Source organism: Neisseria perflava, assembly GCF_002863305.2.
In the GTDB taxonomy this organism is placed as follows: domain Bacteria; phylum Pseudomonadota; class Gammaproteobacteria; order Burkholderiales; family Neisseriaceae; genus Neisseria; species Neisseria perflava_A.
Genome location: NZ_CP136962.1, coordinates 461,371 through 576,713, shown reverse-complemented (window position 1 = coordinate 576,713; position 115,343 = coordinate 461,371). Strand labels below are relative to the sequence as shown.

General features: G+C 48.0%; 92 protein-coding genes, 1 tRNA gene, 3 pseudogenes and 1 CRISPR repeat array (2 of these 97 only partly in view). Of the genes and pseudogenes, 39 read left to right on the top strand and 57 right to left on the bottom strand.

The genetic code is table 11. The features are described 5' to 3' along the window. The 9 genes and pseudogenes from CYJ98_RS02545 to CYJ98_RS02505 form a co-directional block, all read left to right on the top strand. A pseudogene (locus CYJ98_RS02545) lies at positions 1-599 on the top strand (uroporphyrinogen-III synthase); its annotated part reaches 37 nt to the left of the window's first position; the annotation flags it as partial. A 216-nt stretch (positions 600-815) separates the two neighbouring features. Next, on the top strand, positions 816-2,117 hold the full coding sequence (locus tag CYJ98_RS02540) for a uroporphyrinogen-III C-methyltransferase (RefSeq protein WP_234395581.1): 1,302 nt from the start codon (positions 816-818) through the stop codon (positions 2,115-2,117). Then, positions 2,114-3,337: a heme biosynthesis protein HemY gene (locus tag CYJ98_RS02535; RefSeq protein ID WP_101755161.1), complete on the top strand. Its 1,224-nt coding sequence runs from the start codon at positions 2,114-2,116 to the stop codon at positions 3,335-3,337. Before CYJ98_RS02540 ends, CYJ98_RS02535 begins: the two co-directional genes overlap by 4 nt. Before the next feature lie 135 nt (positions 3,338-3,472). Continuing rightward, positions 3,473-4,534: a uroporphyrinogen decarboxylase gene (gene hemE, locus CYJ98_RS02530; RefSeq protein ID WP_101755160.1), complete on the top strand. Its 1,062-nt coding sequence runs from the start codon at positions 3,473-3,475 to the stop codon at positions 4,532-4,534. Between the two features lie 145 nt (positions 4,535-4,679). After that, a complete protein-coding gene (cls, locus tag CYJ98_RS02525) occupies positions 4,680-6,173 on the top strand; it encodes a cardiolipin synthase (protein ID WP_101755159.1) in 1,494 nt (497 codons plus the stop codon). 317 nt (positions 6,174-6,490) lie between these two features. Next, positions 6,491-8,587 (top strand): TonB-dependent receptor plug domain-containing protein, encoded by a 2,097-nt coding sequence (locus tag CYJ98_RS02520; protein WP_101755158.1) that lies wholly within the window; start codon positions 6,491-6,493, stop codon positions 8,585-8,587. Between the two features lie 464 nt (positions 8,588-9,051). Continuing rightward, the gene (locus CYJ98_RS02515; protein ID WP_003685761.1) at positions 9,052-9,246 is read left to right on the top strand and encodes a YgaP family membrane protein; all 195 of its coding nucleotides are present in this window, start codon (positions 9,052-9,054) and stop codon (positions 9,244-9,246) included. A 12-nt stretch (positions 9,247-9,258) separates the two neighbouring features. After that, positions 9,259-9,780 carry a rhodanese-like domain-containing protein gene (locus CYJ98_RS02510; RefSeq protein ID WP_101755157.1) on the top strand — a complete coding sequence of 174 codons (522 nt, stop codon included), beginning with the start codon at positions 9,259-9,261 and terminating at the stop codon, positions 9,778-9,780. Positions 9,781-9,859: 79 nt separating this feature from the next. Next, positions 9,860-10,162 (top strand): ArsR/SmtB family transcription factor, encoded by a 303-nt coding sequence (locus CYJ98_RS02505; RefSeq protein WP_063068694.1) that lies wholly within the window; start codon positions 9,860-9,862, stop codon positions 10,160-10,162. Positions 10,163-10,253: 91 nt separating this feature from the next. On the opposite strand, the gene CYJ98_RS02500 is transcribed toward CYJ98_RS02505, so the two are convergent. Further along, positions 10,254-10,592: a hypothetical protein gene (locus tag CYJ98_RS02500; RefSeq protein ID WP_101755156.1), complete on the bottom strand. Its 339-nt coding sequence runs from the start codon at positions 10,590-10,592 to the stop codon at positions 10,254-10,256. Positions 10,593-12,435: 1,843 nt separating this feature from the next. On the opposite strand from CYJ98_RS02500, the pseudogene CYJ98_RS02495 reads away from it, so the two are divergent. Next, positions 12,436-13,023 (top strand): annotated as a pseudogene (locus CYJ98_RS02495) (transferrin-binding protein-like solute binding protein); the annotation flags it as partial. Positions 13,024-13,097: 74 nt separating this feature from the next. On the opposite strand, the gene mfd reads toward CYJ98_RS02495, so the two are convergent. Then, on the bottom strand, positions 13,098-16,502 hold the full coding sequence (mfd, locus tag CYJ98_RS02490; RefSeq protein ID WP_101755155.1) for a transcription-repair coupling factor: 3,405 nt from the start codon (positions 16,500-16,502) through the stop codon (positions 13,098-13,100). Between the two features lie 130 nt (positions 16,503-16,632). Beyond that, positions 16,633-17,325: a VIT1/CCC1 transporter family protein gene (locus CYJ98_RS02485; RefSeq protein ID WP_101755154.1), complete on the bottom strand. Its 693-nt coding sequence runs from the start codon at positions 17,323-17,325 to the stop codon at positions 16,633-16,635. A gap of 298 nt (positions 17,326-17,623) precedes the next feature. Between CYJ98_RS02485 and CYJ98_RS02480 the strand changes: the two genes are divergently transcribed. The 4 genes from CYJ98_RS02480 (at position 17,624) to CYJ98_RS02465 (ending at position 20,558) form a co-directional block, all read left to right on the top strand. Continuing rightward, a complete protein-coding gene (locus CYJ98_RS02480; protein ID WP_003685706.1) occupies positions 17,624-17,770 on the top strand; it encodes a hypothetical protein in 147 nt (48 codons plus the stop codon). A 192-nt stretch (positions 17,771-17,962) separates the two neighbouring features. Then, positions 17,963-18,163, top strand: coding sequence for a hypothetical protein (locus CYJ98_RS02475; RefSeq protein WP_003679807.1), 201 nt, complete (start codon positions 17,963-17,965; stop codon positions 18,161-18,163). Positions 18,164-18,252: 89 nt separating this feature from the next. Further along, positions 18,253-19,650, top strand: coding sequence for an aspartate ammonia-lyase (aspA, locus tag CYJ98_RS02470; RefSeq protein ID WP_101755153.1), 1,398 nt, complete (start codon positions 18,253-18,255; stop codon positions 19,648-19,650). A gap of 245 nt (positions 19,651-19,895) precedes the next feature. Next, positions 19,896-20,558: an NAD(P)H-dependent oxidoreductase gene (locus CYJ98_RS02465; protein WP_070826894.1), complete on the top strand. Its 663-nt coding sequence runs from the start codon at positions 19,896-19,898 to the stop codon at positions 20,556-20,558. Positions 20,559-20,738: 180 nt separating this feature from the next. On the opposite strand, the gene CYJ98_RS02460 is transcribed toward CYJ98_RS02465, so the two are convergent. Continuing rightward, on the bottom strand, positions 20,739-22,940 hold the full coding sequence (locus CYJ98_RS02460; protein WP_101755152.1) for a FepA family TonB-dependent siderophore receptor: 2,202 nt from the start codon (positions 22,938-22,940) through the stop codon (positions 20,739-20,741). A 231-nt stretch (positions 22,941-23,171) separates the two neighbouring features. Next, complete coding sequence (locus tag CYJ98_RS02455; RefSeq protein WP_003746288.1) at positions 23,172-23,390, bottom strand: YdcH family protein; 219 nt, start codon at positions 23,388-23,390, stop codon at positions 23,172-23,174. A 221-nt stretch (positions 23,391-23,611) separates the two neighbouring features. Here CYJ98_RS02455 and CYJ98_RS02450 point away from each other — a divergent pair, with 221 nt between their 5' ends. Next, on the top strand, positions 23,612-23,986 hold the full coding sequence (locus CYJ98_RS02450; protein WP_101755151.1) for a hypothetical protein: 375 nt from the start codon (positions 23,612-23,614) through the stop codon (positions 23,984-23,986). Between the two features lie 133 nt (positions 23,987-24,119). Further along, on the top strand, positions 24,120-25,370 hold the full coding sequence (gene glyA, locus CYJ98_RS02445; RefSeq protein ID WP_049332446.1) for a serine hydroxymethyltransferase: 1,251 nt from the start codon (positions 24,120-24,122) through the stop codon (positions 25,368-25,370). Between the two features lie 70 nt (positions 25,371-25,440). Here the strand turns inward: glyA and CYJ98_RS02440 are convergent, their stop codons facing one another. Next, positions 25,441-26,751 carry a sulfate adenylyltransferase subunit 1 gene (locus CYJ98_RS02440; RefSeq protein WP_101755150.1) on the bottom strand — a complete coding sequence of 437 codons (1,311 nt, stop codon included), beginning with the start codon at positions 26,749-26,751 and terminating at the stop codon, positions 25,441-25,443. 129 nt (positions 26,752-26,880) lie between these two features. Continuing rightward, positions 26,881-27,795, bottom strand: coding sequence for an aromatic amino acid DMT transporter YddG (gene yddG / locus CYJ98_RS02435; RefSeq protein ID WP_240315440.1), 915 nt, complete (start codon positions 27,793-27,795; stop codon positions 26,881-26,883). A gap of 179 nt (positions 27,796-27,974) precedes the next feature. Between yddG and CYJ98_RS02430 the strand changes: the two genes are divergently transcribed. The 4 genes from CYJ98_RS02430 (at position 27,975) to CYJ98_RS02415 (ending at position 31,591) form a co-directional block, all read left to right on the top strand. Beyond that, positions 27,975-28,400 (top strand): MarR family winged helix-turn-helix transcriptional regulator, encoded by a 426-nt coding sequence (locus CYJ98_RS02430; protein ID WP_101755148.1) that lies wholly within the window; start codon positions 27,975-27,977, stop codon positions 28,398-28,400. 11 nt (positions 28,401-28,411) lie between these two features. Next, positions 28,412-29,281 (top strand): ABC transporter six-transmembrane domain-containing protein, encoded by an 870-nt coding sequence (locus tag CYJ98_RS02425; protein ID WP_101755147.1) that lies wholly within the window; start codon positions 28,412-28,414, stop codon positions 29,279-29,281. A 27-nt stretch (positions 29,282-29,308) separates the two neighbouring features. Beyond that, positions 29,309-29,629 (top strand): DMT family transporter, encoded by a 321-nt coding sequence (locus tag CYJ98_RS02420; RefSeq protein ID WP_101755146.1) that lies wholly within the window; start codon positions 29,309-29,311, stop codon positions 29,627-29,629. Between the two features lie 171 nt (positions 29,630-29,800). Continuing rightward, complete coding sequence (locus CYJ98_RS02415) at positions 29,801-31,591, top strand: assimilatory sulfite reductase (NADPH) flavoprotein subunit (RefSeq protein WP_101755145.1); 1,791 nt, start codon at positions 29,801-29,803, stop codon at positions 31,589-31,591. A 251-nt stretch (positions 31,592-31,842) separates the two neighbouring features. On the opposite strand, the gene CYJ98_RS02410 is transcribed toward CYJ98_RS02415, so the two are convergent. From CYJ98_RS02410 to CYJ98_RS02390, 5 genes are all read right to left on the bottom strand, one after another. Beyond that, positions 31,843-32,505, bottom strand: a complete 663-nt coding sequence (locus tag CYJ98_RS02410) for a HEPN domain-containing protein (protein ID WP_101755143.1) — start codon at positions 32,503-32,505, stop codon at positions 31,843-31,845. A gap of 160 nt (positions 32,506-32,665) precedes the next feature. Further along, on the bottom strand, positions 32,666-34,813 hold the full coding sequence (locus CYJ98_RS02405; protein ID WP_101755142.1) for a dynamin family protein: 2,148 nt from the start codon (positions 34,811-34,813) through the stop codon (positions 32,666-32,668). Positions 34,814-34,859: 46 nt separating this feature from the next. Then, positions 34,860-37,103, bottom strand: coding sequence for a dynamin family protein (locus tag CYJ98_RS02400; RefSeq protein WP_101755141.1), 2,244 nt, complete (start codon positions 37,101-37,103; stop codon positions 34,860-34,862). A 76-nt stretch (positions 37,104-37,179) separates the two neighbouring features. Next, positions 37,180-38,859, bottom strand: coding sequence for a dynamin family protein (locus tag CYJ98_RS02395; protein ID WP_101755140.1), 1,680 nt, complete (start codon positions 38,857-38,859; stop codon positions 37,180-37,182). A 277-nt stretch (positions 38,860-39,136) separates the two neighbouring features. Then, the gene (locus tag CYJ98_RS02390) at positions 39,137-40,036 is read right to left on the bottom strand and encodes a helix-turn-helix transcriptional regulator (RefSeq protein WP_101755139.1); all 900 of its coding nucleotides are present in this window, start codon (positions 40,034-40,036) and stop codon (positions 39,137-39,139) included. A 672-nt stretch (positions 40,037-40,708) separates the two neighbouring features. Here CYJ98_RS02390 and CYJ98_RS02385 point away from each other — a divergent pair. Both CYJ98_RS02385 and CYJ98_RS02380 read left to right on the top strand, forming a co-directional pair. Beyond that, entirely contained in the window at positions 40,709-41,215 is a 507-nt protein-coding gene (locus CYJ98_RS02385) for a hypothetical protein (RefSeq protein ID WP_003685697.1), read from the top strand. Positions 41,216-41,305: 90 nt separating this feature from the next. Then, a complete protein-coding gene (locus tag CYJ98_RS02380) occupies positions 41,306-41,878 on the top strand; it encodes a hypothetical protein (protein WP_101755138.1) in 573 nt (190 codons plus the stop codon). Between the two features lie 128 nt (positions 41,879-42,006). Here CYJ98_RS02380 and cysI read toward each other — a convergent pair whose 3' ends face one another. The 4 genes from cysI to CYJ98_RS02360 all read right to left on the bottom strand — a co-directional run bounded on the left by cysI (position 42,007) and on the right by CYJ98_RS02360 (position 45,807). Next, the gene (gene cysI / locus CYJ98_RS02375) at positions 42,007-43,764 is read right to left on the bottom strand and encodes an assimilatory sulfite reductase (NADPH) hemoprotein subunit (RefSeq protein ID WP_101755137.1); all 1,758 of its coding nucleotides are present in this window, start codon (positions 43,762-43,764) and stop codon (positions 42,007-42,009) included. Positions 43,765-43,933: 169 nt separating this feature from the next. Then, positions 43,934-44,467 carry an inorganic diphosphatase gene (locus CYJ98_RS02370; RefSeq protein WP_003678634.1) on the bottom strand — a complete coding sequence of 178 codons (534 nt, stop codon included), beginning with the start codon at positions 44,465-44,467 and terminating at the stop codon, positions 43,934-43,936. A gap of 84 nt (positions 44,468-44,551) precedes the next feature. Continuing rightward, positions 44,552-45,016 (bottom strand): dihydroneopterin triphosphate diphosphatase, encoded by a 465-nt coding sequence (gene nudB, locus CYJ98_RS02365; RefSeq protein WP_101755136.1) that lies wholly within the window; start codon positions 45,014-45,016, stop codon positions 44,552-44,554. 137 nt (positions 45,017-45,153) lie between these two features. Continuing rightward, positions 45,154-45,807 carry a metallophosphoesterase gene (locus CYJ98_RS02360; protein ID WP_101755134.1) on the bottom strand — a complete coding sequence of 218 codons (654 nt, stop codon included), beginning with the start codon at positions 45,805-45,807 and terminating at the stop codon, positions 45,154-45,156. 86 nt (positions 45,808-45,893) lie between these two features. Between CYJ98_RS02360 and CYJ98_RS02355 the strand changes: the two genes are divergently transcribed. Next, on the top strand, positions 45,894-46,337 hold the full coding sequence (locus CYJ98_RS02355; RefSeq protein ID WP_101755133.1) for an RpiB/LacA/LacB family sugar-phosphate isomerase: 444 nt from the start codon (positions 45,894-45,896) through the stop codon (positions 46,335-46,337). A 35-nt stretch (positions 46,338-46,372) separates the two neighbouring features. Here the strand turns inward: CYJ98_RS02355 and CYJ98_RS02350 are convergent, their stop codons facing one another. Both CYJ98_RS02350 and CYJ98_RS02345 read right to left on the bottom strand, forming a co-directional pair. Beyond that, the gene (locus CYJ98_RS02350) at positions 46,373-47,851 is read right to left on the bottom strand and encodes an RNA ligase (RefSeq protein ID WP_101755132.1); all 1,479 of its coding nucleotides are present in this window, start codon (positions 47,849-47,851) and stop codon (positions 46,373-46,375) included. Positions 47,852-47,940: 89 nt separating this feature from the next. Next, positions 47,941-49,515, bottom strand: a complete 1,575-nt coding sequence (locus CYJ98_RS02345) for a vWA domain-containing protein (protein ID WP_101755131.1) — start codon at positions 49,513-49,515, stop codon at positions 47,941-47,943. A gap of 1,028 nt (positions 49,516-50,543) precedes the next feature. Here CYJ98_RS02345 and CYJ98_RS02340 point away from each other — a divergent pair. Then, on the top strand, positions 50,544-51,299 hold the full coding sequence (locus tag CYJ98_RS02340) for a tRNA(His) guanylyltransferase Thg1 family protein (RefSeq protein WP_101755130.1): 756 nt from the start codon (positions 50,544-50,546) through the stop codon (positions 51,297-51,299). Between the two features lie 14 nt (positions 51,300-51,313). Further along, complete coding sequence (rtcR, locus tag CYJ98_RS02335) at positions 51,314-52,942, top strand: RNA repair transcriptional activator RtcR (protein ID WP_101755129.1); 1,629 nt, start codon at positions 51,314-51,316, stop codon at positions 52,940-52,942. 113 nt (positions 52,943-53,055) lie between these two features. On the opposite strand, the gene fghA is transcribed toward rtcR, so the two are convergent. The 13 genes and pseudogenes from fghA to pip form a co-directional block, all read right to left on the bottom strand. Next, positions 53,056-53,883: an S-formylglutathione hydrolase gene (fghA, locus tag CYJ98_RS02330; RefSeq protein ID WP_101755128.1), complete on the bottom strand. Its 828-nt coding sequence runs from the start codon at positions 53,881-53,883 to the stop codon at positions 53,056-53,058. 8 nt (positions 53,884-53,891) lie between these two features. Next, on the bottom strand, positions 53,892-55,001 hold the full coding sequence (locus CYJ98_RS02325; protein ID WP_199903542.1) for an S-(hydroxymethyl)glutathione dehydrogenase/class III alcohol dehydrogenase: 1,110 nt from the start codon (positions 54,999-55,001) through the stop codon (positions 53,892-53,894). Positions 55,002-55,121: 120 nt separating this feature from the next. Beyond that, positions 55,122-55,404 (bottom strand): annotated as a pseudogene (locus CYJ98_RS02320) (CRISPR-associated helicase/endonuclease Cas3); the annotation flags it as partial. A gap of 240 nt (positions 55,405-55,644) precedes the next feature. After that, positions 55,645-62,788: direct repeats of the CRISPR family, unit length 32 nt; unit sequence GTTTCAACACACAGCCGCCCGAAGGCGGCTGG. A 189-nt stretch (positions 62,789-62,977) separates the two neighbouring features. Next, the gene (gene cas2 / locus CYJ98_RS02315; protein WP_049349119.1) at positions 62,978-63,271 is read right to left on the bottom strand and encodes a CRISPR-associated endonuclease Cas2; all 294 of its coding nucleotides are present in this window, start codon (positions 63,269-63,271) and stop codon (positions 62,978-62,980) included. 74 nt (positions 63,272-63,345) lie between these two features. Continuing rightward, on the bottom strand, positions 63,346-64,359 hold the full coding sequence (cas1c, locus tag CYJ98_RS02310) for a type I-C CRISPR-associated endonuclease Cas1c (protein WP_101755126.1): 1,014 nt from the start codon (positions 64,357-64,359) through the stop codon (positions 63,346-63,348). Between the two features lie 143 nt (positions 64,360-64,502). Beyond that, positions 64,503-65,444 carry an LPO_1073/Vpar_1526 family protein gene (locus tag CYJ98_RS02305; RefSeq protein WP_101755125.1) on the bottom strand — a complete coding sequence of 314 codons (942 nt, stop codon included), beginning with the start codon at positions 65,442-65,444 and terminating at the stop codon, positions 64,503-64,505. 3 nt (positions 65,445-65,447) lie between these two features. Further along, positions 65,448-65,711: a hypothetical protein gene (locus CYJ98_RS02300; RefSeq protein ID WP_010129881.1), complete on the bottom strand. Its 264-nt coding sequence runs from the start codon at positions 65,709-65,711 to the stop codon at positions 65,448-65,450. A gap of 25 nt (positions 65,712-65,736) precedes the next feature. Continuing rightward, positions 65,737-66,393, bottom strand: coding sequence for a CRISPR-associated protein Cas4 (cas4, locus tag CYJ98_RS02295; RefSeq protein ID WP_101755124.1), 657 nt, complete (start codon positions 66,391-66,393; stop codon positions 65,737-65,739). A 2-nt stretch (positions 66,394-66,395) separates the two neighbouring features. After that, positions 66,396-67,277, bottom strand: coding sequence for a type I-C CRISPR-associated protein Cas7/Csd2 (gene cas7c, locus CYJ98_RS02290; protein ID WP_101755123.1), 882 nt, complete (start codon positions 67,275-67,277; stop codon positions 66,396-66,398). Between the two features lie 12 nt (positions 67,278-67,289). After that, the gene (cas8c, locus tag CYJ98_RS02285) at positions 67,290-69,059 is read right to left on the bottom strand and encodes a type I-C CRISPR-associated protein Cas8c/Csd1 (protein WP_101755122.1); all 1,770 of its coding nucleotides are present in this window, start codon (positions 69,057-69,059) and stop codon (positions 67,290-67,292) included. Next, the gene (gene cas5c / locus CYJ98_RS02280) at positions 69,056-69,700 is read right to left on the bottom strand and encodes a type I-C CRISPR-associated protein Cas5c (RefSeq protein ID WP_101755121.1); all 645 of its coding nucleotides are present in this window, start codon (positions 69,698-69,700) and stop codon (positions 69,056-69,058) included. Before cas5c ends, cas8c begins: the two co-directional genes overlap by 4 nt. Positions 69,701-69,723: 23 nt before the next feature. Continuing rightward, positions 69,724-72,231, bottom strand: coding sequence for a CRISPR-associated helicase/endonuclease Cas3 (locus CYJ98_RS02275; RefSeq protein WP_101755120.1), 2,508 nt, complete (start codon positions 72,229-72,231; stop codon positions 69,724-69,726). A gap of 340 nt (positions 72,232-72,571) precedes the next feature. Continuing rightward, positions 72,572-73,501 carry a prolyl aminopeptidase gene (gene pip / locus CYJ98_RS02270; protein WP_101755119.1) on the bottom strand — a complete coding sequence of 310 codons (930 nt, stop codon included), beginning with the start codon at positions 73,499-73,501 and terminating at the stop codon, positions 72,572-72,574. 124 nt (positions 73,502-73,625) lie between these two features. Here pip and yciA point away from each other — a divergent pair, with 124 nt between their 5' ends. Together yciA and CYJ98_RS02260 are read left to right on the top strand one after the other, a co-directional pair. Further along, the gene (gene yciA, locus CYJ98_RS02265; protein ID WP_101755118.1) at positions 73,626-74,060 is read left to right on the top strand and encodes an acyl-CoA thioester hydrolase YciA; all 435 of its coding nucleotides are present in this window, start codon (positions 73,626-73,628) and stop codon (positions 74,058-74,060) included. Positions 74,061-74,306: 246 nt separating this feature from the next. Continuing rightward, the gene (locus CYJ98_RS02260) at positions 74,307-75,098 is read left to right on the top strand and encodes a formate/nitrite transporter family protein (protein ID WP_101755117.1); all 792 of its coding nucleotides are present in this window, start codon (positions 74,307-74,309) and stop codon (positions 75,096-75,098) included. Positions 75,099-75,250: 152 nt separating this feature from the next. Here the strand turns inward: CYJ98_RS02260 and CYJ98_RS02255 are convergent. Continuing rightward, positions 75,251-75,327, bottom strand: a tRNA-Pro gene (locus CYJ98_RS02255). A gap of 154 nt (positions 75,328-75,481) precedes the next feature. Then, positions 75,482-77,005, bottom strand: a complete 1,524-nt coding sequence (locus CYJ98_RS02250) for a fumarate hydratase (protein ID WP_101755116.1) — start codon at positions 77,003-77,005, stop codon at positions 75,482-75,484. A gap of 851 nt (positions 77,006-77,856) precedes the next feature. On the opposite strand from CYJ98_RS02250, the gene CYJ98_RS02245 reads away from it, so the two are divergent. The 5 genes from CYJ98_RS02245 to trkA all read left to right on the top strand — a co-directional run bounded on the left by CYJ98_RS02245 (position 77,857) and on the right by trkA (position 84,544). Further along, positions 77,857-78,495 (top strand): 2Fe-2S iron-sulfur cluster-binding protein, encoded by a 639-nt coding sequence (locus tag CYJ98_RS02245; RefSeq protein WP_070735107.1) that lies wholly within the window; start codon positions 77,857-77,859, stop codon positions 78,493-78,495. Next, a complete protein-coding gene (locus CYJ98_RS02240; RefSeq protein ID WP_101755114.1) occupies positions 78,495-80,123 on the top strand; it encodes an FAD-binding protein in 1,629 nt (542 codons plus the stop codon). Before CYJ98_RS02245 ends, CYJ98_RS02240 begins: the two co-directional genes overlap by 1 nt. Further along, the gene (locus CYJ98_RS02235; RefSeq protein WP_101755113.1) at positions 80,120-81,373 is read left to right on the top strand and encodes a complex I 51 kDa subunit family protein; all 1,254 of its coding nucleotides are present in this window, start codon (positions 80,120-80,122) and stop codon (positions 81,371-81,373) included. Before CYJ98_RS02240 ends, CYJ98_RS02235 begins: the two co-directional genes overlap by 4 nt. Positions 81,374-81,585: 212 nt before the next feature. Then, entirely contained in the window at positions 81,586-83,037 is a 1,452-nt protein-coding gene (locus CYJ98_RS02230; protein ID WP_101755112.1) for a DASS family sodium-coupled anion symporter, read from the top strand. Positions 83,038-83,131: 94 nt separating this feature from the next. Continuing rightward, entirely contained in the window at positions 83,132-84,544 is a 1,413-nt protein-coding gene (trkA, locus tag CYJ98_RS02225; protein WP_101755111.1) for a Trk system potassium transporter TrkA, read from the top strand. Between the two features lie 77 nt (positions 84,545-84,621). On the opposite strand, the gene lgt is transcribed toward trkA, so the two are convergent. Together lgt and CYJ98_RS02215 are read right to left on the bottom strand one after the other, a co-directional pair. Next, positions 84,622-85,482 carry a prolipoprotein diacylglyceryl transferase gene (gene lgt / locus CYJ98_RS02220; RefSeq protein ID WP_101755110.1) on the bottom strand — a complete coding sequence of 287 codons (861 nt, stop codon included), beginning with the start codon at positions 85,480-85,482 and terminating at the stop codon, positions 84,622-84,624. Positions 85,483-85,556: 74 nt separating this feature from the next. Next, positions 85,557-86,687 carry a M14 family metallopeptidase gene (locus tag CYJ98_RS02215; RefSeq protein WP_101755109.1) on the bottom strand — a complete coding sequence of 377 codons (1,131 nt, stop codon included), beginning with the start codon at positions 86,685-86,687 and terminating at the stop codon, positions 85,557-85,559. Between the two features lie 174 nt (positions 86,688-86,861). Here CYJ98_RS02215 and argB point away from each other — a divergent pair, with 174 nt between their 5' ends. The 5 genes from argB to CYJ98_RS02190 all read left to right on the top strand — a co-directional run bounded on the left by argB (position 86,862) and on the right by CYJ98_RS02190 (position 91,010). Then, positions 86,862-87,749: an acetylglutamate kinase gene (gene argB / locus CYJ98_RS02210; protein ID WP_101755108.1), complete on the top strand. Its 888-nt coding sequence runs from the start codon at positions 86,862-86,864 to the stop codon at positions 87,747-87,749. Between the two features lie 262 nt (positions 87,750-88,011). Beyond that, positions 88,012-89,298, top strand: coding sequence for a phosphopyruvate hydratase (gene eno, locus CYJ98_RS02205; protein ID WP_101755107.1), 1,287 nt, complete (start codon positions 88,012-88,014; stop codon positions 89,296-89,298). A 23-nt stretch (positions 89,299-89,321) separates the two neighbouring features. Next, complete coding sequence (ftsB, locus tag CYJ98_RS02200; protein WP_003679613.1) at positions 89,322-89,597, top strand: cell division protein FtsB; 276 nt, start codon at positions 89,322-89,324, stop codon at positions 89,595-89,597. 101 nt (positions 89,598-89,698) lie between these two features. After that, the gene (locus tag CYJ98_RS02195) at positions 89,699-90,190 is read left to right on the top strand and encodes a DUF1841 family protein (protein ID WP_101755106.1); all 492 of its coding nucleotides are present in this window, start codon (positions 89,699-89,701) and stop codon (positions 90,188-90,190) included. Positions 90,191-90,302: 112 nt separating this feature from the next. After that, on the top strand, positions 90,303-91,010 hold the full coding sequence (locus tag CYJ98_RS02190) for an SIMPL domain-containing protein (protein ID WP_101755105.1): 708 nt from the start codon (positions 90,303-90,305) through the stop codon (positions 91,008-91,010). An 88-nt stretch (positions 91,011-91,098) separates the two neighbouring features. Here CYJ98_RS02190 and greB read toward each other — a convergent pair whose 3' ends face one another. The 12 genes from greB to CYJ98_RS02130 all read right to left on the bottom strand — a co-directional run bounded on the left by greB (position 91,099) and on the right by CYJ98_RS02130 (position 100,335). Then, the gene (greB, locus tag CYJ98_RS02185) at positions 91,099-91,590 is read right to left on the bottom strand and encodes a transcription elongation factor GreB (RefSeq protein ID WP_101755104.1); all 492 of its coding nucleotides are present in this window, start codon (positions 91,588-91,590) and stop codon (positions 91,099-91,101) included. A 74-nt stretch (positions 91,591-91,664) separates the two neighbouring features. Continuing rightward, positions 91,665-93,212 carry an amidophosphoribosyltransferase gene (gene purF / locus CYJ98_RS02180; RefSeq protein ID WP_101755103.1) on the bottom strand — a complete coding sequence of 516 codons (1,548 nt, stop codon included), beginning with the start codon at positions 93,210-93,212 and terminating at the stop codon, positions 91,665-91,667. A gap of 152 nt (positions 93,213-93,364) precedes the next feature. Then, entirely contained in the window at positions 93,365-93,898 is a 534-nt protein-coding gene (locus tag CYJ98_RS02175; protein ID WP_101755102.1) for a CvpA family protein, read from the bottom strand. Further along, positions 93,891-95,039 (bottom strand): cell division protein FtsN, encoded by a 1,149-nt coding sequence (ftsN, locus tag CYJ98_RS02170; RefSeq protein ID WP_101755101.1) that lies wholly within the window; start codon positions 95,037-95,039, stop codon positions 93,891-93,893. The genes CYJ98_RS02175 and ftsN overlap by 8 nt, the downstream gene beginning before the upstream one ends. 13 nt (positions 95,040-95,052) lie before the next feature. Further along, a complete protein-coding gene (gene folC, locus CYJ98_RS02165) occupies positions 95,053-96,336 on the bottom strand; it encodes a bifunctional tetrahydrofolate synthase/dihydrofolate synthase (protein WP_101755100.1) in 1,284 nt (427 codons plus the stop codon). A 38-nt stretch (positions 96,337-96,374) separates the two neighbouring features. Continuing rightward, complete coding sequence (locus CYJ98_RS02160) at positions 96,375-96,827, bottom strand: protein YgfX (RefSeq protein ID WP_101755099.1); 453 nt, start codon at positions 96,825-96,827, stop codon at positions 96,375-96,377. Between the two features lie 4 nt (positions 96,828-96,831). Further along, on the bottom strand, positions 96,832-97,191 hold the full coding sequence (locus tag CYJ98_RS02155; RefSeq protein WP_003747228.1) for a hypothetical protein: 360 nt from the start codon (positions 97,189-97,191) through the stop codon (positions 96,832-96,834). A gap of 63 nt (positions 97,192-97,254) precedes the next feature. Continuing rightward, on the bottom strand, positions 97,255-97,983 hold the full coding sequence (locus CYJ98_RS02150; protein ID WP_101755098.1) for an amino acid ABC transporter ATP-binding protein: 729 nt from the start codon (positions 97,981-97,983) through the stop codon (positions 97,255-97,257). Further along, positions 97,983-98,306, bottom strand: a complete 324-nt coding sequence (locus tag CYJ98_RS02145) for a hypothetical protein (RefSeq protein ID WP_101755097.1) — start codon at positions 98,304-98,306, stop codon at positions 97,983-97,985. Before CYJ98_RS02145 ends, CYJ98_RS02150 begins: the two co-directional genes overlap by 1 nt. Positions 98,307-98,313: 7 nt before the next feature. Further along, entirely contained in the window at positions 98,314-99,093 is a 780-nt protein-coding gene (gene rsmA, locus CYJ98_RS02140; RefSeq protein ID WP_101755096.1) for a 16S rRNA (adenine(1518)-N(6)/adenine(1519)-N(6))-dimethyltransferase RsmA, read from the bottom strand. A gap of 88 nt (positions 99,094-99,181) precedes the next feature. After that, entirely contained in the window at positions 99,182-99,781 is a 600-nt protein-coding gene (locus CYJ98_RS02135) for a Maf family protein (RefSeq protein ID WP_101755095.1), read from the bottom strand. A gap of 14 nt (positions 99,782-99,795) precedes the next feature. Continuing rightward, positions 99,796-100,335 carry a gamma carbonic anhydrase family protein gene (locus CYJ98_RS02130; RefSeq protein WP_070625440.1) on the bottom strand — a complete coding sequence of 180 codons (540 nt, stop codon included), beginning with the start codon at positions 100,333-100,335 and terminating at the stop codon, positions 99,796-99,798. A gap of 238 nt (positions 100,336-100,573) precedes the next feature. On the opposite strand from CYJ98_RS02130, the gene CYJ98_RS02125 reads away from it, so the two are divergent. Next, on the top strand, positions 100,574-101,452 hold the full coding sequence (locus CYJ98_RS02125; RefSeq protein ID WP_101755094.1) for a DMT family transporter: 879 nt from the start codon (positions 100,574-100,576) through the stop codon (positions 101,450-101,452). Positions 101,453-101,569: 117 nt separating this feature from the next. On the opposite strand, the gene CYJ98_RS02120 is transcribed toward CYJ98_RS02125, so the two are convergent. The 5 genes from CYJ98_RS02120 to CYJ98_RS02100 form a co-directional block, all read right to left on the bottom strand. Continuing rightward, positions 101,570-103,033, bottom strand: coding sequence for a surface lipoprotein assembly modifier (locus CYJ98_RS02120; protein WP_101755093.1), 1,464 nt, complete (start codon positions 103,031-103,033; stop codon positions 101,570-101,572). A 131-nt stretch (positions 103,034-103,164) separates the two neighbouring features. Continuing rightward, positions 103,165-105,384, bottom strand: a complete 2,220-nt coding sequence (locus CYJ98_RS02115) for a hypothetical protein (protein WP_234395579.1) — start codon at positions 105,382-105,384, stop codon at positions 103,165-103,167. A 326-nt stretch (positions 105,385-105,710) separates the two neighbouring features. Next, on the bottom strand, positions 105,711-106,730 hold the full coding sequence (lepB, locus tag CYJ98_RS02110) for a signal peptidase I (RefSeq protein WP_101755092.1): 1,020 nt from the start codon (positions 106,728-106,730) through the stop codon (positions 105,711-105,713). Next, on the bottom strand, positions 106,730-108,523 hold the full coding sequence (gene lepA / locus CYJ98_RS02105) for a translation elongation factor 4 (RefSeq protein WP_070504767.1): 1,794 nt from the start codon (positions 108,521-108,523) through the stop codon (positions 106,730-106,732). The genes lepB and lepA overlap by 1 nt, the downstream gene beginning before the upstream one ends. 132 nt (positions 108,524-108,655) lie before the next feature. Then, positions 108,656-109,357, bottom strand: coding sequence for a 5'-methylthioadenosine/adenosylhomocysteine nucleosidase (locus CYJ98_RS02100; RefSeq protein ID WP_101755091.1), 702 nt, complete (start codon positions 109,355-109,357; stop codon positions 108,656-108,658). Between the two features lie 203 nt (positions 109,358-109,560). Here CYJ98_RS02100 and CYJ98_RS02095 point away from each other — a divergent pair, with 203 nt between their 5' ends. After that, on the top strand, positions 109,561-110,691 hold the full coding sequence (locus CYJ98_RS02095) for a PilT/PilU family type 4a pilus ATPase (RefSeq protein ID WP_101755090.1): 1,131 nt from the start codon (positions 109,561-109,563) through the stop codon (positions 110,689-110,691). 79 nt (positions 110,692-110,770) lie between these two features. Here the strand turns inward: CYJ98_RS02095 and CYJ98_RS02090 are convergent, their stop codons facing one another. The 5 genes from CYJ98_RS02090 to CYJ98_RS02070 form a co-directional block, all read right to left on the bottom strand. Beyond that, complete coding sequence (locus CYJ98_RS02090) at positions 110,771-112,177, bottom strand: dihydrolipoyl dehydrogenase (RefSeq protein WP_101755089.1); 1,407 nt, start codon at positions 112,175-112,177, stop codon at positions 110,771-110,773. A 253-nt stretch (positions 112,178-112,430) separates the two neighbouring features. Next, positions 112,431-113,168: a redoxin family protein gene (locus CYJ98_RS02085; RefSeq protein WP_101755088.1), complete on the bottom strand. Its 738-nt coding sequence runs from the start codon at positions 113,166-113,168 to the stop codon at positions 112,431-112,433. Between the two features lie 188 nt (positions 113,169-113,356). Next, complete coding sequence (locus CYJ98_RS02080; RefSeq protein WP_101755087.1) at positions 113,357-114,142, bottom strand: 1-acylglycerol-3-phosphate O-acyltransferase; 786 nt, start codon at positions 114,140-114,142, stop codon at positions 113,357-113,359. A gap of 64 nt (positions 114,143-114,206) precedes the next feature. Then, on the bottom strand, positions 114,207-115,034 hold the full coding sequence (gene mutM, locus CYJ98_RS02075) for a bifunctional DNA-formamidopyrimidine glycosylase/DNA-(apurinic or apyrimidinic site) lyase (protein WP_101755086.1): 828 nt from the start codon (positions 115,032-115,034) through the stop codon (positions 114,207-114,209). Positions 115,035-115,077: 43 nt separating this feature from the next. Beyond that, positions 115,078-115,343 carry the 3' end of a class I SAM-dependent methyltransferase gene (locus CYJ98_RS02070; RefSeq protein WP_101755085.1) on the bottom strand. It continues 394 nt past the right edge of the window, so 266 of the gene's 660 nt are visible here — the last part of the coding sequence; its start codon lies off the right edge, out of view; its stop codon occupies positions 115,078-115,080.

The window sequence follows — 115,343 nt, the reverse complement described above, 5'->3', positions numbered from 1 at the left end:
CGAAACAAGATATCCAAACCTGCCATGCAGCCGGTTGGCAGGCTCAAGTATTGAGTCCGATTGAAATAGAGGCAGACCGTTCGGCACTAAACAAACTTCCCGAACAATTTAAGCAAGCCGATGTCGTGTTTTGGGTCAGCCCCACCGCTATTGAAACCGCAGCGCCGCACCTGAACTTTTCAGAAGGCCCCAAAGCACACATTACTGTCGGCCAAACCAGCCAACATACTTTGGCGCAATTCTCCCCCTATCCCGTATTCTCCCCCGAAGATGGCAACGACAGCGAAGCCGTCTTGAGAATGCCTATTTGGAAAAACCTGCCACCCAATGCCCGAGTTCTAATCATTCGAGGTCATGGCGGCCGTGATTTTCTGGCAGAAAAACTGACCGAACTGGGTTTCCAAATCGACATCGCCGAAATCTATTTCAGACGGCCACACGCCATCGATTGGCAGAGCTTTAAAACCGAAGACATCGCCGCCGCCTACGTTACATCCGGCGAGATCGCGCGCGAATTTTTCCATCAGATTCCGCCGCAATTTTCCCGATTCTTCGAATCCTTGCTATACTTTACCCACCATCCACGCATTGCCGATGCGCTTCGCATCGTCGGCGCCAAACATGTAGAAACCGTCACTTCTTTATCCGCAGCACTTTCATCCATGCCACAAAGGAGCCAAGCAGTGAGCCCAGTCGAAGACAATAAAGATACCCAACAAGTTGCCAATACGGCAGCTCCGGCGCCTGAACGTTCTGAAAACACCAGGCCGTCTGAACAAATCAAACCTACCCAACCTCAGCGAGTGGAGGCGAGCATGCCCGAGTCCAACAATCTCCCACAAAACAACGCCCCTGTTATCATCAAACAATCCGGCGGCAAAGCCTTGGCCGCAGGTGCAACCGTCTTGGCACTGCTTGGCCTAGGCGCGAGCGGATTCCTGTTTGTACAGGGTCAAAATGTTTTAAAAAACCAAGAGCTCGAATTCAACCAAAAAATCGACAAAGCTGCATTGGGCGAGTCTGAAAACGCCAGCCTTCTAAAAGACAACCTCAACCGCCAAACCGCTATTCAAGCCGAGTTAGACCGCCTGAACAACGGTCAAAAAAACAATAGCGATCAAATCCTGCAAATGCAGAAAGCTTATCAAGAGCTGCTCAAAGGCCGTATCAACTGGCTGGTCGACGAAGCCGAATCCATGTTGAACACTGCTTCACAACAATTGATGCTGTCAGGCAATCTTCAAGGCGCGGTCAGCGTATTGGAACACATTGACAGCCGCTTAAGCCGTTTTGAACAGCCTGAGCTTATCCCCATCAAGCAAGCCATCAGCAATGATTTGGCCGCACTGAAAAACCGTCCTTATGTCGATATTTCCGCTACTGCCTTGCGTATCGACCGTTTGGAAACAGGTATTTCCGGACTGCCTTTAGTTTTGGACGGCGTATTGAAACCGGGTGCCGCGCCTGTCGAAGCCACTAATTCAGGAACTTGGTGGGAAAACACATGGGAGAAATCCCTCAATGCCCTCAAAGGCTTGGTTGAAGTCCGTCATCTGGACAGCAACGACGCCATGTTGATTTCGCCCGATCAAACCTACTTCATCCGTGAAAACCTGCGCCTGCGCCTTTTGGATGCGCGCATTGCCCTGTTGCAACACAACGGCGAAGTGTATCAAAGCGATTTGAACAACGTTGAAGCAACTGTAAAACAATACTTCGACAGCAAATCCCCTGCTACCCAGTCATGGTTGAAAGAGTTGGCCGAACTCAAAGCCCTTGATGTCCGCATGATTTCAGACGACAGCCTGAAAGCCAGCTTGAGCGCCGTTCGCGCTTATCAAGAAGGTTCGCGTACACAAATGACGACCGAAGAAGCTACGCAAACCCAAGCTGCCGAGAAAACCGCTTCCGCTCCGGCTACAACTACCGAGCAAGCCACAACTGCCGCACCGGCTGCCGCTTCCGCACCGCAGTCTTTAGAAGCACCTGCTTTGCCGTCTGAAAACAAAAAAGAACCGGCCGCCGAAGCTGCCAAACCACAAAACCAAACCAAGCCTGCTGCCAAACCACAAAACCAAACCAAGCCTGCTGCCAAAATTAAAGGAGAGCAAGCATGAAAACCGTCGTTTGGATTGTCATTCTGTTTGCCGCAGCCGTCGGTTTAGCGTTGGCTTCAGGCATTTATACCGGCAACGTGTACGTCGTGGTTGAACAAACCATGCTGCGTATCAATCTGCATGCCTTTGTTTTAGGCCTGCTGTTGAGCGTATTCGTCTTGTATTTCCTGATTAAATTCGTGTTCGGCCTCTTGAACATTCCGGCGCGTATCCAACGCTTCGGCATTGCCCGCAAAGGCCGTCAGGCTTCTGCCTCTTTGAACAGCGCAGGTCTGGCATATTTTGAAGGCCGTTTTGAAAAAGCTGAACAAGAAGCCGCCAAAGTCTTGAAAAACAAAGAAGCAGGCGACAACCGTACCCTGGCTTTGATGTTGGGCGCGCACGCGGCCGACCAAATGGAAAACTTCGAATTACGCGATCGCTACCTGCACGAAATCGAACACCTGCCACAAAAACAACAGCTTTCCCGTCATCTTTTGCTGGCTGAATCTGCACTTAGCCGTCGCGATTATCCGACTGCCGCACAAAACCTTGAAGCAGCAGCAAAAATCAATAGCAACTTAAGCCGCCTGGTCCGCCTGCAATTGCGTTATGCCTTTGATCACGGTGATGCTGCAGATGTCTTGGCAAAAGCAGAAAAACTGGTCAAAGCCGGCGCCATCAACGATTACGAAGCCGAACAGTATCAAAATTGGGCATATCGCCGCCTCTTAAGCGAAGTAACCGATGCAGGCAGTCTGAAAGCTTGTTTGAAACACATTCCAGAAAGCTTGAAATCAGGCGAATTGTGTGTCGCGATTGCCGAAAAATACGAGCGTTTGGGCTTGTATGCCGATGCAGTCAAATGGGTTAAAACCCATTATCCGCAAACCCACCAGCCCGAGCTTTTGGAAGCATTTGTCGAATCCGTTCGTTTCCTAAGCGAGCGCGAGCAACAAAAAGCCATCGACTTGGCAGATTCTTGGCTGCAGGAACAACCCGACAATGCACCGCTGTTGATGTATCTTGGCCAACTGGCTTACGGACGAAAACTTTGGGGCAAAGCCCAAGGCTACCTCGAAGCCAGTATCGCCCTGCAACCCAGCGTATCCGCACATTTGGTCTTGGCCCGCGTGTTTGATGAAACAGACCAACCACAAAAAGCGCAAGAACAACGCAATCTGGTTTTGGAAAGCGTGGCCGAAGAAGAACATCCGGCAGCCCTTCCTCAATCCAATTAATGTGCTGATTTCGCATTAAGCGACCATATGAAATCTACAACAAAACCAACCATTTAATCATTTCAGACGGCCTCAACACATATCTAAGGCCGTCTGAACTTTGTCCAACACACCAAATCAGAAAGCCTATTTATCATGACTGCTCTGAAAAACGACACTTTCCTCCGCGCCCTGCTCAAACAGCCTATCGAATACACGCCCATCTGGATGATGCGCCAAGCCGGACGCTATCTGCCTGAATATAAAGCTACGCGCGCGCGCGCAGGCAGCTTTCTCGATTTGTGCAAAAACACCGAGCTGGCGACCGAAGTCACCATCCAGCCTTTAGAACGTTTTGATCTAGACGCGGCAATTCTGTTTTCCGATATTCTGACCGTTCCCGATGCCATGGGTTTGGGCCTGTATTTTGCCGAAGGCGAAGGCCCGAAATTTGAACGTGCCTTGCAACACGAAGCCGACATTGCAAAACTGCAAGTTCCCGACATGGAAAAACTGCAATACGTCTTTGATGCAGTGACTTCCATCCGTAAAGCACTGGACGGCCGCGTACCACTGATCGGCTTCTCCGGCAGCCCGTTCACACTCGCCTGCTACATGGTTGAAGGCGGCAGCAGCAAAGAATTCCGCACCATCAAAACCATGATGTATTCGCGCCCTGATTTGCTGCATAAAATCCTCGACACCAATGCTCAAGCCGTTACCGCTTATCTCAACGCCCAAATCGATGCCGGCGCACAAGCCGTACAAATTTTCGACACTTGGGGCGGCGTGTTGAGCGATGCCGCATTTAAAGAATTCAGCCTGAAGTACATCCGACAAATCGTTGCCGGACTCAAACGCGAAAGCGAAGGCCGCCGCGTGCCTGTTATCATATTTGCCAAAGGTGGCGGCTTATGGCTGGAAAGCATGGCGGAAATCGGCGCAGACGCATTGGGCTTGGACTGGACCTGCAACATTGGTGAAGCCCGCCGTCGCGTTGGCGAACAAGTTGCCCTGCAAGGCAACTTCGACCCGTTTGCCCTCTTTGGCACACCGGAATCTATCCGCACCGAAGTCGCGCGCATCCTTGCCGACTACGGCAACGGCAGCGGCCATGTATTCAACCTCGGACACGGCATCAACCAACACGCCGATCCGGAACACGCCAAAATCTTGGTCGATACCGTACACGAATTGTCCCGTCAGTATCACCGTTAATTAAAGCAACTCAAAGGCCGTCTGAAAGCAAAAACACGATTATCGTGTAAATTTGTTTTTAGACGGTTTTTCTATATACTTAATATCTGAAGCTTATCAGCTGACACCTTCAAACTTAAAAACACATCCACTCCCGCTACCGAATATGAATTTTTTAAAAGACATCACCTGGACCGAGATTTTCATCTTCGCCCACACCTGCGCCGCACTCGTCTGTATGCTGCGCGTGTTGTACAAACAAAAAAACATCGGCTCAACCTTTGCCTGGCTGATTATCCTCTTCCTTTTCCCCGTGTTCGGAACCATTGCCTACATCCTTATCGGCGAGCCTCGTCTAGGCACCGCCCGCGCCAAACGTACCGGCGAAATGAACCGCTTCTACCGCAACTTTGCCGCCACCCATCTAGCCGATATCTATCTCGACATTGCCGACCAAGTCAAATCACGTTACCACGGCATCAGTAAAGTTGCCGAAAAAGGAACGGGGCTGGGTGCCACCAAAGGCAACGCCATGAACCTGCTCTCAACCACCGATGCCATCATCGACAGCATGCTTACGGACATACGCGCCGCAACCCACTCCTGCCTGCTGGCTTTTTACATTATCGAGCCAAAAGGCCGCATCGAAGAAATTTTAAATGAAATTCTTGCCGCCGCAGATCGAGGCGTTGACTGCGCCATTCTGGCCGATGCCGTCGGCAGCAGGAGTTTTTTTGAAAGCGATTGGGTAGAGATACTGCGCCAAGCAGGCGTTGAAGTACATACCTCATTACCTGTCGGTATTTGGCGTACATTATTCACGCGCACCGACCTGCGCAACCACCGCAAAATCCTCGTTATCGACAGCAAAATCGGTTACACCGGCAGCTTCAACCTCGTCGACCCGCGCTATTTCAAACAAAACTCCGGGGTCGGAGAATGGGTCGATGTCATGATGCGCTGTACAGGGCCTATGGTTTTGGAACTGTCTGCCGTCTTCTTCGCCGACCTTGCCGTCGAAACCGATGAAAACCTCCAAAACGTACAAACATACCTCAATCAAGCCCAAAGCCTGCTACCTAAAATCCTTCCCGAAAAAATGCAGCAAGGCGATATTGTTGCCCAAATCATTCCATCCGCTCCCGAGCAAGGCAGCTTCGTTATCTACGAAACCATCATCAGCGCCATCTATGCCGCCACCAAACAAATCACGATTACCACTCCCTACTTTGTCCCCGACGAGCCGCTTCTCATGGCATTAACCGTTGCCGCCAAACGCGGCGTCAAAGTGACCCTGATACTGCCAGCCAAAGTCGATTCACTGATGGTACGCTACGCCTCACGCGCCTACTACCCTATGTTGCTGGAAGCCGGGGTCAAAATTGCCATGTTTGAAGGTGGGCTCTTACATGCCAAAACCATGACCATTGACGAAGACTACTCCCTCTTCGGCACGGTCAACATGGACATGCGCAGCTTCTTCCTCAACCTCGAAATCAGCCTCGCCATCTACGATCGCGATACCACCAAACAAATCTGCCACCTACAGCGCAGCTACCTTAAAAGCAGCAGCTACATTGCCATCAAATCATGGCAACAACGCTCCAAACTCCGCGGCCTTGTGGAAAATGCCGTCCGTCTAATGAGCCCTTTGTTGTAAAACATAAATATTTAGGCCGTCTGAAAAATATTTTTCAGACGGCCTTTTAAATAAAACACTGATAGATAAAATTCTTTATTGACGGATATTCAAGCTATCCTTTCTCTCCCTCTCGGAAAAAGTAAGACTCAACCCATTTCCCAACCAAAGAATCTTTACCAAATTTAACTAAAATATAAACTAATTGATTTTTATAAAAATCCTATTAATTTGAGACTGGAATAAAACAGAATATATTTATTAATATCCATTAAGAATTTGATAATCATTATTATAACAATTAGAATAAGCAGTCAATTTTTTACTTAGGAAAAATCATGAATAAGGTCTACTCTCCTGTATTCCGCCTTAGTATCATTACACTCGCATTATCAACAAGCTTCGCTCATGCCGAAAATTTGCAACCCGCAGAAACTGCCGAGCTGAATGAAATTAAGGTCACCGGTACTGCCGTACCGACTCGTGTAACCCGCAACCAGCTCGACCGCGAAACTTCGACCGATTTGAAACAAGTCATGAAAGATCAAATCGGTATGGATGTCGGCGGCGGCAACGGCGTAGCGCAGTTTTACAGCATCCGCGGCGTTGGTGAAGACAAAATTAACCTAGAAGTCGACAACACCAGCCAATCCACAAAAATCTTCCACCACCAAAGCCGCTTCCAGCTTGATCCTGCTTTGGTGAAAAGCATCAACGTCGAAAAAGGCACAGGCGCGGCAAGCGCGGGCTTGGGCGCGGTCGGCGGTACCATCCGCGTAACGACGGTTGACGCGAAAGACCTGCTGACCGACGGCAAACCTTTCGGTTTCAAACTCGGCGCGGGCTTGAGCAGCAATAAAGGCTCAACCGGCAACGCGGCGGTTTACGGCTATCAAAACGGCTTCGATGCCCTGTTTGCAGGCAACTTCCTCAACAACCGCGACTACAAAGACGGCAACGGCAATGTCAACCACGGCAGTCGTCTGAAACAGCACAGCTACCTCGCCAAACTCGGCTACGACTTCAACGACGACCACGGCATCCGCCTGACCTACCGTCAGGAATACCAAAAAGGCAACCGCACCGACAAAGCCGAGTTCCAAAACGTTGACAGCTATGTCGGCGTGGACGGCACTTATCAAAAAGAGCAGACCTACAATCTGGAATACCGCGGCCGCAACGTCGGTTTCCTCGACAAAATCGACGCCAACGTCTTCCAAATCAATACCGACGACACCAAACCGCCTAAAGGCGCGCCTTCTCCAAAAGCCCAAGCTTCCGGCACGGCGCAAGGCGGCGTTCCCATCGGCAAGCTTGAGTTAAGCAAAATCAAAGCAACCGGCGCAAATCTGAACCTCGCCAGCTCCTTCGGCGACGGACACATGGTGAAATACGGCGTCAACTACCGCCACGAAACCTCCGAGCCGTCCGACAAAGGAGCGTGGCTGAAGATTCTCGGCCTGTATGACCGCGACAAAGAGAAAAAAGCCGAATACGGCGTGTACGCGGAAGGCATTTGGAACCTGCACCCCGTTACCCTGACCACCGGCCTGCGTTACGACCATTTCAAATACAACGCCGCCAGCAAACAAAGCGCGTCGCACGGTCAGCTCAACCCTAGCATCGGCGCGATTTGGGACATCAACGACAACTTCTCCCTCTTGGCAAACCTCAATCAGGCAAGCCGTGCGCCCCGCCTGAACGAAGCCCTGTTAGCTAACGAACGCGCAGGCGCCGCCGCCGATTTGGACGGCAACCTCAAAGCCGAAACCGCCCGCCGCGCCGAACTCGGCTTCAAATGGCGCAACGACAACTTCAACGTCAGCGGCAGCGTGTTCCACCAACGCATCAAAGACCTCATCGTCTATCGTTGGGCAAAAATCAACAACAACACCGCCTCCATCACCGAGCGTGGCAAGATTTACAACGGCGGCACACTCAAAACCTACGGCTACGAACTTGACGCGTCCTACCGCTGGGGCGGTCTGACCGCTCGTGCCGGCGTATCCTACGTCAAACCCCGTCTGAACGGCGAAATGTACTACGGCGAAAGCCCGATTCAAGCGGAAGACCACGAAAGCTCGTTCACCTTCTGGAACACCGGCCGCCAATGGCTGACCGGCCTGTCTTACCAGTTTGAAAACCCCAAACTCGAAATCGGCTGGCGCGGCCGCTACGCCCAAAGCGTGAAATACACCGACGTCGCCCGCGGACAAGGCACGATACACGGCAAGAAAGCCGGTTACGGCGTACACGACATCTACGCCAACTGGCAGCCGCTGAAAAAAGACAACCTGAACGTCAACTTCGCTGTCAACAACATTGGCAACAAGCAATACCGTTCGCACAGCCAACGCTTCCCCGACGGCAATGGACGCGTGCCCTTCTACGAGCGCGGCCGCGAGTTTGCCTTGGGTGTGAACTATCGTTTCTGATGATACGAACGACGTTATAAAGAAACTAAAGGCCGTCTGAGATTCAATTTTCAGACGGCCTTTTATAATTCGTAGACAATTTGATTTTAAATTGTTTCCTCTCCCTTGCTAGTTACACAACGGATTATCCAGTCTTCAAATCGTCTCCATTGGGCTTCTTTTCCGAATCGGTCATGATTTGATTCCTTCTGAAAACTGACTACTCATTCTTCCAATATAAATAAAATATTATATAGATCATCTCCAGTGCCGTCTGAAAATATCAGGCTGTATTTTTACATTTAACCATGCCGTTGGAGATTGATTCTATTTGTGCGTTTAAAAAATACAATGCAAATATTCATTACACTTTTACTGTAAACCATTTGACAAAGTCATCTTTAAAGCTATAATATTTCTCATATATGATTTTTGTTATATATGTTTATTTATAGACAATCCATTCTTAAACAAGGAGCAATAAAATGAAACGAAACTTGGGTACTTTAGATCGCGTAATCCGTATTGTTATCGGCGTAGCGCTGATTGCTGCAGCCGCTACCGGACAAATTGGCTGGTGGGGTTGGCTGGGCATCATCCCCCTGGGTACAGCACTGATTGGCAACTGCGCGCTGTACAGCTTATTGGGCATCAACACCTGCCGCATCAACAAAAAATAACGAAGGCAAAACATGAGCACGGTCGGTCAACTCCCGCGAATCACGCCTTCCGAAGCAATGGCAAAAATCCGTGAGGGCGCGTTGGCAGTGGACATCCGAAGCCAAGCCGAATATCGGGGCGGGCATATTGGCGGTGCATTATCCCTTCCGCCTGAACAGCATCGAGACAAACTGCCCGATGATACAGCCCCATGCCTGATTTTTTATTGCCTGAGCGGTAAACGTACAACACGGGCAGAAACAATATTGTCAGCGCTTGGCCAAGGTCGAGAATGCTATATTCTAGAAGGCGGCTTACAGGCATGGAAATCAGTAGGACTTCCTATTGTTGCCGACCGTGCCACACCGGATATCATGCGGCAGGTGCAAACCATTGCGGGCAGTTTGATTCTGTTGGGCGTGCTGGCAGGTTGGCTGGTATCGCCTTGGTTTTATCTGATAGACGTGATGGTCGGCGCAGGCCTATTAACGGCCGGACTAACCGGATTCTGCGGCATGGCTCGCCTGCTGGCCAAAATGCCATGGAACCATTAAGCAAAGGCCGTCTGAAAGTTGCTGCCGAGGACATTATGACTGATAATTCGACCTCCTCATTTGCCGAAAAGCGTGAAAAATGACCATTGCCGACAATCAACCGCCCTACGAAGAAGCCAGCGCTTTTCTCAAACTACTGGCCAATCCCAACCGCCTCGCCGTATTGTGCAAACTACATGAAAGGCCGCACAATGTAACTGAGTTGGCTGAATCATCCGGACTGCCGCAAGCGGCAATGTCCAGCCAATTAGCCCTACTACGTGAAGCCGGTTTGGTATCGTTTGAGGTGAACCATCGGGAACGGCAATATTACATTGCCGACCCGAGGGTAACCGAGATGATACAGTTGCTGTATTCCTTTTTCTGCGCAGAAAAATCTTGAAATGTTATCGAAATAGGATAGACAAAAAATCTATCCATTTATAATTTTAAAGGTCGTCTGAATCTTTTTTCAGACGGCCTTTATTGTATCTTTAGTCTTGCCATATCATCTCGTGTTTAGAACCATAAGTAATCTTCTTGATATTGCTTTCAAGAGCAATTTCTTTATCTAATGTTCCTGAGTATTCCGAACCTGCTAATTTTTGAAATAAAGTAATATTCAGCTCATCGTTGCGGATAGTTGTTTTGATATCTGAAATACCCATTGCACTATTGCCTAATAAGCCAGTCAAATGAACCTGTCTATTATCCTTAGCTTCATTGACAGTAATTTTAAAATTCCGAATATCTTCCAACTTAATTTCATCAGTAGAAAAGCAGCCGGACAATATCAAACCTGTAACACCCAGTATCATTGCCCTCATTTTCATAATAACTCCCTGTTCGATTTAGTAACCTTAGGTTTGATTTTCAACACCGACAGTTTCAGTATTTTCAGACGGCCTTTATTTTATACTGCTTCTGCTAAAAGCCCATGAGTGTACTTCACACCCACTACCTGCAATACACATTCCTTATTTATGGTGGTTTGAAGTAAAAACAGGATAATCCATTTTAGCCACCAGAATCTTCCTATTATCCATCGGCTCATTGCACAACCAATCGCTTAATATCATTAAACAACCCTTTAACCCTTTGTCGCATAAATCAAACACAAACCTTCATTAAACAAACCATACCGATAAAAACATAAAAAACAGTTTATTTTTATTACAATTATATCTATGATAATTGCTTTATGCCGTTTAATAAAACGCACTATAACCAATCAACAGAAAAGGGAACAATATGTCTGCAATCAACACTAAAATCAAAACCTTCATCTTAACTGCTATCAGCGCCGCAATCCTTTCAGCCTGTGGTGGAGGTGGCGGCGGTGGTAATGCAGCACTTTCTACCGGCTCAACCAATACCGCTGGTAGCGGCAGTCCCGAAAAAAATGGTGGTAAAAACAACAATAACAACATACCCCCAAGTAATACTCATAACAACAATGAATCTCCCGTTGAAACCACCAACAATAAAGCCGACAAACTCGAAGAATTGACGGATGAAAAACCTATCTCTCCGTTGAATGCAGGCACTCCGTTATCTACCAGCTTCATTTCTTCGGCAAGCGCGCAACAAAGTAATCCAAACGTTCAGTTGCGCCGCAACAATGATACTAACAAACTGTTTTATACGGACAATCAAACAAATAATCAAAACGGTTTAGTTAGCTCTTTAGATTTTAAAGCTAATGATGAAGTTAAATTAGATGCAATCGTGTTGTATAACAAAACAGAAGAAGGCAACGCAACACAGGTTCAATTTACTACCACAGACTCCATCATTGCCAAAGCATTTTCAGGCGGTAAAACCAAGAGCGATGTCAGCGAACAAACGGGACAAGAACCGAATAATGAATTCAAAGTCGGACAATCCACGCTGGATAAAAAAATTGTTGGGCTATATACAAAGTCTGAAAACGCAAAAAGTGCTTTAGCCTCTGCCGAACGAAAACTGGCAAATGATACAAATGCTTTTGCCGAGGCACTGAAAAACAAAACCCAAGCAGAACGACAAGCCTCCAAGGCATATAACTCAATGCTGGGAACACTTTATCCTCATTCAACCGCCATCAAGAATGCAGCAGCTAAACTTGATCAAGCGGAAGCCGAATTCGAAGCTATAAAAAAAGATATAACTGGAAAAGATGCAAACAAACTTATCACGGCACAAGAAAATGTTAAACAAGCAAAAAATGCCCTAGAGCAAGAAATTGCTGCTTCGAAGATGGAAACCGCACCTTTTGAAAAAGCAAAAAAAGAATTAGAAGAAGCAAAAGCCAACTTTAAAGCTGCCATAGAAAAGACGACAGGAGACAGTGTAGAAGAGTTAGAAAATGCCAATAAAGCCTTAAATACAGCACAAGATGAACTAGATAAACAAATCTCCGCTTTAACAAAAAATTTGAATAAAGAGGATTTGGCCAAATTCAAAGTGGCTAAAAATAATTGGGAAAATGCTGAGGAAAACCTACAATCTGCAAACCAAAATGTAATATCTGCAAAAGCAACGCGTACTTCTAGCAAAGACGCAAGAGATGCCGCTGAAAAAACTAAAAATACAGCTGCGAAAGCTTATGACGATGCAAGGCAAGTACGCCAAGATTTAACAGAATTAGCAGAAAACCATGCCAATCAGCTAGCATACATTGCTAAAGATAAGAATGGGACTGTATTTGACAAACGATTCGACGGCATCTACATCATCCGCTTTGCCAACGGCACACAAATCGTCATGCATGACCCTGCTGCGGCCGGCTGGACGTACCAAACTTTCGCCCATTATATCGATCCGAAGTCTGACGTTATTCACGGCTATCAAAGCTTGGGCGACGAAACTAAGTTTACGGCCCTTCCTGCCAACGGCACAGCAACTTACAATGGCTTGACCACAGCCTACGTTGTGAAAAACAACAACCAAAGCCGTCAACTGACTGCCGATGTTAAAGCTATTGTCGATTTTGGCTTGAAAGGCGTACGCTTTGAGACTGCTAATTCCCAATTCCATTCTCTCGACGCCAACGGCCGCCGTGTAACCAAAGCCGATGAGAAATACGACATGCAAGGTACGGCAAAATGGGAAAACGGTAACCTCTTCCTCGGCAAGGTCGAAGCTGCTTCAGCCGGTTTGAAAGGTAATTTGAGCGGTAAATTCTTCGGTCCGTCTGCCGCAGAAATCGGCGGTACATACGGTTTGAAAAAAGAAGACGGCAGCGAACACATGATTGGCGGTTACGGTGCAAAACGCCAATAACCATTGCTGAGTCTGCCCAAAGGCCGTCTGAAAACTTAACAACAGGTTTTCGGACGGCCTTTTTTCCTTCATACTTACTTAACCATCACCCTTTCTTTCAAAGTCTTCAATACGTTCTTCACTGTATTAATCCGCACTTCGATATTTTCCATCTCCGCGGTAAATCTCAGCTTATCCGCGCCGGCAAGGCGGTATTTTTTATCGTTCTGAATCAGCAGGATGATTTCGGTTGGATCGACATTGTTGTTTTTTCCAAAGGTTACCGTTACCGCTTCGCTGGTCGCATCAATGGCGTTTATGCCCAATTCTTTTGCGGCGAGCCGCAGGTGGTGGCTTTCAATGAGGGTTTTGACGGGTTGTTCGGGCAGGCCGAAGCGGTCGACCAGTTCTTCATGTATGGCGTTGATTTGCTGTACGGTTTCACAGACTGCGAGGCGTTTGTAGAGGACGAGGCGCTCGTGGATGTCGGGGCAGTAGTTTTCAGGCAATAATGCCGGGCTGTGCAGTTTGATTTCGGTGGTAATGCCCAATGGCGCGTCAAGGTCGGGTTGGCGGCCTTTTTTGAGGTCGCGCACGGCTTGTTTGAGCATTTCGGTGTAGAGCGTGAAGCCGACCTGTATCATTTCGCCAGACTGCCCTTCGCCAAGGATTTCGCCTGCGCCGCGGATTTCCAAATCCTGCATGGCGAGGGTGAAACCTGCGCCGAGTTCGTCTGCCGCCGCAATGGCGTCGAGGCGTTTTTCTGCGTCTTTGGTGATGTATTCGGGCGTGAGTAGGTAGGCGTAGGCTTGGTGGTGGCTGCGGCCGACGCGCCCACGCAACTGATGAAGCTGAGCCAGCCCGAATTTGTCGGCGCGGTTGATAATGATGGTGTTGGCGTTAGGGATGTCGATACCGGTTTCGATGATGGTGGAACAGAGCAACACGTTGAATCGTTGCTGCAAAAAGTCGCGCATGACTTGTTCCAGCTCGCGCTCGCGCAATTGTCCGTGCGCCACTCCGATGCGGGCTTCGGGCAACAGGGTTTCCAGCCGCTCGCGCATGTTTTCGATGGTATCCACTTCATTGTGCAGAAAAAACACTTGTCCGCCGCGTTTGAGTTCGCGCAACACGGCTTCGCGCACGCTGCCTTCGCTGAAGGGTTTGACAAAGGTTTTGACGGCAAGGCGGCGGCTTGGCGCGGTAGTAATCAGTGAGAAGTCGCGCAGACCTTCAAGCGCCATGCTGAGGGTGCGCGGAATCGGCGTGGCGGTCATGGTGAGGATATCGACATTGGCACGCAGGCGTTTGAGCTGCTCTTTTTGACGCACGCCGAATCGGTGTTCTTCGTCGATAATCACTAAACCTAAGTTTTTGAATTTGATGTCGTCCTGCACCAATTTGTGCGTGCCGATAACGATATCGACCGTACCGTCCGCCATGCCTTCCAGTGCGGCTTTGGTGGCTTTGCTGTTGTTGAAACGCGAAAGGCTGGCGACTTTCACGGGAAAATCGGCGAAACGGTCAGCGAAGTTTTGCGCGTGCTGCTCGACCAGAAGCGTGGTCGGGGCGAGTACGGCGACCTGTTTGCCGCCCATCACCGCCACAAACGCGGCGCGCAGGGCGACTTCGGTTTTGCCGAAACCGACATCGCCGCACACGAGTCGGTCCATCGGCTTCGCCTGCGTCAAGTCTTTAATCACAGCGGCGATGGCAGCGGCTTGGTCTTCGGTTTCTTCATAGCCGAAGCCGTCGGCAAACGCCTGATAGTCCATCTCGTTGATTTCAAACTTGTGTCCCGATTGGGCGGCGCGCTGGGCGTAGAGGTTAAGCAACTCGGCGGCGGTGTCGCGCGCTTTTTCGGCGGCTTTGCGCTTCGCCTTGTTCCACGCGCCGCTGCCGAGCTTGTGCAAAGTAACGTTTTCATGCGCCTGACCGGAGTAGCGGCTGATTAAATGTAGTTGCGAAACAGGCACATAAAGCTGCGCTTCGCCTGCGTATTCGAGCAACATCATTTCGTTGGTTTCATCGCCCAAGTCCATTGTGACCAAGCCCATATATCGGCCGATACCGTGTTCTTCGTGAACGACAGGGTCGCCGATGTTGATTTCTGCAAGGTCGCGCAACAGGCCGTCTGAAACGGCGGCGTGTTTCTTACGATGGTGTTTGCGCGAGCGGGCAACATATTGATAAAGATCGGATTCGGTAATGACCGCGATGTTTTGATCTTCTAATTTAAACCCGTAAGCCAATGGCGCCACTGTAATCATCAGCGGCTCATGCGCTGACAAGAAGCCCTGCCAGTCGGACACACTTTTGGCTTTCAAACCGTTTTGCTGCAAGAAACCGAGCATGGTTTCGCGCCGTCCCAAACTTTCGGCGCACAGCAAAATTCGTCCGTCAAAGGCTGTCTGAAAATCCTTCAATGCCTGCAACGGTTCATCTGCTTGGCGGTTGACAGCAAGGTCGGGCAGAGTATGTTCCTTGCCGGAAACATCGGGCAGAACCTGTCCGTAGTTTTTCAGACGGCCTGCAAAAACATCAGCAGAGAGATACAAATACTGTGGAAGCAAAGGCGGATAGGTTTCGTCGCCCTGCGCCATGGCGTAACGCGATTTAACGTCGCTCCAAAAACGGTTTGCTTCGGCGTGAACATCGCCCAGTGAAACAAACAGCGCATCGTCACCGATATAGTCAAACAGCGTTTCCAACTCGTTTTCAAAAAACAGCGGCAGATAATATTCCACGCCCGCACCGAAATGGCCGTTGCTGACGGCTTTGTACACAGCGGCATCGTTCGGATTGCCATCGACTTCTTCGCGGAAGCGGCTGCGGAAAATCTTTTGCGCCTCGCTGTCGGTGGGGAACTCGTGCGCCGGCAGCAGGCGGATTTCGGAAACAGGGGAGATGGTGCGTTGCGTTTCGGTATCGAAAGTTTTGATGCTGTCGATTTCATCGTCAAATAAATCAATGCGGTACGGCATTTCGCTGCCCATCGGGAACAAATCAACAATGCCGCCGCGCACAGCGAACTCGCCCGCTGCGACAACATGAGACACATGGTTATAACCTGCATCCACCAAATCACTTTTCAGACGGCCTATATCCAAAGTCTGTCCTGTTTTCAGCCAAAACGTGCGCCCTGCCAGGAACGGCACAGGCGGCAACTTCTGCATCGCCGTGGCAACCGGTACGAACAACACGTCCGCCGCGCCGCTTTTAATCTGCCACAATGCCGACAAGCGCTCCGACACCAAATCCTGATGCGGCGAAAAACGCTCGTAAGGCAGCGTTTCCCAGTCCGGCAGGAACACAGCCGTATCGTGCGGACGGAAAAACAGCCAGGCCGTCTGAAGGCGTAGCGCCTGTTCCGCATCTTGGGTCAAGACAACCTTGAGCTGCTTATGCGGCAAATAACGCGCCAAAGCCAAGGGCAACGAGCCTTGAGACAGATTGAGCCAACGGGATTTTTCACGGGGTTTGGGAATCGGATAAGTCATGACAAAACAGTTTGTAATAAGTAAATACAAGCACCATAGGCCGTCTGAAAAATTTTCAGACGGCCTTTAGCGATCAAATAGATTTTCAATTTTACTGGATACAGGTTTAAAAGAATATAAGGCCTTACATTCAGACGGCCACGCCGGCCAGTTTTCCAATAAATCCGGTTATCACCAATGCCGCAACGCCCCACAGGCACACGCGCAAAACGGCAGGAACGACAGGCGCGCCGCCGAGTTTGGCGGAGACATAGCCCAGTCCGGCCAGTCCGCACAAAGTGGAAACTGCCAAGGCCGGAACAATGGCGGTAGAAGCTGTCAACGCGACCAGTAAAGGCAAAATCGCGCCGGCACAAAATGAAGCGGCAGAAGCCAGGGCGGCCTGCATGGGTTGGGCGGCAGAGGTTTCGGTAATGCCGATTTCGTCGCGCGCGTGGGCGGCGAGCGCATCGTGTTCCATCAATGCTTTGGCCACCTCTGCGGCGAGCGGGTCGGACAAACCGCGGCGGCGGTAAATTTCCGTCAGCTCTTCCAACTCCGCATCAGGATTATTTACCAATTCGTAGCATTCTTTGTGCAAATCGGCTTTTTCCGTATCCGATTGGCTGGACACGGAAACGTACTCCCCCGCCGCCATTGACACCGCACCCCCGATAAGCGCCGAAACGCCCGTCAACAGCAGGGTTTGGAAATCTGGCGCGGCAGCGGCTACGCCCGTCAACAGCGAGGCAGTAGAAATCAGGCCGTCATTGGCACCCAATACGCTTGCCCGAAGCCAGTTGTTGCGGTCGCTGAAATGGCGTTCTCTGTGGTATGAATACATATATACTCCGATAAATTGGCTGTTTCCAGATGATGATAACATTGTATTGTTTTTTGAAATCAATGTCAGTTTATCCCTTCAAATCAAGCATTCTTAAATCTTTCTGCTGCCATTCCAAACCATAAAAACCAACACTCTTCTCTAGATTTTTTCAGACGGCCTCAACGCTTTTACAAGCAAATTTATTGTTCCAAGTCATGGCATTATCACAAGGCAGTTTTGTGCTACTTGGTTTATCGACTTAAAGATGCTATCTTTATGAATCTTTCCACTCCTAAATCCATTGAAAGGATGTATCATGGCCGAAGAAAACAAAATCAAAGTAAACGATTTGCCTGAAGATAAAAAAGAGCAAACCGAAGAAACCGAGCTGCCCGTTATCAACAACGAAGAAAAACGCGGCGGTCACAGCGAAGGCGGTTGTTGCGGCGCATGCGGCGGCTAAATCTTCCCGACAAAGCCTCCGAGGCCGTCTGAAAAGTCTTACTTTTCAGACGGCCTTTTCCTTTCTAAACAATTACAGGTAAATCAATGAAAGGATGCGGGAGAAGAATTTAAACCCAACCGCGTTTGTGCTACATTCACATCTTTACAAACCACAACAATCTGCACCCGCAAACACACAAGGAAGAAAAAAATGTTTTGGTATATCGTCGGTTTTTTCGCCATTATTGTTTCCCTACTCGCCCTCTGGGTCAACGCCAGCGCGTTCGGTATGCAGGACGACGGCACACCGCAATCCGAATACGAAAAAATGTTGGGCCTGGGCGCGAAGTTGAAAGACAAAGATACGGTTGCCAAGGAACGCGAAGCAGCGCGCTTTCATCCTGACGATTAAGCCTTATAGACTGGACAATCTTGCCGAACTGGGCTAATGTTCCAAACGCATAATGCACACCGACACAACTATACGAGAAGGTAAGAGAAATGACTGTACGAATCGAACACGATTTACTGGGCGACCGCGAGATCCCTGCTGAAGTATATTGGGGCATCCATACTTTGCGCGCCATTGAAAACTTTAAAATTTCCACACAAAAAATTTCCGACGTACCGCAATTTGTCCGCAGCATGGTCATGGTTAAAAAAGCCACTGCGCAAGCCAACGGCGCATTAGGTGCCATCAAGCCGGAAATCGCGGCCGCCATCGAAAAAGCCTGCGATGAAGTATTGGTCAAAGGCCGCTGCCTCGACCAATTCCCGTCCGACGTTTATCAAGGCGGCGCCGGTACTTCGGTCAACATGAATACCAACGAAGTCATTGCCAACCTCGCATTGGAAGTCTTGGGACACGAAAAAGGCCACTACGACATCGTCAATCCTATGGACCATGTCAACGCCAGCCAATCCACCAACGACGCCTACCCTACCGGCTTCCGCCTTGCCGTGTATTACAGCATCGGCGAATTGCTCGACAAACTGGCCGTCCTGAAAAACGCCTTTGCCGCCAAAGCCGAAGAATTTAAAGACGTTTTGAAAATGGGCCGCACCCAGCTTCAAGATGCCGTGCCGATGACTGCCGGCCAAGAATTCCAATCTTTCCAAGTGTTGTTGGAAGAAGAAATCCTCAACCTCGACCGTACCCGCTCCCTGTTGCTTGAAGTCAACCTCGGCGCCACCGCCATCGGTACAGGCGTGAATACGCCTAAAGGCTATGCGGCTTTGGTTGTTGAGAAGCTTTCCGAAGTCAGCGGTCTGCCTTGCAAACTGACTGAAAACCTGATCGAAGCGACCTCCGACTGCGGCGCATATGTGATGGTACACGGTGCATTGAAACGCACAGCCGTCAAACTGTCCAAAATCTGTAACGACTTGCGCCTGCTTTCTTCCGGTCCGCGCGCCGGTTTGAAAGAAATCAACCTGCCTGAATTGCAGGCCGGTTCTTCCATCATGCCCGCCAAAGTCAATCCCGTGATTCCTGAAGTCGTCAACCAAGTCTGCTTCAAAGTTATCGGCAACGACACCACCATCACTTTCGCAGCCGAAGCAGGTCAGTTGCAGCTGAACGTTATGGAGCCGGTAATCGCCCAATGTATGTTTGAAACCATTTCCCTCTTGGGCAATGCCGCGGTCAACCTGTCCGACAAATGCGTCAAAGGCATTACGGTCAACCGCGAAATCTGCGAACGTTACGTCTTCAACTCTATCGGTTTGGTCACTTATCTGAATCCGTACATCGGCCACCGCAATGGCGACTTGGTCGGCAAAATCTGCGCCCAAACCGGTAAAGGCGTGCGCGAAGTCGTACTGGAGCGCGGTTTGTTGAGCGAAGAAGAGCTCAACCGTATCCTCTCCCCGGAAAACCTGATTAATCCTCATCTGTAATTAGGATTTGAAATCAAAGGCCGTCTGAAACTTTAAACGTTTAAAGTTTCAGACGGCCTTTTCGTATTTATATTGATTTTTATCGAATTTTTTTGCGAAATTCAGAATTAAAAGATAGCCTAGCCGTTAGGTTTGATTTAACATGGTATTGCCCCAGTCTGTTTCCTCCTTAAGGTTATGCCGGTAATGATGCCTCAAAAGGAACCGGATATTGAAATAACATCTTCATTTATTAGGAAAACCAGATGAATCAAATTACACGCGAACAAATGCTGCAAGTATTCGAAAATCGCTGCTCCACCCGTTATTACGATCCCAACAAAAAAATCAGCCAAGAAGATTTTGCAGCGATTTTAGAATTTGCCCGCCTCTCGCCCAGCTCTGTCGGCTCCGAGCCATGGAAATTCTTGGTGATTCAAAACAAAGCCCTGCGTGAGAAAATCAAGCCTTTCAGCTGGGGGATGCAATCGCAACTGGACGACTGCAGCCATCTGGTGATTATCCTTGCCAAGAAAAATGCCCGTTACGATACCCCGTTCTTCCGCAGTGTTGCCGAACGCAGGGGCCTGCAAGGAGAGCAACTGGAAAAAGCGTTGGCAAGATACAAAAGCTTCCAAGAAACCGACATTAAAATTGCCGACGACCAACGCGCACTCTTTGACTGGAGCGGTAAGCAGACCTATATTGCTTTGGCCAATATGCTTACAGGTGCAGCGGCCATCGGCATCGATTCCTGCCCAATAGAAGGCTTCAACTACGACAAAATGAACGAAGTATTGGCGGCAGAAGGCCTGTTTGATGCCAACGAATGGGGCGTATCCGTAGCGGCAACATTCGGCTATCGCGCCAAAGAAATCACTAAAAAATCACGCAAACCGATTGATGAAATGGTGACTTGGGTCGAATAAATCTTTTAGATTCATAGGGCGGCGAGTGTCGCCCTTTTACTTTTTTAAAATAGTGAAGTAAATTCCGTAACAACAAATGCTTCTAAATTTAAAAATCAAAAGACCGTCTGAAACCCTGTGTCAGAAATCCTAGATTTCATTTCACAGCGTTTCAGACGGCCTGATTTAATACGCTTCTACTTAAAACGATACTTTCAAACTGCCGTAGAAGGCACGGCCATGCTCGTTGTAAGTTTGTGCGCCGGCAGTTGTGCGATACAGTTTTTTGTCAAACAGATTGCTGATACCGCCACGGACGGCCACGCGTTTATTCCAGTTGTAGCCGGCATTGATGCCCCAAATACCGTAAGAGCCGACTTGCGTTTGGTTATGTTCGGAAGACAACGCTGCCACGCCTGCACGCGGATTGCCGTTTTGCTCCAAACGGTTGACTGCCACGCCGCGCGGCTTGGTGCGACCGTAGTGGGTAAAGGTCAGGTTGGCATCGAAGCGTTCGTTCGGTGTCCAAGACAATGTGCTGTTGATGGTGTGTTTCGGCACCAAAGACAATGGATTGCCTTGATAATCTTCGGATTTGTGCATGTAAGTGAAATTGTTGCTCCACTTGAGTGTGTCATGCAACGGAATCACCAAGTTGCCTTCGATACCCGAAATAGTCGCTTTCGGCGTATTTTCCCATTGCAGGAGCCAGTTGCCGATATTGCTGGTAGCAATGAGCTGGTCGCCGATCACGATTTTATTGCGGTACGCATTATGGAAATAGGTTGCAGAAGCCTGCCAGCCGTTTTTGTTGAACTCAAGGCCAATCTCTTTATTGATACTGGTTTCAGGTTTCAAATTTCCGTTGCCCATGTAGTAGCAGCGGACACTGTTCGGCGCATTGAGCGGACATCCCTGACCGCGTGTGTACAGGATAAAGTCGGGATTGGTTTGATACAGGTTTGGCGCTTTGTACGCACGGGCAACACCGCCTTTAACCAACCAGTTTTCGCCGATTTGATGCGAGAAGTTCAAAGCCGGACTCCAGTTGCTGCCGCTGTCGCTGTTGTGGTCGAAGCGGATGGCTGGAATCAAATGGGTTTTGTCGGTCAATGAAATATTGTCTTCAACGTAGGCTGCCCAGTTACGTTGCGAAGCCTTGCCGCCGCGCGTTGCGGAGATACCGTTAAACGCATCGGTTTTACCTTGGTCTTTAAATCCCTGACTATTGGAAGCAGGATCGTCCAACTTACTGTCAGTAAATTCCGCACCGACCGTCAACACATTATCAACACCAAGTTTAAACGGAATATTCGCTTCGCTGCTGAAGCGCAGGTTTTTCAGACGGCTTTGAACAAAATCCAAGCCTGTATAGCTGCCTTCCGGACCGCCGGCCAAACCTTCAGGCAAGTGGCTGTTGACTGTACGCTCATAACTAATTACGTTTTTGGTATCACCCCATTCCCATGCGCCGTCATGTGTTAAAGAATAAGCAGAACGGTATAAACGGGCAGTTTCGGCTTTGCCGTCGGCCAGAGAATTAACTAAAGCAGAACGTGGATTGCTGTTTTGCGTATCACCGTTGTAGATATTGCCCTGACGGCTGTAGCTGCTGTCTAAAATCAGCGTTTGCGCTGGGCTGATTTTCCATTGCAGACGGCCGGCAATGTCTTTATTGCGTACGCCTTCTACACCGGCCGCGCTGTCGTTGCCGTGTCCTGCATTGATATCGGCCGCATCTGCATCCGTTTTATTCAGATTGCCGTAAATGCGGAAGCCCAAAGTATCTTGGATAATCGGGCCGCTCAAATTAAAGCCGATACGGCGGGTTGCGCCCTCTTTGCTGTCTTGCGGTTGATTGGCGTAAAGATTGACTTGGCCTTTAAATTCCTTAGACACTTTTTTGGTGACGATATTGACCACGCCGCCCATCGCACCCGACCCGTAACGGGTCGCCGCCGGACCGCGCAAGACGGTAATGGATTCGATTTCTTCAACCGGTACCCAGTTACTGTCGCCACGCGTATTGCGTTCACCGCGCATACTGATACGTTCGGACTGGCGCGAATTAACCGGCTTGCCGTCAATCAAAATCAAAGTGTTTTCAGGACCCATACCGCGCAAGTCGATTTGGCGTTTGTTGCCACGCTGACCTGTTGCCGTATTGCCGGTCAGATTGACACCGGGCATGGTGCGGACAAATTCGGAAATATCATTGGCTGCAGGGCGTTTGTCGATGTCGTCTTTAGAAATACGCGATACGCCGAGCGATTGCTGTAACTGCTTCTCGGCAGTAACGTAAACGGTATCGACTTCAGCCTGCTCAACTGCTTTCTCTTCAGCTGCGTGTGAGAATGCACTAATTAACGCCAAAGGCAAAATGGCGAGTGTGAATGTTTTCATTGCATTGTTTCTCTTGGTTTTGTTTGTTTAAAATCAAAATAAAAATTATTCGAGATTTTAAATAAACTTAACAGAGTTTTCAATGCAATTAAGAGTGATTTACAATTAAAAGTTAAATTGTGCTAATAGAAATAACAAAATACCAAACAAGTAAAAAGGCCGTCTGAAACAGCATGAAACGAAATCCGAGATTCCTATCATACCGTTCAGACGGCCTTATTCAAATTTTAATTATTTGCCTGCTGCTTTTTGCAAAAGGGCATACAATTCGTCTTTGAGTTTGAGTTTGGCTTTTTTCAGCTCCTCGATTTCTTCGGCGCCGCTGGTTACCACGTTATTCACCAAACCGGTAATTTTATCGTCCAGCTCGTTGTGCTCCTCAAACAAACGGGCAAAGTGTGCATCCTCTTGTTTCAGTTTAGAAATCAGATCGCGATATTCTGGAAACATTTTGTTTTCCTCTCTTGTTAATTAAATAAAAAAGTACTGCTGCCAAAAACTAGGACGAATTAATCTTTAGCTTCATTATAACAAACACGGGCGTTTTATCCAGTCTTTTTTAAGCCGAAACTGTTTTATGTCAAAATTAATAATATCACCATTAGCCATCGTCCCAATGGAAAGAAACAGGTTTCTAGACGGTTTGCCGACTTGGGCATACAATCGGGCTTATGCGTTTACACAATGGCCGAACCACCCTATTCCGTCATATCAACGGCATGGACGGACAATTTATCCTGCTTGAGAACCATCCTTCATGGATGCCGGTCAATGATGCCGATTTCAACCATGCCGCACCCCTGCCCGACGGTTTGGCCGTGCACGAAGAATCATTTTATCCATTTGAAAAAATAGATACCGCCGAATCGGCAGACAATATCAAGATCTTCAGCGAAGAAGCCCTACGGCTGGAGAAAGAACGATTGAATGCAGTAGCCTTAGTAGAACTGGCAAAAAATCTTAAAGCCGCCCAAGCAGAAGCCGATTTGGCCACGCTTCTGGAAAAAATGGATTTTCATTTAAAACAAGATGATATTTTCAAATAAACCCTTCAATCTCAGGCCGTCTGAAACCAAACACCCGACACAATTGTTGACAATGCAAGAAAAATAGTTCATCTTGAACCAATCCGCAGCACTCCATCCCATATTTTCAGCCCATCACAAAGGAATCGAGAACATGTTTTCAAAAAGCGTTACCCTCGCACAATATGACCCCGATTTGGCAGCAGCCATCGCCCAAGAAGACAAGCGCCAGCAAGACCACGTCGAGCTGATCGCCTCTGAAAACTACGTCAGCTGTGCCGTTATGGAAGCCCAAGGTTCGCAATTGACCAACAAATATGCTGAAGGCTATCCTGGCAAACGCTACTACGGCGGCTGTGAATACGTTGATATTGTTGAACAATTAGCGATTGATCGCGCTAAAGAGTTGTTTGGCGCAGAATATGTCAATGTCCAACCGCACTCCGGCTCCCAAGCCAACCAAGCCGTGTACGCTTCTGTTTTGAAACCGGGCGACACCATTTTGGGCATGTCTCTGGCACACGGCGGCCACTTGACCCACGGCGCAAGCGTTAACATCTCCGGCAAACTCTACAACGCCATTACTTATGGTTTGGATGAAAATGAAGTTCTCGATTATGCCGAAGTAGAACGCTTGGCTCTTGAACACAAACCCAAAATGATTGTGGCCGGTGCATCTGCCTACGCGTTGCAAATCGACTGGGCAAAATTCCGCGAAATCGCCGATAAAGTCGGCGCATACCTTTTTGTCGACATGGCGCACTACGCCGGTCTGATTGCCGGCGGCGAATATCCTAACCCCGTGCCATTCTGCGACTTCGTAACCACCACCACCCACAAAACCCTGCGCGGCCCTCGCGGCGGTGTGATTTTGTGCCGTGATAATACCCACGAAAAAGCGCTGAACTCTTCCATCTTCCCAAGCCTGCAAGGCGGTCCATTGATGCACGTTATCGCTGCCAAAGCAGTAGCGTTTAAAGAAGCGTTGCAACCTGAGTTCAAACAATACGCAAAACAAGTGAAAATCAATGCTGCCGCTATGGCGGAAGAGTTGGTTAAACGCGGTTTGCGCATCGTTTCCGGCCGTACTGAAAGCCACGTTTTCCTCGTTGACCTGCAACCGATGAAAATCACCGGCAAAGCCGCCGAAGCCGCTTTGGGCAAAGCTCACATCACCGTCAACAAAAATGCCATCCCGAATGATCCGGAAAAACCATTCGTTACCTCCGGCATCCGCATCGGCTCCGCCGCCATGACCACACGCGGCTTTAACGAAGCCGACGCGCGCGTATTGGCAAACCTGGTTGCCGACGTATTGGCCAACCCTGAAGACGAAGCCAACCTCGCCAAAGTCCGCGAACAAGTGACTGCTTTGTGCGATAAATATCCGGTTTACGGCGCATAAACATTTCGCCTTGGATAAAATAACAGGCCGTCTGAAACTTCAGACGGCCTTTTTTTATTGCAACCTTCTTTTAAATTTCAAAACTGTTTGTTTCGCTGACTTTGCGTATCATGCCAGCCGCGACAGTATGGTTGGTGGCTTCGTCAATCAAAATAAACGCGCCTTGAGCATGGTTGTCTTCGTATGCGGCAGCGGCAAGAGGCTGTTGAGTTTTGAAACTGACGCTGCCGATGTCGTTGAGCTTGAGCGTTTCGGCGGATTCGACGCGGCTGAGGGTGTTCACGTCCCAAACGTAGGCAATTTCGCTGATTTTTACGGGCGTGGTTTGGGTAGTGTGTTTCAGCAAATATTTGCGGCGCAGATTGAGCGGAATATCGTCAAACCAGCAAAGCGCGGCTTGAAATTGTTGTTCGGGAACAATGGCGCTGTCGGCTAAAACAATGCTGTTGCCGCGTGAAATATCGATGTCGGTATCCAAAACGACAGTCAACACTTCCCCTGCCTCGGCAGATTCGGTTTTACCGTTTGCATTATAGATTTCGGCAACTTTGGCAACATGGCCGCTGGGCAAAACTTTAACTTCATCGCCCACTTTCAGACAGCCTGCTTCCAATCTGCCTTGATAGCCGCGGAAGTCGTCACTGCTGCTGCCGTCTTGGCGCGCCACGCGTTGTACGGGAAAGTACGCGGCTTGGTCAGCGGCATTTTGACGGTTGACAGGCAGGCTTTCAAGCAAAGGCAAAAGCGGCAAACCTTGATACCACGGGGTTTGACTGCTTGCATTGACGATATTGTCGCCTTTCAAGGCGCTGATGGGCAGGAAGTGGATTTGTGCTTGGAGGCCGATTTGTTCCGCCAGTTTGCGGTAGGCTTCGGTAATGGCTTGATATTTGGCTTCGTCAAAGTCGAGCAGGTCGAGTTTGTTGACGGCGACGATGATATTGGGGCAGCCCAAGAGCTTCAAAATCGCGCTGTGGCGTTTGGTCTGCGGCAGGAGGACAGGCTCATTACCTGAAAAATCGACACGTGTGGCATCAACCAAAATAATGGCGGCATCGGCAGTCGATGCGCCGGTAACCATATTACGCGTGTATTGCTCATGTCCCGGCGTATCGGCAATGATGAATTTGCGTTTGGGCGTGGCGAAATAACGGTAGGCCACGTCAATGGTAATGCCTTGTTCGCGCTCGGCGGCAAGGCCGTCTGTCAGGCTGGCGAAGTCGGGCGTTTCGCCGTTTTCAGCAGCGCGGTTGAGCTTGTCAAGCTGGTCGGTCAGTAAGGTTTTGCTGTCGTAGAGCAGGCGGCCGATGAGGGTGGATTTGCCGTCATCGACACTGCCGGCGGTAATGAAGCGTAAAAGCGGAGCGGAAGCTGCAGTCATGATTCTTTCCCATTTCTCGTGATTTCTCAAACTGACTGCTACTTTAAACAGGCCGTCTGAAAATGGGAAAGAATGTTTGGTTGTTAAAAAAGCTGTTTTCGTTATATCGCAAAGCTATGGGATGTTGCCTCACACCATCTGTTTTCTCCGGGTTGCCAACCAACACACAATCGATCCTAAACACACCATTCCCGCACCCTGCCAAAACGTCATGGACAAAGGCGCGCTAATCAAAAATGATGACACTACCGCTGACAATACGGGAATGAAATAAGATGCGCCTGCCAATACGGTCAGGTTGCCGCGTGAAATACCGATATTCCACACTGCATAGCCCAAGCCCATACAAGACGCGGCGGCAACGGCATAGCCGAACGATACGGAATCAAAACTCAACGTATCCGCGCCGCTGAGAAAATACTCTATCCACAACAGTATCGACACCAGCGCAAAGAAGAAGCCGACGCTGCTGCCTTCCGCTTTCACACGCGCCGTCAGCGTACAATATGCCGCCCAAAACACTGCGTCCGCAAATGCCATGATGTAGCCGCCGGGATTGGTGCGGACATTGTGGTAGATGCCGGAAATCGACAAGCCGACATCGCCGCCCAATACAGTGGCAATCCCTAAAAACGACAGCACAAAGCCGATGACTATCCACCATTTTGACGGCTGTTTGTTGAAATATACCGCTCCGACGATGGTAAACGTCGGCCACAAATAATTGACCATGCCGATTTCCACCGCCTGTCTCGCGTTTTGCGCAAAACCGACCGATAGCGACAAACACAGTTCGCAGCCGACAAAAAACACGCTTGCCCAAAACAAATAGCTGCGGTTGTAATTGCGCAAATGCGGCCGGCCGAAAATCAGCCAAATCAATACGGTAGACAGGGTGTACATCATTGCCGCGCCGCCCACTGCCCCCATATGCAGGCTCAAAGAGCGTATCAGAGAAATGACAAAGCTCCACAAAGCAACGGCAAGCAGCCCGATGGCAGTAGCTTGTTTGGAGGAGATGTTTTGAGATAAGAAATGAATCATGGCGTATGTGTTGAAGATGTTATTAGGTTTATCGTAGTTTGAAAATATCGTTTCTACATTAATTATTTTAACGGTTTCAAGGCCGTCTGAAAATGATTGTTTCAGACGGCCTTCTATTTGAAATTAGTCCTAAACATGACTATAATCCGCATCCAATTAGTCAATATTGAGACCAATTTATGAATCAGCTCGACCAATTCGGTATGCGCATCAGCCACATAGACAGCGCATTTGACCAATGGATTAAACAGCAAAACACCAACTACAATACCTTCGCCGTTCTCTACACCTTAGCCACCGAAGGCAGCCGCACTCAAAAATACATAGGCGAAGAATGGAGCCTGCCCAAGCAAACCGTTTCCGGCACATGCAAAACACTGGCGGAACAAGGCTTGCTGACATTTCACGAAAGCGAACAAGACAAACGCGAACGTTTATTGTCGCTGACCGAGCAAGGCAAGGAATCCGCTGCACCATTGGTGCAAAACATGCAGGAATTCAGCAAACGAATTTTTACCGCCTTCGGTGAAAAACGTGCAGCCCGACTGTTTGCCGATTTGGACGCGTTGGCCGAATTAATGGCGCAAACCCTCAATACTAAATAAGGAGGGCAACCATGTGGAAAATGTTGAAACACATCGGTCAAACACACCGCCGCAAACTCATCACAACATTCTCTCTCGTCGGCTTGGATAATCTGCTCTTGCTGGTATATCCCGTGTTTGGAGGCTGGGCGATTAATGCCGTTATGGAAGGCAACGTCTGGCAGGCAATGTTGTATGGTGTGGTGGTTTTATTAATGTGGATAATCGGCGCCGCCCGAAGGATAGCTGATACGCGCACATTTACCAAAATCTATACTGAAATAGCCGTTCCGGTCGTCTTGGAACAGCGCAAACAAGAAGTACCGCATTCCGCCATTACCGCACGCGTCACCCTATCGCGTGAGTTTGTCAGTTTTTTTGAAGAACACCTGCCCATCGCTGCTACTTCGCTGGTCTCCATCTTCGGTGCATGTATGATGTTGCTGATATTGGAATTTTGGGTGGGCGTATTGGCTGTCGCGATACTTGCCCTGTTTTTATGGTTGCTGCCGCATTTTGCCGCCATCAGCGAAAACCTATATTTCCGTTTAAACAACCGGCTTGAACGCGACAACCACCTTATCCGCGACGGCAACGAGCATCAGCTCTACCGCCACTATGGCTGGGTTGCCAAACTACGCGTGCTGATTTCCAACCGCGAAGCCTTAGGCTATCTCAGTATCGGCATGGCGATGAGCGTATTGTTCGGTTTCGCCTTTATACACATGACGCTTAAAGGCTATGGCAGCGCCGGCCATATCTATTCCGTCAGCACTTACTTATGGATGTTTGCAATGAGCTTGGACGATGTACCGCGCTTGGTCGAACAATACTCCAATCTAAAAGATATCGGACAACGCGTTGAACTCTCGGAAGAAAACAATCTTTCCAAGGCCGTCTGAAACCTTAACACACTATCAGGACATATTATGAGTTGGTTTTATTTAATCTTAGCCGGTATGCTGGAAATCGGCTGGCCATTGGGCTTGAAGCTGGCACAACAGGAAGGCTACCGCTGGCATGGCTTTGCTGCCGCGCTTGCCTGCATTGTCGGCAGCGGATTTTTTCTATTCCTCGCCCAAAAACACATACCGATGGGGACGGCCTATGCCGTTTGGACAGGCATAGGCGCAGCAGGCGCATTTTTAGTGGGCGTAGCCTTTTTCAACGATGCCGCCAACTTCGGCCGCTGGCTCGGCGCATTCTTAATTATTTCAGGCGTAATCGTCATGAAACTTTCCAGCCATTAAAAAACCGCAAAGGCCGTCTGAAACCAAGACGGCCTTCTTATATTCCGAATATAACGAAATCATCTTAAATTAAAACCAAGCATTCTTTCCTTTTTTCAGACGGCCTGTTTAAAGTAGCGACTGTTCATTATTCAAACAATCGGCTATAGCCGTCCCAACAAAGGAAACAAAATGAGCCAAGCCAATCCACTGCCTGCCGAACTCTCCGCCCAACTCTCCGCCCTATCCCCCACCCAACTTGCCTGGCTCTCCGGCTATTGCTGGGCGCAAAGCCAAGGCGTATCCGGCGCAACAGCCGAACCATCTGCCCTGCAAGCAGCCGCCCCGACAGTCAGCCGTCGCGTGTTAGTCCTTTCCGCCTCCCAAACCGGCAACGCACGCAGCGTTGCCGAATCCTTACACGCCAAACTTCAAGCCGCCTGCGTAGAAGCCCGCCTCAGCAGCGCAGGCGATTTCAAAAGCAAAACCCTGCCCGACGAAGACATCGTCCTTTTGGTTACCTCCACCCAAGGCGAAGGCGAACCGCCCGAAGAAGCCCTGCCCCTGTACAAATTCATCTACGGCAAAAAGAAACCCGACCTCAGCAAACTCACCTTTGCCGTCTTAGGCCTTGGCGACTCCTCCTATCCCAACTTCTGCCAAGCAGGCAAAGACTTTGATGCCAAATTTGCCGAACTGGGCGCAGGCCGTCTGAACGACTTGGGCATTTGCGACTTAGAGTTCCAAGCAAATGCCGACGCATGGGTAGCCGCCGTCGTACCCAAAGTAGCCGAATTGACCGCCCAAGCAGCAAGCCCAAGCACAACCACCGCAGCACACAGCCCGGCCACTCCAAGCAGCGGCACCGCATACACCAAAGAAAACCCCTACACAGCCACCCTCTCCGTGCGCCAAAAAATCACCTCACGCACCGCAGAAAAAGACGTCGAACACATCGAAATCGACCTCAGCGGCTCAGGTTTGCATTATCAGGCAGGCGACGCACTCGGCGTATGGCCGCTGAATGCCGCCGACCTCGTTCAAGAAATCCTCAACCTCAACCAACTGACCGGCAGCGAAACCGTCCAACTTTCAGACGGCCGCGAAACCGATATCCGCACCGCCCTGACCGAATCCGCAGATATCACCCAAAACACACCGGCATTCGTCCAACAATACGCCGAATTAACAAACAACGAAGAACTCAAAACCATAGCCGCAGATAAAGCCCAACTGGATGCCTACCTCGCCGCCACACCGCCCGTCGGCGTATTCGCAGCCTATCCGCACCCACTGGACGCACAAACCCTATACAGCCTCTTCCGCCCACAAACCCCGCGCCTCTACTCCATCGCCTCTGCACAAGACGAAGTCGGCGAAGAAGTCCACCTCACCATCGGCGTCGTCCGTTTCGACCACCACGACCACACCTACACCGGCGCAGCATCCGGCTACTTGGGCGAACGCCTCGAAGAAGGCAGCGAAGTCCGCGTCTTTGTCGAACCCAACCCCAACTTCCGCCTGCCACAAAACGGCGACACCCCCATCATCATGATCGGCGCAGGCACAGGCGTCGCCCCCTTCCGCTCCTTCATGCAACAACGCGCCGCCAATGGCGACAGCGGCAAAAACTGGCTCTTCTTCGGCAACCAACGCCTGGCCGACGACTTCCTCTACCAACTCGAATGGAGCGATTGGCGCAAAGACGGCCTCCTTACCCGCGCCGACCTCGCATGGAGCCGACAAGGCGAACACAAAGTCTACGTCCAACACAAAATCGCCGAATGCGCCGCCGAAGTTTGGAACTGGCTGCAACAAGGCGCACACATCTACGTCTGCGGCGACGCCGCACGTATGGCGCGCGATGTCGAAAACGCCCTGATCGAAGTCATTGAAACCCAAGGCAAACTCAGCCGCGACGAAGCCGAAGACTACCTCAACGACCTGCGTGAAGACAAACGCTACCAACGCGACGTTTATTGATTGGATAAACAAAAATAAAGGCCGTCTGAAAGCTGAATTTCAGACGGCCTTTTAATCTTTATCGTTTTCCCGAAAACATCTTAAACAAACCTGACAACATATTACCTTGTTTTAGTTCCAAATTTTGACTTCCGCATTTGCCACATTGTCCAGGCTTGGGCAACAATATATCCGATCCCTTAGATGCCTCACGCTGCCAACCGCAAGATACACAAGTCCAATAAACATCTTGACGGGGTTTAACTGCCATATCAATCCTCCTTTACAAACGGATAAAACGGCTTGCCCCAATCCTTATCGGCATTTTTCTGAATAATCGACAGCATTACCGGCAGGATGCTGCCCAAAATCTTACAGGCATCCTTTAATTGTTCGCGATTGGCGCTACTATTATAAGTCGCACCGCCATGCACCATCTGATTACGCAAAGTGTAAAGCCTGTCAAACAACACAAACAAGACCGTTGCCGTATCCTGCGCGGCCAAAGCCGCATTTACTTTACGCCGCTCTTTTTCAAAGCATTCCAAATAAGCGGCTTCGGAAATATAGCCGTTATGGAAATCCCAAAATTCCTGAAACACATAGCGATTGCCCAATAAAGATCGAATCGCACCCGAAAATTCCTTCCACACCAAAGCATAAATCTGCTTATCCGTATCCAGCGCACAGACCTTATTCAAAAAAGTCTGAAATTTATTTCTATCCGCAGGCATGGTTCGTCCGTCCAGCTCATAAGCATAAGCCGCATTAAACGCAATCCACATAGACTGGAAGGCAAAATCCCAATCCTGTACCGACCATCTTTCCTCCGCCTTTTCCAGCCAGCTCAAAGAACGGTGGATACGCAAGCGGAAGTGTTCCGAATAAGTATTTTTATGTTCTTGATAATATGTCTTGATTCCAGATAATTTCATTGCCATTCCCTTTTAGCGTATCGATCAATTCACTTCATATGCACGGAATATCCTACATGGAATGAAGCAAATCATAATACACCCTTCATAATATTTTCTTAAAAATAATATATTGCACTTACTGAGGCCGTCTGAATGTTCAGACGGCCCAGCCCATCAATTAAACAAATGAATAATAATCATTCTTTTCCTTTCTAACAGCTCCCGCCTTAACCAATCTACCTAATGCTAAAGCAGCATGTTCCCCCTTATAATGCTTTGTCCAATCCTCAAAATCAAAATAGTGCTGTGATTCTATCAAAGCTTTTATTGCCTCAAGTTGTTCATCCGACAGATTAATATTATTGTGCCGTTGCAAAAACTGATTAAAAATTTCTTTATCCGGTAAAACAAATCGGTATCTTTTAATTGGATTACTTCCTCCTAATAATATATTTCCAAAACTCAATTTATTTTTCTTGCTTCCATCATCAATACAACGGATTATTCCAGCTTCACAAAGTGCATTCAAATCATCATCACCGCTGTACTTTTTATAAGCACGACGAAAGTAATCATTATAAACAAAAGGAAATAAATTATTATAAACATCCTCCCATTTTGTAGATGTAAATACTTCTTTATTCTCGCTTAAAAGTGCACCTACAGTTAATTCGATTTTAGAATCACCTATTAGCCTATTTCCCCAATAGCCCCAAAATCTAGCACTTAATTCTGTTGAATATGTTTTCTTCTCATTTGAAGGCTGGTCATTTGAAGGCTGCTCATCCATCAATTCATCGGGCATTTGCTCTTTTTGGGTTAACCGAACGAATTTCTCATCCAGCTCGATTTCATCCTGCCTCCAATTTTTACGTTTAACCTTGCTTGGCTGACCAAATACCTGCTCAATTGCCGCCACAATCCTCATTGTGACTGTTTCCAATTGTTTCAGATGTTCTTCTTTTTGCTTGATGGTAAAGATAGAATTCATTTTACCGAGCTTTTCATACAAATCCGAACTCAGGTCATCAAAGCCGTTTTCTAACAAATCCAACTTGAAGCCGCTTAAAGTCGCATTGATTTGCTTGTTTTCTTTGATGGTACGCAAAATAGCACGTTGATATTTTTCATCTACGGCAAACAATCTTTGCATAAGCAAGGTTTGCTTTTCAGACGGCTGATCCAGGCTGGCAAGAAAAGCATGCAATGACTGTTTGTGATACGAATACTCTTCTTTCGTAATAGAGCTGTATGCAGAAATACCGGCAATTTCGATATCGTAATCATCCAACGTATCGGCAATTTCTGCCATAATTTCTTCAAGCTGGTCATATGGGCGCAAATCTGCTTTATTTAGAACGATATAGAGCGGTTTTTGGCTGTTTTGTCCTGCATGATCTAAAAAGTCCAAATCACTTTTTGAAATCGTACCATTGGAATCCAAACCAATCAGCCACAACAAAGCCTCGGAATTTTGGACAAACTCTTGCGCCGTTTTTACATCTTCCGCCGTATGTCCGTCTGCCACATCAGACGGGTTGTATCCCGGCGTATCGATAAAGCACAAATGCTCAAACTTCATCGGCGTAGTCATAAACACAAAAGGCATGATGGTTTTAAGGTTGAAACCAAATGACCGGATAAAATTATGAGACAATTTTTGTTGAAAATCAGGATCAATCTTCAGCAAATCAATCACACCACCGTTCTGACTGCAACCGATCACGCCATTTTCCTGACCGTTTAAAGCATAAGTCGGAATGGCAGTAGTCGGTTCGATGCCGATAGGCAGGCGGATATTGGGATCCTCAAACAAACTGCTGATAAATTCGGATTTACCTGCGCTAAAACCTCCGGCAATCGCAATCGAGCGTTTTTTATAAAATTCCGGGTAGGCACCAATGACTTTTAATTCATCACCAATTGCCTGCAATTCTAAAAATGCCGCCGCTTCATCTTTCAAGGAGTCTTCCTGATTGGCAAACTCTAAAAAATCTCCTTTCAAAAGACAAAAATACTCTCGAACACCGGGATTCAGATTATTGGCCGATAGAAGGTCTGCAATCAAAGTCTGACGCAATTCGCTTTCCGACAAGTTTCTTTGTAATTGCTCTAATTTTTTTTGCGCCTGCTCAAGCTGTTTTTTCAATTCAGGCAGCTCTTGCTCTGCCTGATTCAATTGTTCTTGCATGATGTCTATGCTCTTAAGTTGCTGTTTGATTTGTTCAAGAATTTCCAAGGCTTGTTGTTTCTTACCAAACATCAAGCCCAAAGGAATGCTCGGACTGATCCATTCTTTCAATTGATCTACTGAATGATGAGGCATATTTATTCCTTGCAGGCCATCTGAATTTTGCAGATGGCCTGATTGATTAAGCCGCAGACTGTATCAAGCTTGCCAATTCTCTTTGAATACCTCGATAATGGAACAGGCTTGCCTCTTTGTTTTCAATTTCGTTCAAAAGCTGTTTTAGGCTGTTTTCCAAGTCACCCATCAGCTCTTGAGGTAAATTTACTTTCTTTAGGCCCCCTACTAGAGTGTCCATATATGCTGAAATCTGGTTGCGAACGGTATTGCGTAGGTTAGAAATATAATTATCAGCCTCCGCCATATAGCTTTCCATCTCGCTGCCTTTAAGCTGGCCAGATTTCTTTAACTCATCAGGCATATCATCAGCAAGACAGAACGAGGCTTCAGGGATGCGAGCCAATACATTTTTGACTGCACGTACAATGATGGTTACATCCAGCTCTTCATCCCCCATAGCTTCGCGCAACGCACCAACGATTTGGGAATAGATTTTTTTCTTCCAAGCCTGCGAATAGCTTTCTGACAGATAGCATAATTCATCTTCCAAACTGGCGCGAACTTCTTCAATAGCACGGCGGATAGGAGTAGCCTGGAGAGTGGAAACCTCATAAGTCTCTGTTCTATATTTTTTTTGAAGCCACAAAAAACCACCGCGTCCTACATAAACTTCCCTACTTTCAGTCGACGTTCCCTGCGCTCCTTCAGAAGCAGTATCATATTTTTTCATTTCACTTTTCAATTTGTCTTTTAATTGCCTGCTCAAATTCAGTTTGATATCCGAAATCAAATCATCATACACGCCGCCCACATTTACATCGATTGTGGCTTGCTGCTTTTTGAGTTCGGCTTCTTGCTTGCGCAATTCGCCCACATCAGCATGCTGAATCTGATGAATCTGCTCATTGATACGCTCGGCCCATGCTTTTAAATAGCCTTGTAATGCGGTACGTTTGTCATTTTCAAAATTAATGCGCCGTTGCGCCAAAATTTGTTCTTTATTGGCAGTTACTTCACTCACTATTTGATGTATCTGATGAATATTGGCCAATTGTTTTAATGCATTTTTAGCCAATTCTTCATGACTGAAAACATCAGGGAATTTTTGATTCAAATTGCGCCATACATGTTGCAAATTGGCATCCCAAGTATGTTGCTCATCAAAACGCTGCTGCATTGAAAACGCTACGCTTGAAGAGCAAATCACGTTGTTTTTGCTCAACTTGTCCGCAGCCACTTTCATGGACGGATATTTTTGGACTTGTTTGGCCAAAACATTACGCGCATTCTTGGTCAAATTGTCGGAAATACGTTCCAAAACATGAATAGGATCGCTCAAGCCTTGACTTTCACTGCCAAACAATTGGTTATCCACCTGGCTGGCGATAAGATAAGCTTGCTGCGTCCCCTCTTTGGTCGTTACCCGATGCATCAAATTGGTATCCTCGCTGCTGAGGAATTGGCCCGAAGAAGAAACAATCAATACAACGTCGCAGTCTTGCAGTAATTGCTCGGTGCGTTCGCCACGAGATGTCACAGGGTCATTAATTCCAGGGGTATCAATGATTTGCAGGCCCTGCAAACCTTTTTCCGGAATATGCAATGTAACGGACTTGGTAAACGGCATGAATGCACCGCTTGACCCAACAAATTGGTTCAATACACCATTCATCAGCTCTTCCACACTACCCGCTGAAATCGTACGGTATTGCTCCAAATCACTTAATGATTTACCTGATTCTTTAATACGGCGATATTGATCATATGAAGCAAAAGACGGATCATTTTTCATATCACGTTCTGCCTGAGATCTAGCTTTTTCGCAGCATTCCTGTTTTTCATTAGCAGACAAGTGAACTAATTTATCCAATAAGCCTTTTTTCTTTTTGATGCGTTCGATATTTTCCTGTTCTCTTTCTTTAATTTTTTTGTCCAGTTCTATCAAATAGGCATCATGGTTTTTTTTGATTTGTTCAATGTCTTGTTGGGTAAAAAAGTCCACTTCTGCGCTGACATTTTCACTGTATTCCATAATGGTCAGTGCGGCTGTCATCGGTGTGGCGGCTTTAGGCAAAATGTCGTTACCGTTGAACAGCAAAGCATTGAGCATGGAGCTTTTCCCTGCCTTCACACGCCCGATAATACCGATACGCAACACACGGCCTTGTTCTGAATAGCTATCTAAAACTCTCTGCCAATCTTCGCTTTTCTGAATTGTATACTCCTGCTTCAATGCCAAGGCATCATGACTTAAATCATATTTATTTACGAATTCTTCAATTTGGTTGTTTAACTGGATGATATCCATGAATAAATCCTTAATATTTCTGAGAATATCTATTTTTCAGACGGCCTTCGATATCATTGAGGCCGTCTGAAAATGATTAGGCAAACAAATAACGGTTTGCCGCTGTAGTCAACTGTTGCTTGCCGCTTTCCAACTCATTAATCGTGCTTTCCAACTCGGCGGCTTTTGCTGCTTTTTCTGCCTCTGCTGCTTCAATCTCATTGCGTTTTTGTTGCAGCTGCTCCTCGAACTGTTCGCTGACTTGATTAATCAGGGCTGTAATATTCTGATTCATTAAATCAGGCAGTACGCTATTAAGCTTCTGTTGAATTTGTGGAATGACATTATTGATAATTGCCTGTTCTACTTGTTCACGCTGTCTGCGCTCCTTCTCTCCTTTTGCAAATAAAGAAATAATTTCAGGCAGGAAGAGCAACACGGCACTCACAATACCAAATACACTGCTAAGCAATGCTTTTAATGTTGCCGAAGTCACCTTACCCATAATTGCTTTAGATATTGATTTTAATGCTGTATTAGCTACCTTTCCGAAAGCGTCTGCCCCGCTATTGGCCAATACATCCATTGCAATGCCACCCAAACCGCCATCCGGCAAAGTAGCTAATTGTGCATTGATACCATTGCCCATTTCTTCTATCAAATCTTGGCTAATGGCTCGGAAGCGGGTCTGAACGGCGGAAAGCAGTGCATTTTTTGTAATGTCGTTCAGCTCGCGCTCAAATGCACCTTGGTTATTGATTGCCAAATCAACCAGTCGCATTTTTTGCTGCAAAATCGCAGATGTGACAGCCTGATTGATGACAGATACGCTATCTCGTGAATAACGCTGCTCGACATCATTGATTGCAGATTGTTTTTTGGCTTCAATACCTTGCAGGCTGTTTTGCAGAGCAGATAAAGTTTCTTCGATTTCTTTTCTATTTGATTTAAATGTAGAAATTTTGACGTTGATGCTTTGTATTAATCCTGTATAGTTTTCACGCAATTCATCGATAAACAAAAGTTTGAACAATTCATCAGGATTGACTGCAGTCAAAATATTTTTAAGGTTATTACCACCATCCATATCTAAAAGGGCAATTTGTCCCGTATAGTCAAAATCGTCTTCCAGTTGCTCGGCAATTTTTTGTTGTACTGCTTTAACATCATCAGGTGCGCGCAAATTGGTTTTGCTGATACAGAATGCAAAGCCTTTCCCAATTTGTTGAAGATTGTCAATTTCACGCTTCATGCTCAATGTAATGTTGCCGTCTTCGACGCTGGTTAGGAATACAAAGAAAACGCCACGCTCCAAGTAATTCAAAATAGCTTGGTTATGGTTTTCAATCGGCGCATCAAATCCTGGCATATCAACCAATACCAAAGGTTGAATGGCTTTTAAATTTTCATTATTTAAATAAACACGCAGATTTTTGAAGTTTTGTGCATTGTCTTTTAAACGTGCAAAATCAGCCAATTGATGACGCTCAACCGCACCCGAAGCCGTTACTGCTTCAATATAGTTGCTATCGCTATAACGCAATTCTGTTGCTAATGCAGTTTCCGGAGTTACAGCTGTCGGCAAAATCTCATTGCCTAAAAAAGAATTGAGCAATGTACTTTTTCCTGCACTAAATCCGCCAACCACCGGCACAATCAGCTCTGCACCCGTAATATTTCCTTGAATTTCCGATAATTTGTTATCTGAAATTTCCAAAGGGGAAATGATGTTCTTAACTTCGCCGATATAATCTAAAAATTGCTTTTTGCTGTTCATAAAATAAATTTTTCCTGAATAAAAAATTAAATGGAAATGACTACTTTCTGCTATTTGTGCCGATTAGGCCTTACTGAACGAACTCATTAGCAGACAAAAACCCATTAGACCAAAAATAAAACAAGAAATAAGTTCCAAGTTCCCCCTGTACGTTACGTTCCAATCAAGCCAAGATGTACTATACATATAGATTAGCCCTATAATTGCCCTAATTCCGCCTCTTTGCATAAACGCAACAGGCAACATGATGAATCCAAGTATGATTTGCCACATGTTATTAGCCCTCCGTATGGTTATTGATATAGTTTTTTAATTTGCCGATTATCTTTTCCTGCAACTCTTGCGGACTGACAATTCTTGAATGCGGTATCCAATATTGGACGATGGGGATAACTTCAATTTCGTTAACATTTTTGCAGGCAATCAACAGGCCACCGTTATCGAGGCGACGAATAACCTCCTGATTGGGTAACAGCTTGCGCCGCAAAAAGTAATGTGCAGCCTGTGGGCTGATTTGGATAATGATTTCACTGACTTGATTACCGTATGAGATGCTGTCGGTATTTTGAATTTTTTCTACAAATCCTACATCTGGAACATATGTCTTTGATGTCGTTTGCAGCTGGGATGTTTGAGTAAAGCAATAGGTCTTTTCTCGACCATTTTCGAGTCCGATAAGATACCAAATACCGCTTTTATTAATGAGCCGGTAAGGATCTAAAGTACGATGGCTTTTACTGCCATCGGCTTTGGTGTAATTAAAGCTAATGGTTTGCTTTGCTTCTATAGAATGTGTTACCAAATCAAAATCTGATTGGCGATGACGAATATTTTCGTATTGATGGCCTTTGATGATAATGCTTTGACGCAGACTTTCTTGAAAAAAGCGGCGGTCCGCTTCAGGGAAAAGGTCTTGTAAGCCTGCAAAATGACAAATACGGCGGATTTCGTCTTTATTCAGACGGCCATACTGGTTTTGATCGAGACGGTAATAACGTGTACCTGTAGTTTGCAATAAAGGGGCAAGACGATTGAGATCACGTTGGGCGGTACGCAATGAAATGCCATAGCGTTCAGGCAAACTTTGAATATCAATGGTTTCCCCTTGATTTAGACGCGTCAGAATATCTGCTAAACGGATGCCGAGTGATTCCTGTGCTTTTGTACGCTGGCTCATAGTAGATAAATTTTCGTTTTCGTATGTAATGGTCAAATTTTATGCTGCAGTAACGACAGGTACTGTCGCTCTTTTTTGCTTTGCGTATTTTTATAATTTATTAATAAACTTTGGCAATTCTACCTTATTATTCGACTCGGTAATTATTTAATTTACATTAAATTTACACTTTTTGTTTTAATGATGTATTTATATCCTTTTTTAAAATTTGCTGTTTCATTGAGCAAATGCAATAACCCAAGGCCGTCTGAAATTCAGTTTTCAGACGGCCTTTTTTAAGGACCTTGCTCGGATTGTTATCAATTCACCCGGTTTTGCATTATAATTGTGCAAATTTGACTCACTCGAAAGAAAATAAATTGGAAGGATTACAACAACTTGTAGATTTATTGGTGGGTTTTGTCGATTGGATATTGAAATTACTGGCATTCTTGTTTTAAACTACGTTCCATTCTTTTATACATTAAAGACGTATTTTCATCATGCAAACCGCGCAACGCTCTGCTACTTTCTTCTATTGGTACCACACAAACGTGCGGTACTTTTTTGCGCTTGTCTGAAACAGACTAAATTGAAAATACGCAAATTAGAGCCGCCTCATTTGAGCGGCTTTTTTTATACCCACCATGGCCGCTTAAATCCACCCATTTTTAAGAAATAAGGAATACAGCCATGACTGCCTCAACTAAAATCCACAGCCAAACACAAATGTTACACACCTGCCGCATGGTCGTTGACAGCAACAGCCACCACAGCATGCTCAACATGCACACTTTGCCCGATTCGCCTGACAGCCTCATCAGCGAAGCCCTGATTCCGCAAGTGCGCACCATCGCGACTTTGATTGCCGCAGAGCGTCACGACTTCAATCAAAGCAGCCCCAACGTTTTCACTGATGAAGCAGATTTCTTCGCAGCGCGTATTTTGGTTTTGGGCGTACGCCGTTTCCATTTGGATATTACCCTGCTGCCTATGCTCAAAACCGCCAACAAACGCGCCGAAGCTTTTGCCAAACGCCATCACATGCCCTTCTCTCCCGCTGAAATGCAAATGTCCCTGCACACCCGCCGCCCTGCCAACCTGTTGATTATCGAAACCGAACACGAAATGCCTGCACTGGGCAATCTGGCTGCCAACAGCCGTGCATTTGCAGCACAACTTTCCAATATTATTTTGTAAAACCACTTGAAAAACAGGGAAATGGTTTAATATTAGGCAAACACACTCCGCCGAAATCTCGGCAAAGACAAACTTCTCTCAGGAAAAACAATGAAAAAACTGATTGCCTTAGCCGCCCTTTCCACTTTTGCCCTCGCTGCCTGCAAAGACAATACCCAAGCGCAGCTTGAGCAGCAGCAAAAACAAATCGAAGCATTGCAACAACAGTTGGCACAACAAAACGGCCAACAAGAAGACAATACGGTTTACCAGCTCACGCCCGAAGCCGTGAAAGACACCATTCCTGCCGAGGCACAAGCCAACGGCAACAACGGCCAACCGGTAACCGGTACAGACGGTCAACAATACATCTACGACCAATCCACCGGCAGCTGGCTGCTGCAAAGCTTGATAGGTACTGCAGCCGGTGCATTTATCGGCAACGCATTGGCCAATAAATTTACTCAGGCGCGCAATCAAAACAGCCCGATTGCCCGTCAAGCCCGTGCCAACTATTATCAAAGCGCACGTCCAAACAGACGCACCAGCCAACAGCTGAATACGCGCACCCTGCGTGCCCAGCAACAAAACGCTCAACAGCAACACCGTTACCGCGAAACCGCGCGTCAGCCTTCCAACTACCGCCGCCCCAGCATGGGCCGGGGCTTTGGCCGTCGCCGCTGATTCGGTTTATATCCCATCTTTGCTATAAACGCTCCCAATATAAAAGACCGTCTGAAAATCAGATTTTCAGACGGTCTTTGGTTTTCTCTATTTTCTTATTGCAGACTTGTCAGGTCTGTTTGTATGCGTTATGCCCAAAAGTCTCGCGGAGCGTCCAATACGGGTTTGACGATGCCGGTACGGACGGCAAAATCGCCGAAGCCTTCATCATCGAGTCGGTTTTGCGCCCAATCGGCCACCCAGCCTTCGACAATTTCAAGGATTTCAGGTTCGGTAATGTTTTCTTTAAACAGGCGCGGAATGCGTGTGCCTTCGCGATTGCCGCCTGCGTAGAGGTTGTAGCGGCCGACGGCTTTGCCGACCAAACCGATTTCCGCCAGCATGGCACGACCGCAACCGTTGGGACAACCAGTTACGCGCAAAACGATGTATTCGTCTTCCAAACCATATTTGGCGAACATTTCGTCGATTCTATCGGAGAATGTCGGCAGGAACCGCTCGGCCTCTGCCATTGCCAGCGGGCAAGTCGGCAAGGCAACGCAGGCCATCGAGTTCTCACGCTGGATGGTAATCGATTTGCTGATTAATCCATGCTCTTTGGCGATTTTATCAACCGTGTCTTTCAATTCGGGCGGTACATTGGCAACCACCAGATTTTGGTTTGCCGTCAGACGAAAGTCGCCGGGATGGATTTTGGCAATTTCACGCACGCCAGTTTTTAAAGGTTTGCCGGAATAATCGAGCAGACGACCGTTTTCAATAAACAAAGTCAAATGCCAGTTGCCTTCATGCCCTTGTACCCAGCCGATATGGTCGCCGCGATGGGTGAATTCGTAAGGGCGGATGGGTTCAAACTTAATGCCCATGCGCCTTTCAACTTCTTCTTTGAACACATCCACGCCGACGCGTTGCAGCGTATAGCGTGTACGGGCAGCTTTGCGGTCGCTGCGGTTGCCCCAGTCGCGCTGGGTGCTAACGACAGCTTCGGCAGCATTGAGGGTGTATTCAAGCGGAACGAAACCAAATTCGTAAGAAGTGTTCGGATAAGTTTTGGTATTACCGTGTTCGCTGGATAAACCGCCTCCGACCAATACATTGAAACCCACCAACTTGCCGTTTTCTGCAATCGCCACAAAACCCAAGTCATTGGAATGAATGTCCACATCGTTATCGGGCGGGATCACGACGGCAGTTTTAAATTTGCGCGGCAAATAGGTTTTACCCAAAATCGGCTCTACGTCGTCGGCAATTTCTTTATTGCGCGGCTCGGTCGGCTCGGTCGTGAACACTTTTTCACCGTCCAGCCATACATCGGCATATGCCATGGTGCGCGGCAGAAGGTGCATACTGATGCGCGCCGCCCATTCATAGGCTTCTTGATGTAAAGTGCTTTGCACAGGATTGCTGGTACACAACACATTGCGGTTGACATCGCTGGCTGTGGCAATGGAATCCAAACCAAGTTTGTGCAATGCCTGATGTGCCTGTTTTAAATCGGTTTTCAGAATGCCGTGGTATTGAAAGGTTTGACGGTTGGTCAGGCGGATAGAGCCGTAAATCGTATTTTCACCGGCAAATTTGTCGATACCCAACCACTGCTTCGGCGTAATGATGCCGCCGGGCAAACGGCAACGCAACATCATGTTTTTTAAGGGTTCAAGCTTTTGTTTGGTACGCTCGGCACGGATATCGCGGTTGTCCTGTTCGTACATGCCGTGGAAGCGGATAAGCTGAAAGTTGTCGGCGGTAAAGCCGCCGGTAAAGTCGTCTTTCAACTCTTCCTTAATCGTACCGTGCAGATAATCGCTGCGCTCTTTCAAGGCTTCGTTGCCGGACAAAGGCGTCTCAGGCAGCTTGGCTCGTGGGTCAGTTGTGGTAGCAGTCATTGAAGCACTCCTTATTTTTGGTATAGGCGTTACTTTAATGAGGCCGTCTGAAAATGAGAAAGAATGGTTTGTTTGTTTTAAAGACGATTTTGTTATATCGGTTTGAAACATAAAAAGGCCGTCTGAACTTTGCTTTCAGACGGCCTTGATATTGGACGGGACAAACCGATTAGGCTTGTTTGTTCCAACGTTCGATGGATTCTTTGATGACTTGTTTCGCTTCTTCTACATCACCCCAAGATTCAACTTTAGTGGTACCTGCTTTTTTCAGGTCTTTGTAGTGGTTGAAGTGGAACTCGATTTGTTTGATCAGTTGTTGCGGCAAATCGGCCAAAGTTTTGTAGGCGTTGCCGTTGTTGCGGTCATCGGCCGGAACGCAGACGATTTTGTCGTCTACTTCGCCATCATCAACGAATTTCATCACGCCGATAACGCGTGCTTCCAGGAAAATACCGGTTGCCAAAGGCTGCTCGGTCACCAGCAACACGTCCAATTCGTCGCCGTCTTCGTCCAAAGTTTGCGGAATGAAGCCGTAGTTGGTCGGTTTGGCGAAAATTGCCGGTTCAACGCGGTCGAGTTGGAAAGCGGCCAGTTTGCGGTTCCATTCGATTTTGTGGTTGCTGCCTGCAGGGATTTCGTTGACAACGTTGATGATGCCGCCGTCCACGTCGCCCGGGGTTAGGATTTTGTTGAAGTCTGCCATGATGGTTTCCTTTGATTTTAAAGAGAGTCAAACGGCGAAAGTATAGCAAACCCAAGGCCGTCTGAAAATGTGAAACTGTCGTATTCAGACGGCCTTTTTGGCATTCAGCCTTTTGACCAATTCTAAAATTGCGCGTTTATTGGAAGGCGAAAACACTTTTTCCGCCGCTTCTTCTGCACCAAACCAGCCATAGGCAACGTGTTCGTCCGGTTGCAGGACGATGGGCGTATCGCGCGGAATTTGGGCGGAGAAGATGTGTTCGCGGTTTTCAAAAACGCCTTTGGGATAGCGATGGCGCCAGTGATGATAGATTTCATAAACGGTGCTGTCGTGCCAGTTATCCAGTTGTCCGTCTGCAAGGCGGATACCGGTTTCTTCCCACACTTCGCGCCATGCGGTTTCTTCGATACGCTCGCCCTCTTCCATGCTGCCGGTAACCGACTGCCAAAAACCTTGCGGCGCCGTGCGTTCAATCAGCAGGATATTGCCGTCTTTATCATGCAAAACGACCAAAGCGGAAACGGGATACTTCAAAGGCTTGCCGCTCATGACTTATCCTTGCCGGTTTGGTTAGGGAGGCTGATTTTTTGTAGTAAGTAAGCCAAAAGGTTTTCCATGTATCACTCAAAAATGGGGAATTGATATTCAGACGGCCTTTGTCGGAAATCCGCAAAGGCCGTCTGAAATTATACCTGATTTAACTGCGCCAGTTTCCGAAACACCAGCTCTGCCGCTTCTTCCGGCGAGTTGGCCTTCACCCCTGCTTCGCCAAAATACGAAATTTTAGGCAAACCACACAAAAACTTATCGACATCTTGCGCCGTCAAAAAACGGCCGTGCAAATCGAATCCGACATTTAAAGCACGCCCTTTGATTTCCGCCACCCTGTCATGCAAATGGCCGTATAAGTGATACCAGCCCTGATAACAGCCGTCCCACTCCTGAATCGGATAGTGAAAGAGAACCAGCGTATTCTTAATTTCCGGCAATTTGAGTTTCAAATACGGCCGTATGGACGACAGCAGCGGATGGCCGTCATGCTTGGTTTGGCTGCGGAAAAAATCAGCATGCTGCCGAATCACATGATCATGATTGCCGTAAATCAAGTGATGTTGCCCGTTCAAACGCGACAAAACGCGCTCTATCTGCTTATGGTCTTGGGCAAAGGAAAAATCTCCCAAGTTGTACACCGTATCTTCAGGCGTAACGGTTTCATTCCATGTCCGGATTAAAAATTCATCCATCTGCTCCACGTTATCGAACGGTCGAAATTGCGGGCAGAATTTGGCGATGTTTTTATGTGAAAAATGTAGGTCTGATGTGAAGTAGGTTTTGCTCATACCGTGCTTTCTGCGTTGTAGGCTTGAATCGTATCACGCGCGGGCGTATGCTGAGTAATGTTTATTGTGTGCTTCAAGGAGTTTTTATGCGTTTGGTTATTGCTGCGCCGGCCAACGGCGCAATATTGAAAGACGCGCTCAAAGCGCATCTGCAAAACGACCCGCGCATCAGCAGCTTGGTCGATTTATCCTCACTCGAAGGAAGCTATCCGCAACTCTCGTTTGCCACAGCCGAAGAAGTCGCGGCAGGACGCGCCGACCGTGCGCTATTGATTTGCGGCACCGGCGTGGGTACGGCAATCGCCGCCAATAAGGTGCGCGGCATACGGGCGGCGACGGCGCACGATTTACTCACGCTCCGCGGCTCGGTGGAAAACTATGATGCACAGGTTTTATGTATGGGGCAAAACGTCATTGCCGCTCCGGCCGCTTGGGCATTGGTCAATATCTGGTTGGATTTGCACCACGACACAAGCAGCGGCTATGCGCCTAAAGTCGGCGAAATCAAAGCATACGAGCGCGGAAAATAAATGCGCATTGCTCTCCCATATATTTTCAGACAGCCTTACAACTGTCTCAAAAACGCCTGAATAAACGCAATCTTATCCAGTTCAGGCATGGCGTTGAACGCTTCGCGATGCTCGTAGATGTGGTCGATTAAGGGGTAAAACTCTTCATCGACGTGGCGTTTGTCGAGCTTGCGGCCGATGTTGCCTTCGTTGCTTCGCCCCAGAAACTTGGAAATCAAGTAATACGGCGATTTCAGTTTGAACAGCATTTCGCCGGTTTGCGCATCAAATACCATAAAGCCTTCGTGTTCCACGTTTTTCAGACGGCCTTTCAGCTCGCCGAACGTGATGTTTTTCAGCGTTTCGGGGCGGCGGATGCCGTATTGTTTGCCGATTTCGTCCAATTCCGATTCAGAAAATTGACGGCCGGTCGCCACGTCAATGCAGCCGATTAAGGTTTCGCCCAATTCTTCGCGGATGATGTGTACATCTTTCGCATCTGTGATTTCAAACAAAAAAGTATGGTTCGGATACGTGCGGAACAGGGTTTCGTATTGAGCGCAATGTGCGGCGGTCATGTCGGCAAACGCGCTATCAAGCGAACCGGTGGTCGAATACAGCACTTTGCCGTCAAACGCCGCGCCTTTGGACGGGTGGTCGTCTGAAAGCGAGACGAAAGTGCAGCAGCCGAGGAAGCCGTTTACTTTTACCACCGCATCCACCAATCTCTCGTCACTGATTCGGATCGGATAGCGGCTGCCTTTGGCAATACGCTCCGAATAATTGAACACTTTTTTAAACGGGCGCACGATGATTCGATTATGCGCGTCGATAATCAAACCGCGCATTTCCAGCAAAGCATCATCAAAGCGGTTGTTATAGAACACGCTGCGTGCGTATTTCAACACGCGCAATTCAGGATAACGCTTGGATGCTTTGGCAGTAAAGTTACGGCTGCTGTGTTGCAGATAGTGATCGGTCACAAAGGTTTGCTGCGCCTCATCAAACACCAGCGGCTTATGCTCGATAGCCTGCATCTGTTCGATTTTTTCTAACTGTTCCGCATTTGCCGGCTGCACGGCCTCGATATGGATTTCGTTTGCCACACGGTTTTGGTTCAACTTGATATACGCCGCCAACACGTCATGCTCTTTTACACCGTGCAGGTTGGGATAGAAATTGTGCAGTCGATAAACTTCTGTTTCAAAACCGCTTTTCTCCGCCTGATCCAATAAATGACGGCAACGCGAAGCTTTTTGGTTGGTATTGGAATTAATGATCAAAATATTTCGATTCGGATTTTGGCGTCCAAGTCTCAAAGTTTCAGTCATCAAAGCATTACCGCGTTTTTGCGCCTTATCCACCGCCTCGCCCGACCAACGATATTCACCGTATTCATCGGTAATGAACAAATCGTTTTCAATACGGACAACTTCCGCATCCTGATACTGCGCTTTAAATTCCGCGGCTTTTTGTTCGGCAAACGTCGATTTTCCCGAACCTTGATGACCGCGGATTAAGATAAATTTTTGCATTTTGTTTCCTTATTCTTTTTCTCAGCTTACCCTGAATAAATAGGCCGTCTGAAAAATATTTCTACCCTTTTTTTCAGACGGCCTTAGCTTCAGTTCACAGCTGCCAACGGCGTTTTCTCAATCTCTTCTACCCAGAAATCTGTACCCATGCCTCGTTCGGCAAAGGAACCGATCAGGGAGAATACTTGGTCGGAGAAGCCGCCGATGTTCAAGATATCGTGACGGTTTCGTGCTTGAGCCTTGGTGTAGGGCTGGATATCCAGACAAACGAGTTTGGCTTCTGGGCAACGGCGTTTCAGAATATCCCACTCTTTCATCAGGCTGGTTGTGGTACCCCATCCTTGGCTGTCATCTGCCCAACTTTCGTTGTCTGATACGATGACGACCAAATCCACGTCGGCTTTTTCACGGTTCAACATGGCGAGCGGTGCGCTGCATGCCGTTCCGCCGCCGCCGACATTAGCGAGTTTTTCGGCGTTGGTCATGATGCTGTCGCGCGGGTTGAGCTTCACGTTTACCGTGATTTGTTCAAACGGTATCACGCGGGCTTGCGGATTGGTACGCAACATGGCGGCGGACACGAGCGCGGCAATATCGATGCAGCGGGTTTTGGTGGTCGCGCTGCCGCGATAGCCGGTAGCCGGGCTGTGCATGGAGCCGGAGACGTCCGGACAAACCACGACTTTGCCTTGGATTGCCGGTACGTTTTGTACGGCGGTTTCCATCGCATCTTGCAGGGCTTCGCGGATTTCAGACGGCATTTGGTCAGATGTTGCCTGATACGCGGTCAGCAATTGGTAAGGCAGGACGCGGGCGCGGGCAATGGCGGTTTCGTCACGCAGTTTTTCTGCCACCATTTTGATGTTTTTGCTTTTCGCAAATACTTCGTGGCGCAGGAAAGTGTTCAGGTTTTGACGAACCTGCTGCCATGAACCGTTACAGGCAATTTGCGCCCAGTCGCCGCTGTTCAAGTCTAAAGCAGTAAGCATTTGGAAAGGAACGTTGGGCAATTCGCCTTCTCGGCTTTGTTTGTAATCTTCAAAAGCGCGGGTAATGGGCGGCAATGCTTCGCGGTCGTAAGGTTTGCCGATCAGCCATGCAAACCATGCGGCGCGCCATGCTTCACGCGGTTTGGGGTGCACCATTTTGACCACGTCTGCCAGCGACGGCGAATTACCGACGGCGGCGTTCAACAGTTGTTTTTCGGTGGCGGTCAAAAGCCAAGTCTGCATCAGTTTTTTCGGACGGTTGCCGAAAGATTTTCTGCCGACTGCGCCACTGCGGATAATTTGTGCGAAATTACGCAACATTTTACCGTTGTCCACTACTTGGTCGAATACACGGGCGAGCATGTTCACGTCTTTTTGAGCCAACACGGCAAGCAACAGCGCAGGCATATCTTTCATAAAACCTTTTTGACGGGCATATACGGCGGTTTTGGCGATAAACTCGGCATCCAGGTTTTCTGCTAATTTCAACACTTGGTCAAGCTGGCTTTGTGCATCGGCATAAAAGGTATTGTTCAGACAACCGGTAGCTGCAAGCTGTGCCAGCTGTTGTTTGGGCGTCAGCGTGTAGGCGATGCCGCCGGCTTCATTATAGGTATCGGTTTTAGTAAAACGGTTTTTAATCGATTGAAACAAGGTAGTATTAGCCATTTTCATTTTCTTTCATATTGTTGGTTTGAGGCCGTCTGAACTTGTTTTAGCTTTGTTTTCAGACGGCCTTGAATGGGTGGCAGTGTGGCGGCTAAAGATGAAGAGAAGCGTTTTTAACTGAAAGCTAATGTATTCTCTTCCGGGCATCCGCCTACTGCCGTAGGGCGACTAGTTTAATTAGGATCATTCGGGTTTGTAGCAAGAAAGGAATGTAATCCTAATAGCATTCGCCCATAAGGGGTGGCACATTGGGCAACAAAGAGTGGAGAAATTTTTACGCGCTCTATCCTCTGAGCTACTCTGCCATAGTTGGCGACAGAGACGGGACTCGAACCCGCGACCTCGAGCTTAGCAGGCTGTAATTCCTCCGGTATTTGCCAAATATATCGAAAACGGTTTTTATATCAGCCCGCCTGAATATTTCAGACGGCCTTGCATGGGTGGCAGCGTAGCGGCTAAAAGTGAAGAGAAACGGTTTTAACGTGATAAGTTAATGTACTCTCTTCAAGCATCCGCCTACTGCCGTAAAAGTAATATGGCACGCAACAAGTTTTTAAGGGAAACATGCCTTGGCTCTACCAACTGAGCTACTCTGCTATTTTGGATAACAGAGACAGGACTCGAACCTGCGACATAAGGGTATCCATGTTGTAGTTTCCCTAGGCATTTGCCTGCCATATTGAAAAGGGTGGGCGACTAAATAAACAAGACGTTCAACGTCTATCAGACGAGACAGGATTCGAACCTGTTAATCCAAATGTAGTCTTGTCGGCATTCGCCCTGTAACCACACAGCAACTAAATTTACGGAAAATTTTTCTCCGGTAACTGTATTTCCCGAAGCATCTGCTGTATCGTTACATTCACAACATAGCCAACAGCGTGCCAAGAATAAAATTTTTATAAAAATAATTTTTAATTGATTGAATATAAATAAAATATATTTTAAAGTAGCTTTTATCGACAAAAAGCGTAGAATACTAAAAATATATTTATAGATAGTTATATAGAAAATAAAATATACAAGGATATATGATGCGATTCGATGATTTGGACAAACGCTTGCGACAATACGAAACCGCTTATGATTTTTGCGTACCACAGGAAAATTTTATTGTTGTTCGCTTAGACGGGCGCGGTTTTACACGACTAACCAAGGAAATTTGGCAGTTTGAAGCCCCGTTCGACATTCGTTTCCGCGACCTGATGGCGCATACCGTCCGTCATTTGATGAAATGCGGCTTCAATGTGGTGTACGGCTATTCGGAAAGCGATGAAATTTCACTGTTGCTGCGCCGAGACGACGATACGTTCAAACGCAAAACGCGCAAAATCATTTCTGTATTGGCTGGTGAAGCCAGCGCCGCCTTTTCCGTGGCGCACGGGCAGACCGCCGCTTTTGATGCCAGAGTTTGCGTTTTGCCGAACGAAAAACTGGTGGTCGATTATTTCCGTTGGCGGCACGAAGACTCATACCGCAACGCGCTCAACGCCCACTGCTATTGGATGTTGCGCAAGAAAGGAGAAAGCGTGTCCCGCGCCACAGAAGCGGTCAGCGGTCTCACGCGCGCGCAGAAACATGATTTGCTGTTTGAACACAATATCAATTTCAACGAATTGCCCGCATGGCAGAAACGCGGCTTCGGTGTGTATTTTCAGACGGCCTTAAAAGAAGGTTTTAATCCGAAAACTGACGAAACTGTACAAGTAAAACGCCAAATCCTGCATACGGATTTCGAGCTGCCGTTGGGCGATGATTACGGCGTGTTTGTATTGGAAAAAATAATTTAAAGGCCGTCTGAAACATGAATACCAATCCCAAAAAACAAGTCGCCGTCAGCTTTCTCGGTACGGTATTGGACAGCGGTTTCGGTCAGGGCCGTTGGTTGAAATGGCGGCCAAACGTCGCCATGAATCAGCGTCAAGATTTTCATCTCGACCGTATGGAGCTGTTTTATGCGGAGAAATACCGCGAACTGGCGGATCATGTAAAAGCCGATATTCAGCAGGTGTCACCCCACACAGTCGTTAATCTCGTGCCTATGGAGCTGGCAAACCCGTGGGACTTCTCCGAGGTTTATACCAAGCTGCACGATTGGGCAGCAAGCTATCCATTTGATACAGAAGAAGAAACCTATCTCACCCACATCACCACGGGTACGCACGTTGCCCAAATCTGCCTGTTTTTATTGGTGGAATCGCGTCAAATCCCCGGCGTACTTTTACAAACCGCCCCTCCCAAAAACCAAAGACGCAGCATGGAGGAAGGCAATGTCGGCAGTTATGAAATCATCGATTTAGACTTGGCTCGTTACGACGTACTGGCAGAACGCCTTGCCGCCGTACGCGACGATGCAGTGCGCTACCTGAAAAGCGGCATCTCCACCCAAAACGCCGCCTTCAACCGCATGATTGCCGAAATCGAACAAGTCGCGCTCAACTCCCCTTCCCCCATTCTGCTTTCCGGCCCGACAGGCGCAGGCAAATCCATGCTGGCACGCAGGATTTTTGAATTGAAAAAAGCGCGCCATTTGATTAAAGGCACATTTGTCGATGTAAACTGCGCCACCCTTCGCGGCGACGGCGCAGCATCTGCCCTGTTCGGCCACAAAAAAGGCGCCTTTACCGGCGCCGCAGAAAAACGTGAAGGCTATCTGAAAACTGCCGACGGCGGCGTATTGTTTTTAGATGAAATCGGAGAATTGGGCTTGGACGAGCAAGCCATGTTGCTCAAAGCCATTGAAGAAAAACACTTTTATCCCGTCGGCAGCGACAGCGAAGTCAAAAGCGACTTCCAACTCATCGCCGGCACCAACCGCGACCTGCGCCACGAAATCCGCGCCGGACGCTTCCGCGAAGACCTGTTCGCCCGCATCAATATTTGGAACTATCCGCTACCCGCACTCGCCAACCGCCGCGAAGACATCGAGCCCAACGTTGAACACCAGCTCGCCCTAGCTTCGCAAGAACTCGGCCGAACCACCCGCTTCAACAAAGAAGCCCTGGCCGCCTACCTCGACTTCGCCCACTCCAACCAAGCCCCATGGCGCGGTAACTTCCGCGATCTCGCCGCCAGCATCATGCGCCTGGCCACACTCGCGCCCCAAGGCAGGATACAGGTAGAACAAGTCCAAGCCGAAATCGAACGCCTAAAATGGTTATGGTCGGAAGAACCCTTTTCAGACGGCCTCCTACATAACAGGCCGTCTGAAAAAACACAAAACTACCCCGATAAAGTCGATTGGGACACATTGGATTTGTTCGACAAACTGCAACTGCAACACGTCATCGACGAATGCCGCAAACACCCCAACATGGCCGCTGCCGGTCGCGCTTTATTCAATATTTCCCGAACAGAAAGGGCAAAAGTCAATGACAGCGACCGATTAAGGAAATATTTACAGCGATTTGGATTGGAATGGGGGGATATTTAAATAGAGTGGGCAAGCTAGCTAATTTTAGTCGCATTATTCTTCATCATTTATAAAAAATAAAAGGCATCAATCCGATGCCTTTTTAATTTATTAACACAAATTACTTCTTTGGTTTACTTCAAAAATGCCGCATGATAGGCAATATGCTCACCAATAAAACTGGCGATGAAGTAATAGCTATGATCGTAGCCTTTATGGAAGCGCACATCGACCGGTTGGTTTGCCGCACGGCAGGTTTCGATAAAATCTTCGGTACGCAATTGTGTTGGCAAAAACTCATCTTCCAAGCCCTGATCAATGCGCATACCTCGCACTTTATAGCCTTGTTGAATGAGCGAGTTGGCATCATATTGCTGCCATTTTTCACGATCTTCCCCTAAATAGGCAGAAAAGGCTTTTTCTCCCCAAGGCACGAGGCTTGGCGACAAAATGGGCGAAAAGGCAGAAACACTTTGATAACGTTCCCGGTTTCGCAATGCCAATACCAATGCACCGTGTCCGCCCATTGAATGCCCCATAATGGAACGTTTGCCGTTGGTAGAAAATTTTTCTTCAATCAGACTAGGCAACTCGTTCAAAATATAATCATACATTTGATAATTCGTCGCCCAAGGCTGCTCGGTTGCATTCAAATAAAAGCCCGCCCCCTGCCCCAAATCGTAAGCATCATCGTTCGGTACTTGCTCTCCGCGAGGGCTGGTATCGGGGGCAACCACAATCACTTGATGTTCTGCCGCGTAACGCTGAAATCCTGATTTGGTAATGAAATTTTGTTCAGTGCACGTCAAGCCGGAAAGCCAATAAACCACACCAAGCGATCGATTCTCTGGATTATCCGGCAAATAGACGGCAAATTTCATTTCGCATTGCAACGTTTGGGCATGGTGTGCCCAAACTTGTTGCGAACCGCCAAAAATTTGATGTTGTTCAATCAGTTTCATCGCGTACCTTAGTAATGAATAACAGCGCGGATCGATTTACCTTCGTGCATTAACTCAAAGGCCTCATTAATTTGATCAAGTTTCATTGTGTGGGTCACAAACGGTTCTAACTGGATGTCGCCTTTCATTGAGTCTTCCACCATTTTCGGAAGTTCAGAGCGGCCTTTCACGCCGCCAAATGCCGTGCCTTTCCAAACACGACCTGTTACCAACTGGAACGGACGAGTTGAAATTTCTTGTCCTGCACCCGCTACGCCGATGATAATGGATTGTCCCCAGCCACGGTGTGCGCTTTCTAATGCTTGACGCATTACATTTACGTTGCCGATACATTCAAAGGTGTGGTCTATGCCCCATTTATTGATGTCTAACAACACATCTTTGATCGGTTTATCGTAATCGTTCGGATTCAAACAATCCGTTGCACCAAACTGTTTTGCCAACTCGAATTTTGCAGGATTGGTATCAATGGCGATAATGCGGCCGGCTTTGGCTTGACGCGCACCTTGCACCACCGCCAAACCAATCGCCCCCAAGCCAAACACCGCCACAGAGTCGCCTTCTTGCACTTTTGCTGTGTTATGCACCGCACCAATACCTGTGGTAACGCCGCAGCCAAGCAAACATACTTGTTCATGGTTTGCTTTTGGATTGATTTTCGCCAGTGAAACTTCGGCAACAACTGAGTATTCACTGAAAGTAGAACAGCCCATATAGTGATAGATCGGCTGACCTTGATAAGAAAAACGCGTCGTGCCATCTGGCATTAAGCCTTTACCTTGTGTATCACGCACTGAGACGCACAAGTTGGTTTTACCTGAACGACAAAACTCACATTCACCACATTCAGCGGTATAAAGAGGAATCACGTGATCACCTGGTTTTACGCTTGACACACCTTCGCCCACAGCAACAACCACACCTGCACCTTCATGCCCAAGTACCACAGGAAACACGCCTTCAGGATCACTCCCTGATAACGTAAATGCATCAGTATGGCACACACCAGTGTGAGTGTTACGAATTAACACCTCGCCTTTACGCGGCATTTCTACGTCGATTTCCACAATTTGTAAGGGTTGATTTGGGGCGAATGCCACCGCCGCACGAGATTTGATGGTTGAATTGGTTTGTTTAATTTCCATTATTTTTGCCTTTTAATTCATTAATAAAGTTATCTAGCCTACGAAAGATAACTACAGTTTATACTTTGGAACCCACCCTGAAGCAAGCATTTTTGCAATTTTGGCTCCGGCGGTGGCATGATCGACTAAAGGGCCGCCATGCAATCGGTGATTAAAGGCAACTGAATATTTCCCTAAATCATGAAGCTGTCCCGTCTGGCAGGCAATTTCCTGCGCATCAAATACCCGGGCAAACTCAGCCGCCATTTCGCCCACATTTACCGAATGACTTTGCAAGGTTTGCCAATGGTTTGTAAGGCAAGGGATTGCCGAGTTTATCTTGGGCGGAATGAGCGTAGTAAATGAGGGGGTCATATTGAAATTCTAAAAAATTCAAATTGATATAGATTCAATGATAATATGATATTAAATTTAATATGTAAATAGAAAAAAATGCCGTCTGAAACTTTTTCAGACGGCATTGTTATTAATTACCCTTTATAACTTGCTTCTAATATCCTCCACAGCTTTCACTAAAGCTTCGAAAAGCGAAGGATCAAAAGAAGAGCGGTCTGCTTGGACGATATTTGAACATACAGCCCCTCGTCCCTACTCAGACATGAGATACGGTGGCAGATTTTCAACACACAGCCGCCCGAAGGCGGCTGGTTGGGAGGCGTTTCGGTGGTTGCAAGTATTTGCGGTTTCAACACACAGCCGCCCGAAGGCGGCTGGTTGTACAGACCACCATCAAACAAAACTGTGACAGGTTTCAACACACAGCCGCCCGAAGGCGGCTGGTTGAATTTTTGCTTCAGATTCATTGACTTTAGACGTTTCAACACACAGCCGCCCGAAGGCGGCTGGGTTCATGATAAAAAATAGTATTTGATGATTTGTATGGTTTCAACACACAGCCGCCCGAAGGCGGCTGGTATTGTAACCACCCTTCTTTATCCAGAGTAGGAACCGTTTCAACACACAGCCGCCCGAAGGCGGCTGGGCATAAATTCACAGTCGAGCTTGTCTATTGGAAAGTTTCAACACACAGCCGCCCGAAGGCGGCTGGAGGCAGCCAAATGTTTGGGGTGTTTTTCTTGCACGTTTCAACACACAGCCGCCCGAAGGCGGCTGGAAGCCTTCCCCAATATGGACGACAGCATCTTGCAAGTTTCAACACACAGCCGCCCGAAGGCGGCTGGAATAGCCCGGATAAAATGGCTATTAAGATAAAACGTTTCAACACACAGCCGCCCGAAGGCGGCTGGTCCACACAAGTAGGCAACGACTTTGCACGTATCGGTTTCAACACACAGCCGCCCGAAGGCGGCTGGAACATATAAAGCTGATATTAATAGCCATCATGCGGTTTCAACACACAGCCGCCCGAAGGCGGCTGGCTGTATTTGTGCTGTCAGGTTTGAAATAGTTTTTTGTTTCAACACACAGCCGCCCGAAGGCGGCTGGAAAGCCCTGCGCGCGGTCGCCGATGGCGATGCCGGTTTCAACACACAGCCGCCCGAAGGCGGCTGGCAGCTAAAGAAGATAGCCTAGAAACTGATGCAGGGTTTCAACACACAGCCGCCCGAAGGCGGCTGGCCCGTGAGTTCCTCACTGGTACCCAAGAACTTCTGTTTCAACACACAGCCGCCCGAAGGCGGCTGGGAGCAAATTACGCCCGTCTTTTTGTTGCACTCTATGTTTCAACACACAGCCGCCCGAAGGCGGCTGGCGAACGACCTTACCGTCAACAGTAGAATCGTCAGGTTTCAACACACAGCCGCCCGAAGGCGGCTGGACGCGGCCTTTTATTAGTCTGTTGAGTTTGGAAGTTTCAACACACAGCCGCCCGAAGGCGGCTGGCTCGCGGAATTGAGCCAGCAGCATTTTGCCGAAAGTGTTTCAACACACAGCCGCCCGAAGGCGGCTGGACACTACCCAGGCGGTGTGGCCGCCAGTCAGTTGGTTTCAACACACAGCCGCCCGAAGGCGGCTGGGCGCCCGATTGCAACGCACGGTCAAGCAGCGACGGTTTCAACACACAGCCGCCCGAAGGCGGCTGGGTATAAAGATTCCGCGTAATAAGTCTCTTTGGCGGTTTCAACACACAGCCGCCCGAAGGCGGCTGGGGCTTCGTGATGTGTTGGGTCAGCCGACCATCGGGGTTTCAACACACAGCCGCCCGAAGGCGGCTGGTTTTAAAACATCAATAAAAGCATTATGTGATGATTGTTTCAACACACAGCCGCCCGAAGGCGGCTGGCTGACCAATGCAATACGCCCAAAAATTACCCGCGTTGTTTCAACACACAGCCGCCCGAAGGCGGCTGGTTGCCGGTCAGCGCCAAGCAATACAAGACCAAATCGGTTTCAACACACAGCCGCCCGAAGGCGGCTGGTGTTTCCGCCGCCTGCAATACCTTAAACCCCGTCTGTTTCAACACACAGCCGCCCGAAAGCGGCTGGAAAAGACCAGATACCAAAACCATGCATGTGGCAGGTTTCAACACACAGCCGCCCGAAGGCGGCTGGAAGCCTTAACCAGCAAACAATCCTATTTTACAAAGTTTCAACACACAGCCGCCCGAAGGCGGCTGGTGTCGCCAGTGGCGAAAGAGCCTTCCATTTCGCGGTTTCAACACACAGCCGCCCGAAGGCGGCTGGACACAAGTTTCAACTGTGTATGTCGCCTATGACGCGTTTCAACACACAGCCGCCCGAAGGCGGCTGGGCTGTTGTCGCCACCCGTGCGGCATGGGGGGACTTGTTTCAACACACAGCCGCCCGAAGGCGGCTGGGATACTTCTGCTCAAGGGTCAGATACGGATTGCAGTTTCAACACACAGCCGCCCGAAGGCGGCTGGAACGGTTGGAGCGCGAGCAATTGATGGTGGTGTGGTTTCAACACACAGCCGCCCGAAGGCGGCTGGCTTCGGCTTTCCGCATACTATTATTCATGCGCGGGGGTTTCAACACACAGCCGCCCGAAGGCGGCTGGTGGCCGACAATGACAACTGGCACGCCGACTGGGGTTTCAACACACAGCCGCCCGAAGGCGGCTGGCTGTATGCACATCTCCGCGAACGCGAAGCCGCAGGGGTTTCAACACACAGCCGCCCGAAGGCGGCTGGGCTTGCAGCTCAGGTATAAGTTCATAGGACATAGTTTCAACACACAGCCGCCCGAAGGCGGCTGGGGCTGTAATCCATTTACCCTGCGACACCGCGACTAGTTTCAACACACAGCCGCCCGAAGGCGGCTGGCGGTTAAATCAGCCTTACGCGCATACTTTCGGATGTTTCAACACACAGCCGCCCGAAGGCGGCTGGGACGTGTTGCAGTCGGCAATGGATTTCTACTTTGTTTCAACACACAGCCGCCCGAAGGCGGCTGGTCCAATACTAAAGGGAACGACAACAGAAGATTGTAGTTTCAACACACAGCCGCCCGAAGGCGGCTGGAACCATCATTGCTGACATACAAGCCAGTCTTACGCGTTTCAACACACAGCCGCCCGAAGGCGGCTGGAAAATAACACAAAAACACAAAAAAGATTTAAAACGTTTCAACACACAGCCGCCCGAAGGCGGCTGGTCTGCTAAAACAAGTAGAGGTGTTTTTGTCCGCTCGTTTCAACACACAGCCGCCCGAAGGCGGCTGGGACCGCATCGACTTTGGTAAACTCAGCGATGCAGAGTTTCAACACACAGCCGCCCGAAGGCGGCTGGTAGCATTCCTACCGCTGACCTCGTTGCCTGAAATTGTTTCAACACACAGCCGCCCGAAGGCGGCTGGGGGACGCGCCAATAGCAATAGCGGCTTCATTCTTGTTTCAACACACAGCCGCCCGAAGGCGGCTGGTTGCGGTTTTCATTGCGGTAGGCTTCTACGTTGTGTTTCAACACACAGCCGCCCGAAGGCGGCTGGCGGTTACATCGATGATGTTCGCCGCATACAGGTCGTTTCAACACACAGCCGCCCGAAGGCGGCTGGTAGATAACGCCTATCTCTTAGCTTCAAGAAACATGTTTCAACACACAGCCGCCCGAAGGCGGCTGGAATCGGGTATGCCCCACATCTGATCCATGTTCATGGTTTCAACACACAGCCGCCCGAAGGCGGCTGGGTGCGCAAATTCAACGCAAACACAAAGGCCGTCCAGTTTCAACACACAGCCGCCCGAAGGCGGCTGGGATTTTTTCATTTTGTCTTTCCTGTAAGTTAAGAGTTTCAACACACAGCCGCCCGAAGGCGGCTGGTCCAAGATAGCGCGCATAGCAACGGAATCGGGCGTTTCAACACACAGCCGCCCGAAGGCGGCTGGGCAAATAATCAAAATTTGCCTATGGCTCAAATAGTTTCAACACACAGCCGCCCGAAGGCGGCTGGGTTTCGCAAATTGGGTCTGATTGGTTGAATGATACGTTTCAACACACAGCCGCCCGAAGGCGGCTGGGGCAGGCCGAGCTATTAATATGATGTTGCAATTAGGTTTCAACACACAGCCGCCCGAAGGCGGCTGGAATACCAAAGGCTATTGCGTGAAATCCAAGTAAAGTTTCAACACACAGCCGCCCGAAGGCGGCTGGGGGTAGCAACATGAAATTTGGCAAGAATTCTAATGGTTTCAACACACAGCCGCCCGAAGGCGGCTGGTTTCGCCCGATTCGTTTATTTCCAGCTCATCAAAGTTTCAACACACAGCCGCCCGAAGGCGGCTGGTTATTTTTAAAGCCGTTTTATTTTTCGGACGGCAGTTTCAACACACAGCCGCCCGAAGGCGGCTGGCCCCCTCTTATATCAAAATCATTAACATTTATAACGTTTCAACACACAGCCGCCCGAAGGCGGCTGGGTTTATTTGTTTGCCGTTGCTTAATTGATGTACGGTTTCAACACACAGCCGCCCGAAGGCGGCTGGAGAACTGCAAAACGCCATCCTTGATTGTGACACTGTTTCAACACACAGCCGCCCGAAGGCGGCTGGGAAATCGAAAATGAAAACCGCAATGCCTTTACTAAGTTTCAACACACAGCCGCCCGAAGGCGGCTGGTCTTGGATTGCAACACAGGCTGTTGCGATACACCCGTTTCAACACACAGCCGCCCGAAGGCGGCTGGTTTGCGCCCGAAGATATAGCGGTTGCCATCGGCGAAGTTTCAACACACAGCCGCCCGAAGGCGGCTGGTGCCTAACACCGGCGAGAAGTTCGAGGCTACAGCGTTTCAACACACAGCCGCCCGAAGGCGGCTGGCAGGCCGTTAATTAACGCGCCTTTGAACTTACCTGTTTCAACACACAGCCGCCCGAAGGCGGCTGGTTGGAATGACCTACGTTATAAAACGGCTCATAATCGTTTCAACACACAGCCGCCCGAAGGCGGCTGGTTCCCAATTTCAGACGGCCTGTTGCACCAATTTCGGTTTCAACACACAGCCGCCCGAAGGCGGCTGGAGGAGCGATAAATGAACGTGAATCAACTCACACAAGTTTCAACACACAGCCGCCCGAAGGCGGCTGGAACGGTCGTTTTTACGGTCGGCTTTACGCGATATGTTTCAACACACAGCCGCCCGAAGGCGGCTGGTTTGTCGTCTTCAGCGGTCAGCCACTGCTTGCCGGTTTCAACACACAGCCGCCCGAAGGCGGCTGGTTTTTTAAAAGGCGTTTGGGTTTAAGGCGGTCTGTTTCAACACACAGCCGCCCGAAGGCGGCTGGCTCGCCAGCGGAATTTCGTCAGCTCTTTATGTGTGTTTCAACACACAGCCGCCCGAAGGCGGCTGGGACCGCAAACTACACCGCCGCCAAGACCAAAGCCGTTTCAACACACAGCCGCCCGAAGGCGGCTGGGCTCAAAGTCGGCCAGCGTTTTATCTATCTCTCCGGTTTCAACACACAGCCGCCCGAAGGCGGCTGGACGCTCCGTCAACGCCTTAGGCATGGCGGTGGTAATCGTTTCAACACACAGCCGCCCGAAGGCGGCTGGTTTAGACTGGCAGTAGATGCCATCGGGGGCGTAGTTTCAACACACAGCCGCCCGAAGGCGGCTGGTTTTTTCTCTTGTTTTTCATTAATATCAATAATGTTTCAACACACAGCCGCCCGAAGGCGGCTGGTTTATATCGCATATTATATCCCTACGCTTATCCGTGTTTCAACACACAGCCGCCCGAAGGCGGCTGGATTCGCGCATGACGGCTTCAAACGCGCGATACAAGTTTCAACACACAGCCGCCCGAAGGCGGCTGGGAGCGTCTCGGCGTCATCGCCGAAGATGCCCTGCAGTTTCAACACACAGCCGCCCGAAGGCGGCTGGGATTTTTTCTCTCATTTTTCATTAATATCGATAATGTTTCAACACACAGCCGCCCGAAGGCGGCTGGAAGGTGGTATAAATTCCCTTAGTCTTATTGACACGGTTTCAACACACAGCCGCCCGAAGGCGGCTGGAAGGTGGTATAAATTCCCTTAGTCTTATTGACACGGTTTCAACACACAGCCGCCCGAAGGCGGCTGGTACATATAAGACGGCGGATATACGTATTTGTTAAGTTTCAACACACAGCCGCCCGAAGGCGGCTGGTTTGTTGCCAGTATTGGATTTGTCGGTCAATCCATGTTTCAACACACAGCCGCCCGAAGGCGGCTGGTGAAGCTGTTGATAAATATGAACAATGGCTTGATGTTTCAACACACAGCCGCCCGAAGGCGGCTGGTCCAAAACCTGTTGGACACTTTTTGAAAACAGAAGTTTCAACACACAGCCGCCCGAAGGCGGCTGGACAAAGAGCGCACCGCCGAGGCGCGCCGCCGCCAAGTTTCAACACACAGCCGCCCGAAGGCGGCTGGAACCATATGGGGCAAATTGCCGAAAGAATTGATTGTTTCAACACACAGCCGCCCGAAGGCGGCTGGTTGTACAAGCCTATGACTTGCAACGACCACGGCAGTTTCAACACACAGCCGCCCGAAGGCGGCTGGCGGCCTTCTTCTTTTAAATAATTAATCTTTATCGACGTTTCAACACACAGCCGCCCGAAGGCGGCTGGGTCAGTTGGCCGCAATATCTGCTTGACCGCGTGGATGTTTCAACACACAGCCGCCCGAAGGCGGCTGGAAAATCATTGGGATTTTATCAGAATAAATATTAATGTTTCAACACACAGCCGCCCGAAGGCGGCTGGTTGGGCTTCAAACACATCGGCTACCGTGATTTGCGGTTTCAACACACAGCCGCCCGAAGGCGGCTGGTCACCTTCAGTAGTAGAGATGTTGTCAGAATTACGGTTTCAACACACAGCCGCCCGAAGGCGGCTGGTTATCATCAAAAACAAATTTACGTTGGGTTGACAGTTTCAACACACAGCCGCCCGAAGGCGGCTGGACCAATTACTTCAATGTTCGAATCTTGGTAGTAGTTTCAACACACAGCCGCCCGAAGGCGGCTGGAACATTAGGTAGTGCTGTTACCAATTCACCATATGTTTCAACACACAGCCGCCCGAAGGCGGCTGGGACCAATCAGAGCCAGGTTGAACAATATTGAAACGTTTCAACACACAGCCGCCCGAAGGCGGCTGGGCCACATAAGCAGGCGATTTGATTTTCATAACAGGTTTCAACACACAGCCGCCCGAAGGCGGCTGGCGTGTTCCAATGATGCATCAGGATGACCAACAACAGTTTCAACACACAGCCGCCCGAAGGCGGCTGGAAAAGTATCTGTAGGTACACATCACGATTTGAAAGTTTCAACACACAGCCGCCCGAAGGCGGCTGGAGCCTCTCTTAAAAGCCTTGCTACATCAGGTTTCGCAGCCCTGATTTCGCTAAGCTCACAAGAAAAGCGCAAACGCGAGTATAACACAGCCTTTTCCGTTACACCCGCATTCGCAATATCCTGATTGTTAAAGAACAAGCCCAGTTCACCAACCCTGCCGCATTTTCATGAGAACCACAGGTTGGCGATTCACACAATCAACGTATCCTTAAACACATCTACTGCCGGTTTTGCGCCGTGGTGTTCCACTTTCCGCCGCCATTTGCTGCCTAAATGGTAAAAGCGCAGGCTGTCGGTTTCGGGGTTGTAGGTTTTCAAAAGTTTGTCCTTTAAAACAACCCACTGGTCGGGCGCGATGTCGCATTCGAACACCGAATACTGCACGCGCACGCCATAGTCCAAACACAATTTCGCCACGCGCCGTAGCCTTGCCTGTCCGTCCGCGTCTTCCAGCGAAATATCGTAAGTAATCAGCATTAGCATTTTGTATTCCCATATACAGGCTGCTTTAAAGGCCGTCTGAAAATATCCGGTCCGTTTTCAGACGGCCTGCAAACCTATCTCATCAAAAACGGCGGATATTCCGCCAAATCCCCACGCAAATGCCGCGCCAACAGCATGGCCTGAATATACGGCAGTAGCCCGATTTCCACTTCTTCGCCCAAAAACGGATGAACGATTTTCTCCTGCTTTTTCGCCTGCAAAGCTTGGAACAAGAGCTTACGCGCATCGGCTTTTAAGCTTACCGCGCCGCTTGCCTCAGTAACAAAATCCTGCGGTTTGATTTGCCCTCGGTTAATCAAGGAAAGCACCAGCCTGTCTGCCCACCACGCGCGGAATTCTTCCAAAATATCCTGCGCCAAACTGTCGCGTCCCGGTCGGTCGGCGTGCAGAAAACCCACCTGCGGATCCAGCCCCACGCCTTGCAGCGCGCCGCTGATGTCCTTGCCCAAGATGCTGTACACAAACGACAACAGCGCATTCACCCCGTCTCTGGGCGGACGGCGGTTGCGCCCGTCAAAAGAAAAGCCGCTTTTTTCGCTCAAAAGTTGCCCGAACACGCCGAAATAACGCGCCGCCGCATCGCCTTCAATGCCGCGCACCACGTCCAGCCCGTCCGCGCCCTTCAATTGCCGCAGCGAAATATTCAAAGAATCAACCGCACTTTGAATCGCCGCATTCTCGCCGTAATTGCGAATCTGCCGCTGAAGCACCCGCTTACTCGCCTGAATCTTCGCCGCAATGATATTGCGCGCAATCGGCACGGGATTTTGCTCCGACACCCGATACTGCACCCGACGCAGCAGCACATTGCCACTCTGCCGCCCCTGAAGCCGCCCCAAATAACGCCCGTTTTCGGTAAAAAACGCCAAATTCACATTATTTTCACCGCAAAACCCCAGCAGAAAAGGCGACACCAGCACATTCCCAAAACAGAAAATATGCCCGATGGAATGCACCGGCAGCTGCGCCACCTTCTTACGCTCCTGCTCCACCACCAGCGTCTCCCGCTCCTTATGCAGATAACTGCCTTGGGTGGTGATATAGAGCGTGTTTTGTAGTTTGCGCATGTGGAACTCCTTAAGGTTTGACTGCAGTTTTGTTTTGAACCGGCTTGTCAATTTAGGCTGTCTAAAAAATCAGACCTGTAGATAGCTTGAAATAAAAAGCAAATAATCCATCAATATACATGCCCAAATACACACTACGATTTTTAATCAATTTTTATATTGCAATTTTTCGCAATACATTTCCCAAATGGAGTTAATGGCTTAATTAACTCATCAAGTTCAGAAACATCTATTTTCATAAATTCAATAAACTTAATAAAATCTGGGAAGTCAGTTTTTATATTTTCGTTATTATAATCATTCACCCCCAAACTATTACCCAAAAGTTGTAAGGTGTTAATCGTATAAGATTTATCAGAAAAAACCATATTATTCAAAGTAAGTAAATCAATATTTACAGGAGAAGAAATATTTTCCATAAAGAATTTCGAAATATTATTTATATACCTTTTGTAAAAATCTTTTACCTTTTGTGTTAAATCAGCTTGAGACTCTAGCGAATCAACATTATCTCTAATTATTTGATAAACATCAAGAATATCACTATTGAATTGGTTGTCGCCATAGCGAACTGAAACATAAAGACCGTCTCTAAGATATTTGATGAAACACAAGAAAAACACCTGATCCTTGTTTAAGTATTTTAAATATGATATGGCTTGATTGATCAAATAGTCATCATTATTACTACTTAACTTATCCATTAACAAATTTGCTAATACCTCATTTAATGAAATATCATTTTTTGTCCCAACTTGGTTAACCATTTCACTAATTAAACTTTGTACTTCAGAAGAAGCAAATCTTTTCTCCATTTCTTCATCAATGCGACCACTTACAACCTCATCGACAGTTGAATTTAGCTTTTCATGAAATTTAAATGCAAAATCTGCAATGGCTCTATATGATTCAGATCTTGCATTTTCTATCAAGCTAGGTAACTTAGCAGAAAATAGTTTCTCAAATAGATCTTGAATTTCAAAAAATGAAAGCCCAATATTTATATTACCAGTGATGTCTCCTTGATTTTGTAAAGATACAGAATTTTCACCCTGAGATAATGTTAAATTTTTTCCCAAAACCATTTTTCAATCCTTTTTGTTTATTTGATTAATATTTATGTTGCCATTAATTTTTCCAGAATTTTGAATATTTTGTATATTATCTCCATTTAAATTAGCACTTATATTATTTTTAACAAATCTATCTCTCATGTAACTAGCTCCAAATAATAACGACAAAGCACCAAATATCATGGACCAGCTATTAGGATTCAATCCCAGAAAAGATTTATCAAAAATATTTGTAATAAAAGCCAAAAGCAACCAAACAATAACGAAAAATATTTTCATATATTCTCCTAAAAATACTAATAAATCAAAAGCATTTACCAAACAACTCCGCCACATACCCCACACTCCTATCCTGTTTCCCCAGCAACTCCGGCTGACAAATCTCCACCAGCGAGCAGGCTTTGCAGCGTTTGGCGTAGTTGGGCGGCGGGGTTTGTCCGCTGTTTAGAAGTTCGCGCACGGCGGCGATGGTGGCGAGTGTTTGGGCGCGCAGGTCGTCTGAAAACACGACGGGGACGCGATGGCGGGTTTGCATATACCACAGCGCGCCCTCAGAAACGGTTTGCCCTGTCATTTCTTCCAAGCACAAACCTTGGGCGCAAAGCTGGATTTCGTCCATTGGGTCGGGTTTAGGCTTGCCGCGTTTGTATTCCACAGGTTTCAAACGGCCTGTTTTCGTGTCCACTTCCACCAAATCCAACACCCCGTTGATGCCCAATTTCTCCGCCGACACATGCACCGTCCGCTCGAAGCGCACGCCCTTGCGCGTTTCCGGCTCGCCCGAATCCACTCGCTCATGCAGCGCCTTGCCCTGTGCGGTCAAATAGTTCTCCATCCACGCCTGCTCGTTGTGAATCAGTGCGCATTGGCGCGGGCAGAAAGCGTAGTGTTGCAGGGCAGAAAGAGAAATCAGGCGTGTGTCCTGATTTTCCCTTTGGGTTTCGGTTAAAAGTGCGGTCATTTTTAGCCTAATTTACGCAGCAGCTTGGTTTCGCCAAGATTTTGATCGTCCACGCTGACAAGGTAATCGTCAAAATTCCTTGCCACTTCCACTCCGTCTTTTTTAGCAACCTGAATGCGTTTGAAGAGGCTATCAGCAGGTGCGTCACCCAGACTACTGCTGTGTTCAAACACATAGAGCCCGCGAGCATTCATTTGCCCGCGTGCGGCGGAATGGTCGTGGTCGAACATATTGACGAGTGCCTGCCAAAACAGTTCTAAATCACTTTCGGAAAAACCGGTTTGCTTGGCGAAGTGGGCGGAAATAAAGCCATGGCAGCGGTATAGGCCGTAAGGGACTGTAAATTTGCGCCCCATTCTTCCACGTTCTTTCTTTGCTTTTTCTTCTTCACTATCCTCAGGTTTCGGATTTTCAACCTCTTTAGCCGGCGCACAACGAGTAATCGTATGTTCAAGTGTTACTATCGGATCAATAGAGCGGGAAAAAGTCAATTGCACAGGACCTCTAACTTGTCCCGCATTCTCACCTGTCGTTAAAACCGCACCAAAAGTACGAATATCGTAATAGCGTTTGCACATATATTGACGCGCACTTTCGGTTTTTTCTCTCCCATTTGGTTTGTCTTTTACTTCATCTTGCTGATGGGCTTCAGCAATTAAATCATTAAGAATGATTTTTTCACGAATAAAGATATCGTGATGTTCGTCATTTTGAGTCATTTGGATAAAATTGCGGACTTTGCGTTTCAGGCAAACATCGGTTACCAAACCTTCACCGGTTTGCGGGTCGATACGCGGCAGGTTGCCTGCGTCGGGATCGCCGTTGGGGTTGCCGTCTTGCACGTCAAATAAAAAGACAAAGTCGTAGCGTTTTTCAATAGTCATAGCATTTGCTCCTTATGCGGTTTTCGCTTCGTTGAACAGGTTTTTCAATGCGTCTTTGGTAAACAGAAATTGGGTTTCGTGGTAATAACCGATGGCGAATAGGCCTTGCTGTTCCAAATTCAAATGGTTGGGAAATCTCTTACAATGTTCCAAAATCTGGCGGATTTCCCATTGCAGTTGTACGGCACGTCCTTCAAATTCCAGCTTATTCAAATGGTGCGGCAGCAGGCGCATCAGTGTGCCGAATACGGCAATCGGCGTACTGCTTGCCGAACCGAAATAGCGGTCGGCAATGGTGGCGTTCAAGCCGGGATTGGCTTCGGCCTGTGTTTTTTCCAGCACGGCAAACAGCCGCCCCAGCACATAGCCAATGTCTTGACGGTTTCTATCCAAACTCATAGTTAACTCCTTCATGTTTTTCAGACGACCTGCGCGAATTGCGCGATTGATATAGGCTTTAAGCAGACTTGCCCTGCCATAGGTAATTTTCTGTTCCGCCTTGTTGCGCCGCAAAGCAGCCTGCAACAGGCTGACGGGTAAAACGCGGTTGTTGAGTGCGGCATCGGTTATTTGGGCAATCAGGTCAGATGGCAGGTTTTCCATTTTGCCGTCCAACACTAAATTACCCAGCAGGCGCGGCAACGGCATATATTCGGGGTATGGCGAGTTTTCGCCACGCACCATCTGCAAATCGTCATACCACGCCGCAATGCTTTCGGATAAGGCGGCAACAGTGGTTTCATGCCAAAAGCGGACGACAATGCGCGCAGAATTGGGTGATAGACCTAAAAGGTAGAATTTTTCTTTACCGTCGGGTTCTGTGTATTTGCCGTTGTACAAGCTTTTATAAAGCGATTTGACCGCATCAATATGGGCATCGGGATTGTCCTTGCCGCCGCCGTTAATCAAAGAAGCAAGACTCTCTTCCAACGGAGTTGGTTTCGCACTCCAACAGATGGCTGTTACATCGCCGATACGGAAGCGGTTTTCGCTAGCAAGCAGGGTATTTAAGGCTGTGGTGTATTCAAACATGGCTTGCTTACCAACTGGAAATGCAAACCCCTGTTTCTTACCATAGGAATGAAATGCTGTACTTCCCTTATCAACCGCACAAAAAGGTGTTGGTTGTTTATGAATACCAGAAATTTGATGATGTTTACGAGCAACCAGTGTTTTTTTGCCTGTTATAAGACAGATTCCCTCTTTGAAATCATCCGTTTCTTCATTATTATCAGAAGAGACGGACAAATAATCCTGAACCATTTTAGATTGGCAAACCAAATCCACCGCTTCTTCTACCAATCGGAAGCTGAGATTGCAGCCTTTGACTTTGGCACATTCCACCCAATTGGTAGCCTGCATGACTTTGCTTTTTTCTTCCGCAGAAGACAAAAAGGCAGCAACTGCGGTAACACCTGCCTCATCAGGCAGCACCTGTTTTAATTCGTTTACTTTGGCAGTAAAGCTGGCATGCTGTTTATCCGCCTGCTCCTGCCCTTTTTCTCCGGCATAGGCAAGCACATAACCGTAGTGATCCCACAATAAATTGCTTACTTCGTAGGATTTTGAACCGCTCCTGCCTAAACCTTTCGGCACCAAAAAAGTGCGGCCAACTTTCTTCTTACCTTTCAGCTCACGGGTATCTTCCAGCTGAATAAAATTACCCTGTTTGTCTATAACAATAATGAACGGGATTTCTTTGTTTTCAAAACCTTCCGGGGCAACACCACCATCGCTTTCGGCTTTGCGTTGGTAGTATTGGGTGAGTGCGTGCAGAATCATCGTTTCACCTCCTCGCTATTAGCTGGGGGCACGGTAATTACGCCATTTATCGCTTTGCATTGGTAAAACATGGGTTCGGCGTTATTGGAATCGCGCGGGTCGGATTTGCTGAAATCCATGTCGTACAGCATAAAGCCGAAATCTTGGGTGATGTCTTCGCGCGGCAAACCGTCTTCAACCTTTTCAAGCAGCCTGAAATGGCAGGGAAACTCTCGGCAACCCAAATAAGGCTGATGAAAATACTGCCCTTTTTTTGCGCGCCGTTTGAACATTTCGGCAAATTTGACGTAGTTGTCGCCCTCGCCTGCTTCATTTGTCATGTCAAAATCGGCGTGGATGCGATAGGCAACGTCTTTCAGCAGCATGGATGCGCGCTGCTGACGGTTGTCTTCAATATAGAGCGAGCCGCTGCGTTCACTCATTTTGGTTCCCACTTCGTTACGGCGGATGTTCGTCCACTTAATCGGTTTTAGGATTTCTATCTTCAAGACTCGCCAGCGGATTGCCGGCTTCCACAATATCGCCATTAGGATGTTTCTGGCGGCAGACGGTGTGATAACGGGGTAGCTTACCCTCTCCACCTTAAGCTCGGGCCTGGTGAAGCATGCCAAATCACCGCTGATTTCTAGGATAAAACTCATATCATCTCCTTATTGCTTTCATTTCATAAAACCGAATTTTCAGGCAGCCAGGCCGTATCGTCAAAATCCGCGCCAAGCACGGCTTTGTAATAGCCCTTATCTAACACCAGCAATCCCGCTCTGGAAAAAACGGCATGTTCAGGCAACTTTTTCAGTTCGTGTTCGTACACAGTAATCGTGTAGCGTTGCAGCTTGCGGTAAACCCATTTGTGTTTGAGCGGGTCGCTTTCAAGCAAGTTGAACCAGCTTTCAAACGGCTCGGGTAGCGGTGGTTGATCGGTTTGCCCAAAGGAGTTGTCTGGTGGCTGCGGAAAGCGTTGTTTGTCCAAAATATCCTGCCATTCTGAAACTTCAACACCGTCTAGATGTCGCCTGAAAAAATCGTCCAGCTCGTTTGCTTTGACGATTTGCGGACTGTCGTCTGCTTCCGAATAAGCTAACGGGATAAACGGCACGACCAGTGCTACGCCTTGGTTATCAATCAGGCGGAAGCGTTCGGCAGCAGTACGGAATTTGATTGCCAGCGGATTTTCATTGGATGATTCTGCCGTCAAGAGTCTTGTAATGTCGTGTTTGTCCACATCGCCTTTGCCGTTGAACCGGCGGAAATATTCGGCAAATGCCGACGGGGAAAGCGGGTCGCCGAGCAGCCCTGCTTTCAGCATTTCTTCGGTAATGTCCTGCCCCTGTTTCAGTCTGCCGCTAGGCGCGCCTTCTTCGGCACGGAACACGACTACTTCGCCAAACGGCAACTTGCCTTCGCGGTTGCAGCGCCCCGCCGCTTGGGCAATACTGTCCAGCCCCGCCATCACCCGATAAACGCAAGGGAAATCCAAATCCACGCCGGCTTCAATCAACTGCGTGCTGACCAGCCACAAGGGCTTGTGCAGGCTGCCTGCGCGATACAGTGCCAAATATCGGCGAACCAGCGCAATCACTTCGCTGCGGTGCGTGGCGCACATATTGGCGGACAAATGCAGTTTGATGCCGTCAGAAGGCAGGGCGGCAAAGAGTTTTTGGGCGTGCTTTCGCGTATTAACCACCGCCAAAACGCACGGACGCGCGGCGATTTCATCGGCAATTTCCTGCCAGCTTTGCGTTTCGCCGTTTGGCGGCGGCATTTTGATGCGGACGCGGCGCAGTTTTTCCGATAAGGCAATTTTATCCGCCACAATTTCGCACACGTCCGGCAGACCTTCCAAAACGGTGCGCCCGAATGCGTCGATATTTTTGCCAAGTTCGGGCTGAGTCGCCGTGCACAGCACAAAGGTAACGCCGTAATCACGCGCCAGCACCCGCATCATGTCGGTAATCGGCTTTTGGAAATCGCGTGGAAGCTGCTGGGCTTCGTCCAAAATCACCACACTGTCAGCAATATTGTGAACCTTGCGGCAGCGGCTGGTTTTCGCCGCAAACAGGCTTTCAAACAGTTGCACGTTAGTGGTAACAATCAGCGGCGCATCCCAATTTTCCGTGGCAAGGCGGGTTTTGGCGGTTTCTTTGTTATCGGCCACTTCCAAATTGCTGTGGTGTTCTAATACCACGTCATCGCCCAATGCTTTGCGGAAAACATCGGCGTTCTGTTCAATAATACTGGTGAAGGGAATCGCGTAGATAATGCGTTTTTTGCCGAATTTCAGCGCGTGCTTCAAAGCGAACCCCAAGCTTGCCAAAGTTTTGCCGCCGCCGGTCGGCACGGTTAAAGAAAACAGAGTGCGGTCGGTTTCTGCGGCAGAAAAACATTGCTGCAAAATGGCGTGGCGTTCTTGGTTTAAAGATGAATTTTTATCTGCTTTTTCTGAAAGTTGCGCCATATATTGCTCATATCGTCGGTGCAACTCATCCAAACCGGGAAATTTTGGGCGCAATCCGGCAGCCTGCGCAGTATCCGCATCGGCATAGCCGTTCATAAAGGCTTCGGTATCCAAAAAATCGGCATCCACCAAACAGGAAAAGAGAAAACGCAACCAAATATGCAGCTCCTTGAATAACTTTTCCTGTTCTGGTTCTTCCCAAAAAGCAAGAAAATCTTGTGTTAAATCAATATTGGATAAAAGGAAAGAATCTTCAGACAAACCACTTACCACCAAACCCAACAAAGATGCCGCCAACTCGTCATCTGCCTGTTGCAGACGGCTTTTCAGACTGCCTTTGTCATACCAATCTGCCAGCCCAGCATGATGCCCGGCAATCAGATACGCCAGCAAATGCCCGAAAAACGGATTAAGGCGCTCCACCGCATATTTGGCACCAGCAGTGGAATGCGGAATTTTGCGCAACTTGGTAGATTCGACATCTTCCAAATGGGCATTTTCTTTTTCAAAGCCGGATGCATTACGGATATATTTCTGAAAAGCTTCCTGAAATTTCCCCAAATCGTGCAAAAGCCCCGCATATTCGGCAAACAACGACCCATAACGCCCTGCAAAACGCTTGGCGAGTTGGGCGACTTTTTGTAGATGTTTTTGCAGGGGATGAGAATGCCAATTTTTTGATGAGTCCTGGCGAGCATGAGCAATTTTGTCAGTCATCCAACTTCCTAAAATGAAATTAATTATAGATTTTTAAGAAACACATGTTACCCAAGCAATTTTTCTACATGTTTCAACAGCAACTTGGTTACCCATGATTTCGCAATCATGCAAGTTTCCATTAGATGGGATTGTAAAAACTAATATTATCCATCTACCTTACAGATGCAAGCAATGGTAAAGCTTACCATCACTAATTAGTTAATTTATAAATCATATACCAGGTAGTATTCATACTCAATAATATTGCATATAAACATTTACCGCTTAATATCTAGCAAGCTTTGATTAAAAAATGCCGTCTGAAACTTTTTCAGACGGCATTGTCATTTATTAACCTTTATAACTTGCTTCTAATATCCTCCACTGCTTTCACCAAAGCCTCAGAAAGCGAAGGATCAAAAGAAGAGTGGCCTGCTTGGACGATTCTCAATTCTGCTTCAGGGAAGGCTTGCGAGAGCTCCCACGCGCTTTGCATCGGGGTGCATAGGTCGTAGCGGCCTTGGACGATGATGGTTGGGATATGGCGGATTTTGTCGATGTTTGCCAAGATGGCTTTATCGCCCTGCAACCAGCCTTCGTTTACGAAGTAATGGTTTTCCATTCTTGCGATGGCAAGGGAGGCTTGCGGGTCTTCATCCACGTCTTTGGGTTCAAACTGAATAAGGTAGCTTTCCCAATCTGCCCATGATTTGGCTGCTTTGAGGCGCGTGGCTTCATCTTCGCTGAACAGCATTTCATGGTAGGCTTTGATTAGGGTTTTGCGTTTGTTTTCGGCTACGGGGGCGATGAATTTTTGCCATTGAGCCGGATAAATTTGGCTGACGCCGCCTACTTCGTTCAACCATGCCATTTCAGACGGCCTGCACAGGAAAATACCGCGCAAAACTAAGCCGCTGACGCGCTCGGGATGGGTTTCGGCATAAGTCAGCGACAAGGTGCTGCCCCATGAGCCGCCGAAAACCAGCCATTTTTGAATACCGAGCATTTCGCGTACTTTTTCAATATCGGCAACCAAATCCCATGTGGTATTGTCTTCGATACAGGCATAGGGTTTGGAGCGTCCGCAACCGCGTTGGTCGATAATGACGATTCGGAAATGATCTGGATTAAAAAAGCCGCGACAGGCAGGTGATGCCCCTGCTCCGGGGCCGCCATGCAGGAAAATCACGGGATGACCATCAGGATTGCCTGATTCTTCCCAGTAGATTTCGTGAATGTCGGATACGCGCAAAAGGCCGCTATTTCGTGGTTCTTGAATCGGATGCATAAGCTTTCTCCTTTGTCTGATGAATATGTTGATTGTAACACTTTGCCTGCTGATTTTTCAGACGGCCTACATAGGTTTATCGCCACAAATGGCGTAAAATAGCACTTTTTTGACAGGATTTTTTATGACTGACAACAAACAAACACATGCTGCACCCAAAGGACAACTTTTATTGCGTACGGTAGCCATGCCGCGCGATACCAATCCTAATCAGGATATCTTTGGCGGCTGGATTATGTCGCAAATGGATCTGGGCGGCGGTATTTTGGCGGCAGAAATCGCACAGGGACGAATTGTAACCGTGGCTGTTCAAGAAATGAATTTCATCAGACCGGTAAAAGTCGGCAACGTCGTGTGCTGCTACGGTCATTGCGTCCGAGTAGGCAATACTTCTTTGCAACTGAAAATCGAAGTATGGGTGAAGACTTTGATGAACGATATGGTAACGGAAGACCGCCAACTGGTCACCGAAGCCGTGTTCACTTACGTCGCCATCGATTCACAAGGCAATCCGCGCCCTATTCCTCGTGAAGGCAATGCAAAGCTGGCACATTTGTAAGTTTAAAAAATCAACACAAGGCCGTCTGAAACCTCAACGTTCAGACGGCCTTTTTTAATACAGAAGCAAAATGTAATAATATTTCTTTTGAGCTAAAGCAAGGCGAAGTATCTGTTTTTTAGGTTTAATTCAGACTGATTGATAAAACAAAGACCGTACACCGGCTCCTTATAACACTGCCCTACCGCGACAGTTTACGCCACTTTTGAAACGGCGTTTCCTCCTCAACCCACTTTAAGGAACATCATGGCTTCGCGCGATTTATACCCACAGGAAATTTTACAGGTTGTTCTCGACAAAAGCTGCGCCAAAGCACAATCCAGCATCCCCACTCTGGCAATCTTGAGCATTTTGGCCGGCGGATACATCGGCTTTGGATATCTTGCCTATTTAAAAGTAGTCAGCGGCATTCCGCACGAATGGGGCGGTTTTGCCACTTTACTCGGCGCAGCCGTGTTCCCTATCGCCTTGATTTGTATCCTACTTGGCGGCGGCGAACTGGTAACCAGCAACATGATGATTATGTCTTTAGGCAGATTGGCCGGACGGATTTCCTCCAAAATGCTGCTGCGCAACTGGGTTATCGTCTGCATGGGCAATTTGGTGGGCACGCTGGCGATGGCGTTTTTCCTCGGATACTATGTCGGTATGATTGAAGGCAGCATGGCAGAAAAGACCATTGCCGTGGCGGAAGCAAAAGTCCATATGGATTTCGGCCGTGCTTTTGTATCAGCAGTAGCATGTAACTGGATGGTCTGCATGGGCGCGTGGTTGCACTTTGCCGCTAAAAACACAACCGGACGAATGCTGGCCATTTGGTTCCCCGTCATGATTTTCGTATTAAACGGCTTCCAACACCTTGTCGCCAATATGTTCGTTATCCCCGCCGGAATTTTGGCAGGCGCAAACATCACATGGGGACAATTTTTCTTCAACATGATTCCCGTATTCCTGGGCAATGTCGTCGGTGGCGCATCCTTTGTCGGCGCGTCTTATCTTTATACTTATAAAGACATGCTGAAAGATAGTGCCGAATAGTTCTGCTTTGAAAACAACAAAACCTGCTTTTTAAGCAGGTTTTGTTTCAGACGGCATTGGTATCCAGTTTTAAAATCTATTCGGACACATTATTCAGATAAATCATCCAAACGAAAAAAGAGCCGTTTTCAAAACGGCTCTTTCCAATTCTTTGGTCGGAGTGAAAGGATTCGAACCTTCGACCCCTTGCACCCCATGCAAGTGCGCTACCAGACTGCGCCACACTCCGACTCGATAAGCTGTGAATTCTAGTTTCAAACGCTGATTTTGACAAGTGCTTTTTAGAAAGGGAAATTTACTCGTTTGAAAACATTTGAATTATTTGTAAGTAAAAAAAGGCCGTCTGAAATCGTTCAGACGGCCTTTGATTATCCAGGCAAATATCAAGCTTCAACCGGAATAATACCGATTTTGGCCTGCCATTGTTTTGGCGCAATGGCGTGAACCGATTCGCCGTTGCTATCCACCGCAACGGTCACAGGCATATCTTTGACTTCAAATTCGTAAATCGCTTCCATACCCAATTCTGGGAACGCCAAGACTTTAGATGCTTTAATGGCTTTGGCAACCAAATATGCCGCGCCGCCGACAGCCATCAGGTAAACGGCTTTGTTATCGGCAATGGCTTGGCAAGTTGCTGCGCCGCGTTCGGATTTACCGATCATACCCAAGAGGCCGGTTTGTTCCAGCATTTGGCGGGTAAATTTATCCATACGGGTGGAAGTAGTCGGACCAGCCGGACCAACTACTTCGTCACGGACTGGATCAACCGGGCCAACGTAGTAAATCAGTTTGTTGGTGAAATCTACCGGCAACTCTTCGCCTTTATTGAGCATGTCAACCAGACGTTTGTGTGCGGCATCGCGGCCGGTCAGGATTTTACCGTTCAACAACAACACGTCGCCAGTTTTCCATGTGGCCACTTCTTCTTTGGTCAGATTGTTGACATCGACACGTTTGCCGTTGTCAGGGCTGTAAGTCAAATCCAGCCAGTCTTCCAAAGATGGGGCTTCCAGTTTAGCCGGGCCTGAACCGTCCAATTCAAATTCGATGTGGCGGGTTGCCGCGCAGTTTGGAATCATGGCAATCGGTTTGGAAGCCGCGTGGGTTGGGTAGTCAAGGATTTTGACATCCAGCACGGTGCTCAAACCGCCCAAACCTTGTGCGCCGATGCCCAAGGCATTTACTTTTTTGTAGAGTTCCAAGCGCAGGGCTTCGGTTGTAGACAATTCTGCACCTGAATCGGCTTTTTCTTTGAGCTCCTGAATATCGATATGGCTCATCAGGCTTTCTTTGGCCATCAACACTGCTTTTTCAGGCGTACCGCCGATGCCGATACCCAAGATGCCCGGAGGACACCAGCCGGCACCCATTTGAGGAACGGTTTTCAATACCCAATCAACGATATTGTCTGAAGGGTTGAGCATGGCAACTTTGGTTTTGTTTTCAGAACCGCCGCCTTTGGCTGCACAAGTGACTTCAACTTTGTCGCCTTTTACGATTTCCATGTGTACAACGGCAGGGGTGTTGTCTTTGGTATTTTGACGTTTGCCTGCCGGGTCGGCCAATACAGAGGCGCGCAGTTTGTTGTCAGGATAGGTGTATGCACGGCGTACGCCTTCGTTAACCATTTCCTGTACGCTCATCTCGGCGTCCCACTGTACATCCATGCCCACTTTCAAGAATACGGTCGCAATACCGGTATCCTGACAAATCGGACGATGGCCTTCGGCACACATACGGCTATTGACCAAAATCTGCGCCATCGCATCTTTGGCGGCAGGGTTCTCTTCTTTTTGGTAAGCCTTGTATAAAGCCTGAATGTAGTCTTTAGGATGGTAGTAGCTGATGAATTGAAAAGCGTCGAAAATACTTTGGATAAAGTCTTCTTGCTTGATGACGGTCATGATTGTGTTCCTTTTCGGGAGTCATGGTAGGAAGGGTTTGTTTATTTTTTTAAGAGACCGATTTTTCAGACGGCCTTCAATAGCGTAATAGTGCTTTCAAATGAATAATCCAGACAATATCATTTTCATACCTTATTGATTTAAATAGAATTTAATAACATATTGAATCACTTGGTTATTGATAACCTATATCTACTGGCCATTCACTTACATAGAAATAAAATTACATTATTTTTAAACGATAACCTTATTGCAGGCCGTCTGAAATATTTGCCCTGCACATCTAAGTAAACAATTTAGTAACCTGTATTTAAAAGAGAACCATCTCCATTTCAGACGGCCATTTTATTTTTTAATACGATACACAATTGTAAAATTTATGTCATTTCCTCCCTCAACCTTCTTGACGGATGTCAAACTTATTTAATTTTCTGAAATTTTATAACAGCCTTTTCGTTTGTTTACAAAATTAATATTATCTAATATATACAATAAGTTATATATTAAACCTTAAGATATAATAATGATTTCTACTAGTAAATATTAGATTATTTTTGCAAATATACTGAAAAGGTAATTTTCTTTTACCTTTAAAATCAAATATAAATGATTAATTTGTCTAAATAATAGGCATATTTTGTTTACAATCTTCTCCTTAAGCAATACCAATTCCTCCCTATCATCAAATTCAACAAATTCTGATACACTTTGCCTTATAGAGATAAACATTGATTTTAAAAGAATTTCCGAGTAAATCACTTGGATATTTTCCTCATACGCAATAAATGTAATAAAAATACAATTAACCAAATTATCCACTATTCCAACTTCCAATTTCACAGGAACAAATCATGAGTGAAAATTTGTTAACCCTGACCATAGACGGCCACGAAGTCAAAGCTTCCGCCGATTCGTCAATCATCCAAGCCTATGCACGTTCAGGCAATGCGATTACTGCCAACGTCGGCTGCATGGGTCAAGGCGTATGCGGTTCCTGCCGCTGCATGATTCGTAAAGAAGGCGAGCGCGAGGTAACGACTGCGTTGGCGTGTGAAACCAAAGTCGAAGAAGGGATGCAGGTCAGCTTCTTGGACTACTTTATTCCGGAGCATATCCAATATTACGACGTAAGCGAGATTGGCGACGGCTGGAACTGGTTGGACGATACCGCCAAAGCCTTCCCCGAAGCGCAAAACTGTCGTCATTGCGGCGGCTGTAATCGAGCCTGTCCTAAAGGTTTGCAAGTGGAAAACGGCGTAGCGCAGGTAGTTTCCGGCGATTTCAGTGCGGCTGCGCTGACCTTTGACCAATGCGTGATGTGCAACCTCTGCACCCTCTCCTGCCCTGAACACATCCGTCCGAACCACTTGGGCTTGTTCGCCCGCCGTATGAAAGCGGCGCGCACATTGCGTCCTGTGGATTTGATGCGCCGCCTGCGCGAAATCGACAGCGGCAAAATGAAAGTCGAATTTGAAGAGGAGTCAGTGTAATGGTTAACAAAATCCAAGGCATAGACTACGAAACTGCCCTTGCCAACCTGCGTGCGTCCTCATTGGAGCTGCGCGGCGATTTACCTGAAAAAAACGAATTACTGAGCCAATTTCACCCTGACTATCAGGCAAATGCACGTGTGAAACTGCCTATCGGCCCAAACCAAGGCGATTACTGCCATCCTGATTTGGCCAAACTCTTAATCAGTCAGCCTCTGATTGACGACTATAATTTGTCGGGTGCTGAACACTTGAACACTGACGTATTGGTAATTGGCGGTGGCGGTGCAGGCGCGGCAGCGGCATTGTCTGCGACTGAAGCCGGCGCACGCGTCATCATGGCGAACAAACTGCGTATCGGCGACAGTAATACCGTGATGGCCGAAGGTGGCATTCAAGCTGCGGTCGGCGCGGAAGACAGCCTGCAACAACACTTTGACGACACCATCAAAGGCGGCCACAACGCAGGCAAAAAAGAATTGGTGGCGCAAATGGTTACCGATGCGCCGTCCGCCATTCGCTGGCTGATCGGCTTGGGCATGACTTTCGACCTTGCCAAAGGCGCGGACAGCAACGGCATGTTGAGCCGCAAACGAGCAGGTGGTACGACCGTACCGCGTATTTTGAGCTACCGCGACTTTACCGGCCTCGAAATGATGCGCGTACTGCGCGAGGCAGTCGAACTCGACGAAAACATCACCCAGCTCAACCGTCACCCCGCCATCGAATTATTGTCGGACGAACACGGCCGCTGCGTCGGCGCGATTTTGTACGATTTGGAAAAACGTTCTTTGGTATTGGTTCACGCCAAAGCCGTGGTCTTGGCAACCGGCGGCAGCGGACGCCTGCATTTGCAAGGTTTCGCCACTTCCAACCACTATGGCGCGACTGCAGACGGCCTGGTGATGGCCTACCGTATCGGCGCCAAACTGCGCGATGTCGATTCTTTCCAATACCACCCAACCGGCGTCGCCCACCCTCCACACTTGGCAGGCGCGCTGATTTCCGAAGCAGTGCGCTCTGCAGGCACCAAACTGGTCAACGGTTTGGGCGAACGTTTCGTTGACGAATTGCAACCGCGCGACGTTGTTGCCGCTGCGATTCTACGCGAATGCCGCGAAGGCCGTGGCGTGGTACGCGACGGACAAGTCGGTGTATTCCTCGACACCCCGCGCCTGATTGCTAACGACCCTGACGTATTAAACCGTTTGGTAACACTCGGCCACGTTGCCCACAAATGCGGCATTGATCCTGCCGTTGAGCCGGTCATGATTCATCCGACCCTGCACTATCAAAACGGCGGTATCGAAATCAACGGCGACGGCGCGACCTGCGTCGAAGGCCTCTATTGTGCCGGTGAAGTAACCGGCGGCATCCACGGTCGCAACCGCCTGATGGGCAACGCACTTCTGGACATCATCAGCTTCGGCCGTCGTGCCGGTAAAGCCGCGGCAAATTGCGGCCTGCCGCTGAAAAAAGTGCGCGGCGGTGTCGGCCACGTCCACGATCTGCAACGCGAAATGACCCGCGCCGGTCTGACCAGCGACATCAAAGCCCCCGTTTTATATCCCGACTACGGCAAATTCGATTTGCGCGAACACGCCGGTTTGCAGGAGCAACAATCATGAATCAAGCCAATCAAAACTTACTGCACCCTTCCCGCCAAGTCGGCGCGGATTTAGCCGCATGGCGTAAAGTTGGCGGCGGCGAAGGCCTGTTGGCGGCGCTTGCCGATCCTCAAAGCATTGTTTCCAAACTGCAAGAAGCCAATCTTTGCGGTATGGGCGGCGCAGGTTTCCCGACCTGGCGCAAATGGGAGGCTGCCGTTGCCGCCCAAAGCAAAAATGGCGACAAATACGTCGTCTGCAATGCCAACGAAGACGAACCGGGTACATTTAAAGACCGCGTTTTGCTGGCAAAAACGCCGCACCAAGTCATCGAAGGCGTCCTGATTGCCGCCGTTGCCTGCCGCGCCAACAAAGCGATTTTGTACATCAATCCGCATCAAACCGAATCCATCGCTTCCATCACACCGGCCATCGAGCAATGGAAAAACAGCGATTTGTTTATCCGCATTGAAAACTACTTGGGCAAACCTTTGGATTTGCAGCTGGTTGAAACTTCGGGCCGTTATATCGGCGGCGAAGAAACCGCTGTCATTTCATGGTTGGAAGGCGGTTTCCCCTTCCCTCGCCGCAAGCCGCCTTTCCCTGCCGAAAGCGGTGTCAACGGTGAACCGACCCTAATCAACAACACCGAAACCTTCGCCAATATTCCGCAAATCCTTGCCAAAGGCGCGGAATGGTACAAATCGCTGGGTTTGGGCGATGCCGCAGGTACGAAACTCTACTCGCTCTCCGGCGACGTATTGAACCCGGGCCTGTACGAGCTGCCGATGGGTACAACGCTGAAATCACTGATTTTCGATCACGGCGGCGGTATGCTTGAAGGCCGCACGTTTAAAGCCGTCTTCACCGGCGGTCCGTCAAACACGCTTCTGACTGCCAAAGATTTGGATGTGCCATTGGACTTCGTTTCCGTACGCGAACGCAAATCCAGCCTCGGTACGGGTGCGATGATTGTGATTTCCGAAGGCACGAGTGTGGTGCGTAAAGTATCTGAATATGTGGAGTTTTTTGCTGCCAACTCATGCGGACAATGCCCACCGTGCAAAGGCGGCACATTCCAGCTTTCACGCCTGCTCAACCGCGTGGACACCGGCATCGGTACTTCCGACGACCTGCGCGCCTTGCAAAGCCTGTGCCAACTGTTGCCACGAAGCGGCCGTTGCGGTTTGATTGACGGCGCGGTTACTGTGTTGCAAAGCTCGCTGCGCACCTTCCCCGAAGAATACGGCCTGCCGCAAGAACAGGAGTAAATCGGTATTGTTTTCAGACGGCCTGTTACTGTAAAGGCCGTCTGAAAAACGATACCCGCCCCCCTTTCTCTTCTTTCCAAGATAGAAAAGAAACCCATTAAGAAAAATACCTTCCGAACCTACCAAAATACGTTCAGACGGCCTTAAGCAACACTCAGGCCGTCTGAAAACCGATTTCCCAATTCTTTAATCCTCAAATTAGGAGATTCAACATGGGCTTCAAGCCAATTCCTGCTGCGGTCGCACTTGTGCTGACGCTGCTTATCTGGTTCGTTATCCCCGTTCCTCAAGGCGTATCGCCTGACGCATGGCATCTTTTGGCATTGTTCGTCGGCATCATCGCCGGCATCATCGGCAAAGCCATGCCCATCGGCGCAATGGCGATTTTGGGCATTACCTTGGTTGCACTGACCGGCGTGACCAACGAAAAAGCCGCCGATGCAACCAAAGACGCTTTGAGCAGCCTCAACAACTCGCTCATCTGGATGATCGGTATCGCCATCATCATCTCGCGCGGCCTGTTGAAAACCGGCTTGGGTATGCGTATCGGCTACCTCTTGATTTCCCTCTTCGGCAAACGTACGCTGGGCGTTGGTTACAGCCTGGCGCTGGCCGACTTGGTCATCGGTCCGGTAACGCCGAGTAATACTGCGCGCGGCGGTGCCATCGTGCATCCGATTATAAAATCTATTGCCTTAAGCTTCGACTCCGACCCAGAAAAAGGGACGGAAGGCAAAATCGGTAAATACCTTTCACTGGTCAATTTCCACTCCAATGTGATTACCTGTCTGATTTTTATCACCGCCACCGCACCTAATCCGCTGGTGGTCGAATTGGTTGCCAAAGCCACCAATTCGCAAATCCAACTCTCTTGGGGTACTTGGTTCTTGGCAATGGTCGTACCCGGCCTGATTGCTATGCTGCTGATGCCGCTGGTGCTGTATTTCCTGTATCCGCCTGAAATCAAACAAACTCCCAACGCCACTGCATTGGCAAAAGAGCATTTGGCTGCCATGGGGCCGATGAAGCGTGAAGAAAAAATCATGCTGGGTATTTTCTTGGTTCTGCTGCTGTTGTGGGCGGGTATTCCTGAAATGCTGTTCGGCGTGAAAGTGGACGCTACCGCCACCACCTTCCTCGGCTTGAGCCTGTGCCTGTTGACCGGCGTACTGACTTGGGACGACGCGCTGAAAGAAAAAAGCGCTTGGGATACCATCGTCTGGTTTGCGGCCTTGGTGATGATGGCAAACTTCCTCAACAAACTGGGCCTCATCAGCTGGTTGTCCGACTCCATGCAAAGTGGTATCGCCCACATGGGCTTGGGTTGGGAAGCCGGTTGCGCCCTGTTGATGCTGGCCTACCTCTACGCCCACTACGTTTTCGCCAGCGGTACGGCACACGTTACCGCCATGTTTGGCGCATTCTACGGCGCAGGCTTGGCATTGGGTGCACCACCGATGCTGTTTGCCCTGGTTATGGCAGCCGCTACCGGCATCATGATGTCGTTGACCCACTATGCCACCGGTTCTGCACCTGTCATTTACGGCTCCAACTATGTGACCATGACCGAATGGTGGAAAGCCGGCTTCATCATGAGCGTGGTCGAAATTCTGATTTTCAGCACTGTCGGCATCTTGTGGTGGAAAGCCTTGGGCTATTGGTAATTCTTTAGCCGATTGAAAAATCAGGCCGCCTGAAACTCCAATTTCAGACGGCCTTTTGTTACAATTTCATTTTTACCGAACACACTCGATTACCGTGAAAATACTTATTCTCGGCAGCGGCCAAGTCGGCTCGACTGTCGCCCAAAACCTTGCCTCCGTTCCCAGCAACGACGTTACCATCATCGACATCGACGAAAAAGCACTCAACCGTATCAGCAGCCGCCTCGATGTCCAAACCATCGTCGGCAACGGCGCATCGCCCTTTACCCTCGAACAGGCAGGCGCGGCGGACTCCGACCTCCTGCTTGCCCTGACCCGCAGTGACGAAACCAACATCGTTGCCTCCAAAATCGCCGCCGACCTATTCAACATCCCCGGCCGTATTGCACGCGTACGCTCAAGCGAATACCTCGAATATCCGGTTGCCGGCAGCGACAAACCCGAAGAAGGCAGCCTCAACATCTTCGGCATTACCGAAACCATCAGCCCCGAACAACTGGTTACCGAACAACTCGTCGGCCTGCTCAACTACACCAGCTCATTGCAGGTACTCAGTTTCGCCAACGATAAAGTGCGCATGGTGATTGTTCAAGCCCGCAAAGGCGGTTTGCTGATCGGCCGTGAAATTGCCGACATCAACCAACACCTGCTCGAAGGCGCGGACTGCCAAATCTGCGCCATCTACCGCAACAACCGCCTGATCGTCCCAACGCCGCAAACCGTCATCATTGAAGGCGATGAAGTCCTGTTTGCTGCCGACATCAACAGCGTTGAAGCCATCATGCGCGAATTGCGTCCGAAAGAAGCGCGTACCCGCCGCATCATGATTGCCGGCGGCGGCAACATCGGCTACCGCCTCGCCAAACAGCTCGAATCCAAATACGACATCAAAATCATCGAATACAAACCCCAGCGCGCCGAATGGCTGGCCGAAAATCTGGACAACACCCTCGTCCTGCAAGGTTCCGCCACCGACGAAACCCTGTTAGATGAAGAATACATCGACGAAATCGACGTCTTCTGCGCGCTGACCAACGACGACGAAAACAACATCATGTCCAGCCTGTTGGCAAAAAACCTTGGTGCCAAACGCGTAATCACGATCGTCAACCGTTCAAGCTACGTTGATTTACTCGAGGGTAACAAAATCGATATCGTTGTTTCCCCTCATCTGATCACCATCGGCTCCATCCTCGCCCACATTCGCCGCGGCGACGTCGTTGCCGTCCATCCTTTGCGCCGCGGTACAGCCGAAGCCATCGAAGTGGTGGTACACGGCGACAAAAACACTTCCGCCATCGTCGGCCGCCGCATCAGCGGCATCAAATGGCCAAGCGACTGCTACATCGCCGCCATCGTCCGCGGCGCAACCGGCGAGGTCATCATGGGACACCACACCGAAACCATCCTCCAAGACGGCGACCACATTATCTTCTTCGTCTCACGCCGCCGCGTCCTGCCGGAGCTGGAAAAACTCATTCAAGTCAAAATGGGCTTTTTTGGTTAAACCCGAAATCCGTTTGCTTGAAGCGATAAAAAGGCCGTCTGAAAACCTTTTCAGACGGCCTTTATTTATTGTTTTATTTATGCTTTGGCAACGCTGTTTTTACGGCCAAACCAAACAAAACCAATCGCACCCAATACAATCATCGGCACGCTCAACCATTGACCCATAGACAAACCCAAAGTCAGCAGGCCAAGATAGTCGTCAGGCTGACGGGCAAATTCTGCAATAAAGCGGAACAAACCGTAACCGCCCAAGAACAATGCTGCCGTTTGTCCGGCCGGACGTGGTTTTTTCGAGAAAATCCAAACGATGACAAACAGGCAAATACCTTCAAGGGCAAACTGGTAAAGCTGAGACGGATGGCGCGGCAGCATACCGTATTGTTGCAGCCATTCGGCCCACAAAGGATTGTGCGCCGCAGCTTCCGCATCTTCGTAACGCGCTTGTGGGAAACCCATCGCCCAGAAAGCATTGAGTTCGGTAACTCGTCCCCAAAGTTCGCCGTTGATAAAGTTGCCGATACGGCCGGAAGCCAAGCCCAGCGGTACGAGCGGCGCAACGGTATCCATCAATTTCAAGATACTGATGTTGTGCTTGCGGCCAAACAGCCACATGGCAACGACCACGCCCAAGAAGCCACCGTGAAACGACATGCCGCCTTCCCAAACTTTGAAAATATCCAACGGGTTGGCAAGATAATCGGAAAATTTATAAAACAAAACGTAGCCGATACGGCCGCCCAAGATGACGCCCAAGATACCCCAAGTCAGGAAATCGTCGAGTGTTTCTTTGGTAAACACAGAATTGCCCTGCGCGATACGGCGACGGCCTAAAATCGTAAACAGGATAAAGCCGACGATATAGCTCAAGGCATACCAGCGGATGGCAAGCGGGCCGATGCTGATCAGCACCGGATCAAACTGGGGATGTATTATCATGATGTGTGTTCCTTATCTCAAAGGCCGTCTGAAAGCCTGAACTTTCAGACGGCCTATATGCGGTGTCGGATGGTTTAACGCAAATCGCCAACCACATTCAAAATTGCAGACAACATTGCCTCGCCCAAGCGCAGCGAGCGTTGGCCGTTCCAACCGAAATCGTCGTCCGGTAGGTTGGCATTGTCTTTAAACGGCATTTCCAAAGTATAGGCAAGGCAGTTGAAATGATTGCCGACCCAGTTGGTCGCCAAAGTCATATTTGCCTGACCTGGCGCATCTTTGTCATAGCCGTAATCGTCTTGGAAATCTGGGCTGGCATTGAGCAACGCAAGTTTGAATTGGTCTTCCAAGGCTTCGATGCGCTCGTTGTAGTTCGGCACGCCTTCGGTACCGGCCACAAAGACAAACGGCAGACCTTCATCGCCGTGAATATCCAAGAACAAATCCACGCCGGTTTCCATCATTTTTTCACGGACGGTAAAGACTTCGGGGCTTCGCTCCAAAGTCGGGGTTTCCCATTCGCGGTTGAGGTTGGCGCCGGCGGCATTGGTGCGCAAATTGCCCAAAACCGAACCGTCCGGATTCATATTCGGCACAATGTAAAAAGTCGCATGGTCAAGCAGCATGCGCGCGGTCGGATCTTGCGGATCAAGCAGGCGGCCCAGCAAACCTTCGACAAACCATTCCGCCATGGTTTCGCCCGGATGCTGACGGGCAATAATCCAAACTTTCATGTCGCTTTCGACTTGATTGCCGATGGTCAGAAGATTGATGTCACGGCCTTGAACAGTGCTGCCCAAATCGTCGATACGGCACAAACCGCTGCCCTGCGCATCGCCCAAAAGGTTCAAATGCTGCTCGTTGGAATAAGGCTCGAAATAGGCGTAGTAAACGCTGTTGGACAGGGGCGTATGGTTGATGGTCAACACGCCGTTTTCATAGCTGGTCGGCACGCGGAACCAATTTTGGCGGTCATAAGAAGCGCAAGCCTGATAGTCCTCCCAGCCCAAAGGATACGCAGCGTCCGCCGCATTTTCAAAATGCATCACGCAGTTTTGATAGGCCGCACCCTGCAAACGGAAGTAAAACCATTGGGCAAACTCCGAAGCATTGTCGGGACGCAGGGCGAGACGGATATCGGCAGGGTTGCTCAAGTCTTTGACAACGACCGAACCGGCATCGAATTGAGTGCTGATTTTCATCATGGGTATCCTTAGTAATCGGCGAAGAGGCCGAAGCAAACCGTCATTTTACCGTTTGCATGAGGCTGGTTTCAACCATTTAACTGATTTAACAGGATTTCAAGCGCCTGGAAATATTGTTTCAGACGGCCTTTGGGATTAAGATAAAGGCCGAAATCATGAAACAAGGTTGAAACCATGACCCAGCAACAATCTGTCTCCCCTGCCATCAAGGCTCACGTCCTTGCCGAATCTTTACCTTATATCCGCCGTTTTTCCGGCTCCATCATCGTCATCAAATACGGCGGCAACGCCATGACCGAACCTGCCTTAAAAGAGGGTTTCGCACGCGATGTTGTCCTGCTCAAACTGATCGGCCTGCATCCCGTCATCGTTCACGGCGGCGGCCCGCAAATTAATGAAATGCTGGAAAAAGTCGGCAAAAAAGGAGAATTTGTTCAAGGCATGCGCGTAACCGACAGCGAAACCATGGACATCGTAGAAATGGTTTTGGGTGGACATGTCAATAAAGAAATCGTTTCCATGATTACCACCTTCGGTGGCCGCGCCGTCGGCATTACCGGCCGGGACAACCACTTCATCAAAGCGGAAAAACTCCTGATCGATACGCCCGAACAAAAAGGCGTGGACATCGGCCAAGTCGGCACAGTGGCGGACATCGATACCCGTTTGGTGGAAGGCTTGGTCGAACGCGGCTGCATCCCTGTCATCGCACCCATCGGCGTAGGACAAAACGGCGAAGCGTTCAATATCAATGCCGACTTGGTTGCCGGCAAACTGGCGGAAAAACTTCAAGCCGAAAAACTGCTGATGATGACCAATATCCCCGGCGTACTGGATAAAGAAGGCAAATTATTGACCACCCTGACGCCAAGCCGCATTGACGAACTGATTGAAGACGGCACGCTGTACGGCGGTATGCTGCCTAAAATTGCCTCCGCCGTCGAAGCCGCCAAAAGCGGCGTCAAAGCCACGCACATCATAGACGGCCGCGTTCCCAACGCCCTGCTCTTGGAAGTACTGACCGATGACGGCGTAGGCTCAATGATTTTGGGCGAAGGCTAATCCGTTGTTTCAGACGGCCTTATGCCTGATTTAATCAGCTTTTCACCCTAAAAAGGGTAAAAAATGTTACACTACACGGCTTATGTTTGTTTGAGCGATATTGACGTGAAACAAACTTACAGTCGGTTTCATACCGACGCCGATGCCATGCCCGGCAAAGACGGTATAATGGCTGCATTCATCAGACTTTGGCAATCATCCTTAAGGCCATCTGAAACGTAACAAAGCTACTTTTCTTTTACCATCCTATTTGGAGATATTCATGAGCGCAATCGTTGATATTTTTGCACGCGAAATCTTAGACTCTCGCGGCAACCCTACTGTAGAGTGTGACGTATTGTTGGAATCCGGCGTCATGGGCCGTGCAGCCGTACCAAGTGGCGCATCAACCGGTCAAAAAGAAGCTTTGGAACTGCGTGACGGCGACAAATCCCGTTACTTGGGCAAAGGCGTATTGAAAGCCGTTGACCACGTTAACAACCAAATCGCGCAAGCCCTCATCGGCATCGATGCCAGCGAACAATCTTATATCGACCAAATCATGATCGAATTGGACGGTACTGAAAACAAAGGCAACTTGGGTGCCAACGCTACTTTGGCCGTTTCTATGGCCGTAGCACGCGCGGCCGCTGAAGATGCAGGCCTGCCACTGTACCGTTACTTGGGCGGCGCAGGCCCAATGGCTCTGCCGGTTCCGATGATGAACGTTATCAACGGCGGCGAACACGCCAACAACAGCCTGAACATCCAAGAATTCATGATCATGCCTGTCGGCGCAAAATCTTTCCGCGAAGCCCTGCGTTGCGGTGCCGAAATTTTCCACGCGCTGAAAAAACTGTGCGATAGCAAAGGCTTCCCGACTACCGTCGGCGACGAAGGCGGTTTCGCACCTAACCTGAACAGCCACAAAGAAGCCCTGCAATTGATGGTGGAAGCCACAGAAGCCGCCGGCTACAAAGCTGGCGAAGACGTATTGTTCGCCCTGGACTGCGCATCCAGCGAGTTCTACAAAGACGGCAAATACCACTTGGAAGCCGAAGGCCGCTCTTACACCAGCGCAGAATTTGCCGAATACTTGGAAGGCCTGGTTAACGAATTCCCAATCATTTCCATTGAAGACGGTATGGACGAAAACGACTGGGAAGGCTGGAAACTGTTGACCGAAAAATTGGGCGGCCGAGTTCAATTGGTCGGCGACGACTTGTTCGTAACCAATCCAAAAATCTTGGCCGAAGGCATCGAAAAAGGCGTGGCAAACGCATTGCTGGTTAAAGTAAACCAAATCGGTACATTGAGCGAAACCCTGCAAGCCGTCGACTTGGCCAAACGCAACCGCTACGCCAGCGTAATGAGCCACCGTTCCGGTGAAACCGAAGACAGCACCATTGCCGACTTGGCAGTTGCTACCAACTGTATGCAAATCAAAACTGGCTCCCTGTCCCGCTCCGACCGCATGGCGAAATACAACCAATTGTTGCGCATTGAAGAAGAATTGGCCGAATCCGCTTACTACCCTGGCAAAGCCGCATTTTACCAACTGGGCAAATAAGCAGAATATAGGATATTGATTGTATGAAGTGGGTAACTTTTGTTTTAACCTTCGCACTTTTGTGCTGTCAGTACAGCCTTTGGTTTGGTAAAGGCAGCGTCGGACATACGGAAGAATTGCAGGAGCAGCTCGTCCGTCAGGAGGAAAAAAACCAAACGCTCACTTTACGCAACAATTTCCTCAATGCGGAAGTTGAAGACTTAGCACACGGACAAGAGGCCATTGCCGAAATTGCCCGTGTCGAATTGGGCTATGTCCAAGACGGCGAAGTGTATTACCGAATCATCGACCGCCGCTAAACCCTGCAAAACAAAGGTCGTCTGAAAACATATTTTTCAGACGGCCTTTTTTATCGCAATCGCTATATAATCACATATCCCAAAATCAAATCACACCCATCATGTATGACGTAAACACCCACGATGTCCGCCGATTCTTTGCCCACGTCTGGCAACACAGGCTCGCGCCGATCCAATTAGACGGCCTGCAACAAAAAGCTTTGCGCATCATCGAAGCCCATCCCGAATACGGACACTATCTCGAAGACATCGAACAATATTTAGATAAAGAATGGCTGCCTGAAGACGGTGAAAGCAACCCATTCCTGCATATGTCGCTACACCTTTCCCTGCAAGAGCAAAGCGCCATCGACCAGCCCCCGGGCATCCGTGCCATCCACCAACAACTTTGCGCCCGTTACAACGGCGACTGGGTCAAAGCCGAACACGATATGATGGAAGCCTTGGCAGAAACCATCTGGGAAGCACAACGCTACGGACGGGGCCTTGACGTCAATGCCTACATGACCCGCTTGCGGAAATTGGTCGGCTTAGGCCAAGAAGAAAAAGCCCGCCTCAATCCCCATGAAGTCGGCTTGATGGATACAAAGTAACTTCTTTTCAGACGGCCTCAACCCAGACAAATCCTTACGCTTGTCAAAGCCAACGTTTCCATCTTGCATGCTAAATTATTTTTTTAAAATCCGCATTACAAGGAAAACCAAAATGCTCCGCCCAGCCCTTACCGCCCTACTGCTAGCTGCCTCTCTACCCGTAGCAGCAGAAAGCCTCAACTACAACATCGTTGAATTTTCCGAATCCGCCAACATGGAAGTGTCGCGGGATACCATGACCGCACATTTCAGCATCAACGCAGAAGGCAAAGACCGTCAAGCCGTCAACCAAGTCTTCATGAAAAAATTTAACCAGTTCAACAAAATCTCCCAAAACAGCAAATTTAAAGCCGAGCTGATGGAGCGCAACGCATCCCCGCGCTATCAATACACCAACGGCAAACGCACCCAAACCGGCTGGGAAGAACACGCCTACTTCAAAGTAGAAAGCAAAGACTTTGAAGCACTCAACCGCCTGATTGCCGACAGCATCAATATCGCCGTTTTGGAAAGTTCCTCATTTTCCGTATCCAAAGAAAAACGCGAAGAAACCGTCGACCAACTGAGCAAAGCCGTCATCCTGCGCTTCAAAGACCGCGCCCAAAACCTCACCCAAACGCTCGGCTTCTCCAGCTACAAAATCGTTAAACTCAACTTGGGCCACATCGGCAACCGCCAAGTCGGCGGCGACTTTGCACACGCCAAAATGCTGCGCGCAATCCCTGCTGCAGAAGTGGCTGCAGGAATAGAAGATGGCGTACCAGCCTCTCCGGGTTCAGAAGAAATCAGCCTGACCGTCAACGGCTCGGTGCAAATGTAGGATTTTCTTTTAAATCATTTTAAAGGCCATCTGAAAGTATATTTTTCAGACGGCCTTTTGTAGCTTCACTTGCTTTATTCACGCATAATCAGTCAATCTTAATATATTCCACCGACAAAATCTCTATAATCTCACGTCCTTCCGGTGTATCCAAGACAACTCCATCACCTGCGCGTGCTTTAATCAGGCTGCGCGCCAAAGGGGAAATCCATGAGATTTTGTTTTTAGCGGTATCGATTTCATCTACGCCGACGATTTTGACGGTTTGTTCACGACCGTCTCCGCGCAATAAGCCAACGGTGGCACTGAAAAAAATCTGATCCGTGGCTTCACGCGCTTCAGGGTCGACGACGACGGCAGCTTCCAAGCGTTTAGTTAGGAAGCGGATACGGCGGTCGATTTCGCGCATACGGCGTTTGCCGTAAAGATAGTCGCCATTTTCGCTGCGGTCTCCATTGCTTGCCGCCCAGTTAACGATTTGGACGATTTCCGGGCGTTCTTTGTTGACCAGGTGATAAAGTTCGTCTTTCAATGCCTGCCAGCCGGTAGGCGTGATGTAATTTTTAGTTTCGGTACTCATGATGTGTCTAAAACATAATTAAAGGCCGTCTGAACATTAATTTTCAGACGGCCTTTATTGTAAGTCAATTTACTTTATTCTTCATCATCATCGCTATCGCTGATACTGATGCTGTGTTCCATTTTACTTGGATAAACTTTCAAGCCGCCACAACCTGATTTTTCGGTAGAGAGACGGTTTAGATACGCTTCGTCTATATCGCCGGTTTGATAGACACCATTAAAGCATGAAGAATCAAAGGATTCGATTTTTGGATTGAGTGCTTTGACTACTGCTTCCAAGTCTTCTAAGTTTTGGAAGACGATACCGTCTGCGCCAATCTCGGCTGCGATTTCTGCTGCGCTGCGGCCGTTTGCAATCAGTTCGTCACGGGTCGGCATATCGATACCGTACACATTCGGATAGCGCACTTCGGGAGCAGCGGAAGCAATGTAGACTTTGCGCGCACCTGCCGCGCGTACCATTTCAACGATTTCACGGCTGGTCGTACCGCGCACAATGGAATCATCCACCAACAAAACGCTTTTGCCGTTAAACTCGGTTTCCATCGGGCTGAGTTTTTGGCGCACTGATTTTTTGCGTGTTGCTTGGCCGGGCATAATAAAGGTGCGGCCGATGTAGCGGTTTTTAATCAGACCTTCACGGTAAGGTTTTTCGAGATGAACGGCAAGCTCCATCGCGCTGGGTCGGCTGGTATCAGGAATCGGCATCACGACATCGATATCATCGACAGGCAGCTCGCGTTTGATTTTTTCTGCCAAAGATACGCCCATATCCATACGGGACTGATAAACGGAAACACCATCGATGACGGAGTCTGGGCGGGCAAAATAAACATATTCAAAAAGACAAGGGCTTAATTTGGCTTTATCGCTGCATTGACGGGAAATAATCGTGCCGTCAAAACCAATAAATACGGCTTCGCCCGGCTGGATATCGCGTTCCAAATCATAGGCAAGTGCATTAAAGGCAACGGATTCGGAGGCAACAGCATAAGATTTTTTGCCGGATTCGTCAATTTGCGAACCCAAAACCAATGGACGGATACCGAAAGGATCCCGGAAAGCCAGCATGCCGTATCCTGCAATCATGGCTACTACGCCGTATGCGCCGCGCACCAAGCGGTGTACTTCGGAAACGGCGTTGAAAATATTGTCGATGGTAAGTTGATAAGGGGCTGTATTTTTAGAGACTTCGCGGCGTAATTCGTGTGCGAATACATTGAGTAGGACTTCAGAATCGGAGCTGGTATTAACGTGGCGCAGGTGTTTGTTGCATACGTTTTCATACAGCTCTTCAGTATTGGTCAGATTACCGTTGTGCGCCAAAACAATGCCAAATGGTGAGCTGACATAAAACGGCTGGGCCTCTGCGCTACTGCCCGCATTGCCTGCAGTCGGATAGCGGACATGCGCGATGCCGGCATTACCGACCAAGTCGCGCATATTGCGGGTGCGGAACACTTCGCGCACCATGCCTTTGCCCTTGTGCATATGAAATATATTGCCTTCGGCAGTAACAATACCTGCTGCGTCCTGACCACGGTGTTGCAACATCTGCAAACCATCATACAACATCTGATTGACCGGCTCATGACTAACCAAACCTAATACACCACACATATCGTGCTTCTCCGAGTTTGAAGATTAAATGGGTAAGCCGTCATTATAAAATAATTTAGATGAGTTTGCTCAGATTGTTGACAATATGATGTCAAATTTACACAAATAAAAACGGATTCAGACGACCCATAGGCCGTCTGAATCCGTCAAACTCAATCATCCAATTCTTCTACTTCAGCTGCTTTACCCGAAAGATGCGGCATTGCGGTATCTTTCCCTGGCAGATAAGGCATCGCAACATCGGCAAGTGATTCAAAATATGGAATTGTGTGTGAACTTTGCCACTCTTCCGTTTTCGGCAAATCAGTGTGTGAAAAAACCATCACTGCCAGTGTCACCAAAATCACACCTTTCACTGCACCGAATACGCCGCCAAGCAAACGGTTGATGCTTCCTAAACCAACGGCAGACATCAAACTGCTCAACAGTGATCGTGCCAGTTTTTGCAACAGCCATGCCAGAAAAAACACAGCGACAAAACCCATCGCAACCGCCAAGGAATGCGGCTCAACCGATTTAAAGACCACATCGGCAAACGGCACGGCTAGCGTTCTGGCTGCAATAAACGATACCACCCAGGCCACCATCGCCCCTGCTTCGGCAATAATACCCCGTGTCAACGAGATAATGATGCAGATGACGATGACAGCGGCAGCCAACAAATCGGCAACAGGCAAATTACTCACTGGTCACCTGACCGGCAATGCCATGTACACGCAATTTGTTCAAATCGCGCTCTGCATCGCGTGCATTTTTATAACTGGCTGATTTCACGCGATACACCTTACCTTTATCGGTCATCACTTCAGTAATGGTCGAGTCGATACCTGCGGCTTTCATTTTACGTTGCAGGCTTTGCGCACGTTCTTTTTCAGCATAACCAGCCTGAATGGCAGCTTTTTTCGCAGGCTTGGCTTCTGCTGTTTCTTTTTCAGCTTTAGGCTTGGCTTTTTCAGACGGCTTCTCGGCAGTTTTTACCTTATCGGCTTTTTCTGCTTTGGCCGTTTCTGGTTTAGCTTTTTCATTTTTTGGTTTTTCAACTTTGGCTTCTGCTTTCTTGGCAGGTTCGGCCTTGTCTTTTACGCTGTCTTTGCTGTTTTTGGCAGATTTACGCTCGGCAATGGCTTTCTCTGCTTTTTCCAATTGTGCCAATTTATTGCGTTCGGCAGCGGCTTCACGCTCTGCTTTTTCAGCACGCGCTTGAAGTGCGCGTTTTTTAGCTGCCAATGCGTTTTCTTTCTCGGCAGCTTCCTGTTGGGCTTGTGTTTTACGGGCAGCAGCAGCACGTTGCTCAGCCTGACGTTGGCGGCGTTCTTCGGCTCGGCGCTCCGCAGCTTCGCGTTTGGCGGCCTCAGCTCGTTGAATACGCTCAGACTCTTCCAAACCTTTAATATTGCCGTCATCCAAAGTATCATTAATCAAAACCAACGGCTCGCCGACATCTTCGGGAGCAGACTCACGGTTTGGCTTCAATACTTCAACCGGCGCATTGTCTTCTTCGTCGCCGGCATTTTGAGGTTTGCTTTGCGCTTCGGCATCCGCATGGCGGGCTGCTTCTTCAGCCATCGCAACATCCTCTTTATTCGGCTCTAAAACAACGGCATTGCTCGGCTCATCAGCCGTTTTGACTTGGCTCTGACCGACAGGTGCTTCTTTAAACGGTGAATTTTTATCGTCGCCGGAAGTCAGTGCCAGACCGAACAGCATACCCGATGCCACCACCAAGCCGGAGGCTAAGACCAAGCGACGGCGGTTGCGACGTTTGAGTTGTTCGTAACCGTCTAAATCGTATCCGTTTGGAGTTTCTTTTTGTTTATTGTCGGACATGATAATTTCCTCGTTAGTGTTCTTTCAAAACAGCCATTACATCGGCAACAGTATGGAATGAGCCGAAAACAACGATTCTATCATTTTCGGTTGCTTTAGCCAAAGCAGCGCGGTAGGCAGCAGCGACAGTTTCAAAAACATTTACATTGTCGATGCCGTGTTCAGCCAGTTTGGCCTGCAAAGCCTCTATCGTCATGCCGCGCGGTACATCTAAAGGCGCGATGTTCCACTCGTCAAACTGATCTTTAACGATTTCCAGCACGCCATCAATATCTTTGTCGGACAACATACTGAATACGGCGGTACGTTTTTGTGCAAAGGCAAGGTTAATCAGGCTGCGGCGCAAAGCACGTGCTGCGTGCGGATTGTGGCCGACATCCAAAACCACCAGCGGACGGCCGGGCAAAACTTGGAAACGTCCAGGATTCTCAACCAACAGCAAACCGCGTTTAATCGCGCCGATGTCAACGGGCAGCTGATTATTCAAACACTCCAACACCGTCAATGCACACGCGGCATTGGACAACTGATAGGCACCGCGCAAAGCAGGAAACGGCAAGGAATTGCGGTTACGGCTTTGGCCGTCTGAAGATTGCGGATGGAAGCGGTAGTTCCACTGCACGCTTTCCATTGACGCAAAATCAAAATCCCGCTGAACCATCAACAGTTTTGCGCCAATTTCTTCTGCGTGTTTGACCAATGATTCAGGCGCAGGATTCTGACCGCACACAGCTGGTTTGCCACTACGGAACACTCCGGCTTTTTCAAAACCGACCTGCTCAACGGTATCGCCCAAAAATGCCTGATGGTCCAAATCCACGCTGGTGATAACCGAGCAGTCGCCATCGAATACGTTCACAGCATCCAATCGTCCGCCCAAACCAACTTCCAAAATCATTACGTCCACATTTTCACGCATGAAAATATCGACGGCAGCCAAAGCATTAAACTCAAAATACGTCAGAGAAATTTCACCGCGCACCGCTTCGATACGCTCAAATGAGGAAACAATCAATTCATCTGAAACCGGCTGAGTGTTGATGGCGATTCGTTCGTTATAACGCAGAAGATGCGGACTGGTCAGCGTACCGACTTTAAAACCGGCTTCTTTATAAATATGCGACAAATAGGCGCATACGGAGCCTTTGCCATTGGTACCCGCCACCACCACGACAGGACATTGCGGCACCAAATTCATGCGTTTTTTCACTTCTCCCACGCGTTCCAAGCCCATATCGATAAGGCCGGAACTATGGGCAGTCTCCAAATGAGACAGCCAGTCTTGTAATGTTTTCATTGTATTTATCGCTTCAAAAGGCCGTCTGAAACAGCCGTTTAATCCATATCTGCCGCAAGTTCTGCTTTGTCTTCTTTTTCACGGCACCAGCGCGCCCACACTTTCAGACGGCGGTAGGCATCGCGGTCGGTCATGTCGGGCAAGATGCAGTGTTTAACCATTTTTCCGTCAACATCCCATTGTAAAAACAAAGCATAAACCGTCAACATACTGCTGTCTTGCAAAACCGCGCTTCTTCCCTCTTCCTCGCCATTCAAGTAAACCGTCGCACGGTATTGGCGGTCGATGATGATTGTCCTGACCGCATTTTGAGCCTGAAAATTAACGCTGCGCCAAGCATAGGCAAAACTGCCGGCCAATGCCGCCAAACCCAGCCACATCATCCAGCCGTAAAACTCTGCAAGGCATAAGACCAACGCCGAAAGGTGTAAGAAGACAATCAGAATTTTCAAAGAAAGCGAGGGCTTTAAGGCCGTCTGAAAACTTCTCACGGCTTTACATCATATTGTCGAAAACAGGCGTAATGTTCAATTCCGCCTCTTCCATATCCAAAACCATATCGTGGATTTCGGTATCGAAAAATTCCCAAAAAGCCTTCAAGCTCATGTCTTGCGGCCATTTGCTTTTATCGATGTCCCAGCCGGCCAATTCGGCTTCAAAAATCTGCTGGTAGCGTTCGTCAAAATAGGAAATGACGGATTCGGGTTCGTCAAATTGCGGCACAAGGAATACGGAACAGTTGGTGCGCAATTGCTCGACGGTCAGGTCGGGCATATTTTCATCGGCGGATTTCAGCCATTCCAAAAAACGGGCGGTCGGCTTCAGCACAACAGCAGTACGGTCAACAAAATACATTATTTTCAACTTTCAAAATCATTCAAACCGATCATGCCGTCTGAAATTTCAGACGGCCCGAGTTTAATGTGTCATCACCTGTTGCAGGAATTGTTTGGCACGCTCATGTTTCGGATTGGTAAAAAATTCTTCCGGCGTTTCATCTTCCAGAATCTGGCCTTTATCGACAAAAATCACACGGTCGGCGACTTCGCGCGCAAAACCCATTTCATGGGTTACGCACATCATGGTCATGCCGCTTTCCGCCAAGTCTTTCATCACTTTTAATACTTCGCCGACCATTTCAGGGTCAAGCGCGGAAGTCGGCTCGTCAAACAACATCACGCGCGGCTCCATCGCCAAACCGCGTGCAATCGCCACACGCTGCTGCTGACCGCCGGAAAGCTGGTCGGGCAGCGCGTCTTTTTTATGCGCCAAGCCGACGCGTTCCAAAAGCTCCATCGCTTTCTTTTCCGCCTCTTCACGGCTTTGGTTTTTCACTTTCATCGGAGAAAGAATAATATTTTCCAAGACAGTCAAATGCGGATACAGATTGAACCCTTGGAACACAAAACCCACTTCTTCACGCACTTTGTTCAAATCGGTTTTCGGATCGGCAACATTGATGCCGTCCACCCAAATCTCGCCGCTTTCAATGCGCTCAAGTTGGTTTACCGTACGAATCAGCGTCGATTTGCCACTGCCCGAAGGACCGCATACAACGACCACTTCGCCTTGTTTGACTTCCAGATTCACGCCGTTGATAACGTGCAAGTCTTTAAAATGTTTGTGTACATTTTTGAATTTAATCATTATTTCTTTCCAAACTGCCAAAATTTTCGGGGCTTGAGTTGCGCTTGCCGCTGCCAAAGCAAAGGAATGGCCGTTTCAAGCCAAAAACGGCAACTAACTATACCGCCTGAGATTCCGCCTTGATTGTACCGATTGACTTTAAATTGCTCTTCCCTATCGAGACGATGCCCGGTCAATACCCAAACTGCGCCGATAATTGCTGCTTCAAAACGGTGCCACTCCGGCGGCATATCCTTACCGGAAAAATACTGTGCCAACTCGCGCCACAAATATGAATCACCCCGAACCCCCCATTGAATAGGAGGTTGCTTAAAAATTGCCATCACTGTTTCAGACGGCCTTTTGAACCAGATAATTGCTCAATTCCACATATTTCTCAGCGGCAATGTGTTCTGCCCTGTCCTGCGGATTGATACCGACTGCCTGCAAGTCATCATCGCTGGCAAGTTCCTTCAAATTATTGCGTATGGTTTTGCGGCGTTGATGGAAAGCCAGTTTCACCAGTTTGGCAAAATGTTCAAAATCTTCTGCTTTACCGATACGGTGTTTCACCGGAATCATGCGCACAACGGCCGAATCCACCTTCGGCGCAGGATCAAAGGACTCGGGCGGTACTTCAATCAACATTTCCATATCAAAGAAATATTGCAGCATTACGCCCAGACGGCCATAGTCGTTGGTTTTCGGCTGCGCCACCATACGTTCGACCACTTCTTTCTGCAGCATAAAGTGCATATCGATCACATCGTCTGCCACTTCGCTCAATCGGAACAAAAGTGGCGTGGAAATATTGTACGGCAGGTTGCCGACAATTTTTTTCTTGCCTTCAATGCTGTTGAAATCAAACTGCAATACATCGCCTTCGTGTATCACCAATTTATCTGCGAACGGTAAGGTTTTCAGACGGCGTACGATGTCGCGGTCGATTTCGCAAACATGCAGGCGATTGAGTTTTTTCGCCAAAGGCTCGGTAATGGCGACCAAGCCCGGGCCGATTTCAATCACAATATCATCGGGCTGCGGTCTGACCGCGTTGACAATATCGCTAATAATCCGCGTATCCTGCAAAAAATTCTGCCCGAAGCGTTTCCGGGCCTTATGTTCTTTCATATCTTTCTTCAAGCAAGCTGTTTAAGGCAGTATTGTAACTGAAACAGGCGTTTTTGTCGGCACGCTTTCAGACGGCATTTGCCTAATTTTAAGCAAACGGCGGCGCTTCCAAACCCAAAGATTTCAGTAGTTGCGCGGTCTCATAAACCGGCAAACCCATCACGCCGGTAAAACTGCCCTGCAAATGCTCGACAAATACGCCGCCCAAGCCCTGAATCCCATACGCACCGGCTTTATCCATCGGCTCGCCGCTGGCAACATAGGCTGCAATCTCCTCAGCCGTCAACGTTTTAAAGCGCACTTCGCTCGTCTGTACCACATCATGGCGCACGCCTTGCCAGTAAACGCATACAGCCGTCAGCACTTGATGCATCCGTCCGGACAGGCGTTCCAGCATATCGACCGCATCCGCCTCGGACTCCGGTTTACCCAAAATAGCCTCTCCATCCGCCACCGTCGTATCCGCTGTCAATACAGCAAACTCAGGCTCTTGATCATGAGCAGCAAACCATTGCGCCACCGCCGCCTGATTTTTCTCGCAGGCCATACGGCGCACATACTCTACTGCGGCTTCGCCTTCTTTAGGGGTTTCATCAATATCCGCAGGAAGGCGGCATACCGTGAAACCCAAATTCTCCAAAATCTCACGACGGCGCGGACTGCCCGAAGCCAGATAAATTGCGTGCATTGTATTGAATTTCCTTATTTTGAAATTTTATGCTGACCGGACAGGCGGACATAATGCGCAGAGGAATATGTCAAAAATTCCTTTTCCTCATCAGTTAGCGGACGCACTTGTTTCACAGGTGAGCCGACGTATAAAAAACCGCTTTCTAAACGCTTGCGTGGCGGCACCAAACTGCCCGCGCCTATCATCACATCATCTTCGACAACCGTATCATCCAAAATAATCGAGCCCATACCCACCAACACACGATTCCCAATTCGGCAGCCATGTAGCATGACCTTATGCCCAATCGTCACATCATCGCCGATAATCAGAGGCGAACCGTCAGGCTTCGCCGCATTCTTATGCGACACATGCAAAACGCTGCCGTCCTGCACATTACTGCGCTTGCCGATAGAAATGCTGTTCACATCGCCGCGCAATACGGCATAAGGCCAAACGGATACATCTTCCGCCAGCGACACTTCGCCAATCACTACCGAAGTCTCATCTACAAAACAAGACTCATCAACCGACGGCACATAATCCAAAAACGCACGAATAGGGTTTGCCATTTCCAATAATCCTTTTCTCAAAACCAAAACTGATCAGGCCGTCTGAAAACACGGCGTAAAACGATTTTATACTACAACAATACGAAATCAAGCCAGAAAATCATCAAAAGGCCGTCTGAAACAGTTTTCAGACGGCCTTTCATCATAAACCCTTTATCTTGGCTTACGACTATTTATCATTAGCGTCCCAGCTATCTTTTATGGAATAATCGCCTTCATTTGATTCTTGGAGAAGCCGATGGACACACGTTCGGGAAATTATGCAGCGCCCCTATTGGTCATCGGCTGCGTCGTCTTCGGCTTAGGCAGTTTGATCGTCAAATTTGTCGATGTCGGCTCTTACGCCATCGCATTCTGGCGCTTGCTGATCGCCGCCCCTATATTCTTCCTGCTCGGGCGTTTTTTCAGACAAAAAATGCCCACAAAAAGAAAAACGGTCGGCTACGCAATCTTATCCGGCGTTTTCCTCGCATTCGACCTCGCCCTTTGGCACGAAAGCATTCACACCGTAGGTCCCGGCATTTCCACCTTGCTCAACAGCCTGCAGATTTTCTTTTTAGCCGCCATCGGCTTCTTCTTTTATTCGGAACGTCTAAGCGCCCTGCAAATTTTAAGTTTGATATTGGCCACCATAGGCGTCGCCTTAATCGGCAGCCCAGAGTTCGGTCATAACGACAATGCCGCATGGGGATTTGTCAGCGGCGTATTATCCGGTGCCATGCTGGCCCTGTCTATGGTCTTTGTACGCAAAACCCATGAGCAGGAAAAAGTCGGTTTGTTTCCGCTGATGATGATTTTAAGCTTCGGCGGCGCAATAGCGCTGGTCATCCCATCTCTACTATTCGATGCTACCCATCTTTACCCCAAAACTTTAAACGATGTGATTCTAGTCTCCATCTACGGCATCGTTATGCAATGCTTCGCTTGGGCATTGATTGCTTACGCCATCCCGCTTTTATCCTTATCACTGACCGGCCTACTACTGCTCTCTGAACCAGTTGCCGCCATGTTGATCGATTATTTCTGGCTGGATAAACCGATTAATATCGTCCAATGGAGTGGCGCCACTTTAACTTTATTAGCGATTTATTTAGGTTCGTTAAAAGACAAAAAATAGATACAAAAAAGGCCGTCTGAAAAATTTCAGACGGCCTTTTTGGTATAATGAAATACTTAGACTCAAACCAAATTTAACCGAATTAGTTTAAGTTATATGAATCCATTAAATGATTTTTTAAAATGTTTTCTCAAAATCTATGAATACACGATTTTTAGAATAACTATTAAGCTCTCCAATATTACTGTTATTTTTTGTATATCGCCAATTCAACCTTGGAGTAACACCCAGCACGCTTAATTTATTGTGCCAAATACTTAAATTAGTAATAGTTACATTATCTTTGCGATGACGATCAGTAAAAATATAATGTTTTCCATCAAAACGTTCGTGATAGTGATTGATTATAAGTCTGCTATTCAGGTCTTTACCCCAAATCTGCCCCCAACCAATATACCCACCTATACGTTTAGAGCTACTACCAGCATAATATTTTACTTTATCACGAGCATAGTTTAAACCACCTAAAAAATAAGTATCATTGTTTAAAAGGTAAGTAGCGCCTACTCCGATTTGATAATCTTTCCCTCGTCGTTCAGTATATGCATAATCTTTTTTTGCTATTGTACTGTTAGCAGACAAACGTAAATTTGGCGTTATCCAATTTGAAATGCCTAAATCTACACCTGCACGTGTGTAATAAGGATGATTTCCATAACGACGTTTTTCTAAAAATGGCATAACATAGCCATCTGTTTTAAAACTTTTATTTTTATAACCCAGGCTTATTCTTACTACTTGATCATCATAAGCATGATTATCCCAATAAGTCACACCATCTATATCACCCGACATAGCTAAGTAATGGTTATCTTTGATATTATCATCACGATTAATAGATAACGAATAATTAAACCCATGTCCTTTTTGCGGCAAATAGTCAGGATTCTTTTCAAATGCTAAATTACCAAATTGAGGAAGATGAATTTCACGTTCTGTTGAAACATTATTGATATTGCTGTCTTGGATATAACTTAGACTACCTGAAATTTGCCATTTCTTTTTCTTCATAGCATCTTCATAAAGTGCGATAGTCGGAAGTACATCTTCAGGAAGCCCCTGCTCCTTGGCCACATTAAATTCATGTTTCGCATTGCGAGTCTGTCTATCCTCATAAAGCATAGCAGCTAAATCTAAACGGACAGTAACAAGATCAGAATTTTGAGCAAGAATAGAACGATAAAGTTTGATAGCCTTTTTATATTTTCCTTCAGATCGCCAAATTGCGCCTTGTGCATAAGCTAATAAAATAGGATCGTGCCCGCTCCATTTGCGATATATAGGCAAGAGCTGCGCTGCTGAAACATAATTTCGCATTTGTAAAGCCTGATTTAATAATGGCTCTGTCAACTCTGGTTGCTTGGATAAATCATCTAATGTCAACGTTTGGCTAGACTCTTCTAGAGAAGTACCGTCATTGTCTGAAAATAATTTACCTTGCTCTGATACTTTAGGAATAGCCATCTCCTGAATTTTTTCTACCTGTCGATCAGCTACAGTTTCAGGATTCGTCATAATTTCAGCAGAAGCCATTGAAGGAACTAACGTTCCCAGTATAAAAATGAATGAATAAGACTTCATAAATCTATTTCTTAAAATTAAAAATTTAAGTAATAATAGTTGAATTAAAATTTTATCTATTGGTATTTTTCATCTTAAAAACAATAAGCAGCAGATGCTAAGCTCCTGCTGCTTATTGTTTAATCAGCGTATTAACGCTTGCCAATAAAACCAATATTATTTTCACCATGGCTGGTCGTAATTTTTAACACACCACCCACTTCTTCAGCATTTGGGCCAGCAAAACGTATGTCACCTTTACCATAAATCACTTTATTTTCACCTGGATTTTGTCCTTTCATCCAAACAGTGATATCGTTAGCAAGTTGTTTGCTTCCCACTAGAGAGACTTTTTGACCTGCAGTTGCAGAAGGCATTCCACTTTCTGTTTTTACATTACCACTAGCGAAATATACATTACGTTTGTCATCTAAGCGACGATTGGTAATTGCTCCATTAAAGGTAACATTATTACTTAAAACAGTATTGTAAGCCATATTTGGTTCATGGAACTGCGCAGTCATATTCATCACGCCGTCTTGTTTACCGTCTCTGCTAGAATAAGCAACACCTGTATATTTAGCAGATAATCCTTTTTTAGTCTTCATATCATAGACATTGGCAACCATACCATTCTCAGTAATAACTCGGTCAAAAATGCCGATGTTAAACGGAGTATTGACCCCATAAGTACCATCGCCATTTTTATAACGCCATGCAGTTAATGAGAGATATTGTTGGTTAAAACCATTGGCTTGTCCAACATCATAAGTATAAATCGCACGAACTTCATTTACCTTTCCATAGTGCAATGCACTAAACATTTCTGCAATTACACGTTTATTTTGAAATGCGCCTAATGCCTTATTATTATCAATACCGGTATGAATTGAATATAATGACACTTCGGTCATTTGCCCTTTATCAGCTACAATCTTCAACCTACCATCTTTTTGTGTTACAAGAAAATAGCTACCAGCAGGGTAAGTATATTGTTTATCCGCAACCCAACCCAAAGCTTTAAGCGCATCTGCGCGCTCTGGATTTACTTTTGCTGCTTCCGAGCTAACTTTAAATGTAGTAGTTTTATTCAAAGTAAAGCGATATGCATATTCACCATTTTGATTAACATATAATTCGTCATCCGGATTATTATCAAAATAATTATTCAAAGAATGTGCATATTGATAACCCTTACTAGGTTTTGTAGATATGTTCCATATCGGATTACCCTTATCATCTAACTTATATTCTACGTCAGCTAATACACGGCGCCCTTTATCTAAAGAAGTTTTATTATCTGCATTAGTTTCAAAATTATTAAACCATTGTGTATAACGGCTACCCCCTACACTATCCAACTCGAATTTGCTGGCTGCTTGGTCTAAGATATTAACGCTACTACCCTGTTTAATTAAAATACCATTTGCATTACGCTTATCTACACCAATTAAATTTTTTGAATTTAATGGTGTATCAAATTCCTCATAACCATACTCTCTCTTAATATATCCATCGATTTTATTTACTTTATAACGTGTTGCCACACCTCCCAATATAACCGTTTGGGGACGTAAAAGTTTATATTTGCCAATCCCCCCAGAAGTTTCGATAATATGTGCACTATCATAAACAAAAGTATTCTCGGAAGCTTTCTCCAACAATGGGTTTGCAGCAAAGTTATTTGCAATAAAACCTGTATCTACTTCAGCTTGACTAAATTCTTCTGTTTTTACTACATCACTCAATCGAAGAGTTACTAATTTATTCTGAATATTTTTAGAAATTTGCTCATTAACTTGAGCTAAATTATCTTTACCGGTATTAGGCTTGGTTGCATTATCCTTGCCGGTGTTATCTTTACCGGTATTGGGCTTGGTTGCATTGTCCTTGCCCGCGTTATCTTTACCGGTATTAGGTTTGTTTGCATTGTCCTGACCGGCGTTATCCTTACCGGTAGTGGGTTTAGTTGCATTATCCTTACCGGTGTTATCCTTACCGGTAGTGGGCTTGTTTACATTATCCTTGCCGGCGTTATCTTTACCGGTATTGGGCTTGGTTGCATTGTCCTTGCCCGCGTTATCTTTACCAGTAGTAGGCTTGGTTGCATTGTCTTTACCGGAGTTATCTTTACCGGTAGTGGGTTTGGTTGCGTTGTCCTTACCGGCGTTGTCCTTACCGGTATTGGGTTTATTTGTATTTTCCTTATTGGAATTACCTTTGTTGGTATTATTACTAATATCATTAGGTGCCACAGATGGACTTGTCGGTGAACCCGGTTCTCCATTCGAGCTAGCACATGCAGCTAAAACTGCCGCACAAATACCTGTCAATACAAAATGAGTAATAGGTGATTTCTTCTGAGTAAACATAAATATAATCCTCATTAACTGAAAGTAACTTTACTTAAAACAACTAGATTATTTGCTAATTGAAAAACCGAATATAAACAACACTTATACTATTGTAATAGTATAAACGAATACAAACAGCTTTACTTAATTAATATTTGTTAATTTTTGAAAATTTACTCTTTCTGGCTAATTTATGATTATCATATTCCTAACCATCTCTTGAGTTAATAATATTTCAAGCCTTTTTTAATATTAAATTTAATATTCATCTAAGACACAAATTTTAAATTGCCATAAAAAAGGCCGTCTGAAAAATTTCAGACGGCCTTTTCATCTGTTATTGCTTATTTAATACTGGTACCGATACGGCTGAGTTCGCCAAAGTTCATCCAAACGAAGAAGGCTTTACCGACGATCAGTTTGTCATCGACAAATCCCCAATAACGGGAATCGGCGCTGTTGTCGCGGTTGTCGCCCATCGCGAAATAACGGCCTTCAGGAACTTTACAGATAAAGCCATTACCGTCTTCTGCGTATTCGCAATTTTCCAAACCACTTGTTTCAAGCGAGTAATTGCTTTCAGGCATCACTTCGGAGGTGTATTTGTTCAATACGGCAATAGATACGGAAGGCTGACCGGCCTCCTTGACCACATCAAAGTTTTTGCCGTTTAAGGCCGTCTGAAAACGCTCAAGCGTATGAATCATAGACGGATCGGTATCATCTGCGTATTGATAATTGCCGTTTGGTTTTTCAGAAATAATTTCACCATTAACAGTCAAAACCTTATCACGGTATTCAACAACGTCGCCCGGAATACCGACGATGCGCTTGATGTAATTCATCTCAGGCTGAAGTGGGTAATTGAACACCACGACATCGCCTCGGGCAATGTTGCCGACAGGGATAATGACCTTATTCAAAATCGGCAGGCGGATACCGTAAGAAAATTTGTTCACCAAGATAAAATCGCCTTTGACCAAGCCCGGACGCATGGAGCTGGACGGAATTTGAAACGGCTCGGCAATAAAGCTGCGCAACACAAAGATAACCAAGATGATGGGGAAAAAGCCGCCCATATAGTCGGTAAAATGCGCATTGTCTTCGCCGGTTTCGCTTTTTTTCAGACGGCCTTTATGGATTGCCCAAACAATACCGGTGAACACGACAAACACCAGCAATACGGCGGTAAAACTCATAAACTCGGACAAAATGCCGAATACGCCGACCATGCACAAGAGATAACTCCATTGCAGGCCGGAACTCCATTCGCCGTTTTCCTGGCGCTCTTTGCTGCTTTTGAAGTTGAGGACCAAACCGGCCAGCAGTACAACGATTGCGCCTAAAGTCAGATTTATACTCATTATTTATCACTCACTTGCAGAATCGCCAAGAATGCGCTTTGCGGGATTTCTACATTGCCCACTTGTTTCATGCGGCGCTTACCTGCTTTTTGTTTTTCGAGAAGTTTTTTCTTACGCGTAATATCGCCGCCGTAACATTTCGCCAAAACGTTTTTACGTAGGGCTTTGACGTTTTCGCGGGCGATAATCTGGCTGCCGATGGCGGCTTGGACGGCGATGTCGAACATTTGGCGCGGAATCAGTTCGCGCATTTTTGATGCCAGCTCGCGACCGCGGTGAACGGCGCTTTGACGGTGCACAATCAGGCTCAAGGCATCGACTTTTTCGCCGTTGACCATAATGTCAAGCTTAATCAAATCAGACGGTTGGAACTCTTTGAAATGGTAGTCCAACGAAGCATAACCGCGCGAAGTCGATTTAAGCTTGTCGAAGAAGTCCATTACAACTTCGTTCATCGGCAAATCATAAGTCAGCATGACTTGGCGACCCATGTATTGCATATTGACCTGAACACCGCGCTTTTGGTTACACAAAGTCATGACGTTGCCGACATATTCCTGCGGCACAAGAATGGTCGCAGTGATAATCGGCTCAAGAATGGTTTCGATAGTGCTGATTTCAGGTAGTTTGGACGGATTTTCAACTTCGATTTTCTCGCCGTTTTTCAACACGACTTCATAAACCACCGTTGGCGCAGTGGTAATCAAGTCCATATCGAACTCGCGCTCCAAACGTTCCTGCACGATTTCCAAGTGCAACAGACCCAAGAAGCCACAACGGAAACCGAAGCCCAACGCTTGGGAAACTTCAGGCTCAAATTTCAACGAAGCATCGTTCAGCTGTAATTTTTCCAACGCATCGCGCAAGGCTTCGTAGTCGTGGCTTTCCACGGGGTAGAGACCCGCGAATACTTGGCTTTGTACTTCTTGGAAGCCAGGCAGCGGTTCAGAGGCAGGGTTGGCAACTAAAGTAACCGTATCGCCGACTTTCGCCTGTCCCAATTCTTTTACGCCGGTAATCAAAAAGCCCACTTCGCCGGCTTTGAGTTCTTGTTTTTGAACTGATTTCGGTGTGAAAACGCCCAGCTGCTCAACCTGCGTTTCCGCCTTGGTGCTCATAAAGCGCACTTTGTCTTTCAGCTTGATGGTGCCGTTTTTCACACGAATCAACATAACCACGCCGACATAGTTGTCAAACCATGAATCGACAATAACCGCTTGCAACGGCGCATTTTCATCACCGGTTGGCGCAGGGATTTTGGCAACGATTTCTTCCAAAACATCTTCCACACCAATGCCGCTTTTAGCAGAACACTGTACCGCACCAACGGCATCAATACCGATGATGTCTTCAATTTCCTGCTCCACGCGCTCGGGTTCTGCGGCAGGCAAGTCAATTTTGTTCAAAACAGGCACGACTTCCACGCCCAAATCAATCGCGGTATAGCAGTTCGCCACGGTTTGCGCTTCCACGCCTTGTGATGCGTCAACGACCAAAAGCGCACCTTCGCAAGCTGACAGCGAACGGGATACTTCGTAAGAGAAGTCGACGTGTCCCGGAGTATCAATCAGGTTGAGCTGATACACCTGCCCGTCACGTGCTTTATAGTTGAGTGCGGCGGTTTGCGCTTTAATAGTAATGCCGCGCTCTTTTTCGATGTCCATGGAATCGAGCACCTGCGTGCTCATTTCGCGCAAATCCAAACCGCCGCAGTATTGGATAAAACGGTCGGCAAGCGTCGATTTACCGTGGTCGATGTGGGCAATAATGGAGAAATTCCGTATGTTTTTCATATTGTTATTAAGATAAATGCAATTAAAGGCTGAAAGGCCGTCTGAAAAAACAGGGATTCGGTTTTCAGACGGCCTTAGAATAAGGTTGAATCGTTCCGTATTCTAACGGAAATTCAACGCTTTTGCATGATTTTATAGCGATTTGACAATCTCGGTCACCATCTTCGCCGAGCTGACGGCCGCCGTTTTCAAAAACTCTTCAAAGCTGATGTCCGCTTTCTCATCTGCCGAATCGGATACGGCGCGAATAATCACAAACGGTACTTCCAACTGGTGACAGGTCTGCGCAATCGCCGCAGCTTCCATTTCAACTGCTTTTACATCAGAAAAATGACTGCGAATTTCCGCGACACCTTCGCTGCTGTGTACAAAACGGTCGCCACTGACAATCAAACCTTGCGTTACGGCCGCTCCGTCAAACACTTGCGCTGCCTTTTCTGCTTGACGAATCAAGTTTGAATCCGATGCGAACACGGCAGGAAGTTGCGGTACTTGTCCCCAAACATAACCAAAAGCCGTTACGTCAACATCGTGATGCGCCACAGTTTCGCCGATAACCACATCGCCAACCTTTAGACCTTTACCCAAACCGCCTGCACTGCCGGTATTGATGACGCAATCCGGTGCAAACTGATGAATGACCCAAGAAGTAGAAACCGCTGCATTGACCTTACCGATACCACTCAAAACCAATACCATGCGTTTTCCGGCCAATTCGCCTTCATATGCCGAGAATTTACCGAAGGACACATGCTTGACATTGGCCATGCTTTCACGCAAAAGCTCAATTTCCTGCTCCATTGCGCCGACCACGGCAATTGTTTGTACTGACATCTCATTACCTTTCCATTCACTAATCGGGCAACATTATAACAGCAGAATTTAAAATCACAGGGATGCTGAAAAATCTGCTATATTCCCAGCACGACACTCAATTTAAAACAGATAGCCACTCTAGTGGCAAAACAGCAAATAATGATTGCTTCTGTTATAATTATTTTCAATAAAATAACTTAACATTAACTATCTGAATTCTTATGTTTGACGAAAATACTCCGGGCGCAAAAGAAGAATTGTTCACTTGGCTACGCCACATGAACAAATACAAAGGCTCCGACCTTTTCATTACCACCAATTTTCCGCCGGCCATGAAAGTGGACGGCAAAATCATGCGGCTGACCGATGAGCCGTTAAGCGCTGAAAAATGTATGGAAATCGCTTTTTCGATTATGTCTTCCAAACAAATCGAAGAATTTTCTACCACCAACGAATGCAATTTCGCTATCAGCCTGCCCGATACCAGCCGCTTCCGTGTCAATGCAATGGTTCAACGCGGCGCAACTGCATTAGTGTTCCGCTCCATTACCAGCAATATCCCTAAATTTGAAACGCTCAATCTGCCACCGATTCTAAAAGACATCGCTCTCAGAAAACGCGGTTTGGTTATTTTTGTCGGCGGTACAGGTTCGGGCAAGTCCACTTCTCTCGCCTCCCTTATCGACTATCGAAACGAAAACAGCTTCGACCATATTATTACCATCGAAGACCCGATTGAGTTTATCCACCAACACAAAAACTGCATCATTACCCAACGCGAAATCGGTGTAGATACCGAAAATTGGCCGATTGCATTGAAAAATACCCTGCGCCAAGCACCGGATGTCATTCTGATTGGCGAAATCCGCGACCGCGAGACCATGGACTACGCCATTTCCTTCGCGGAAACCGGCCATTTGTGTATGGCGACACTGCACGCTAACAGTACCAACCAAGCGCTGGACCGCATCATCAACTTCTTCCCCGAAGAGCGCCGTAACCAGTTACTAACCGATTTATCGCTCAACCTGCAAGCCTTTATTTCGCAACGCCTGATTCCTCGTGAAGGCGGACGGGGTCGTGTGGCGGCGGTCGAAGTTTTGCTCAATTCTCCGATTATTGCCGACTTGATTCAAAAAGGTGAAGTCCACAATATCAAAGAAATGATGAAAAAATCAACCGGTATGGGCATGATTACTTTTGACCAGGCCTTATATGATTTGTATGAAAACGGCGATATCAGCTATCAAGACGCTATTAAAAATGCCGACTCCGCACACGATTTGCGCCTAGACATTCAATTACGAAGCCGTCGCGCACAAAATGCCGGCCCGGATTTAGAATTGATTTAAAAGTAAAAGCTTCAAAGTATAAAAAAGGCCGTCTGAAACCTCACTACGAGTTTCAGACGGCCTTTATTCCATCAAATAATCAAGCCTGTTTCAGTTTTGCATCGGCATCACGCAATGCAGTGCGCAGACCTTCCTCAATAACCGGATGGTAGAACGGCATATCCAACATTTGCAGAATCGTCATCTTCATTTGATGCGCCCAAGCCATCAAGTGTGCCAAATGTTCGGCAGCAGGGCCGACAACTTCCGCACCAATGAAACGGCCGGTCGCTTTCTCAGCATACAAACGCATATGGCCTTTGTTTACCAACATAACACGGCTACGGCCTTGGTTTCGGAAGGAAACTTCGCCGATGACAAACTCATCAGGTTGATATTTCGCCGCAACTTGCGCGTATTTCAAGCCGATAGTGGCAATTTGCGGACTGGTAAATACCACGCCGATTACGCTACGGCGCAAACCGCTCTCAATATTCGGGAAAATAGCGGCATTGTGACCGGCAATTTTGCCTTGGTCGGAAGCTTCGTGCAGCAGAGGCAATTGATTGGATGCATCGCCTGCGATAAAGATGTGCGGAATGCTGGTTTGCATAGTCAACGGATCGGCAACAGGCACACCACGCGCATCTTTCTCGATAGTCAGGTTTTCCAAACCGATATTGTCCACATTCGGACGACGGCCTACGGCTGCCAGCATATATTCGGCAACGAACACACCTTTTTCGCCATCTTGTTCCCAATGAACTTCAACATTGCCTTCCGCATCCAGTTTGACTTCGGTTTTGGCATCCAAATGCAAAGTCAACTCTTCACCAAAAACGGTTTTGGCTTCTTCAGCAACAACAGGATCGGAAATACCGCCAATCGCACCGGCCACGCCAAAAATTTCAACTTTTACGCCCAAACGGTGCAAAGCCTGACCCAATTCTAAGCCGATTACGCCAGGGCCGAATACGGCCACACTCTTAGGCAGGGTATCCCAAGAGAAAACATCATCATTCACAATCAAGCGATCGCCCAAAACTTCCCACTGAGGGAAAATCACAGGGCGCGAACCGGTGGCAATCACAAAACTTTTTGCAGTAATTTGAGTGTGGTCATCGATTTGGACGGTGTGTTCGTCAACAAATTTTGCTGTACCCATAATGCGCTTGTCGGCAGGCCACTCTTCTACATCGCTGACTACAAAACCGACAAAACGGTCGCGTTCGGACTTCACGCGGTGCATGACTTCTTCGCCGTTTACCGTTACGCTGTCTTTATCCAAATGCACGCCAAACGGATCGGTATGCAAAGCATGATGGCGCGCTTCTGCTGCGGCAATCAAGAGTTTAGAAGGCATACAGCCCACGCGCGCGCAGGTCGTGCCGAACACATTGTTTTCAATCAGGTAAACATTGTCTGTATGAAGTCGGGCATTGCGAAATGCGCCCATACCGGCTGTACCGCCACCCAGTACTACCACATCTGCTTGAATCTTTTTCATATTTTATCCTTACTGTCTATATCCAAACCGATATTGCCATCAGGTTATCCGTTTTCAGACGGCCTAAACTTCATAAACTATCAAAATTTAAAAATCAATAGCCAATATCTAAATATCGATTTAAAACAATAATCTCAAATTCTACTTGTAAATATAGAGTTATTCAGAACGCCGATTTGCAAACGTCGTCTGAATAACTCTATATTTGGGTCTTTCAGACGGCCTTTTCAAGCCGTCTTAAGCATACAGGCAATTAGTTTTTAGCCAAGTAAGCTTCCAAGTCTTCGCTGCCGCCGATATATTTGCCGCCGATGAATACTTGAGGAGCAGTCATCTTGCCGGTAATAGCGCGTACGGAAGTAACAGTTGCATCTTTGCCCAATACGATTTCTTCGTAAGACAAGCCTTTGTCTTGCAGCGCTTTTTTAGCTTTAGCGCAGAATTGGCAGCCAGGTTTGGTGAAGATGGCAACAGACTCTTGAGCTTTCCAGTCAGGAGCAATGTATTTCAACATAGTGTCAGCGTCAGACACTTTGAAAGGATCGCCTGGCTCTTCAGGTTCGATAAACATTTTTTCAACCACGCCGTCGTTAACCAGCATGGAGTAACGCCAAGAGCGTTTACCGAAGCCCAAGTCTTCTTTGTCAACCAACATGCCCATGCCTTCAGTGAATTCACCGTTGCCATCAGGGATCATGTAGATGTTGTCGGCTTCTTCTTCAGCAGCCCAAGCGTTCATTACGAAAGTGTCGTTTACAGATACGCAGTAGATTGCGTCAACACCATTTTCTTTGAACGCACCAAACAATTCGTTGTAGCGTGGTAGGTGAGAAGAAGAGCAAGTTGGAGTAAATGCGCCAGGCAGAGAGAACACGACTACTTTTTTGCCTTTGAACAAATCATCAGTAGAAACATCTTTCCAAGTGTCGCCAACGCGAGTGCGGAATACTACGGAAGGTACTTTTTGACCGGTACGATCTTGCAAAGCCATTTTTAAGCTCCTTAAAAATTCGGGTTTGAGAAATGAATCAATGCTTGCATTTTAATGCAGGCTTATCGATTTGTATAATTTATAGTTCAAATAATATTAATTACATCAAACTATCAATTCAATTAAACCGAAAACAGCTATTCTTCTAAATGAAGGCTATCTGGAATAAAACAAGTACCTGACTGAAATTATTTTTTAGGTAAGGGCTGAACGGGCGAATCCGAAGCCACAATTTCGCCGATGGCTGTTTCCGCAATATCCTTCAAAGCATAGCGGTCCTTATCCGGCATATCTGTCGGTTTGTATTGAGGCGAGAAATCCAAACGGATACGGATTTTCTTCATCGAAACAATGCGCCATAAAGACTGCAACAGGTTTACCTCCGCATAGGATGGCAGATCCGTCCGTTGTCCTTCGTCATCATAATAGCGTAAGGTTACCGCCTGAATCGGCGCTTTCGCATCAATAGCCGATTGAAACAGGGCTGCTTTAAACGGCAAAATACCCAAGCCAGAAGAAGTGCGCGCCTCGGGGAAGAAACTTACATTCTGCCCTGCTTTCAATGCCGCACAAATCGCCTGATTAATCGGTTCAACATCACGGCGGGAATTGCGGTTGATAAACACCGTACCGGCATTTTTACCCATTTTCCCCAAAACCGGCCAGCTGCTGATTTCCTGTTTCGCAATAAAACTGCTCGGATAAACGGCACTCATGGCAAAAATATCCAACCAAGATACATGATTGGCTACCACCAAAGTACCGCTTACATTTCCTTGCGGCGGTACACCGATTTCCAATTCGATATCCAAAGCATCCAACGCACCCTTTCCCAAAACAACCACAGCATGATTGCGTTCCTCTGCATTGTTGCCATCGATGGCACGCAAATCCCGACCGGTTCTGAATAACCAAGCTGCCAAACGGCAAAGTCGGCTCAGACGTTTAAAAAAAGGAGCTTTTTGTTTAGACATAAAATTTCTTCTGTATTGTGTTCATTGTTTTCAGACGGCCTCTGACATTTAAGGCCGTCTGAAACTATTTCTGGCAATTTGGACAATAAAATGTTCCACGCTGCCCCAAAGTTTCTTTAAAAATCAACCCGCCACACTGAACGCAAGGCTCGTTATGACGGCCATAGACCGTATATTCCTGCTGGAAATAGCCACTTTTGCCATCGCTATTGACAAAGTCCCGCAGCGTACTGCCGCCCGTTGCAATTGCCCTCAGCAGAACCGCTTTAACGGTTTCCACCAATAATGCGCATTCTTTCTTGGTCAGCTTATTTGACGGACGCAATGGCGAAATACCCGCCTTAAACAGACTTTCATTCGCATAAATATTGCCGACGCCAACCACCACCGCATTATCCATCAGTGCTAATTTAACTGCACGCTTTTGGGTTTTCAATTTCTGATACAAGTAATTTGCATCAAAATCGTCCGAGAGCGGCTCTGGTCCCAACTTTTCCAACAGCGGATGATGTTCGGCAATACCTTCATACCACAATACCGCACCAAATTTACGCGGATCGTGATAACGCAATACGGTGCCGTCATCAAATACAAAATCTAAATGATCATGTTTATCCGGAGTGGCGATACGCTCATCATCGGCGGTAAAAATCCGCAAACTGCCGGACATACCCAAATGAATAAGTAAAATACCCGTTTCAAAAGTAATAATCAAATACTTCGCACGCCGGCTGCATGCCAAAACTTTGCGCCCGACCAAAATTTGCGCCAAGTTCGGATGGATAGGCCATCTCAATTTAAACTGGCGAATAATGACTTTTTTTATCTTTTTGCCATCAATATGAGGCGCGATTCCGCGTAAAGTCGTTTCCACTTCAGGTAATTCAGGCATCGTTATTCTCCAAATTCATCATTATATATAGGCCGTCTGAAAACTATTCGGCCAAACGTGCCGTACTTAAAGCAACCGTATTGCCATCGAATGCAGATTCCAATTCAGGCAAAGGATGGACACCAACCAAATGTTTCGTTAACACCATCCCATAAACCGCTGCACACTGCGGCCACCACCTATCCCCTGCCTTTTCCATAAACCGCCAAAACTTCAAAGCAGAAGGCGAATTCACAGCAGGCAGATAATCCATAAACTGCCCATATTCTATTTCAAAACCAATATCCGCAATTTTTCGTTTCAACTCAG

What these genes read in the sequence shown, in the direction of transcription:
- cas2 (WP_049349119.1), bottom strand. Translation starts at nt 63,271, where the DNA reads ATGCTAATGCTGATTACTTACGATATTTCGCTGGAAGACGCGGACGGA.
- CYJ98_RS02390 (WP_101755139.1), bottom strand. Translation starts at nt 40,036, where the DNA reads ATGAGCCAGCGTACAAAAGCACAGGAATCACTCGGCATCCGTTTAGCA.
- ftsN (WP_101755101.1), bottom strand. Translation starts at nt 95,039, where the DNA reads ATGTCCGACAATAAACAAAAAGAAACTCCAAACGGATACGATTTAGAC.
- CYJ98_RS02230 (WP_101755112.1), top strand. Translation starts at nt 81,586, where the DNA reads ATGGGCTTCAAGCCAATTCCTGCTGCGGTCGCACTTGTGCTGACGCTG.
- CYJ98_RS02380 (WP_101755138.1), top strand. Translation starts at nt 41,306, where the DNA reads ATGAAAAAACTGATTGCCTTAGCCGCCCTTTCCACTTTTGCCCTCGCT.
- CYJ98_RS02145 (WP_101755097.1), bottom strand. Translation starts at nt 98,306, where the DNA reads ATGGCAATTTTTAAGCAACCTCCTATTCAATGGGGGGTTCGGGGTGAT.
- CYJ98_RS02440 (WP_101755150.1), bottom strand. Translation starts at nt 26,751, where the DNA reads ATGACTGCAGCTTCCGCTCCGCTTTTACGCTTCATTACCGCCGGCAGT.
- greB (WP_101755104.1), bottom strand. Translation starts at nt 91,590, where the DNA reads ATGAGTACCGAAACTAAAAATTACATCACGCCTACCGGCTGGCAGGCA.
- cas5c (WP_101755121.1), bottom strand. Translation starts at nt 69,700, where the DNA reads ATGAGTTTTATCCTAGAAATCAGCGGTGATTTGGCATGCTTCACCAGG.
- CYJ98_RS02480 (WP_003685706.1), top strand. Translation starts at nt 17,624, where the DNA reads ATGGCCGAAGAAAACAAAATCAAAGTAAACGATTTGCCTGAAGATAAA.
- rtcR (WP_101755129.1), top strand. Translation starts at nt 51,314, where the DNA reads ATGAATACCAATCCCAAAAAACAAGTCGCCGTCAGCTTTCTCGGTACG.
- CYJ98_RS02120 (WP_101755093.1), bottom strand. Translation starts at nt 103,033, where the DNA reads ATGAAGTCTTATTCATTCATTTTTATACTGGGAACGTTAGTTCCTTCA.
- CYJ98_RS02405 (WP_101755142.1), bottom strand. Translation starts at nt 34,813, where the DNA reads ATGCCTCATCATTCAGTAGATCAATTGAAAGAATGGATCAGTCCGAGC.
- CYJ98_RS02465 (WP_070826894.1), top strand. Translation starts at nt 19,896, where the DNA reads ATGAATCAAATTACACGCGAACAAATGCTGCAAGTATTCGAAAATCGC.
- CYJ98_RS02340 (WP_101755130.1), top strand. Translation starts at nt 50,544, where the DNA reads ATGCGATTCGATGATTTGGACAAACGCTTGCGACAATACGAAACCGCT.
- glyA (WP_049332446.1), top strand. Translation starts at nt 24,120, where the DNA reads ATGTTTTCAAAAAGCGTTACCCTCGCACAATATGACCCCGATTTGGCA.
- CYJ98_RS02100 (WP_101755091.1), bottom strand. Translation starts at nt 109,357, where the DNA reads ATGTCAGTACAAACAATTGCCGTGGTCGGCGCAATGGAGCAGGAAATT.
- CYJ98_RS02350 (WP_101755132.1), bottom strand. Translation starts at nt 47,851, where the DNA reads ATGCAAAAATTTATCTTAATCCGCGGTCATCAAGGTTCGGGAAAATCG.
- argB (WP_101755108.1), top strand. Translation starts at nt 86,862, where the DNA reads ATGACCCAGCAACAATCTGTCTCCCCTGCCATCAAGGCTCACGTCCTT.
- lepA (WP_070504767.1), bottom strand. Translation starts at nt 108,523, where the DNA reads ATGAAAAACATACGGAATTTCTCCATTATTGCCCACATCGACCACGGT.
- yciA (WP_101755118.1), top strand. Translation starts at nt 73,626, where the DNA reads ATGACTGACAACAAACAAACACATGCTGCACCCAAAGGACAACTTTTA.
- CYJ98_RS02235 (WP_101755113.1), top strand. Translation starts at nt 80,120, where the DNA reads ATGAATCAAGCCAATCAAAACTTACTGCACCCTTCCCGCCAAGTCGGC.
- CYJ98_RS02515 (WP_003685761.1), top strand. Translation starts at nt 9,052, where the DNA reads ATGAAACGAAACTTGGGTACTTTAGATCGCGTAATCCGTATTGTTATC.
- CYJ98_RS02415 (WP_101755145.1), top strand. Translation starts at nt 29,801, where the DNA reads ATGAGCCAAGCCAATCCACTGCCTGCCGAACTCTCCGCCCAACTCTCC.
- cas4 (WP_101755124.1), bottom strand. Translation starts at nt 66,393, where the DNA reads ATGACCGCACTTTTAACCGAAACCCAAAGGGAAAATCAGGACACACGC.
- cas8c (WP_101755122.1), bottom strand. Translation starts at nt 69,059, where the DNA reads ATGATTCTGCACGCACTCACCCAATACTACCAACGCAAAGCCGAAAGC.
- CYJ98_RS02510 (WP_101755157.1), top strand. Translation starts at nt 9,259, where the DNA reads ATGAGCACGGTCGGTCAACTCCCGCGAATCACGCCTTCCGAAGCAATG.
- CYJ98_RS02420 (WP_101755146.1), top strand. Translation starts at nt 29,309, where the DNA reads ATGAGTTGGTTTTATTTAATCTTAGCCGGTATGCTGGAAATCGGCTGG.
- CYJ98_RS02090 (WP_101755089.1), bottom strand. Translation starts at nt 112,177, where the DNA reads ATGAAAAAGATTCAAGCAGATGTGGTAGTACTGGGTGGCGGTACAGCC.
- CYJ98_RS02400 (WP_101755141.1), bottom strand. Translation starts at nt 37,103, where the DNA reads ATGGATATCATCCAGTTAAACAACCAAATTGAAGAATTCGTAAATAAA.
- CYJ98_RS02475 (WP_003679807.1), top strand. Translation starts at nt 17,963, where the DNA reads ATGTTTTGGTATATCGTCGGTTTTTTCGCCATTATTGTTTCCCTACTC.
- CYJ98_RS02500 (WP_101755156.1), bottom strand. Translation starts at nt 10,592, where the DNA reads ATGAAAATGAGGGCAATGATACTGGGTGTTACAGGTTTGATATTGTCC.
- CYJ98_RS02540 (WP_234395581.1), top strand. Translation starts at nt 816, where the DNA reads ATGCCCGAGTCCAACAATCTCCCACAAAACAACGCCCCTGTTATCATC.
- mfd (WP_101755155.1), bottom strand. Translation starts at nt 16,502, where the DNA reads ATGACTTATCCGATTCCCAAACCCCGTGAAAAATCCCGTTGGCTCAAT.
- cas1c (WP_101755126.1), bottom strand. Translation starts at nt 64,359, where the DNA reads ATGCGCAAACTACAAAACACGCTCTATATCACCACCCAAGGCAGTTAT.
- CYJ98_RS02250 (WP_101755116.1), bottom strand. Translation starts at nt 77,005, where the DNA reads ATGACCGTCATCAAGCAAGAAGACTTTATCCAAAGTATTTTCGACGCT.
- CYJ98_RS02155 (WP_003747228.1), bottom strand. Translation starts at nt 97,191, where the DNA reads ATGTATTTTGTTGACCGTACTGCTGTTGTGCTGAAGCCGACCGCCCGT.
- CYJ98_RS02260 (WP_101755117.1), top strand. Translation starts at nt 74,307, where the DNA reads ATGGCTTCGCGCGATTTATACCCACAGGAAATTTTACAGGTTGTTCTC.
- CYJ98_RS02485 (WP_101755154.1), bottom strand. Translation starts at nt 17,325, where the DNA reads ATGTATTCATACCACAGAGAACGCCATTTCAGCGACCGCAACAACTGG.
- CYJ98_RS02430 (WP_101755148.1), top strand. Translation starts at nt 27,975, where the DNA reads ATGAATCAGCTCGACCAATTCGGTATGCGCATCAGCCACATAGACAGC.
- CYJ98_RS02535 (WP_101755161.1), top strand. Translation starts at nt 2,114, where the DNA reads ATGAAAACCGTCGTTTGGATTGTCATTCTGTTTGCCGCAGCCGTCGGT.
- CYJ98_RS02190 (WP_101755105.1), top strand. Translation starts at nt 90,303, where the DNA reads ATGCTCCGCCCAGCCCTTACCGCCCTACTGCTAGCTGCCTCTCTACCC.
- CYJ98_RS02460 (WP_101755152.1), bottom strand. Translation starts at nt 22,940, where the DNA reads ATGAAAACATTCACACTCGCCATTTTGCCTTTGGCGTTAATTAGTGCA.
- hemE (WP_101755160.1), top strand. Translation starts at nt 3,473, where the DNA reads ATGACTGCTCTGAAAAACGACACTTTCCTCCGCGCCCTGCTCAAACAG.
- CYJ98_RS02080 (WP_101755087.1), bottom strand. Translation starts at nt 114,142, where the DNA reads ATGTCTAAACAAAAAGCTCCTTTTTTTAAACGTCTGAGCCGACTTTGC.
- CYJ98_RS02520 (WP_101755158.1), top strand. Translation starts at nt 6,491, where the DNA reads ATGAATAAGGTCTACTCTCCTGTATTCCGCCTTAGTATCATTACACTC.
- CYJ98_RS02345 (WP_101755131.1), bottom strand. Translation starts at nt 49,515, where the DNA reads ATGAAAATGGCTAATACTACCTTGTTTCAATCGATTAAAAACCGTTTT.
- CYJ98_RS02395 (WP_101755140.1), bottom strand. Translation starts at nt 38,859, where the DNA reads ATGAACAGCAAAAAGCAATTTTTAGATTATATCGGCGAAGTTAAGAAC.
- rsmA (WP_101755096.1), bottom strand. Translation starts at nt 99,093, where the DNA reads ATGAAAGAACATAAGGCCCGGAAACGCTTCGGGCAGAATTTTTTGCAG.
- eno (WP_101755107.1), top strand. Translation starts at nt 88,012, where the DNA reads ATGAGCGCAATCGTTGATATTTTTGCACGCGAAATCTTAGACTCTCGC.
- CYJ98_RS02300 (WP_010129881.1), bottom strand. Translation starts at nt 65,711, where the DNA reads ATGAAAATATTTTTCGTTATTGTTTGGTTGCTTTTGGCTTTTATTACA.
- lgt (WP_101755110.1), bottom strand. Translation starts at nt 85,482, where the DNA reads ATGATAATACATCCCCAGTTTGATCCGGTGCTGATCAGCATCGGCCCG.
- CYJ98_RS02195 (WP_101755106.1), top strand. Translation starts at nt 89,699, where the DNA reads ATGTATGACGTAAACACCCACGATGTCCGCCGATTCTTTGCCCACGTC.
- folC (WP_101755100.1), bottom strand. Translation starts at nt 96,336, where the DNA reads ATGAAAACATTACAAGACTGGCTGTCTCATTTGGAGACTGCCCATAGT.
- cls (WP_101755159.1), top strand. Translation starts at nt 4,680, where the DNA reads ATGAATTTTTTAAAAGACATCACCTGGACCGAGATTTTCATCTTCGCC.
- CYJ98_RS02505 (WP_063068694.1), top strand. Translation starts at nt 9,860, where the DNA reads ATGACCATTGCCGACAATCAACCGCCCTACGAAGAAGCCAGCGCTTTT.
- CYJ98_RS02275 (WP_101755120.1), bottom strand. Translation starts at nt 72,231, where the DNA reads ATGACTGACAAAATTGCTCATGCTCGCCAGGACTCATCAAAAAATTGG.
- CYJ98_RS02215 (WP_101755109.1), bottom strand. Translation starts at nt 86,687, where the DNA reads ATGATGAAAATCAGCACTCAATTCGATGCCGGTTCGGTCGTTGTCAAA.
- CYJ98_RS02410 (WP_101755143.1), bottom strand. Translation starts at nt 32,505, where the DNA reads ATGAAATTATCTGGAATCAAGACATATTATCAAGAACATAAAAATACT.
- CYJ98_RS02150 (WP_101755098.1), bottom strand. Translation starts at nt 97,983, where the DNA reads ATGATTAAATTCAAAAATGTACACAAACATTTTAAAGACTTGCACGTT.
- nudB (WP_101755136.1), bottom strand. Translation starts at nt 45,016, where the DNA reads ATGAGCGGCAAGCCTTTGAAGTATCCCGTTTCCGCTTTGGTCGTTTTG.
- mutM (WP_101755086.1), bottom strand. Translation starts at nt 115,034, where the DNA reads ATGCCTGAATTACCTGAAGTGGAAACGACTTTACGCGGAATCGCGCCT.
- aspA (WP_101755153.1), top strand. Translation starts at nt 18,253, where the DNA reads ATGACTGTACGAATCGAACACGATTTACTGGGCGACCGCGAGATCCCT.
- CYJ98_RS02095 (WP_101755090.1), top strand. Translation starts at nt 109,561, where the DNA reads ATGTTTGACGAAAATACTCCGGGCGCAAAAGAAGAATTGTTCACTTGG.
- CYJ98_RS02305 (WP_101755125.1), bottom strand. Translation starts at nt 65,444, where the DNA reads ATGGTTTTGGGAAAAAATTTAACATTATCTCAGGGTGAAAATTCTGTA.
- CYJ98_RS02455 (WP_003746288.1), bottom strand. Translation starts at nt 23,390, where the DNA reads ATGTTTCCAGAATATCGCGATCTGATTTCTAAACTGAAACAAGAGGAT.
- CYJ98_RS02245 (WP_070735107.1), top strand. Translation starts at nt 77,857, where the DNA reads ATGAGTGAAAATTTGTTAACCCTGACCATAGACGGCCACGAAGTCAAA.
- yddG (WP_240315440.1), bottom strand. Translation starts at nt 27,795, where the DNA reads ATGATTCATTTCTTATCTCAAAACATCTCCTCCAAACAAGCTACTGCC.
- CYJ98_RS02130 (WP_070625440.1), bottom strand. Translation starts at nt 100,335, where the DNA reads ATGGCAAACCCTATTCGTGCGTTTTTGGATTATGTGCCGTCGGTTGAT.
- purF (WP_101755103.1), bottom strand. Translation starts at nt 93,212, where the DNA reads ATGTGTGGTGTATTAGGTTTGGTTAGTCATGAGCCGGTCAATCAGATG.
- CYJ98_RS02115 (WP_234395579.1), bottom strand. Translation starts at nt 105,384, where the DNA reads ATGTTTACTCAGAAGAAATCACCTATTACTCATTTTGTATTGACAGGT.
- CYJ98_RS02425 (WP_101755147.1), top strand. Translation starts at nt 28,412, where the DNA reads ATGTGGAAAATGTTGAAACACATCGGTCAAACACACCGCCGCAAACTC.
- CYJ98_RS02360 (WP_101755134.1), bottom strand. Translation starts at nt 45,807, where the DNA reads ATGAGCAAAACCTACTTCACATCAGACCTACATTTTTCACATAAAAAC.
- cas7c (WP_101755123.1), bottom strand. Translation starts at nt 67,277, where the DNA reads ATGACTATTGAAAAACGCTACGACTTTGTCTTTTTATTTGACGTGCAA.
- ftsB (WP_003679613.1), top strand. Translation starts at nt 89,322, where the DNA reads ATGAAGTGGGTAACTTTTGTTTTAACCTTCGCACTTTTGTGCTGTCAG.
- CYJ98_RS02135 (WP_101755095.1), bottom strand. Translation starts at nt 99,781, where the DNA reads ATGCACGCAATTTATCTGGCTTCGGGCAGTCCGCGCCGTCGTGAGATT.
- CYJ98_RS02370 (WP_003678634.1), bottom strand. Translation starts at nt 44,467, where the DNA reads ATGGCAGACTTCAACAAAATCCTAACCCCGGGCGACGTGGACGGCGGC.
- CYJ98_RS02125 (WP_101755094.1), top strand. Translation starts at nt 100,574, where the DNA reads ATGGACACACGTTCGGGAAATTATGCAGCGCCCCTATTGGTCATCGGC.
- fghA (WP_101755128.1), bottom strand. Translation starts at nt 53,883, where the DNA reads ATGAAACTGATTGAACAACATCAAATTTTTGGCGGTTCGCAACAAGTT.
- CYJ98_RS02085 (WP_101755088.1), bottom strand. Translation starts at nt 113,168, where the DNA reads ATGGCTTTGCAAGATCGTACCGGTCAAAAAGTACCTTCCGTAGTATTC.
- CYJ98_RS02355 (WP_101755133.1), top strand. Translation starts at nt 45,894, where the DNA reads ATGCGTTTGGTTATTGCTGCGCCGGCCAACGGCGCAATATTGAAAGAC.
- pip (WP_101755119.1), bottom strand. Translation starts at nt 73,501, where the DNA reads ATGCATCCGATTCAAGAACCACGAAATAGCGGCCTTTTGCGCGTATCC.
- cysI (WP_101755137.1), bottom strand. Translation starts at nt 43,764, where the DNA reads ATGACTGCTACCACAACTGACCCACGAGCCAAGCTGCCTGAGACGCCT.
- lepB (WP_101755092.1), bottom strand. Translation starts at nt 106,730, where the DNA reads ATGAGTATAAATCTGACTTTAGGCGCAATCGTTGTACTGCTGGCCGGT.
- CYJ98_RS02240 (WP_101755114.1), top strand. Translation starts at nt 78,495, where the DNA reads ATGGTTAACAAAATCCAAGGCATAGACTACGAAACTGCCCTTGCCAAC.
- CYJ98_RS02450 (WP_101755151.1), top strand. Translation starts at nt 23,612, where the DNA reads ATGCGTTTACACAATGGCCGAACCACCCTATTCCGTCATATCAACGGC.
- CYJ98_RS02385 (WP_003685697.1), top strand. Translation starts at nt 40,709, where the DNA reads ATGACTGCCTCAACTAAAATCCACAGCCAAACACAAATGTTACACACC.